The sequence below is a fragment of the Granulicella sp. L60 genome, assembly GCF_009765825.1.
Taxonomy (GTDB): domain Bacteria; phylum Acidobacteriota; class Terriglobia; order Terriglobales; family Acidobacteriaceae; genus Edaphobacter.
The window spans coordinates 1,678,301-1,793,643 of record NZ_LMUR01000018.1 but is presented as its reverse complement, the minus strand read 5'-3'; the positions used below and the strand labels follow the sequence as shown (position 1 = coordinate 1,793,643).

At 58.5% G+C, this 115,343-nt stretch carries 85 protein-coding genes, 1 tRNA gene and 2 pseudogenes (1 of these 88 cut by a window edge); 42 read left to right on the top strand and 46 right to left on the bottom strand.

Annotated features, from left to right (window positions below; translation table 11 throughout):
* From efp to GSQ82_RS17640, 6 genes are all read left to right on the top strand, one after another.
* On the top strand, positions 1-554 hold the 3' portion of the coding sequence (gene efp / locus GSQ82_RS17665; protein WP_158793478.1) for an elongation factor P. It extends 4 nt beyond the left edge of the window; the window shows 554 of its 558 coding nt (coding positions 5-558); its start codon lies beyond the left edge, outside the window; its stop codon occupies positions 552-554.
* Between the two features lie 14 nt (positions 555-568).
* Positions 569-982 (top strand): HEPN domain-containing protein, encoded by a 414-nt coding sequence (locus GSQ82_RS17660; protein ID WP_158793477.1) that lies wholly within the window; start codon positions 569-571, stop codon positions 980-982.
* Positions 961-1,335, top strand: coding sequence for a hypothetical protein (locus tag GSQ82_RS17655; protein ID WP_158793476.1), 375 nt, complete (start codon positions 961-963; stop codon positions 1,333-1,335). Before GSQ82_RS17660 ends, GSQ82_RS17655 begins: the two co-directional genes overlap by 22 nt.
* Before the next feature lie 6 nt (positions 1,336-1,341).
* The gene (locus tag GSQ82_RS17650) at positions 1,342-1,623 is read left to right on the top strand and encodes an acylphosphatase (protein WP_158793475.1); all 282 of its coding nucleotides are present in this window, start codon (positions 1,342-1,344) and stop codon (positions 1,621-1,623) included.
* A 6-nt stretch (positions 1,624-1,629) separates the two neighbouring features.
* On the top strand, positions 1,630-2,169 hold the full coding sequence (locus GSQ82_RS17645; protein ID WP_158793474.1) for an adenine phosphoribosyltransferase: 540 nt from the start codon (positions 1,630-1,632) through the stop codon (positions 2,167-2,169).
* A gap of 81 nt (positions 2,170-2,250) precedes the next feature.
* Positions 2,251-3,297 (top strand): NAD(P)-dependent alcohol dehydrogenase, encoded by a 1,047-nt coding sequence (locus tag GSQ82_RS17640; protein WP_158793473.1) that lies wholly within the window; start codon positions 2,251-2,253, stop codon positions 3,295-3,297.
* On the opposite strand, the gene GSQ82_RS17635 is transcribed toward GSQ82_RS17640, so the two are convergent.
* The 7 genes from GSQ82_RS17635 to GSQ82_RS17605 all read right to left on the bottom strand — a co-directional run bounded on the left by GSQ82_RS17635 (position 3,294) and on the right by GSQ82_RS17605 (position 11,499).
* The gene (locus GSQ82_RS17635) at positions 3,294-3,590 is read right to left on the bottom strand and encodes a hypothetical protein (RefSeq protein ID WP_158793472.1); all 297 of its coding nucleotides are present in this window, start codon (positions 3,588-3,590) and stop codon (positions 3,294-3,296) included. The genes GSQ82_RS17640 and GSQ82_RS17635 overlap by 4 nt on opposite strands.
* A 5-nt stretch (positions 3,591-3,595) precedes the next feature.
* Positions 3,596-4,804, bottom strand: a complete 1,209-nt coding sequence (locus GSQ82_RS17630) for a lactonase family protein (protein WP_158793471.1) — start codon at positions 4,802-4,804, stop codon at positions 3,596-3,598.
* An 18-nt stretch (positions 4,805-4,822) separates the two neighbouring features.
* Complete coding sequence (locus GSQ82_RS17625) at positions 4,823-5,236, bottom strand: hypothetical protein (protein ID WP_254061722.1); 414 nt, start codon at positions 5,234-5,236, stop codon at positions 4,823-4,825.
* 84 nt (positions 5,237-5,320) lie between these two features.
* On the bottom strand, positions 5,321-6,838 hold the full coding sequence (locus GSQ82_RS17620) for a sulfatase-like hydrolase/transferase (RefSeq protein WP_158793470.1): 1,518 nt from the start codon (positions 6,836-6,838) through the stop codon (positions 5,321-5,323).
* A gap of 174 nt (positions 6,839-7,012) precedes the next feature.
* Entirely contained in the window at positions 7,013-7,243 is a 231-nt protein-coding gene (locus GSQ82_RS17615; protein WP_216847107.1) for a hypothetical protein, read from the bottom strand.
* Between the two features lie 165 nt (positions 7,244-7,408).
* Positions 7,409-10,360, bottom strand: coding sequence for a TonB-dependent receptor (locus GSQ82_RS17610; protein WP_158793469.1), 2,952 nt, complete (start codon positions 10,358-10,360; stop codon positions 7,409-7,411).
* Between the two features lie 41 nt (positions 10,361-10,401).
* Positions 10,402-11,499: a DUF5666 domain-containing protein gene (locus tag GSQ82_RS17605; RefSeq protein ID WP_158793468.1), complete on the bottom strand. Its 1,098-nt coding sequence runs from the start codon at positions 11,497-11,499 to the stop codon at positions 10,402-10,404.
* On the opposite strand from GSQ82_RS17605, the gene GSQ82_RS17600 reads away from it, so the two are divergent.
* The gene (locus GSQ82_RS17600; protein WP_158793467.1) at positions 11,498-11,848 is read left to right on the top strand and encodes a hypothetical protein; all 351 of its coding nucleotides are present in this window, start codon (positions 11,498-11,500) and stop codon (positions 11,846-11,848) included. The two genes, GSQ82_RS17605 and GSQ82_RS17600, sit on opposite strands and share 2 nt — an antisense overlap.
* Before the next feature lie 24 nt (positions 11,849-11,872).
* Here GSQ82_RS17600 and treZ read toward each other — a convergent pair whose 3' ends face one another.
* The 3 genes from treZ to GSQ82_RS17585 all read right to left on the bottom strand — a co-directional run bounded on the left by treZ (position 11,873) and on the right by GSQ82_RS17585 (position 18,273).
* Positions 11,873-13,621 (bottom strand): malto-oligosyltrehalose trehalohydrolase, encoded by a 1,749-nt coding sequence (treZ, locus tag GSQ82_RS17595; RefSeq protein WP_158793466.1) that lies wholly within the window; start codon positions 13,619-13,621, stop codon positions 11,873-11,875.
* Positions 13,621-16,305 carry a malto-oligosyltrehalose synthase gene (gene treY / locus GSQ82_RS17590; protein WP_371417226.1) on the bottom strand — a complete coding sequence of 895 codons (2,685 nt, stop codon included), beginning with the start codon at positions 16,303-16,305 and terminating at the stop codon, positions 13,621-13,623. The genes treZ and treY overlap by 1 nt, the downstream gene beginning before the upstream one ends.
* 150 nt (positions 16,306-16,455) lie before the next feature.
* Positions 16,456-18,273, bottom strand: coding sequence for a glycoside hydrolase family 15 protein (locus GSQ82_RS17585; RefSeq protein WP_254061763.1), 1,818 nt, complete (start codon positions 18,271-18,273; stop codon positions 16,456-16,458).
* 355 nt (positions 18,274-18,628) lie between these two features.
* On the opposite strand from GSQ82_RS17585, the gene GSQ82_RS17580 reads away from it, so the two are divergent.
* Both GSQ82_RS17580 and GSQ82_RS17575 read left to right on the top strand, forming a co-directional pair.
* A complete protein-coding gene (locus GSQ82_RS17580) occupies positions 18,629-19,825 on the top strand; it encodes a hypothetical protein (protein WP_158793465.1) in 1,197 nt (398 codons plus the stop codon).
* A gap of 56 nt (positions 19,826-19,881) precedes the next feature.
* Positions 19,882-20,628, top strand: a complete 747-nt coding sequence (locus tag GSQ82_RS17575; protein ID WP_158793464.1) for a hypothetical protein — start codon at positions 19,882-19,884, stop codon at positions 20,626-20,628.
* A 211-nt stretch (positions 20,629-20,839) separates the two neighbouring features.
* Here the strand turns inward: GSQ82_RS17575 and fucP are convergent, their stop codons facing one another.
* The 3 genes from fucP to GSQ82_RS17560 all read right to left on the bottom strand — a co-directional run bounded on the left by fucP (position 20,840) and on the right by GSQ82_RS17560 (position 24,134).
* Entirely contained in the window at positions 20,840-22,165 is a 1,326-nt protein-coding gene (gene fucP, locus GSQ82_RS17570; protein ID WP_254061721.1) for an L-fucose:H+ symporter permease, read from the bottom strand.
* 43 nt (positions 22,166-22,208) lie between these two features.
* On the bottom strand, positions 22,209-23,210 hold the full coding sequence (locus tag GSQ82_RS17565) for a zinc-binding alcohol dehydrogenase family protein (RefSeq protein ID WP_158793463.1): 1,002 nt from the start codon (positions 23,208-23,210) through the stop codon (positions 22,209-22,211).
* A 66-nt stretch (positions 23,211-23,276) separates the two neighbouring features.
* Positions 23,277-24,134, bottom strand: a complete 858-nt coding sequence (locus GSQ82_RS17560; protein WP_254061720.1) for an amidohydrolase — start codon at positions 24,132-24,134, stop codon at positions 23,277-23,279.
* A 199-nt stretch (positions 24,135-24,333) separates the two neighbouring features.
* On the opposite strand from GSQ82_RS17560, the gene GSQ82_RS17555 reads away from it, so the two are divergent.
* Together GSQ82_RS17555 and GSQ82_RS17550 are read left to right on the top strand one after the other, a co-directional pair.
* The gene (locus GSQ82_RS17555) at positions 24,334-26,070 is read left to right on the top strand and encodes a protease pro-enzyme activation domain-containing protein (protein WP_158793462.1); all 1,737 of its coding nucleotides are present in this window, start codon (positions 24,334-24,336) and stop codon (positions 26,068-26,070) included.
* A gap of 35 nt (positions 26,071-26,105) precedes the next feature.
* Positions 26,106-26,495, top strand: a complete 390-nt coding sequence (locus GSQ82_RS17550; RefSeq protein WP_158793461.1) for a VOC family protein — start codon at positions 26,106-26,108, stop codon at positions 26,493-26,495.
* 82 nt (positions 26,496-26,577) lie between these two features.
* Here GSQ82_RS17550 and GSQ82_RS17545 read toward each other — a convergent pair whose 3' ends face one another.
* Entirely contained in the window at positions 26,578-27,912 is a 1,335-nt protein-coding gene (locus GSQ82_RS17545; RefSeq protein ID WP_158793460.1) for a glycoside hydrolase family 6 protein, read from the bottom strand.
* Positions 27,913-28,176: 264 nt separating this feature from the next.
* On the opposite strand from GSQ82_RS17545, the gene GSQ82_RS17540 reads away from it, so the two are divergent.
* Both GSQ82_RS17540 and GSQ82_RS17535 read left to right on the top strand, forming a co-directional pair.
* The gene (locus tag GSQ82_RS17540) at positions 28,177-29,007 is read left to right on the top strand and encodes a response regulator (protein WP_158793459.1); all 831 of its coding nucleotides are present in this window, start codon (positions 28,177-28,179) and stop codon (positions 29,005-29,007) included.
* Between the two features lie 128 nt (positions 29,008-29,135).
* On the top strand, positions 29,136-30,077 hold the full coding sequence (locus tag GSQ82_RS17535) for a hypothetical protein (protein ID WP_158793458.1): 942 nt from the start codon (positions 29,136-29,138) through the stop codon (positions 30,075-30,077).
* A 6-nt stretch (positions 30,078-30,083) separates the two neighbouring features.
* Here the strand turns inward: GSQ82_RS17535 and GSQ82_RS17530 are convergent, their stop codons facing one another.
* A complete protein-coding gene (locus GSQ82_RS17530; RefSeq protein ID WP_254061719.1) occupies positions 30,084-30,317 on the bottom strand; it encodes an XdhC family protein in 234 nt (77 codons plus the stop codon).
* 197 nt (positions 30,318-30,514) lie between these two features.
* Here GSQ82_RS17530 and GSQ82_RS17525 point away from each other — a divergent pair, with 197 nt between their 5' ends.
* From GSQ82_RS17525 to GSQ82_RS17475, 11 genes are all read left to right on the top strand, one after another.
* Positions 30,515-31,246: a hypothetical protein gene (locus GSQ82_RS17525; protein WP_158793457.1), complete on the top strand. Its 732-nt coding sequence runs from the start codon at positions 30,515-30,517 to the stop codon at positions 31,244-31,246.
* 80 nt (positions 31,247-31,326) lie between these two features.
* Positions 31,327-32,976, top strand: a complete 1,650-nt coding sequence (locus GSQ82_RS17520; protein ID WP_158793456.1) for a hypothetical protein — start codon at positions 31,327-31,329, stop codon at positions 32,974-32,976.
* 260 nt (positions 32,977-33,236) lie between these two features.
* Positions 33,237-33,313 (top strand) — tRNA-Pro (locus tag GSQ82_RS17515).
* A gap of 495 nt (positions 33,314-33,808) precedes the next feature.
* Positions 33,809-35,797 (top strand): DNRLRE domain-containing protein, encoded by a 1,989-nt coding sequence (locus GSQ82_RS24770; RefSeq protein ID WP_158793455.1) that lies wholly within the window; start codon positions 33,809-33,811, stop codon positions 35,795-35,797.
* Between the two features lie 46 nt (positions 35,798-35,843).
* Positions 35,844-36,395 (top strand): hypothetical protein, encoded by a 552-nt coding sequence (locus GSQ82_RS17505; RefSeq protein ID WP_158793454.1) that lies wholly within the window; start codon positions 35,844-35,846, stop codon positions 36,393-36,395.
* 377 nt (positions 36,396-36,772) lie between these two features.
* Complete coding sequence (locus GSQ82_RS17500; protein ID WP_158793453.1) at positions 36,773-39,010, top strand: Ig-like domain repeat protein; 2,238 nt, start codon at positions 36,773-36,775, stop codon at positions 39,008-39,010.
* Positions 39,011-39,058: 48 nt separating this feature from the next.
* Complete coding sequence (locus GSQ82_RS17495; protein WP_158793452.1) at positions 39,059-39,634, top strand: hypothetical protein; 576 nt, start codon at positions 39,059-39,061, stop codon at positions 39,632-39,634.
* Between the two features lie 559 nt (positions 39,635-40,193).
* Entirely contained in the window at positions 40,194-40,661 is a 468-nt protein-coding gene (locus tag GSQ82_RS17490; protein ID WP_254061718.1) for a DUF305 domain-containing protein, read from the top strand.
* 8 nt (positions 40,662-40,669) lie between these two features.
* Complete coding sequence (locus GSQ82_RS17485; RefSeq protein WP_254061717.1) at positions 40,670-42,673, top strand: LVIVD repeat-containing protein; 2,004 nt, start codon at positions 40,670-40,672, stop codon at positions 42,671-42,673.
* A gap of 396 nt (positions 42,674-43,069) precedes the next feature.
* Entirely contained in the window at positions 43,070-48,874 is a 5,805-nt protein-coding gene (locus GSQ82_RS17480; protein ID WP_158793450.1) for an Ig-like domain repeat protein, read from the top strand.
* A complete protein-coding gene (locus GSQ82_RS17475) occupies positions 48,871-49,434 on the top strand; it encodes a hypothetical protein (RefSeq protein ID WP_158793449.1) in 564 nt (187 codons plus the stop codon). The genes GSQ82_RS17480 and GSQ82_RS17475 overlap by 4 nt, the downstream gene beginning before the upstream one ends.
* A gap of 485 nt (positions 49,435-49,919) precedes the next feature.
* Here the strand turns inward: GSQ82_RS17475 and GSQ82_RS17470 are convergent, their stop codons facing one another.
* The 3 genes and pseudogenes from GSQ82_RS17470 to GSQ82_RS25790 form a co-directional block, all read right to left on the bottom strand.
* The gene (locus tag GSQ82_RS17470; protein ID WP_158793448.1) at positions 49,920-51,302 is read right to left on the bottom strand and encodes an O-antigen ligase; all 1,383 of its coding nucleotides are present in this window, start codon (positions 51,300-51,302) and stop codon (positions 49,920-49,922) included.
* A gap of 142 nt (positions 51,303-51,444) precedes the next feature.
* On the bottom strand, positions 51,445-53,352 hold the full coding sequence (locus GSQ82_RS17465; RefSeq protein ID WP_254061716.1) for a glycoside hydrolase family 55 protein: 1,908 nt from the start codon (positions 53,350-53,352) through the stop codon (positions 51,445-51,447).
* Between the two features lie 6 nt (positions 53,353-53,358).
* A pseudogene (locus GSQ82_RS25790) lies at positions 53,359-53,718 on the bottom strand (MBG domain-containing protein); the annotation flags it as partial.
* Positions 53,719-54,067: 349 nt separating this feature from the next.
* Here GSQ82_RS25790 and GSQ82_RS17460 point away from each other — a divergent pair.
* Positions 54,068-54,841 (top strand): SDR family NAD(P)-dependent oxidoreductase, encoded by a 774-nt coding sequence (locus GSQ82_RS17460; RefSeq protein WP_254061715.1) that lies wholly within the window; start codon positions 54,068-54,070, stop codon positions 54,839-54,841.
* Here GSQ82_RS17460 and GSQ82_RS17455 read toward each other — a convergent pair.
* The 7 genes from GSQ82_RS17455 to GSQ82_RS17425 form a co-directional block, all read right to left on the bottom strand.
* Positions 54,794-56,251 carry a tetratricopeptide repeat protein gene (locus tag GSQ82_RS17455; RefSeq protein WP_158793446.1) on the bottom strand — a complete coding sequence of 486 codons (1,458 nt, stop codon included), beginning with the start codon at positions 56,249-56,251 and terminating at the stop codon, positions 54,794-54,796. The genes GSQ82_RS17460 and GSQ82_RS17455 overlap by 48 nt on opposite strands.
* A 62-nt stretch (positions 56,252-56,313) precedes the next feature.
* Positions 56,314-57,843 (bottom strand): pyridoxal-dependent decarboxylase, encoded by a 1,530-nt coding sequence (locus tag GSQ82_RS17450; protein WP_216847106.1) that lies wholly within the window; start codon positions 57,841-57,843, stop codon positions 56,314-56,316.
* Between the two features lie 93 nt (positions 57,844-57,936).
* Positions 57,937-60,759, bottom strand: coding sequence for a hypothetical protein (locus tag GSQ82_RS17445; protein WP_158793445.1), 2,823 nt, complete (start codon positions 60,757-60,759; stop codon positions 57,937-57,939).
* Positions 60,760-60,958: 199 nt separating this feature from the next.
* A complete protein-coding gene (locus GSQ82_RS17440) occupies positions 60,959-62,596 on the bottom strand; it encodes a carboxylesterase/lipase family protein (protein ID WP_158793444.1) in 1,638 nt (545 codons plus the stop codon).
* A gap of 208 nt (positions 62,597-62,804) precedes the next feature.
* Positions 62,805-64,733, bottom strand: a complete 1,929-nt coding sequence (locus GSQ82_RS17435; RefSeq protein WP_158793443.1) for an FG-GAP-like repeat-containing protein — start codon at positions 64,731-64,733, stop codon at positions 62,805-62,807.
* A gap of 58 nt (positions 64,734-64,791) precedes the next feature.
* A complete protein-coding gene (locus GSQ82_RS17430) occupies positions 64,792-65,178 on the bottom strand; it encodes a cupin domain-containing protein (protein ID WP_158793442.1) in 387 nt (128 codons plus the stop codon).
* Positions 65,179-65,213: 35 nt separating this feature from the next.
* Positions 65,214-67,364, bottom strand: coding sequence for a transketolase C-terminal domain-containing protein (locus GSQ82_RS17425; protein ID WP_158793441.1), 2,151 nt, complete (start codon positions 67,362-67,364; stop codon positions 65,214-65,216).
* 282 nt (positions 67,365-67,646) lie between these two features.
* Between GSQ82_RS17425 and GSQ82_RS17420 the strand changes: the two genes are divergently transcribed.
* The gene (locus GSQ82_RS17420) at positions 67,647-68,618 is read left to right on the top strand and encodes an NAD(P)-dependent oxidoreductase (RefSeq protein WP_158793440.1); all 972 of its coding nucleotides are present in this window, start codon (positions 67,647-67,649) and stop codon (positions 68,616-68,618) included.
* Positions 68,619-68,654: 36 nt separating this feature from the next.
* On the opposite strand, the gene GSQ82_RS17415 is transcribed toward GSQ82_RS17420, so the two are convergent.
* From GSQ82_RS17415 to GSQ82_RS25785, 3 genes and pseudogenes are all read right to left on the bottom strand, one after another.
* The gene (locus tag GSQ82_RS17415) at positions 68,655-69,683 is read right to left on the bottom strand and encodes an SMP-30/gluconolactonase/LRE family protein (protein ID WP_158793439.1); all 1,029 of its coding nucleotides are present in this window, start codon (positions 69,681-69,683) and stop codon (positions 68,655-68,657) included.
* Between the two features lie 204 nt (positions 69,684-69,887).
* Positions 69,888-70,448, bottom strand: a complete 561-nt coding sequence (locus tag GSQ82_RS17410; RefSeq protein ID WP_254061714.1) for an IclR family transcriptional regulator — start codon at positions 70,446-70,448, stop codon at positions 69,888-69,890.
* 54 nt (positions 70,449-70,502) lie between these two features.
* A pseudogene (locus GSQ82_RS25785) lies at positions 70,503-70,673 on the bottom strand (helix-turn-helix domain-containing protein); the annotation flags it as partial.
* Positions 70,674-71,320: 647 nt separating this feature from the next.
* Between GSQ82_RS25785 and GSQ82_RS17405 the strand changes: the two are divergent.
* The 5 genes from GSQ82_RS17405 (at position 71,321) to ppc (ending at position 82,603) form a co-directional block, all read left to right on the top strand.
* Entirely contained in the window at positions 71,321-72,097 is a 777-nt protein-coding gene (locus GSQ82_RS17405) for an SDR family NAD(P)-dependent oxidoreductase (RefSeq protein ID WP_158793437.1), read from the top strand.
* A gap of 66 nt (positions 72,098-72,163) precedes the next feature.
* On the top strand, positions 72,164-72,919 hold the full coding sequence (locus tag GSQ82_RS17400) for an SDR family NAD(P)-dependent oxidoreductase (RefSeq protein ID WP_158793436.1): 756 nt from the start codon (positions 72,164-72,166) through the stop codon (positions 72,917-72,919).
* Positions 72,920-73,187: 268 nt separating this feature from the next.
* A complete protein-coding gene (locus GSQ82_RS17395) occupies positions 73,188-76,961 on the top strand; it encodes a TonB-dependent receptor (RefSeq protein ID WP_158793435.1) in 3,774 nt (1,257 codons plus the stop codon).
* Between the two features lie 217 nt (positions 76,962-77,178).
* Positions 77,179-79,431, top strand: a complete 2,253-nt coding sequence (locus GSQ82_RS17390; RefSeq protein ID WP_216847105.1) for a PQQ-binding-like beta-propeller repeat protein — start codon at positions 77,179-77,181, stop codon at positions 79,429-79,431.
* A gap of 214 nt (positions 79,432-79,645) precedes the next feature.
* Entirely contained in the window at positions 79,646-82,603 is a 2,958-nt protein-coding gene (ppc, locus tag GSQ82_RS17385; protein ID WP_158793434.1) for a phosphoenolpyruvate carboxylase, read from the top strand.
* A 10-nt stretch (positions 82,604-82,613) separates the two neighbouring features.
* Here the strand turns inward: ppc and GSQ82_RS17380 are convergent, their stop codons facing one another.
* A complete protein-coding gene (locus GSQ82_RS17380) occupies positions 82,614-82,919 on the bottom strand; it encodes a hypothetical protein (RefSeq protein WP_158793433.1) in 306 nt (101 codons plus the stop codon).
* Complete coding sequence (locus GSQ82_RS17375; RefSeq protein ID WP_158793432.1) at positions 82,916-83,116, bottom strand: class I SAM-dependent methyltransferase; 201 nt, start codon at positions 83,114-83,116, stop codon at positions 82,916-82,918. The genes GSQ82_RS17380 and GSQ82_RS17375 overlap by 4 nt, the downstream gene beginning before the upstream one ends.
* A 523-nt stretch (positions 83,117-83,639) precedes the next feature.
* Here GSQ82_RS17375 and GSQ82_RS17370 point away from each other — a divergent pair.
* Complete coding sequence (locus GSQ82_RS17370; protein ID WP_254061713.1) at positions 83,640-85,718, top strand: CocE/NonD family hydrolase; 2,079 nt, start codon at positions 83,640-83,642, stop codon at positions 85,716-85,718.
* 623 nt (positions 85,719-86,341) lie between these two features.
* Here GSQ82_RS17370 and GSQ82_RS17365 read toward each other — a convergent pair.
* From GSQ82_RS17365 to GSQ82_RS17350, 4 genes are read right to left on the bottom strand one after another with little or no spacing between them, the layout of a single operon-like run.
* Positions 86,342-87,076, bottom strand: a complete 735-nt coding sequence (locus tag GSQ82_RS17365; protein ID WP_158793430.1) for a hypothetical protein — start codon at positions 87,074-87,076, stop codon at positions 86,342-86,344.
* Between the two features lie 45 nt (positions 87,077-87,121).
* Positions 87,122-88,462 carry an MFS transporter gene (locus tag GSQ82_RS17360; RefSeq protein ID WP_158793429.1) on the bottom strand — a complete coding sequence of 447 codons (1,341 nt, stop codon included), beginning with the start codon at positions 88,460-88,462 and terminating at the stop codon, positions 87,122-87,124.
* 52 nt (positions 88,463-88,514) lie between these two features.
* Positions 88,515-89,069 carry a hypothetical protein gene (locus GSQ82_RS17355; RefSeq protein WP_158793428.1) on the bottom strand — a complete coding sequence of 185 codons (555 nt, stop codon included), beginning with the start codon at positions 89,067-89,069 and terminating at the stop codon, positions 88,515-88,517.
* A gap of 42 nt (positions 89,070-89,111) precedes the next feature.
* Entirely contained in the window at positions 89,112-90,551 is a 1,440-nt protein-coding gene (locus tag GSQ82_RS17350) for a TolC family protein (protein WP_254061712.1), read from the bottom strand.
* Positions 90,552-90,696: 145 nt separating this feature from the next.
* On the opposite strand from GSQ82_RS17350, the gene GSQ82_RS17345 reads away from it, so the two are divergent.
* Positions 90,697-91,350: a thioredoxin domain-containing protein gene (locus GSQ82_RS17345; protein ID WP_254061711.1), complete on the top strand. Its 654-nt coding sequence runs from the start codon at positions 90,697-90,699 to the stop codon at positions 91,348-91,350.
* A gap of 99 nt (positions 91,351-91,449) precedes the next feature.
* On the opposite strand, the gene GSQ82_RS17340 is transcribed toward GSQ82_RS17345, so the two are convergent.
* The 5 genes from GSQ82_RS17340 to GSQ82_RS17320 all read right to left on the bottom strand — a co-directional run bounded on the left by GSQ82_RS17340 (position 91,450) and on the right by GSQ82_RS17320 (position 96,473).
* A complete protein-coding gene (locus GSQ82_RS17340; RefSeq protein WP_158793426.1) occupies positions 91,450-92,145 on the bottom strand; it encodes a class I SAM-dependent methyltransferase in 696 nt (231 codons plus the stop codon).
* A 133-nt stretch (positions 92,146-92,278) separates the two neighbouring features.
* Entirely contained in the window at positions 92,279-93,343 is a 1,065-nt protein-coding gene (locus tag GSQ82_RS17335; RefSeq protein WP_254061710.1) for a radical SAM protein, read from the bottom strand.
* 154 nt (positions 93,344-93,497) lie between these two features.
* Entirely contained in the window at positions 93,498-94,514 is a 1,017-nt protein-coding gene (locus GSQ82_RS17330) for a PDZ domain-containing protein (RefSeq protein ID WP_158793425.1), read from the bottom strand.
* A gap of 82 nt (positions 94,515-94,596) precedes the next feature.
* The gene (locus GSQ82_RS17325) at positions 94,597-95,553 is read right to left on the bottom strand and encodes a HEAT repeat domain-containing protein (RefSeq protein ID WP_254061709.1); all 957 of its coding nucleotides are present in this window, start codon (positions 95,551-95,553) and stop codon (positions 94,597-94,599) included.
* 125 nt (positions 95,554-95,678) lie between these two features.
* Complete coding sequence (locus GSQ82_RS17320) at positions 95,679-96,473, bottom strand: RNA polymerase sigma factor (RefSeq protein ID WP_158793423.1); 795 nt, start codon at positions 96,471-96,473, stop codon at positions 95,679-95,681.
* 127 nt (positions 96,474-96,600) lie between these two features.
* On the opposite strand from GSQ82_RS17320, the gene GSQ82_RS17315 reads away from it, so the two are divergent.
* The gene (locus GSQ82_RS17315) at positions 96,601-97,275 is read left to right on the top strand and encodes a ribonuclease HI family protein (RefSeq protein WP_158793422.1); all 675 of its coding nucleotides are present in this window, start codon (positions 96,601-96,603) and stop codon (positions 97,273-97,275) included.
* A 3-nt stretch (positions 97,276-97,278) separates the two neighbouring features.
* On the opposite strand, the gene GSQ82_RS17310 is transcribed toward GSQ82_RS17315, so the two are convergent.
* Together GSQ82_RS17310 and GSQ82_RS17305 are read right to left on the bottom strand one after the other, a co-directional pair.
* On the bottom strand, positions 97,279-97,707 hold the full coding sequence (locus tag GSQ82_RS17310; RefSeq protein WP_158793421.1) for an OsmC family protein: 429 nt from the start codon (positions 97,705-97,707) through the stop codon (positions 97,279-97,281).
* An 84-nt stretch (positions 97,708-97,791) separates the two neighbouring features.
* The gene (locus GSQ82_RS17305; RefSeq protein WP_158793420.1) at positions 97,792-98,247 is read right to left on the bottom strand and encodes a MarR family winged helix-turn-helix transcriptional regulator; all 456 of its coding nucleotides are present in this window, start codon (positions 98,245-98,247) and stop codon (positions 97,792-97,794) included.
* A gap of 97 nt (positions 98,248-98,344) precedes the next feature.
* On the opposite strand from GSQ82_RS17305, the gene GSQ82_RS17300 reads away from it, so the two are divergent.
* Entirely contained in the window at positions 98,345-100,189 is a 1,845-nt protein-coding gene (locus tag GSQ82_RS17300; protein ID WP_158793419.1) for a TonB-dependent siderophore receptor, read from the top strand.
* A gap of 229 nt (positions 100,190-100,418) precedes the next feature.
* Here GSQ82_RS17300 and GSQ82_RS17295 read toward each other — a convergent pair whose 3' ends face one another.
* Complete coding sequence (locus GSQ82_RS17295) at positions 100,419-100,883, bottom strand: hypothetical protein (protein WP_158793418.1); 465 nt, start codon at positions 100,881-100,883, stop codon at positions 100,419-100,421.
* A gap of 38 nt (positions 100,884-100,921) precedes the next feature.
* Entirely contained in the window at positions 100,922-101,389 is a 468-nt protein-coding gene (locus GSQ82_RS17290; RefSeq protein WP_158793757.1) for a GatB/YqeY domain-containing protein, read from the bottom strand.
* A gap of 88 nt (positions 101,390-101,477) precedes the next feature.
* Between GSQ82_RS17290 and GSQ82_RS17285 the strand changes: the two genes are divergently transcribed.
* Positions 101,478-102,677 (top strand): alanine--glyoxylate aminotransferase family protein, encoded by a 1,200-nt coding sequence (locus tag GSQ82_RS17285; protein WP_158793417.1) that lies wholly within the window; start codon positions 101,478-101,480, stop codon positions 102,675-102,677.
* 70 nt (positions 102,678-102,747) lie between these two features.
* Here the strand turns inward: GSQ82_RS17285 and GSQ82_RS17280 are convergent, their stop codons facing one another.
* Positions 102,748-103,080, bottom strand: a complete 333-nt coding sequence (locus tag GSQ82_RS17280; RefSeq protein WP_158793416.1) for a TonB family protein — start codon at positions 103,078-103,080, stop codon at positions 102,748-102,750.
* A gap of 158 nt (positions 103,081-103,238) precedes the next feature.
* Here GSQ82_RS17280 and GSQ82_RS17275 point away from each other — a divergent pair, with 158 nt between their 5' ends.
* On the top strand, positions 103,239-104,009 hold the full coding sequence (locus GSQ82_RS17275) for a glutaminyl-peptide cyclotransferase (RefSeq protein ID WP_158793415.1): 771 nt from the start codon (positions 103,239-103,241) through the stop codon (positions 104,007-104,009).
* A 69-nt stretch (positions 104,010-104,078) separates the two neighbouring features.
* Here GSQ82_RS17275 and GSQ82_RS17270 read toward each other — a convergent pair whose 3' ends face one another.
* Positions 104,079-105,224 carry a ScyD/ScyE family protein gene (locus GSQ82_RS17270; protein WP_158793414.1) on the bottom strand — a complete coding sequence of 382 codons (1,146 nt, stop codon included), beginning with the start codon at positions 105,222-105,224 and terminating at the stop codon, positions 104,079-104,081.
* A 320-nt stretch (positions 105,225-105,544) separates the two neighbouring features.
* On the opposite strand from GSQ82_RS17270, the gene GSQ82_RS17265 reads away from it, so the two are divergent.
* The 5 genes from GSQ82_RS17265 to GSQ82_RS17245 all read left to right on the top strand — a co-directional run bounded on the left by GSQ82_RS17265 (position 105,545) and on the right by GSQ82_RS17245 (position 112,835).
* Entirely contained in the window at positions 105,545-105,937 is a 393-nt protein-coding gene (locus GSQ82_RS17265; RefSeq protein ID WP_158793413.1) for a hypothetical protein, read from the top strand.
* Between the two features lie 16 nt (positions 105,938-105,953).
* The gene (locus GSQ82_RS17260) at positions 105,954-107,129 is read left to right on the top strand and encodes a glutathionylspermidine synthase family protein (protein WP_158793412.1); all 1,176 of its coding nucleotides are present in this window, start codon (positions 105,954-105,956) and stop codon (positions 107,127-107,129) included.
* Between the two features lie 681 nt (positions 107,130-107,810).
* Positions 107,811-109,448 (top strand): phosphoglycerate dehydrogenase, encoded by a 1,638-nt coding sequence (gene serA, locus GSQ82_RS17255; RefSeq protein WP_158793411.1) that lies wholly within the window; start codon positions 107,811-107,813, stop codon positions 109,446-109,448.
* 286 nt (positions 109,449-109,734) lie between these two features.
* Complete coding sequence (locus tag GSQ82_RS17250) at positions 109,735-111,291, top strand: glycosyl hydrolase family 39 (RefSeq protein ID WP_254061708.1); 1,557 nt, start codon at positions 109,735-109,737, stop codon at positions 111,289-111,291.
* 107 nt (positions 111,292-111,398) lie between these two features.
* Positions 111,399-112,835, top strand: coding sequence for a glucoamylase family protein (locus GSQ82_RS17245; protein WP_254061707.1), 1,437 nt, complete (start codon positions 111,399-111,401; stop codon positions 112,833-112,835).
* Between the two features lie 298 nt (positions 112,836-113,133).
* Here GSQ82_RS17245 and ligA read toward each other — a convergent pair whose 3' ends face one another.
* Complete coding sequence (gene ligA / locus GSQ82_RS17240) at positions 113,134-115,296, bottom strand: NAD-dependent DNA ligase LigA (RefSeq protein ID WP_158793409.1); 2,163 nt, start codon at positions 115,294-115,296, stop codon at positions 113,134-113,136.
* Between the last annotated feature and the right edge of the window lie 47 nt (positions 115,297-115,343).

Here is a 115,343-nt window from a genome sequence, read left to right as displayed (position 1 = left end):
CGATTCCCGCAACGCAGATGCGCCCGGGCATGATCATCAAGCACAACAACGACCTTCACACGGTCTTCTCGGTAGAACACCGCACGCCCGGAAATTTGCGTGCGTTTATCCAGGCGAAGCTGCGGAATGTTCGCACCGGCGCGATGTTCGTCGAGCGCTTCCGCTCGCCCGACCCTATCGACCGCGTCATCGTCGACGAGGTGAAGATGGAGTTTCTGTACAACGACGGCGACGACTACTACTTCATGGACGAGGCGTTCGAGCAGACCATGCTGAAGCGCGAAACGCTTGGCGATGCGGTCGAATATCTGATTCCGAATCTGAACATCAACGTGAGCTACTACGACGGAAAGGCCGTCGGCATTGAGCTTCCGCTCGTCGTCGAGATGACCGTGATGCAGACCGAGCCGGGCATCAAGTCGGCTACGGCGTCGTCGGTCACCAAGCCTGCGAAGATGGAGACGGGGCTGGTGGTCGCGGTGCCTCCGTTCATCAACGAAGGCGAGAAGATTCGCGTGGATACGGCTGAAGGCGCGTACATCAGCCGGGCGTAAAGGATATTGCAAGGATGAATCGCGCCGACCTGCAGAAGTTATCCAATGCCAGAATCCGAGAGGCAAAAATACTCTTCGCTGCCGGAGAGTATAGCGGTGCATACTATCTGGCAGGGTATGCCGTAGAGTGTGCTTTGAAGGCTTGTTTTGCCAAAGGTATTAGGCGACACGACTTTCCGGACAAAAACCGCACTGGGAAGGTCTTCATTCACAAACTGCGCGAGCTTGCGCAATTGGCAAATGTTGATGCTGATCTTGCAGTAGCAACAAAATTTAACACGAAGCTGGACGGAAATTGGCTCTTGGCGTGTAACTGGACAGAAGAGAGCCGCTATTCTACTTGGACCCAGAATGATGCCGAGGCAATGATCGAAGCTATATCAGGAAAACGTGACGGGGTGCTTCCATGGATCAAACGACGCTGGTAAATTTCGATGTGGAGGCGGGGCTTAAAACGCTCGCGGCCCTTGATGAAGCTCATATCAAGACCATAGTAGCTCTATGGATGGTATCTCCAGATGACGATGGTCGATTGGTTATCTCCTCTCCTGACATCGAGCAATTTCAACTTCTAAAGGCTTATCAGCAGGTCGCAAAAGTATTACATGGACGCTTTCCGTATATGACGCCGCCGATTTTGATCTTGCCAACTAGCAGCCCTTTTGTTCGGGAGCTTCGGAGAATGTTTGGAAAAACCAAAGATGTTTCGGGGATGCGTCTGGGAGGGCAGACAATAGGTGGTCGGTTTATCTCCGATGCTTACGTATACCGGATAAAGTAACTCATCATGGTCGTTCACTATCTGGTCAAAGGTCGCGTGCAGGGCGTCGGGTTTCGCTGGTTCGTTCATCGCGAGGCGGCGGAGCTTGGGCTGCGCGGGTGGGTTCGGAACACGGATGAGGGACATGTGGAGATCGTCGCGGCGGGTACGGCTGAGGAGCTTGCGGAGTTGAAGGATGCGCTGCGGAAGGGTTCGCGTGGCAGCCGCGTCGATGCTGTATTGGAAGATGAACTGGTCGAGAGCGAAGGCGCGAAGCTTGGACCATTTGAGATTGAAGGAGCCTGGTAAGGACCGATGACACTACCCATTAATGCTGAGCCACTGAAGTCCCTTGTGCGCACCGTTCCCAACTTTCCGAAGCCGGGAATTCTGTTCTATGACATCACGACGCTGCTGAAAGACAAGACGGGCTTCGCGCAGCTGATCGACGACTTTGCGCAGTACTACATCGGCAAGGAGATTGATCTCGTGCTCGGCATCGAGGCGCGTGGGTTCATCTTCGGGCCTGCTCTGGCGTACCGGTTGAACGCCGGGTTCGTTCCTGTGCGCAAGCCGAAGAAGCTGCCCGCGCCAACGGCTCGCGTGAACTACGACCTGGAGTACGGCACGGATTCGCTCGAGATTCATCTGGACGCGATTCAGCCGGGACAGCGCGTGATCATCGTCGATGACCTGCTGGCCACCGGCGGCACCATGCAGGCGACGGTGCAGCTTGTGCGGCAACTGGGCGGGGAGATCGCGGGGCTGGGATTTGCGATTGAGCTCGACTTCCTGAAGGGCCGCGAGAAGTTTCGCGAGTACGACGTGCTGAGTCTGCTGCACTACGACGAATAGGCTTCGGCGTCGCGCCACGTCTTTGTAGGAATCTTCAACGAAAACTTCTGACCGTCGGATCAACGAAAGAGGAGATTGCAGATGAAGTCTCATGGATACGCTGCTCATAACGCAACATCGTCGTTGACGCCGTTTCAGTTTGAACGGAGAGAGCCTGGGCCGCACGATGTGGTGGTGGAGATTACCTACTCCGGCATCTGCCACTCCGACATTCACCAGGCGCGGAACGAGTGGAAGAACTCGAAGTACCCGATGGTGCCGGGGCACGAGATTGTAGGCAACGTGACGGCTGTGGGCGGCGCGGTGACGAAGTTCAAGACGGGCGATACGGCTGCGGTCGGCGTGATCGTCGACTCGTGCCGCGAGTGCGAGAACTGTAAGGCGGATGCGCAGCAGTACTGCCTGAAGGGAGCGGTGGAGACGTACAACTCCCGCGACTACGAAGGCAACCCCACGTATGGCGGCTACTCCAACAACATCGTGGTGGATGAGAGGTATGTGCATACCGTCTCGTCGAAGCTGAACCCCGCTGCGGTCGCTCCGCTGCTCTGCGCCGGGATCACAACTTACTCGCCACTGCGCCACTGGAAGGTCGGCAAGAACAGCAAGGTAGGGGTGGTTGGGCTGGGTGGATTGGGACACATGGGGCTGAAGTTTGCGCACTCGTTCGGCGCGCATGTAGTGCAGTTCACGACGTCGGAGAACAAGATTGCGGACGCGAAGAAGCTGGGGGCGGACGAGGTGGTCGTTACCAAGGATGCGGACGCCGTGGCGAAACATGCAGGGAGTCTCGACTTTATTCTCGACTGCGTATCGGCACCGCACGATGTGAATGCGTATCTGAACCTGCTGCGGCTGAACGGGACGTTGTGCCTGGTTGGGCTGCCGGAGGTTCCGGTGTCGGTTGCGCCGTTCTCCGTGGTAGGCAATCGCCGGTCGCTCGCGGGATCGGGAATCGGCGGGATGCGCGAGACGCAGGAGATGCTGGACTACTGCGCCGAACATAACATCGTCTCCGACATCGAACTGACGTCGATCGACAAGCTGGACGAGGCCTACGAGCGCGTGATCAAGAGCGATGTGAAGTATCGCTTCGTCATCGATATGGCTACGCTGCCGAAGAGCTAAATCAGTCTACGAACTGTGCTCATCGCCCCTGGTGGCGCCTCTGTAACGCGGAGGTGGTCTCCAGGGGCGATGTAGCTTTTACGACGGAACCAATCTTCCATGCGGTTGCGAAGCTGATCGACGGGGACGCGATAGCCGACTTCAAGCAGGCCGTCGCCGACCGGCAGGGTGTCATCGAAGATGGCGTCGTTGGTGAAGTTGCGCATGGCGAAGTTGTCGATCCACTTGATCGGGCAGGGTTCCGCATGCCCTTGGGGATCGACGCGTTCGATGGTGAGTGTGCGCGCGAACATTCTGCTCAGGCGAAGAGCGTCATCAGGGGAGAGTCTAGCGGGACTTTCTGGGTAGGTCCGCTGAGCTTTCCGGTTACGCCATCGCGGTGGAAGACGGCGACGTTCGCCGAGTCCTGATTGCCGCAGAGGAGCCACTGTGCGGTGGGGTCGAGGGTGAAGTGTCGCGGAGTCTTGCCGCCGCAGGAGATGCGCTGGACGAGGCCGAGGCGTCCGCCCTTAGGGCTGATTGAGAAGACAACGAGCGAGTCTTCGCCGCGGTTGCTGGCGTAGAGGAAGTTGCCGTCGGGCGAGACGGCGAGCTCGGCGGCCGTATTTTTTTCTGCGGGAAAGCTGTCGGCGATGGTCTTGACCGAGCTGTTGGCGTTGACCAGCAGACCTTGCGGCGTATCGGCGAAGCGCGTGGCGGTCCACAGGCAACGGTCGATGGTGGAGTCGATCTCGTTGATGCAGTAGACCCAGCGTCCGTTCGGATGGAAGACGACATGACGCGGGCCGGAGCCGGGGCGGTTGTTGGTGAAGAGGTTGTGATCGGAGAGATGGCCGGTCTCGGGGTGGATATTGAAGACGGAGATGTGATCGGTGCCGAGGTCGCAGACAAGGAGGAAGCGGTTGTCGGGCGAGATGGTGGCACTGTGCGGATGCGACATCTCCTGGCGAGTGGAGTTGGAGCCGAGTGCGCCAAACTTCTGGCGGTCTTTGAAGTCCATGCGATCGACGGGCTGGCTGAGGGTTCCGTCCGGCTGAATGCGATACGAAGTGATGGCGGATCCGTAGAAGTCGGCAACAAAGGCGGAGTGGCCGGTATCGTCGACGGAGATGTAGGCCGGTCCGGCGCCATCGGACGTGACTTGTCCGAGCTGGTTGAGATTGCCGGTCTTGGTGTCGATGGCGAAGGTGGTCACCGTCGCAGCCGGGTCGTTGATGGCGTTCACAGCGTAGAGGAAACGACGGCCAGGACCGGGAGGCGTAAAGGCCAGATAGGCAGGCCTAGCCGTGGTTGCGGCAAGGACTGGTGGCGTAAGTTGTCCCTTGGTGGGGTCGAAGCGCGACTGGTAGATGCCTTTGCTGACGCCCTTGGTGGTGTCGGTGCCGAAGTAGACGGTGAGCGGAGCGGGCGGGAGCGGCTTCTTCTTTCGCCACGGAACGGGAACGGCTGCGTGCGCGGAGGCCGCAAAGGCAGGGAGAACGATCAGGAATCTGCGGCGCGTGAACATGGCCAGTTCCTCTCGAGGTTAAGCTGGTTCGCCTGGTAGGTGGATACCCATCTCGTCTTCCGCACGAATGTTTTCGTTGATGACGGGAAGGCTGGGCAGATTGTCTGTTCGACCAACTTCTTTGACCACTGCGTTCGCGTGTTCGAGAACCTCTTCCACGGTCATGGTGTACATCTCGCGGCCGTTGTCGTAGCCGGACTGGATCGCGTGCTGCAGGTAGCGCCCTGCGGCCTGGGCTGCGAGATAGTCGGTGATGACGAAGCCGGTGCGGCGCTTCTGCTCCACCCACGCGAGGTTCGGCATGGCGATCCAGACCGGTCTGCCGTTGACGGCGAAGCGGATATCGGTCGCGTCGGCGTGGCGTGTAGCGATGGCGACGATGGTGCCCTTCCACGTACAGTGGAGTTCCTCGCCGGTCCAGCGATCGGTCACTTTGAAGTCTTCATACATGGCTGGTTCTAGCTTAGTGCAGGGGGAGGGGTTGGGCAAGGAGCGATCTCGCAGGAGGGTGATTGCTTACCTGGGGCGAACGCTGGTTACCCATGCGCTGAGCTGCTCGGGAGACTGAATCTTTTGGTAGATGATCTCGTCCATGAGCTGCCGTGTATTCGTCGCAGCAAAGGGCGTGTCGATACGCGCGCCGGTATGCTGGCCGGGCAGCTTGACGATGTAACCGGGACGGTCGTCGAACTGGCCGCCGTCGCTGGCTATCTGCTCCTCCTGCGTCCAGTCCGGATTGGCGGTCCACAAGAGCTTCGTCCGCCAGGAGTGGTCGCCCATGATGATGACCGTGGAGGAGTTCCATCGCCCATCCCGCTCAAGAAGAGACCGGACGTGCGCAAGGTAGCTGTCTGCAAGCGCGAGGTTATCGATATAGGTCGAGTTCTTCGTGGCGAACTCTCCGGTTGCTCGGTGATAGATGCCTCCCGGATGGGGTACGGGCATGTGGAGGAAGAGAAGATTCGTGGAGCTGTCTTCGAGCATCGTATCCGCTGCTGCGAAGAGACTTCGATAGTCCGATAGATGACGCAGGGAAAGGTCTTCCCCAGCGTCAGGAAGGTGAAAGGTCTTCGAATAGATGAGATCCGCAAGATGAAAATGCGAACGGTACGGCGTGGTGAGAGCGGTCAACTGCGCGGTCCAGAAACAACTGTCAAGAACCTGCGGGAGCAATCTGCAGTATGGGTTATACCAGCCGGCTAATCCCGTCTTGTAGCCTGCACTCTGAGCATCTTGAAAGATGGTGCCGTGCTGATCGAATCCAGTCCATGCATTCGTCCGCGGATTATGGATGGATAGCATTCCGTTCGCGGAAGATCGGATGTTATCGATGGGCTGCCCGGTCATGAGAGACGGCAGTACGATCTCGGTCATAATGCCTGCAGGAATAACATGCGTAAAGACGGACGACTCCTGAGCGAGTTGATCGAAGGCCGGTAGGCTGAGTCCGTTGAACCGATGGTCGTAGACCTGCCGGTAAGAGAGTTCATCCAGCAAGATCCAGATGATTGGCGGTCGATTCTCCTCGGAAGTTGCGGCGGTCTGCGGTATCGAATGAAGAGGCAGCGGATCGTTGAGGTGGCGCGCCTGCCAGGCGAACCAGGCAAGTTCGCATAGAACGAAGATCCCGATCATCGCGGCAACCGACAGCATGTGCGACATTAATCTCTGAAAGCGCTCAAACCTGGGTCGCTGGGCAGGATTCCAGAAGATCACAAGAGCAAGTATCACTATCAGACACAGTGACAACACGATCGCGCTGAAGCCGTGCGGAAATCTCCAGAACGCCATCACAGACCAGTTCTTCAGCAGAATCCAAGGGAGAAGAACGGCGAAACCACACCAGGCGGCTATGCGTCCGCGCTCTGATTTGCCAGCCCACAGAAGCAGTAGCGTTGTAAGAAGCCAGAATAAACAGAAGTCCAGAACCGTCGGGAGAAAGAGGGCTGAGACTCTTCCGCTCCAATGGTAGATCGCATTATGATCCGGCGAGACGAGCGGACTCAACATCCATAGATTACAAAGTGTGGTCATGCCCAGGGCCGCCACGGCAGAATCCGTAAATCGTCGCATCGTGATCCTGTAGAACGTAACCTTCGGTGGTAGAGGCCGAATCATAGGCGCAGTCCGCCATATCGCCGCCAGTGAAGGTCAGGCCAGAAAACAAAGTTTTATATGTGAAGGAGAGGCGGAGAGAACCGCATCTCGCTAGTCGCGCTTAATGTTCGATTGAATCTCCGCGGCTTTGGAACGAAAGAACAGAGACTTCAGCCGGCGGCGAAAATAAAAGAGGCCACCTGTAATCATCGCGGTGAAGCTTTGATATATCAGCAGACTTGAGCCTGGATCAACGTAGGCATACGCACGCTGCTCCAGCGTGAGACAAAGCGTAATCAACAACAGGCCCGAAACGGCGATGTACCCGATTTTTAACTTCAACTTGCACCCTCTCGAACACAGGATTCAGGTGTAAACACACATAGCGACAAGTTGTTTCGTGAAAAGAATATTAATAATAGAAACAAAATAAATATATCAGCTCGGAGCACGAAGCCGGGTCGTTGGCTTCGCGCTCCGGTTCCATTTCGGGCTAGAGGTCTCGGGCTAGAAGTTGAACGAGGTCTGCAGCGAGATCTGACGCACCGCGGAGGTGCCGGTAAACGGTCTTCCGGCAAGCTGGGTCGATACGCCAAACTGCTGCGACGTCAGCGTTCCATTCGGTGTGGAGAGGTTCTCGTTATTGAACAGATTCAGCGCCTGCACGCCAAAGGACAGATTGTAGCGTCTGCCTGTACTGGCTCCGCCGAATCCGCCGCCGGGACCTCCACCAGGGCCGCCGCGTCCTCCACCGGGACCACCAGCACCACCGCCGCGATTGCCGCCTCGTCCGCCAGAGCCGCCCTGTCCCTGGGCCGCCGCTGCGGCAGTCTGCGGACCGAAACCGAAGGTCTTCGTCGCACGGAGATTAAAGGTGAACTGCGATGGGCCGGTGCACAGATTGATCGGAATCGGGGTGTACGGCGTATTGGGAGCGGGTGCCGAAAAGCTGCCGCAGCCCGCGATGGTGTTCGTTCCCGGCTGGCCCGGCGCGATACCGTTCGGCGCAGCGAACTGAGGCCGGTCGTTGAACTGGGCGTCGTTATTGAGGTCGCTGCCCGTGGTTACGTTGTAAGGCGTACCCGCTGAAAGGATCATGATCGGACTCAACGTGATCGTGTAGGGCAGCGTCACCGTACCGTAGAGGAAGAAGCGATAGCGGGTATCGAAGACGGCGCGCCCATAGTCCTCGCCAATGTTGTACGGGTTGATCGACGGAAACGAGGTGATGCCGCCTGAGTCGGACTTGGCGTAGTTCAGCACGCCGTACCCGCCAACACTGAAGATTCGGCTCGATCGGATGTTCACATTCGCGATCAACTGGTTCTGGTGGAAGACAGCGCCCGACTGATACTGGTCCACAACCGCGGCGTGTTCGCCCGCCGCAGGAGGGATTGGATAGACACCATTGATCGGGGAGTTCAAATTTTCGCTGTAGAACTGGTGAACGCCGTCGGCACGAATGTAGTTGACCGACAGCGTGGCGCCGCGAAACAGCTGCTGATCCACACCAACGGCGTAGTGCAGCGTGTACGGCGCGCGAAGATGGGCCGATGCCGAGTATGTCTTGTTGCCCCCGCTTCCGGTGGCTCCCGTGGTGCAGGCTGCGATGTTGTCCGGCGTGCAGCTCGCGCTAGGATTCACGATCTGGGTCTGAATCTGGTTCAGGCCGTTCGACTCGAGGGTGTTGATGACGTTGGCCAACATGTACCGGTCATAGAACATTCCAAAGCCGGCGTTGATGACCGTCTTCGGATTGTTCTTCGCGCCGACGCCGTAGCGAACTGACACGCGCGGAGCCACATCATGGTGGTCCGAAAGATGATTCTGCGTCTCGAAACGAAGGCCGTAGCTGACCGAAAGATTCGGGCGCGGCTTCCAGTCATCCTCGGCATAGAGACCCAGATCCACCAGCGTCGCACTCACAGGATGAAGTACCTGCGTGATGCTGAACTGGCTGGCCTGCATATTCTGATACGACGACACGGGCGAGTTCTGGCAGGGCGTGTCCAACAGGCAGTTATAGGTGAACTGACCGTTCTCTCCGGCGGTTGTGGTGTTCGAATCGCTGGTCGAACGCAGACGTCCGCCCAACCGGATGAAGTTCTTCGCCAGCTGAATCGAGGTGTAGTTCTGCGCTTCAAAGTGATTCTGTATATCCGATTCGCTGCCGGTAGCGGCGCCTCCACCGGTAAAGTTTCCCTGCACCTGAATGCTCGGCGTGGTGCTGAGCGCGGTCTCCGACGTGGTATCGCGCTGATACTCGAAACGAGTCTCATTGATGATGCGCTGGCTTAGAATCTGCGTATCGCTCACCTGCAGCGTCGTCTCCGCGGTGCTGGAGTTATAGCCCGTGCTCGGCAGATTCAAGCCGCCGACACCGACGTTGTTCTGGTCGTTGACCTCGTACTGAAACCGCGTTACCAGCGTGTTCTTCTCGCCTAGCTGAAGGTCGACCCGGGGGTTGATGTCCGTACGGGACTGCGGCGCTGGATTCGCAATCGAGTAGTTGCAGGAGATCTGGCCAGCCGGGCAGGTCAGCGTCGTGTCCAGAATCGTCGGGTTCAGAATCTCCGCGCTTACCTGGTTGTTGTCCTGAATCGCGCGGTGCGATCCCGACAAAGTGAAGGAGGCGTTGTGAGCCAGCGGCCCGGTGATGTTCCCCAGCACGAAGATCGTGTGGTACGGAGGCTGCGTCTTCTCAGGCTCATCCGCCGTGTTAAAGGCGTTCAGCAGCGGGTTGCCGCTGTTCAGTGCGGAGTCGATTCCCTGCAGGTTGAACTGCCCATGAAACTTGTCGGTGCCGGGCTTGGTGAAGACCTCGACGCGCCCATAACCCAGCTTGTCATACTGCGCGGAGAAGGGATTTTGATTGATGCGAATCTCGCGGATTGATGACTTGGGAGGCAGTTGGCCGCCGGTAAATCCGTCCACGTAGATCTGTCCACCGTTCGGTCCGGCCGCCGGTCCGGCAAGCGCGGTCAACTCCGACGAGAGTTCGTCTGGATCATCCGAGAGCGCGTCAAGATCCTTGCCTTTGATGGTCGTCGAACTTGCGTTGCTGTCCGCATCGACACCAACCTGCGCCGTCTGCGCCGTTACGTTGACCTCCTGCTTCTGCTCTTGGATCGTCATCTGTGTATCCAGCATCAGGTTCTGCCCTGCGGCAACCTTCACCCCCAGCTTCACGAAGGAGGCGAAGCCCGGCATCGTCACCGTTATCGAGTACGTTCCTGCGGGCACCCCATGCAACACATACGTTCCATCGCTCTGCGACTGCGTGACCAACGCCTTACCCGAGGCCGGGCTCAACGTCACCGTCGCCCCTGGAATCACTGCGCTTTCAGGATCTGCAACCAGTCCATGTACCGTCGCCGCAGTCTGCTGGGCGACGCCAACCATCGGCATCCAGGCGATAAAAAAAGACAAAACAACCTTCAAGGCGTTGCGAGATAGCATTCCTACTCCTAAGATCTTCATGATTGCAATATCTGCAAGAACTACTGGCTTCCAGCATCAGGTCCGCCCCCGCCAACGTTCCACGGGGACAGCGTCATCGACGGCGCTCCGCTTGGAGTTGCCGCGAGGATTGGTTCTACTCCAGATAACAGCGTCACCGCCGTCACCGTCGAACTGGCCGGGTCCGGCTGCGACGCAACGATCATCACTGCATCGCCCACCTTGAGATCGGCCAGCGTCTCGTTCGGCAGTCTGCTCACTAGCTGCGAGAGATCCATCCCCGCAGAGCGTCCTCCACCACCTTCACCATGCGTTCCGGAGCCTTCGGCATGAGACGCTGCCGGAGCCGTTCCACCACTACCCGCGCCACCTGCCGCACTGCCGCCCTTGGCTCGCGCGGCAAACATCGCCGCAGCCCGCGGAGGCAGCGTACGCACGCTCGAGTTCTCCGTCACCTTCACCGTGACCATCTTCTTCGTGGCCAGATCCTTCAGGGTCAGCGTCTCACTCGACGCGTTGAGCGTGGCGATCACTCCCGCGAAGTTCTTGAACGAACCGCTGATGACCTCTTCCGCCGTGATAGACATTCCATCGTCAGACTTCGCCCCGCGCACTCGCAGTTGATCTCCCGGCTGTATCTGCGCCAACGTCCCGGGCTTCGCATCCTCAAACTTGACGGAGTCTCCCGCATAGCGACGGAACTGCGTCTTGCCGGAGGTGTTCACCGCGATCTTCTTCGCTCCGGCCAAGATCGTCACCGTTCCGCTGCCTGCATCGACCGCGGAGACGATGCCGCCCGACCCGCGCTTCTGCCAGTCGGATTGCTCCAGCTCGTGCTTCTGTGCGAGGTCTCCCGCCTTCATCAGGATCACGCGTGACGCTGTAAATGAGGTTGCATCGCCGCCGGGCTGTCCGGTCACCAGCACGCGATCGCCAACCGCAATATCGGTCAGCGCGATCACCTGCGCGTCCTTGAGATTCGTGCTTCCGGGCGGCAGCTGCACAATGCGGGCTCCATCCGCGACCGTGACGACAAACTGCTGGCCCGCATCGGTCGCCAGGGTAAGGGTGCTTCCGGCGACCGCTTTCACCGTGCCAATCTGACGTCCCGCCGGGGTTGCGGCAGGAGCCTGCGCCATGGCAGCGCTGCCCCCAATCATCCCAATCATAGGGAGCGCCATTGGCAGAGCCAGAAGGGCGCTCATTGCAACCGTTCTGATAACACAGCATCCATTCCGCATCGTCTTCCTCACAGGAATCAGTACATCGGCCTTAGGTCGCTTCGATCTTAATGACGCTTCGATTGGCCTATCAAAAGTCGCTGATCGTCTGGTAGGAAGACGAATCAGCGACACAAAAGTTTCCGCGCCGGACCACACTTTCGAGGTCAGCGAGGCGAAGTATCAGCGAAGACAAACTTGGGGAGGGCGCTACAAAGAAGTACAGGCAAAAAGGGAGGCGGTTTCTTTCAATCTGAGGAATGAATAGATAAAGAAATATTACACAAACCCGTCAGCCCTTTTCATCTGACAAAATCGCGAGACTATTCGAAGGCAACACCACCTTGGTCCCGTCCGCTCGGACCTCTGCACGCGATGCCAGTATCAGGCTCCATCCGCCACGATTTTCGAACGTAGCTTCCTCGGATCCAAGGTTGCAGAGAGTCTTCACCGCACCCCGCTCTATCACCAGCCAGCCACCGTCTTCGTCGAACGTCACCTCCGTCTGCCGCGGGGTTCCATCGTTCAGCGACACAGACTTACGCCGCAGATGAATCAACCGGCGATACCACTCGAACATCTCCTCGTGAGTCCCCTGGTGTACCTCGTCCCAGTTCAGCTTCGACCGCTTGAAGGTCTCCACATCTTCCGGATCGGGGATCTGCTCCGGGCTCCATCCGAACGCGGCAAACTCCGCCTGCCGCCCGTTCTTCACCGCCTTCGCCATCTCCGGGTCTTCATGGTCGGCGAAGTATTGAAATGGCGTCGAGGCGGCGTACTCCTCACCTTGAAAGATCATTGGAATAAAAGGAGCCGTCAGCACAATGCCCGCAGCAACCTTGGCGCGATCCATTCCGACGATCTGCTCCAGCCGGTCTCCAACCGCACGATTTCCCACCTGATCGTGATTCTGGATGTAGCCGAGAAACTTGTGCGGCGAGACCTCCTCCGCTGGACGCCCGTGACTCCGCCGACGATAGACCGAATAAGTTCCATCCTGAACAAAGTTGTTGGTCAGCGACTTGGCCAGCTTCTCGATCGATCCGAAGTCAGCGTAGTAGCCCTTCTCTTCCCCGCCGGAGTGGATCACGGTAAAGAGCGCATGATGGAAGTCGTCGCTCCACTGCGCGTCCATGCCGTATCCGCCATCGTCAGCAGGCTTCACCACGCGAGGATCGTTCAGGTCGCTCTCGGCGATCAGCACCAGCCTCCGCCCAAGCTCCTGCGATAGCTCCGCCACCTCGTCTGCAAGCTGCTCCATGAAGTGGGTTGCAGAACGGTCGACGAACTCGTGCACCGCATCCAGACGCAGACCGTCGATGTGATAGTCGCGCATCCACATCAGCGCGTTGTCGCAGAAGAACTGGCGCACCTCGTCGCTTCCGGTATCTTCGAAGTTCACCGCGCCTCCCCACGGAGTGTGGTGCCTGTCGGTCAGGTATGGACCATACTTACCGGTGTAGTTTCCCACCGGACCAAAGTGGTTGTAGACCACATCGAGCAGCACTGCCAGCCCGCGCCCATGGCACGCATCCACAAGACGCTTTAAGCCATCCGGGCCACCATACCGCTCATACACCGCAGAGAGGGACGCACCGTCATATCCCCATCCATGGCTGCCCGGAAACTCTGCCACAGGCATCAGCTCCGCATGTGTCACACCTAGATCCACCAGATAATCCAGCCGCTCGACCGCTGCATCGAACGTGCCTGCCGGCGTGAACGTTCCGATATGCAGCTCATAGATCACGGCATGCGAAAGATCAGGCGCCTTCCATCCACCATCGTTCCATGGATACGCAGCCTGGTCGTAGAGACGCGACGCTGAATGCACACCATTCGGCTGCCACTGCGAACGTGGATCGGGGTACGGCTTCGGATCGTCGTCGAGCACAAATCCATAGTGATCGCCCGCCTTGGCCTGCTCTACTTTGGCACTCCACCATCCACGATCCGACGGCCCGGCCATTGGATACTCTTTATCGCCAACCTTCACCGCAATTTTATGCACACGCGGTGCCCACACCTTGAACTCATGCATCAATCCACCCCTTCGCGTACAAGCAGCGCTACTGGAAAATCCTTCAACAAGCCCTTCATCGCTACTCTGCCGCCGTCAACGGTCGCGCCCGTCAGCCGATTTCTCCACCGGCCATTGGGAATCGCCACCGTCGTGTCCTTCCACGCTCCGTCCAGCTTCATCACCAGCCTCGGCACCACCGTCGCTACTGCATCACCGCGTAGATACGCGATCACGTGATCGCCCTTCGCTCCATCGACATCGAGCGGCACGTACGCAGCGTCTCTGCCGAAGTACTTCGGCCGCTCGCGCCGCAGCTCCAGCGCCTTGTGGATCGTCCACATCTTCGGCAGACCCTCATCCGCGCGGCTCATCACCTGACTCGCAACGTCTCCGGTCATCTCACGCAACTCCTGCAGCAACCGGCGTCGCACTGCGTAGTCCACTGGCCGTCGATTATCCGGATCGACGAGGCTGAGGTCCCACAGCTCTGTTCCTTGGTAGAGATCAGGCACACCCGGCGCCGTGTACTTCAGCAGCGTCTGCATCATCGAGTTCACGCGCCCGGCATCCTGCACCTTCAACACAAACTGCTGCAGCTCCTTCACAAACGGCGCGTAGTTCAACGTCAGTTCGATGAACATGCTCAGCGCATCTTCGAAGTCCTTATTGTTCGCCACCCATGTCGTCTGCTGCTTCGCCTCGCGCACGGCCTTCAGCATGTACGCCTGTGCCCGATCCATCGGAAGCGGCCACGCACCGATCAGCGTCTGGTAGTACAGGTACTCCGTGTTGCGATCCGGCATCGCCTCCGCTCCGGCCAAGCGTTTGCGGAACGCATTGTTCATCCGCGACCACCGCTGCACAATCGAACCAAACCGTCCCGGTATCTCCGACAGCACCGCAAGCCGCGCCCTCACATCGTCGCTGCGCTTGGTGTCGTGCGTCGAAAGCGTCGTCATCGTCTCCGGATGCGTCGCCTGCATCTTCTCGCAGTAGGTGTGGAACTCCGCCACGCTAAGCCCATTGCGGCCCGGATCGCTGCCCACCTCGTTCATTCCGGTCTGCCGGTTGTAGCAGTAGAAGGCCGTGTCCTCCACGCCCTTCGCCATCACCGGCCCGGCGAACTGCTGGAAGCGCAGCAGGAACTCGCTCTCCAGCTTTCCCTTCACCTCCATCGTCAACACATCGCGCATGAAGTCGAAGAGTCCCGCGTCGATGTCGAGCCGCTGCTGCTTCGCGCACTCCGTCGCCTGCGTGATGTACTCCCTGTCCTCGTCCGTGATCTCCTCGCGCTCCGGCACCACGTAGGTTCGATAGATCGAGAAGCACGCCGCCATCTCGCGAATCGCCCTTCTCACTTCGGTGCGCGTGTAATCGCGCCGATCGCGATTGGCCTCGCAGATCTCCACGAACAGCGACGTCAGCCGATTCACATCGCTGCCCAGCGCCTCCTGCGTCACGTTGATCTTCTTCTCGTGCGCGATCGAGTGAAAGTCCGTCGGCTGCTGCGTAAACTCACCGTAGATCGAGTTCAGCTCCATCATCCCCTCGGGCGCCACCATCACTCCCGCAACAACATTCAGAAAGTCGTAGCCGCTCGTTCCCTGGATCGGCCAGCTCTCGCGCAGGTACTCTCCCGGCTCCAGAATCTTTTCGCCGATCACCCACGCGTCCGGCGCACGCTCACGCAGCCGCCGGAAGTACTCCAGCGGATCGCGTAGTCCATCCGGATGATCCACACGCACGCCATCCAGCACACCGCGCCGCAGCCAGTCGAGCACAAGCGCATGCGTCTCCTCGAACACGTGCTCCCGCTCCACACGCAGACCGATCAGCGTATTCACATCGAAGAACCGGCGATATCCAAGCTGCTGGTCCGCCGTCTTCCAGTACGCCAGCCGATAGCTCTGCTGATTCAGAAAATCATCCAGTCCATCCAGATTGCCGTTCAGCTCTGCCACCGCGCGGTCGATCATCTCCGAGATCTCCGGCTCCTCCTCGCACAGCCTGCCGAGCAGGTTCGAGAGCACCACCTTGTCTCTGTGCCGCGCCAGAATCGTCCTGCGATCCACATACTCCGGCACCGGCAGCCGACCGAACGAGGCCGCAAGAAAACTCAGCGTGTCGGACTTCGCATACTCCGCCGCGCGCGCAAGAATCACCGGCAGTGAAGGAGGCGAAACCGGCAGCGTCTGGCCTGAACACTCCACCTGAAACGTCGTGCCGTGCCGCACCACTTTGATGCCGCCCTCCTGCAACACCCGGCCATACTGGTCGCCAAGAATCGGCACCAGCACCTTGTCCCGCAGGCGCTCCTCCTGCGGCTGCCAGTCGATGTCGAAGTACGACGCGTACCGGCTCAGCGGCCCATTCTCCAGCACGTCCCACCAGTAACGGTTCTCCTTGCCGAGCGACATGTGGTTCGGCACAATGTCAAGCACCTGACCCATGCCAAGTTCGCCCAGCCTCGCGCAGAAGCGCGTGTGCGCCGCCGCCCCGCCAAGCTCGTCGTTTACCCGCTGATGATCGACGACATCGTAGCCGTGCATACTACCCGGCGCAGCCTGCAGATACGGCGAGCTGTACACGTGCGACACCCCGAGATCGCGTAGGTACTCCGCAATCCCCGCAGCGTCATCGAATGTGAAATCTTTGTGAAGTTGCAGCCTATAGGTAGAACCTGGAATCCGTAGCATCGTCATCAACCGATCAAAAAACACACGTTCAGGAAACAAGGCAGGAAAAAAAGTTATGCAGATGTAGGGTTAGAGGTTCGTGGAAGCGCGTTGGTTGCATCTCGCGAGCGTTCCCGCCGGAGGTGCATCTTTCAGCGCTCTACCTTGGCCCTGTATCTATTTTAGACGCTCCACCGTGGATCCGGGCTCAGGCTTCCACAGACCCGACATCGCAAACGCCGCATGCACTAGCGCGATATGCGACAACGCTTGTGGAAAATTTCCCACCATCCGCTTCTCCCCTGCGTCGTACTCCTCAGATAAAAGTCCGACATCGTTCTGCAGCGCCAGCAGCCGATCGAACATCGCCTTCGCGTCGTCCTTCCTTCCGATCAGCCAAAGATTCGTCACCAGCCAGAAGCTGCACGCAAGAAACGCACCCTCTGTGCTTCCGAGTCCATCGTCCATCTTTCCGGTGTCATACCGTTGCACGAAACCATCCTTCATCAATCTCTTTTCAATCGCCTCCGACGTCCCGACAATCCGCGGATCGTCCATAGGCAAAAATCCAACCAATCCAATCCTCAGGCACGACGCATCCAACTCCTTCGATCCGTAGGCCTGCACAAAACTGTTCAGCTCCTTGTCGAAGCCCTTCTCGCAGACCTCGTCATGAATCATGTCGCGATTGATTCGCCACCGCTCGACGTCACCGCCACCATCGAACTTCTCGTAGTGTTTGATTGCACGATCGAGCGCAAGCCACGCCATCACCTTGGAGTGCGTGAAGTGTTGCGGTTCGCCCCGCGTCTCCCAGATGCCCTCATCCGGCTCCGTCCATATCTTGCACAGATGATTAACCAGCGCAGCCTGCACCGAGGTCGCCGACACGCGCAGATCGTCACCCGCCTCCGGAGTCCTATAGAGCGCGGCCACAACCTCGCCAAACACATCCAGTTGAAACTGGTCGACCGCCGCATTGCCGATGCGCACAGGCCGCGAACCCTCATACCCCGGCAGCCACTTCGCCTCCCACTCCACAATCTGCCGCTCCCCGCAGATGCCGTAGATCGTCTGCACCTGCTCGGGCGCACCCGCAATCGCGCGCAGCAGCCACTTGCGCCACTCCACCGCCTCATCCACATAGCCGGCCTGCATCAGCACCAGCAGCGTAAACGCAGTGTCCCGCAGCCAGCAGTAGCGATAGTCCCAGTTGCGCTCTCCGCCGATCTTCTCCGGCAACGATGTCGTCACTGCCGCGATAATCCCGCCCGAAGGTCTGTACGTCAGCGCCTTCAGCGTCATCAGCGAACGCTCCACCGGCTGTGCATACGGTCCGTCATACGTCGACCTCCCGCTCCACTCCTTCCAGAAGCTTTCCGTCTCGTCCAGCACCGTATCGGCCGACAGCACCGGCGGAGCCTCAGCCATCGAAGAGGAGTTCGTCAGCGTGAAGCTCATCGTCTCACCCTTGTTCACTGTGAACTCGCTCAGCGTCGACATCCCCACGCCGCGCAGCTGCGCCTTCGTCCTCAGCGTCACCATGTCCGAGCCCGCCACCGCGCGCAACCCATCCTCCAGACTCGTCACCCACGGAATCGTTCTTCCGTAGTCGAACCGGATCGTCAGGTCCATCTGCATTGCGACTGACCCACGCACGCCGCGCACCATCCGCACCACATGGGAGTGCTCATCGCGCGGCGGCATAAAGTCGATCAAACATACCTCGCCCTCTTCCGTCTCGAAGGTCGTCTCCACAATCAGCGTGTGCGCCCTGTACTGCCGCCTCGTCGCCTTCACCTCACCCGCCGGCGCAATCTTCCAGAATCCGTGGTCGCGCGTACCCAGCAAAGCCGCAAAACAGGCAGGCGACGCAAAGTTCGGCCAGCACAGCCAGTCGATCGAGCCCTCGCGAGACACCAGCGCCGCCGTCTCGCAATCTCCGATCATGGAGTAGTCTTCAATCAACGAACCGTGCAGCGGTTTCGTGCTCATCTCTTTCTGTTCTGCCACTTTCTCCTGCCTCCGTTCTCGCATTTGATGCGTTTGCCGTCACATCCCAGCAACCGCCCACACCCAAGCGAGCATCTCTCTAAGTACAGTGATTGCACAGACATTACGATGCGCCCCAGGGCAACTTTGTTTCGGCAGAGAGAAAAGAGCCCAAAATAAACATTATGGAAACTTGATGGAATGAAACGTAAAACAGAAAAATCTGATATTTCTGAGGTGTCGGGCCAGCACATATCGCGCAGTTCGCTAAGCCCGACGCGGTTCAAGTCAGTACCTTCATCGTTGTAATCAGCACCTGAGCCACCGCGAACCGAAACAGGAAAGTCCAGACCGTACGATGGCCTCCACTCAGACAAACACCGATCTCTCCGCGGCAGTCGCACCAGCCGCCGGCAGCGTCCTCATCAGCCTCACCCCGCTGGCGCAGGACGCCTTCGACACCACCCTCGCCAACCTGGCCTTGGCCTTCCCGGGGGAAAACGTCCTCGTCGCCACACCGGACCTCGCGCCCCAGCTCTCCGCTGGCGGCCCACTCCGTCTCCTTCCCTACACCCCGACAGTCATCTCCTCTAGTCCCTGGATTCTCACTGCGGCCGACTATCTCAACACCTTTAAACTCGCGCAGGAAAACCACGCCTCTTCCTGCATCCTGCTCGGTGCCGAGTCGCAGTCGCTCCATCCCGAAGCAATCCGCAACCTCGCCAGGGGAGCCTCCTCCACCGACCTTACCGTGGCCCGCTACGAACTCGGCCCACGCGAAGGCCTCGTCAACTCCGCCATCCTCTATCCGGTCACGCGCGCCCTCTTCGCCGCCCGTCCGCGCTACCCCCTCGCCATCGATCTCGGCCTCTCCCTGCGCATGGCCGAACGCCTCGCCATGACCGCCCAGCGATACACCGCCAGCGGCCAAACCGACTCCTTCATCTGGCCCGTCGCAGAAGCCGCCACCGCCAACTACACCATGACCGAGGTCGAGATAGGCACTCGCACCCTGCCGCAGCCCGCCGCAGCCGACCTCAACGCTCTACTCTCGCAGATCACCGGCTCCCTCTTCGCCGACGTCGATGCAAAGGCGAACTTCTGGCAGCGCGCACGCGTCAGTCAAAGCACGCCCCCTCTCATCACCCTCAGCTCTCCCGCCGAAGCTCCACCCGACATCGCCTCCATGCTCGACAGCTTCCGCCTCGCCTACACCAACCTGCAGGCCATCTGGTCGCTCGTCCTGCCGCCCAACTCCCTGCTCGGCCTGAAGAAGCTCGCCATCACCCAGCCGGAGAACTTTCGCATGCCCGACAATCTCTGGGCGCGCATCGTGTACGACTTTCTCCTCGCCTACCGCCTTCGCACCATCAATCGCGGACACCTTCTCGGCGCACTCACCCCGCTGTATCTCGCATGGGTCGCCTCCCACCTCAATCTCGTCAGCAGCGGCATGGCTCCGGAAAAACACATTCAGGATCTCGCCGCCGCATTCGAGGCGGACAAACCCTATCTCGTTTCACGCTGGCGCTGGCCCGACCGCTTCAACCCATAGCAGCAACACTCGGCAACCTAACCGTCGGCCAGCAACACCCGTAAGGAGACCTACTCATGTGGCAACAAGTCGAACTCGCACTGAGGCAATCCGCCCAGCAAGTCCTGGTGAAGCTCGCCCGATTCCTTCCCGGCCTCGTCGCCCTTCTGCTCGCCGTCATCATCCTCACGGCCATCGGCGCAGGTCTCGCAGCGCTTCTGCGTCGAAGCCTCACCGCGGCGAAGTTCGACGAACGCCTCGCCCGCAGCGCCTCCACGACAATCTCGGACTGGTCGCCTGCCCATAGCCCCACGGCGCTCATCGCCCGCTTCGCCTTCTGGGCCTGCACGCTCATCGGCTGCTTCATCGGCATCTCTGCCTTCGACGCAGCCTACCCCGGCGACTCACAGATCTCCATCTTCGTCTTTCCTTATCTCACTCACGCTGTAGGCGCCGTGCTTCTGCTCATCGCCGGAACGCTCATCGCCCGCTTCCTCGAGCGCTCCGTCCTTATCGGCGCCGTCAACGCGAAGCTCCAGTACGCACGCTTCCTCTCGCTGGGCATCAAGTGGCTCGTGCTCGTCCTCACTGCGGCGATGGTGCTCGATCACCTGCAGATTGGCGGCGGCGTCGTTGAACTGGCCTTCGGCATTCTCTTCGGCGGCATCGTTCTCACGCTGGCACTCGCGGTGGGCCTCGGCTCTCGTGACATCGTCAGCCGCTCGCTCGAACGCAGCGCCGACCTGCACACCGGGCTCGACCCCATCCCCACTGCGACGGAGTATAAGGCACCGACTGCTGCTGAAAACTTACGGCATTTTTAGAAGACTCTGTCCTGCCGGACGAGCCGCTTACTCAGCGGGAGGTCATTTCGTGACGTGTATACCTGTCACGCCCGCGCAGGCGGCATAAGTCCTCCCGATGGTCGGAATCATCATCCTGCCGACCAACGGGAGGACCACCCGAAGGCGTATACAAGTCACGAAGTGACCTCCCCACGAGCAGTGGGCCCGTCCGGCAGGACATATCTTCCAATCAATAAGCCGGTCCCGACAACAAGCTCCGCCGAGTCGCCTGATAGAACCCAAACACCGCGACTCCAACAAATCCCACCAGCGGCACCACATACCCCAACGCCAAACTACCCGTCTGCCGCGCGATCAATCCCAGGATCGGCGGAAAGACCGCCCCGCCAACAATCGCCATCACCAGCAGCGATCCGCCGATCTTCGTATTCCTCCCCAGCCCCTTCAGCCCCAGCGCAAAGATCGTCGGAAACATAATCGAGATAAAGAATCCACTCGCCACCACCGCCCACGCCCCCAGCAGCCCCGGCCTCACCATCGTCACCACCATCAGCAGCGCATTGCAGATGCCATACACACCCAGCATCAGGCTGGGCCGCACATAGCGCATCAGCGGAGTCGACACAAATCTCCCAATCCCCATCGCAATCAGAACCCCGGTCAGATAGTGCGCCGCCGACCGCTCGCTCACCGCCGTGTACTGCTTCATGTAAGGAATCAAGCTGCTCCACGAAGAGATCTGCGCGCCCACGTTACAGAAGTTCGCTGCAACCGCAATCCATATCGCCGGCATCCGCAGCAGCTCAGCAAAGCTCCCATGATTCTCACCCACTCCCTCATGCTCCTCCTGCATCACCGGAAACTTTATCCGCGAAAGAATCAACGCGCACACCAGCACCACCGCGCCGAACGTAAGATACGTCGGCACCACCCGCATGATCTCCATATGCAGATACGCCGGATACGTTCCCGCAGCCTTCATCGCTGCAACCTCAGCCCCATTCTTCTCCACGCCTGAAAAAATAAAGTACGTCCCGATCAGCACGCCGGTAATTGTCCCCGGAGGATTGAACGACTGCGAAAAGTTCAATCTCTGCTCCGACGTCGCCGGATCACCGAACTGCGCAATAAAAGGATTCGCAGCCGTCTCAAGCACCGAAGCACCGCAGCCCACCGTAAACAGCGCAATCAAAAACGGCACATACTGCCCGCTCACCGCCGCCGGCCAGAACAGCACCATCCCCGTTCCAAACAGCGCCAGCCCCGTCACCATCCCGGCCTTGTATCCCCACCGCCGCATCAGCAGCGCAGCCGGAATCGCCATGCAGAAGTAGCCGAAGAAGTTCGCCGTCTGCACCAACTGCGCGCTGAACTGCGACAGCTCAAACGACTTCCGGAACTGCTGCACCAGAATGTCCGTCAGGTTATTCGACATCCCCCAGAGAAAAAACAGCACCGTCACCAACGAGAACAGCAGCATATGGCCCACCGGAAATACCGGCCTGCCACTACTCTCCGTTTTTTTCCCCGAACCAACCGACGTCGAAACCTGCATACACACAACCCCCTCAAACCATCTCGTACCAAATCTTGAAGCCCTAAATCTGCACCATAATCTTCGTAAACTTCGCCGGCGTCTCGCTCCATTCGCTCAGCACCAGCGCCGCTTCCTCCATCGGCACAATTGCGCTCACCGTCTCATCTACTGGAAATCGTCCCTCCTCCAGCATGCGGATGACCTCGCGAAAGTCCTCAGGCAGCGCATTGCGGCTACCCATGATGTCCAGTTCCTTCTGCACAAACAGCCGAGTCTCGTACTCCACCGGCTCCTTCGCATAACCGATATAGACCACCCGCCCAGTGAACGCGATCTCTTCCACCGCCGCACGAAACGTCTGCGGCAAGCCAATCGCCTCGATCACCACATCCGGACTATGACCATTCGTGATCGCCTGCAGCCGCTCATGCACATCCTCGTTCTTTGCATGAATCAGATGCTTAGCTCCCGCCCTTCGCGCAGTCTCCAGCTTGGCGTCGTCCACATCGATCGCAATCGTCTCCGCCCCGCGAAACGCCGCAGCAGCAACCGCGCCCAGCCCCACACCGCCGCATCCAAACACGGCAACCGTATCCTCCGCCTTCACACGCCCACGCGCCGTCGCATGACACCCCACCGTCAACGGCTCTACCAGGCACAGCTCCTTCGCGGACAGCGACGCGGCATACAACTTCACCCTCGGCACGCTGATGTACTCCGTCATCGCTCCATCGCGCTGCACGCCCATCGTCTCGTTACCCCTGCACGCATTCACCCGCCCGCTCCGGCACGCGGCACATCGGCCGCAGCTCGTATACGGCGATATCGTTACCATAGTCCCCGCGGCAAGGTCCCCGCCACCCTCTACAATCTCCGCCGCCACCTCATGCCCCGGCACACGCGGAAACACCACCATCGCGTTGCGCCCTCGAAACGTACTCAGATCCGTCCCGCACAACCCCACCATCTTCACCCGCAGCAGAGCCTCGCCCTCGCCCCGCACCACCTCCGGCACCTCCACCACAGCCGCGACCCCCGGCCCTTCGATCCGAAACGCCTTCATCCCCGCTCCATCACATCGTCAAAAAATCAAACTTTCAAGCGCAAAAATAGTATTTCATTTTGATCCCTACAAACCATACACCTCTATCGCGGTCTCCCCAAACACCGCATCCCGCTCCGTCTCGCTGAATCCAGCAAAGTACTCCCGCAACACCTCAAACCACCGCCCATACTCCGCCGCCACCAGGCACACCGGCCAGTCCGACCCCGCCATCAGCCGCTCCACCCCAAACGACTCCACCGCCACATCCAGATAAGGCCGCAGCGTCTCCAGACTCCACGCTCCCCACTCCGCCTCCGTCACCATCCCCGACACCTTGCACCACACATTCTCCCGCCGCCCCAGCTCGCGCATCCGCTCCGCCCACGGCTCCATCGCCCCACTCTCAATCAGCGGCTTCGCCACATGGTCCAGCACAAACACCTGCTCCGGAAACTCGTCCACAAACTCGATCGTCTGCGGCAGATGCCGTTCGTAGATCAGAATGTCGTACACCAGCCCGCTGCCCTGCATCGCCTCAATCCCCGCCACAAAGTCCGTCCGCAGAATGTAGTTCTCATCTTTCTCGCCCTGGATCACATGCCGCAGCCCCTTCAGCTTCGTCCTCTCTTCAAACTCCTCCATCACCTCCGGAAAGTCCTCCCCCGCAATTGGCGCCCACCCCACAACTCCGCGAATCGCCTCGCACTTATCCGCCTGATCCAGCAGCCAGCGCGTCTCCTCCATCGTCTGCCTCGCCTGCACCGCCACCGCACCGTCGATCCCCGCCGCCGACATCTCCTTCATCAGATCCTTCGGCAAAAAATCCCTCCGCAGCGCAGCCATGCTCTCGTCCAGCCACTCGTACTCACGCGGCGTATACCGCCATAGATGATGATGCGCATCGATCCTCTCCGCCACCTGCTCCCCTTCCCTCGCCCGCACAACGGGCCAACTTCAGCTATAAAGATCGCAGCAAAAAGTGATGCCCAGTCTATCCCACCGCGATCCACACCCCAGCCCCGCGGATATTCGCATCCTATAAACTTTCGCTCTCTCTCCAGCAGGCATACTATGGGTGCTCATGCAGCGCTTCCCGCCTGCGCGGCCCCTCTCTCAGTTCATCCCACACTCGAGGAACCCGATGACCACAAAGAAATCCACTCCCCGCCTCTCGCTCTCACCCCGCGTCGTACTGCCCGGAAGCCACCGCCCCGCCTTCGCCCACCTCTCCGCCGACGCCGAAAAACCCGCACCCTCCTCGACCCGCATCTCCGTCTCCGTCATCGTCCGTCGCAAGACCCCCCTCAAAGCCGCTAACCGCCTCGGTAAAGAGCGCCTCACCCGCGCCCAGTATCGCCAGCGCCACGCCGCCGACCCCATCGCCGTCAAGCTCGTCCGCGCCTTCGCCAAAGACTTCGACCTCACCGTCGCGTCCGACACCCCCGGCCCCGAGCGCCGCATGGTCAAGCTCACCGGCACTATCGCCGCCATGCAGAAGGCCTTCGGCGTCACCCTCGTCCACCGAATTCAGCAAGGCGTCACCTACCGCGTCCGCGAGGGCGACATCACCCTGCCCAAAGAACTCGTCGGCCCCGTCGAAGCCGTCCTCGGCCTCGACAACCGCCCCCAGGCGCAGCCCCACTTCCGCATCTCCGGCGAACAAGGCGACCGCACCGCCTACGCCGCCCAGGCCGGAGGCTTCGCCAAACCCCACGCCGCCGCAGCCAACACCTCCTACACCCCCGTCCAGGTAGCCCAGCTCTACCAGTTTCCCCAGGGAGCCTCCGCCGCCGGCCAGACCATCGGCATCATCGAGCTCGGCGGCGGCTACAAGACCGCCGACATCACCGCCTACTTCAAGACCCTCGGCCAAAAAGCCCCCAAGGTCACCGCAGTCCTCGTCGACGGCGGTAAGAACTCACCCTCCAACGCCAACAGCGCCGACGGCGAAGTCATGCTCGACATCGAGGTCGCCGCCGCCGTCGCACCCGGTGCCAACATCGTCGTCTACTTCACCCCCAACACCGACCAGGGCTTCATCGACGCCATCTCCACCGCCGTCCACGACACCACCAACAACCCCAGCGTCATCTCCATCAGCTGGGGCGGTCCCGAGTCCACCTGGACCGCCCAGTCCATGACCACCCTCGACGCCGCCTGCCAGTCCGCCGCCGCCCTCGGCATCACCATCACCGTAGCCGCAGGCGACGACGGCTCAACCGACGGCGTCACCGACGGCGCCAACCACGTCGACTTCCCCGCCTCCAGCCCCCACGTCCTCGCCTGCGGAGGAACCAAACTCCAGGGCAGCGGCAGCACCATCTCCTCCGAGGTCGTCTGGAACGAGCTCGCCAACAACGAAGGCGCAACCGGCGGCGGCGTCAGCAACGTCTTCCCGCTTCCCACCTGGCAGGCCAACTCCAACGTCCCCGCGCCCACCGTCAGCGGCGGCGGCCGCGGCGTTCCCGACGTCTCCGGCGACGCCGACCCCTCCAGCGGCTACACCATCCGCGTCGACGGCCAGACCATGGTCATCGGCGGCACCAGCGCCGTCGCGCCTCTCTGGGCCGGTCTCATCGCCGTAGCCAACGCGCAGAACGGCAAGTCCGCAGGCTTCCTCCAACCCGCCATCTACGCCGCCAAGGGCAAAGCCGCCTTCAACGACATCACCTCCGGCACCAACTACTCCGGCACCCCCACCGGCTTCAAGGCCGGCCCCGGCTGGGACGCCTGCACTGGCCTCGGCTCCCCCATCGGCACCAAGCTCATCGCCGTAGTCAACCCCTCCTCTTCCACCAGCACATCCAAGGGCGGAAAGAAAAAAACCATCCGAAAGCGCGCCGCAAAAAAAGCTGCTGTCAGCAGAGGCAGAAGATAAAGTCTCGATAGAACACAACCCGCAGAGGGAACCCGATGAAGCGGACGTGGACAATCATAGGGGTAGGCGACGTGCCGGGCAGCTCAAGATGGTACCAGGCGTTGTTCGGTCAGCCGCACACCCCTCCTGCCCATGATTACTTCGGGCAGATCCTGGATTCAGATGGAACCGTCCTGCTCTGTCTCCACCAGTGGGGCGCTCACGAGCATCCCTCATTGACGAGCCCCGATCACGGGACACCCGGCAACGGGCTTCTATTATTCTTTCGTGTCGATGACTTCGACCTCGCCCTTCAAAGAGCACGCTCTCTCGTCACTCGACTAAAAGAAGAGCCCCACATCAATCCGAACACTCAAACCAGGGAGTTCTCCCTGCGAGATCCTGACGGATATTACGTCACAATCAGTGCGCTCTCTACGGCCTGACAAGAATGCCGATCAAGCACTTTGTCTCTGACGAACGATGGGCGACAGCTCTTGCGTCGCCCATCGCACATTCACTTTTGCATCAAGGCAGCAACGGAGGATTAGCCCTCTTCGCCAGATCCAACGCCTGTTGAGGAAACCACGCACCCGCGATCGGATCGTCTAGTCCCCACAGCGGATCGAAGACCGCCTGAGCCGCTGCATCCGTCGGCCATCCCGGCGCCGTGTAATCGGAGTAGTTCCACGCACGCGCTCCACCCGCAGCATCACACGTCCCATCCGACTGCCCCGGCGTCTTTACCCAAAGATAAGCATCCAGCAACGCAACGCCAGTGTTTGCGGTCGGATGCGTTCCCAATCCACGCGCCGGAGGATTACACCAGTTGCCATTGGTAAGAGTCGTTACGACCGACGCCGGCTGGTTATACGGCGCACTCGCATAAACACTCGCATTGAGCGTCCCCTGACCGTTCCGGCTCGTGTCGATGACGAAGTGGATGGTTGGCACGGCTGTTCCAAGGTTCTGCTGAAACCACTCGTCCGTATAGACCCACGTCGCAATATTATCCGGATCGACTGCTCCCAACGGCGAGTAGTACTGGCTCGCGCAGTACGAGTAGTTTCCCAGCCGCCAGCCACCATCAGCCGGATTGTTCGCAAACGCGATGCACTCTGAAACCCAGGTGTCATACTTCGATTCGTAGTTATTCAAGTTGAAGTTCGACACATTCGTGAAGAATCCCTGCGCCTGTTGCACTCCGGCCTGCGCAAGCCGCTGCGCCATAATCGGCACCGCCTGCCAATGACTGTTGCCCCCATCCAGATAAACCGACGTCTGCGATCCGTTCTCCAACGTCGTCACCGCAAAATTGATTTGAGTGAATCGATCTGCGGTAGCCTGCGTAATGTTCACCTGGCTCGGGTTGTATCCGCAGTCGCTGGGCAGGTCTGCCAGAGCGTCCGGCTCCAGAATAATCACCGCCTTCTGACTTCCAATCGCACCCGCAATCGCATCAATCCACGCCTCGTAGTCCGCAGTATTCTCCGCGCCGCCCGCCGAGTAGCTGCCGCAGTCCCGGCCAGGGATGTTGTAGAGCACAAACACCGGCATCGTTCTCTCCCAACTAGCCTGCTTCAGGGTTGACCGGACAGTAGCGCTCACCTCAGAGGGCGTGCCGTTGGTTAGCCACACCGCCTGCGGAACCGTCTCCATCGCCGCAATCAGCAGGGCGTTCTTCAACTGCCATTGCCCCAACAAACTCTCCACCTGTTGCACAGCTCCGCTAGGTGGAGCAGGCGTCAGGAAACGAGTGTCGGCCGGCAGCGTCTTCTGTGCCCGTGCTCCGGCAACTGCAATCAGTAAAAGCGCTGCTCCTGTGGCAAATCTGCCCAGGGTGGTCGTTGCATGATGCGTCATGAAACCTCCTGCCAGCGTGCGGCGATAATGAATCCGCCCACCTTCTAGATCACAGGGTTAATCCTTGTCAAGCACCAAACCGACATAGCGGCTATGAGTCACCTAGCTCCGCCATGACGCCACGAGTCTCTTCCCTCCGCGCGCCTCTGCTCCTGCTGTCACCCTCCGCTCGCCATCGCTAAGTCGTGCATCTTACATAAGGAGTAGTCTAAGAGTACCGTCCGCCAGCGCGGTGCTCTTCACCTCCGACTGGAAGGAGAACCGATGGCACTTGCAAAACTTTTACTTGTAGACGACGACCAGGCTCTACGCGACACCCTCGCCGTCGTACTCAGAAAACACGACTTCGAGGTGACCGTCGCTGCAACCGTCTCCGAAGCGCTCAAACACATCAGCTCCGAGACCTTCGACGTCCTCCTGAGCGATCTCCACATGCCCGGCGCCGGAGACGGCCTCACCGTTGTCAGCGCCATGCGTCACTCCAACCCCAAGGCCGTCACCATGCTGCTCAGCTCCTTTCCGCAGATGGACGCCGCCGCCCAGGCCATCCTCCTGCAGGCCGACGAGATCCTCGTCAAGCCGATGAAGATGGATATGCTGATCGATGCCATCAAACAGCGGCTCGCCGCCGGAGCACCCCGAACCCGTATCGTCGAGAGCGTAGCCACCATCCTCGAACGCTCCGCAGACAGCACGATCAAAGACTGGTTCGAACGCGTCGAAAAAGAAGACACTCTGATGGCCGTTCCCATGACCTTCGCCCTGCGCTCCGGCCACCTGCCCCAGATCTTCCGCGACCTCGTACTTCGGCTCCGCTCGGCGAAGATCCTCGGCTCCAAAGAGATGTTGTCCCCCGCCGCCACCAAGCACGGTACCGACCGCCGCAGGCAGGGCTACACCGCCGCCATGATGGTGGAAGAGTCGCGCATCCTCCAGGTCAGCGTCTTCAACACCCTCCAGAACAATCTGGCCAGCATCGACTTCAGCATCGTCCTTATCGGAGTCATGACCATCGCCGACGAAGTCGACTCGCAGTTAAGCCAGTCAATGAAGAGCTACCTCGCCGAGTCCATCGTCGACGCACTTCCAGCCTGACCACCCCTGTCCAGCCGTCACCCCTGTCCAGCCTATGTTTGCGCCGTCATCCTGAGCGTAGCGAAGGACCTCTGTATTTCGCTTCCACCCACGTCATGAACCCATCGCATCAGTAAACTAGCTCCACCATGAAGCCACGAGCCCTCACCCTCCTCACGCTTCTTCTCCTTCCACTGGCCGCCTCCGCCCAGCGCACCACCCTCATCGGCATCTTCGAATCCACCTCCTCCGGCAAAGCCGACGGCCAAGGAGAAAGCAAAGCCAACGGCCGAGGAGAAGGCAAAGCCACCAACCAGGGCCAACCCGGCGTCCGCGTCCTCTTCTATCAATCCGGCCAGCAATGGCGCTCCTACAAAGCCGTCTGCAACGACGAGCCCTGCCTCAAGACCATCACCCATCTCTTCCCCTCCATCACCACCTGGACCCTCGTTCAATCCGGCAAACCCATCGCCCAGGTCACCGCCGAAACCCCCGCCGCCTTTCACCTCTACTCCGAGATCGGCGTCCAGGCCATCACCAACCCCAGCTCCGTCGCCAATCTCGAACCCCATCCCACCCCCGGCCAGCCCGACCCAGCCCACACCATCCTCGCCACCACCCTCCCCACCCTCACCGACCCCGACGGCTGGCACCTCTCCCCCGTACCATCGCTCGACCTCGCCCACGCTCGCGAAGCCTTCCGTAAACTCTTCCCCCATCCAAAGTACTGCACGCAAACCGCCACCAACTCACCAGCCAAGTACCACTCCGCAACCTACAAAGACACCGAGGTTCACCTCGACTCCTCCCTTCTCTCCAACAAGAACTGGCGCCTCCTCCAACTCACCCTTGGCGGCTATCTCTGCGACGGACCACCCGACGCCGCCTACCTCGACCAGTGGTTCGCCATCTCCCCCACCGGCGAGGTCCGCCACCTCAGCCGCACAATGTCCTTCGCCGGAGCAGCCGACTTCGCCCACAACGGCCACTCCGCCCTCCTCTTCTCCAACCAGAACGAAAACGACGGAGGCTACACCCTCTTCTACGACAACTTCACCCAACACACCCAAACCACCATCACCCACCACTAACCACCACTAACCACCACACCAAACACGCATCAGACAGCACCTCTGCCGTATCGCCGAACATCGTCGAGGAGCGCTCTCCCGAATCAGCCACAGTGACTTTCGAACGACCTCCGCCTCCAGGCAACCGCCGCTGATCGTACCCGCGTACTTCCCTGAGAACCCAGGAGCAGTCAGGCACCGGACCGTCGATAGCTCGAATCTTCGGCCTGCACCACCGTCACCGCTTCGCCAATGAACCAAGGGACTCAATCCATCCGGTAAATTACCTCTTCATTCGCTGATGCTATATAGCAGATAATGACGCAGTAACGATCTTCAGCGTGCTCGTCAACACTGTCCTGGGTTATGGCCCGCGATAAGGAACTTCACGCCGCATCATCCGGGGAAGCAGGTCCGGCCTGATTCGCTCTTCAGCACATCTACCCAGGAGTTTCACCATGCGTATCGATCGGCTTTGCGGAGTCCGAGTTCTCTTCAGTATTGCCGCTCTCGCAATACTCGCCTCGGCTGTCTCTGTCGCCCGAGGCGAGACCCCGTCTCTGGCATCAAGCTCTTACGGAGCGGACGCCGCTGCACCCGACGATCAAAGCATCGCCACAGCCTTTAAGCCCCACGCCAGTCCAAACGACAGCGGCACATTTACCATCTCCGCCACACCGCCCACGCCATTCATCCGAGGCGCCGGAGCGACCTCCTACCAAGTCACCCTCACCTCCGTCGGAAGCTTCGCTGACCAGATCAACCTCGCATGTTTCGGTCTCCCTGCGGACGCAACCTGCACCTTCACCGACAACCCAACCCTTACCGCCGGCGCCACCATCACCACGACCATGACGGTGACCACCACCGTCGCTGACGCTGCACTTCGCAGACCCGCGATCCCCGGCCTTCATCCGACGGACCTCGCGCCTGTCGCGATCTCTGCCGTCTTTCCGCTGGAGCTCACCTGGTTCGGCGTACTTCTCTTCGGCCGTCGCAAGACGTCATCTACTCAGAAGGCTCGCCTCGGAACTGTTCTCCTGCTATCACTTGGTATCCTCGGCCTCGCAGGCTGCGGAGGCCCTCCCACCGTCTTTCACAGCTACACCATCAACATCACCGGCTCCAGCGTCAATCTCATGGCACCTACTCAATCCACCTCGGTACTTCTGTCGGTTGGGAACCAGTAACTCAGATGGCTGCCCGCTTATCTCCCGGCGGGCGAAGTTCTCTGCACTCAGGAAGCACCGCAGTTGGAGGATTCATCCTTATGAATTCACGCTCCGCAACATCCCGTCTTCGCCAGGCCAGTCCAATCGACAGAGCCCGCACCGTGCTTCTGGTCGTCCTGACCGCCGCCTGCATGACAGCCTCCACGCTCTCCGCAGCCGCCCAGGCCGTCCCAACAGCCTCCACCCCGCCACCTGAGCCCTCGCGTTTCGACCTCTACGGCGGCTACGCCTACTTCCATCCATACGACAGTTCCATCAACTCTCACTTCTACGGCCCCATCAACCCCGGCGCGGTCGCCAGTGCTACCGGTTACTTCAACCGCTACTTCGGCGTTCAGGCCGAAGGCAGCTTCTTCCCCCACGGCTCCAATGAGTGCGTCTTCACCGCGCAGGCTGGACCAGTCTTTCGCTACCAGAAGGGGCGGCTTGCACCCTTCGCGCACGCCCTCGCTGGAGGAGCCAAGGTCAGCGGCCCCGTCTTTCAGCCATGCACCTGGGGCTGGGGGCTAACAGGCGGCCTCGGTCTCGACTACATTCTTCCCGGCTTCCACAACCACATCGCTCTCCGCCCCATCCAGGCCGACTTCGAGTATTCCCACGTTGACTACGGCCAGGTCGGCATCGGCATGGTCAGCGGAGGCATAGGTGAAATCACCGCCTACAGACTCTCCGCCGGTGTCGTTCTGCGTCTCGGCCAAACGGCTTATCCTCCACCCGTCCAGCTCGGATGCACCGTTCAACCGGTCAACATCTTTCCCGGCGATCCGATCACCGTTACTGCAGTCCCTGCCAACCTGAATCTCAAGCTGAAGGCCACCTATACGTGGACAGCCAGTGGAGGCCAGATCACCGGCAACGACCAGACAGCCTCCGTCTCCACCGCAGGCCTCGCCCCCGGCGACTACACCATCTCCGGCCACGTCTCCGAGGGCATTCGCCCCAGCCAGCAGGCAAGCTGTGTCGCCGGCTTCCGCGTCCACGAGTACCAGCCTCCCACCGTCGCCTGCTCGGCCAACCCCACCACCGTCATGCCGGAGGAGTCCTCCACCATCACCGCCGTCGGCTCCAGCCCGGAGAACCGCAGCTTCAGCTACTCCTACTCCGCCTCCGCCGGACACGTCTCAGGAACCACCCCGACCGCCACGCTCTCCACCGCGGGCGCGCCTCCCGGCCCCATCATCGTCACCTGCAACGTAGTCGATGACCTCGGGAAGCAGGCCTCCGCCACCACCACTGTCACGGTTGCAACTCCCCCTCCGCCGCCAGCTCCACCGACGGTCAACCTCTGCAGCCTGTCCTTTGAGCGCGACAGAAAGCGTCCGCTGCGTGTAGACAACGAAGCCAAGGGCTGCCTCGACGAGATCGCCCTCACCCTCATGCGAGACCAGACCTCGAAGCTGGTCATCATCGGCAAACACTCCGGCGACGAGACTCCTGATGCAGCCGCGCAACGTACCCTCAACGTCGAGCAGTACCTCACGACGGAAAAGGGCATCGACCCCAGCCGCCTCGAGCTCCGCACCGGCGGTGAACTCATCCGCATCGTCGACACCACGCTGGTTCCCGCAGGAGCGAGCTTCACTCCCGGAGACACCAGCACCTTCGACGCAGCCGCGATCAAGCGACAGGGACAAGCCTACGGAGTCCCCAAAAAGTCCGCCACAAAGTCTCACAAACCGCAAAACTAACCATCCCAGTCCATCCACAACGGGGAGGCGCCAACCACGCCTCCCCGTCTTCTTGCAACTCGACTATCCGGCGCTACGCCCGAACCTCTCAGCATCCGTTGTCAGCTTCACAACCAGCGAACTCACGCTTTTGTCCCATCCTCCACACCTGTCTCCGATATCTGATAAACTGATCCAGTTGATGCAGCGATCCAGCAAGCCCACCCGCGCTTGAGCTACAAGGAAAGCACCTCTCGTCGACATCTCACCAAGCATCATCTCGGGGCGTAGCGCAGTCTGGTAGCGCACCTGGTTCGGGACCAGGGGGTCGGAGGTTCGAATCCTCTCGCCCCGACCAATTCATCCAAAGAAATTATGCTGAAGAGCACCTAGACACAGGTGCTGCACCTACCGCCATCCGCAAAACCTTCAACACGTCATTCTGGGCGGTTTGGCTTCCTGTGGAATCCTGCGAGAAAGTACAGGAATAGGCCTTATGCACGAGTTCTAACACTCGTTGTTCGTTCAACGACCTGTCGAATACTCTCAATGCTGGTCAGGCCATCTTCATGGTGAAAATCCCTTTTGGGACGGTTTTTGTACTGAGCGTTAATATCTGCATATCAACACTAAAGTTGTATGCTCAGTCGCGCGAGGCAGAGATATGATCGCCCTGACCCGAATCGTAGCCTGCTGTGAGGATTTCAATTAGCTAATTGCACGTCCTGGGAAGATAGAGATCTCTTTCAATTCGGGACTGTGTCCTGTTGTTTGCTGCCCCACGCTGAGTTGTTTAGGGGATATTCTCGTTGGCCTTCCGCCCATGAGCGTGCTCCTGAGAAGGAGTGTTCTCTTGAATCGTTTCGCGATGGCCCGCCTGCTGCCCGTCTTTCTAGCCACGATATTCTTCAGCCCAGCCGCCCATGCAACCAACGTTGCCCTGACCGGCGACGCGCACGTCAGCATGACTCGCTCGACAACCAACTTTGGCACATTGTCCAATCTGTATGTCGGGAACGGCAACACTGCGCTGCTGCAGTTCGATCTCAGCACGCTGCCGGCGGGGCTGACCTCCAGCCAGGTTGCGCATGCCACGTTGACGGTGTTCGTCAACCGCGTCAACTCCGGCGGTGCGGTGAACCTCGCACCGGTGACCTCGGCGTGGAACGAGTCGGCCGTGACCTATGCGACGATCCCGGCGATCGGTGCGCCGGTCAACGGGTTTACGGCCGCGAACGCAGGTCAATACATCACGCTGGATGTGACTTCGTTGGTGCAGGGATGGGTGACGGCGCCCGCCACAAACTTCGGCCTCGCCCTGACCTCCACGGCTGCCAATCTACTGTTGGATTCGAAAGAGAATGACGAGACCGGACACGCGGCCAGTCTGGACATTACGGTTACGTCGATGGGCGCAACCGGAGCGCAGGGTCCTCAAGGGATGCAGGGTGTCCAGGGGACGGCTGGAGTAAATGGAGTTCCGGGGATTCCGGGAGCCACTGGGCCAGCTGGGCCTGTGGGTCCCACAGGTGCTACTGGAGCCAACGGTACTCTGGGGATCGTATCCAACTGGTCCTCAAGCACCATGTATCAGGCTGGCCAGGTGGTGTTCTGTGCTGCTTGTTCGAGCAATGGCTCAAGCTATGCTGCGCTTGCCACCAACACGAACCAGGACCCTCCCACGCAAGTCGGCTTCTGGCAGTTGATCGCGCAGGCGGGAGCTACCGGTGCAACAGGAGCAGCCGGCGCGACCGGAGCCACAGGTTCTACAGGTGCCCCTGGGCCGGTTGGGCCCTCAGGTCCCATAGGGGAAACGGGAGCTACTGGCACCCTGGGAATCGTCACCAACTGGTCTCCGACAGTTGCCTATCAGGTCGGACAGGTGGTGTTTTGCGCGGGCTGTTCGAATAGTGGCTCAAGCTACGCCGCGCTTGCAGCCAACACGAACCAGGATCCACCCACACAAACCGGTATCTGGCAGCTGATCGCGCGGGTGGGAGCTGTCGGCGCTCAGGGCATCATGGGGTCTACGGGTCCTGCTGGTTCGACCGGAGCTGCAGGTTCCGCAGGGCCTGCGGGCTCTACAGGAGCGACAGGAGCTGTAGGGGCTACGGGTCCTGCTGGTTCGACCGGAGCAACGGGCCCTGCTGGGCCTGTGGGTCCGACCGGAGCTACAGGCACCCTGGGAGTCGTCACCAACTGGTCTTCGGGCTCTCCCTATCTGCTTGGCCAGGTGGTATTTTGCGCCGCATGCTCGAGCAACGGCTCAAGCTATATCGCGCTCGCTACCAACACAAACATAGATCCTCCTACCAATCCCGCCATCTGGCACCTGATCGCGCAGGCCGGAAGTGCCGGCGCCGCGGGGGCGACTGGACCTGTCGGGCCTGCGGGACCGACCGGAGCAACCGGCGCAACAGGTCCCGCTGGCAGCGTCACTGGTTTTACCTGGTCAGGTAACCTCCAGAACCAGGGAGAAGGAACTCTATATACGCCCCCTACCACCACTGGCAGTGCATTTCCAGCTTCTCAAATAGCCTTCCTCGCGGCATCGAGCGCATGCACGGTCCACAGCCTGACGGTGAATGCGATCACAAGCAATGCATCCAATCCAATTGAGGCGGATACCACCACCGTTGCCGTCATAAAAAATGATGTTGCTACAAGCATGACGTGTGCGATCTCGAGCGGAACAACTAACAACACGACGTATTCCTGTTCAGACTCGGCGCATACCTTCACGGTAGCTCAGGGGGACCGTATCAGTCTGCGATTTAGCGAAACACTTAACGACAGCACCTTCGATGTCGTCAACTTCGGCACGACGCTTGTCTGCCAGTAAAACCGAGCGCAACCAGAGCGGAAATAGAAGGCAATACGGAGTTACAGTGATCCCTCGACCCACATTCTCGACCGCAACGAAGACCATCATTGGCAGTCTTAGCCTGATGGCGTTCGCTTGCGCCTTGGCGCAGGCACCACAGGCTGCAGTCGTGTCGCCAGCCGCTCCGCTTTCGCAGCCGGTGCCTCTGGTCTCCGGCACCTGCCCATCCGTGCGTCAGGGCGGCGTCATCTCACTCGACTGGAATCCCGTCTTCGCTCCCTCCACTGCGGCGACTGGCCTCAAGTCCTTCAGGATGATCTTCCAGCACCTCCAGGAAGATGGCGTAAACCTCAACCCCGCATCCAGGCTTGTGTTGGACGGCGGTCCTGCTGGAAGGATGACCGCCATCGGAAACGGCTATTTTCATATCGAAGCGCACCTTCCATCTTCTACGCACCCGGGAACCTACCATCTGGTTAAGGCCCACAGCTCTCCCGATCTTCCGGATGACCAAGGGGAAGCCCCTATGATGACCGTCTCCCCGGTACGCGAATCCTTTTGTATCACTGTAGTTCCTGCTCTCCGCGCTTCGTCATCTCCGTCTGGTGGTAACTGAGTTACATCCCACGCGCAGAAATCCAGGGCGCGAACTTGAATTCGCAGATCGCTCTCCAGGACCACTTACTTATCGCACTGTGAACCGTGGCGGTTCAGTGAAACCAAAATGAAGTTCCAACGAAAGGAATATCAAGATGGGCGATCAATACCTCGGAGAGATCCGGATGGTCGGTTTCAACTTTGCACCAATGCATTGACCGGCGGCAATCTGCCGGTAGACATAGAGCCGCCGTACCTGGCGGTCTACTTCATCATCGCACTGTCCGGAGTCTTCCCAACACGCGGCTAGTTCCTGATCGCGTCACCATTAGAAGGTGGGAACGGCCGACTCGGCTGTTCCCACTAACCAAAGTATCTGTGCAGCTTGGCAAATCTATGATGTCTGGACTTATAAAACGTCTGCAGCCTAGTGTAGGTATTTCGTACTCGATACTCGCACTGAGCTTTGCCTCTTCGGCCTTCTCGCAGGGAATCCTGACGGTTACGCCGTCGCGCTCGGCTGCGACCGTTGCTGGCACCGGGGTCGTTGGTTATACCGGCGACGGCGGCACGGCCACTTCAGCGACCCTGGCCTCGCCCAGCGCCGTGGCGTACGACGCAAACGGCAATCTCTTCTTCGCCGATGCGCAGAACCACGTCGTACGCGAAGTGTCGCAGAATGGTCAGATCAGCACCATTGCCGGGACAGGCGCGGAGGGCTATAGCGGTGACGGTGGACCTGCGATCACAGCCTTTCTCGATACGCCCACCGGAGTCGCAGTCGACGCAGGCGGCAACGTCTACATCGCCGACTCACACAACCATCGCGTTCGAAAGGTGAGTGCCGGCACCATCACAACCATCGCTGGCACCGGCACGCCGGGCTACTTCGGCGACAACGGCGCGGCAACTGCGGCACAACTATCGCTGCCGATCGCTGTGGCCGTTGACTCGACCGGCAACGTCTACATCGCCGACACCAACAACAACCGCATACGGAAGATCATCGGCACAACCATCACGACGATTGCAGGCAATGGAGAAGAGCTGTTCGCCGGCGACGGTGCAGCGGCATCTGCTGCGGTACTCGATACGCCGACCGGCGTTGCGGTGGATGCAAGTGGGAACGTCTACATCGCCGACCGTCATAACCAGCGCGTGCGCATGATCACAGCGACGGGAACGATCTCGACTATCGCCGGCAGTGGCACTCCTAATTTTTCCGGGAGCTTTTCGGGCGACGGCGCCAGCGCGAGTACAGCGACGTTGGCCAAACCGAGTGGCGTGAGCGTCGACGGAGCCGGAAATCTCTACATCGCCGATAACGGCAATCAGCGTATCCGGCAGGTAAGCGTCGGCACGATTGCGACCGTGGCAGGCAGCGGCCAGCAAGGCTTCGGCGGCGACAGCGGTCCAGCGACAAGCGCGATCCTGAACTCGCCCAGAGCAGCGTTCGCAGACGTATCCGGCAACCTGACCATCGCAGACAGACTCAACGAGCGGCTGCGCACAGCAGCCCTGCCAACCCTGGCCTTTGCCAGCGGAGGCGGAGGCATCCCGAGTACACCGCAGAGTGTGACCCTGACAAACACCGGTTCAGCCTCGATTGCCGTCGCTTCGATCGCCTTCACCGGCTCCTTCACCACTGCGAACGGCGGCTCCTGCAGCGCACTTCCAATCACTCTGTCCCCGAACGCAAGCTGCACGCAGAACATCGCCTTCCTGCCAATCGCTTCCGGCGTAGCCAACGGATCGGTCGTCTTCGGCGGCACGGGGATCGTCGCGCAGAGCGTCCTGCTCACCGCCACCGGCACACAAACAGCGACCACAGTTACGTTGACTTCGAATGCTGCCTCGGCCTTCGTTGGCCAGAACATTACCTTCACCGCAACGGTCCAACCCACAGGCATTGGAACGCCGACGGGCAACGTGTTGTTCTACGATGGCGCAACGCTGATTGGCACCTCGGCACTCACCGCCGGTTCCACGTCAATCACTACGGGCTTGTCCGCAGGCATACACGCAATCACCGCCGTCTATGCAGGCAGTGCAAGTTTCACGGGCAACACCTCCGCCGTGCTCTCGCAGGTCATTCTCGACTTCGCCTTTACACTCGGTAACACGACGCCAAGCAGTCAGACCGTCGTGCCCGGCCAGCCCGTAAGCTTCACCTTCAGCTTGGTCCCGGTTGGCGCTCCGTTCACCATACCAATAACACTCTCGGCCACTGGCCTTCCGCCGGGAGCCACCGCAACGTTTACGCCGCAGGTGATTACAATCGGCAGCAACCCAGTCAACTTCACTATGACTATCCAGACCGCCGCGACCGGCGCATCGCGCGCCCCCACCGGACTCTTCGGCACCGGCTACGGCACCGGCATCTTCGCGCTGAGCCTGTTGCTACTACCGTACTCACGCAAGCGCCGCAAGACCGGTTGCATCCGACTACTGGCACTGTGCACTGCATTGGCTCTTAGCCTCGCAGCCATCGGAGGCCTCGCTGGTTGCGGTACCGGCAGCGGCTACTTCGGCCAGCCCTCACAGAACTACACCATCAACGTCATCGGCACGGCAACTGGTCAGAGCGGAGCCTCACTACAGCATCTGAGCGCCGTGACTCTAACGGTGCAGTAGTTGAAGACCTCAATTCCACAGTCGAGTTTCATTGGGAGATCGCTGCACGTGCCAACTTCATTCCGTACCGCGCTCTATATCCTGCTGCTTACGGGTTCCGGCCTCCTGCAAGCCCAGGAGCCTCAGCCTGCCAGACTCGACTTATCTGCTACCTACGTTGCGGAGCGTTCGTTAAAGGCCAACACATCCCAGAACTTCTGGATGGAGGGAGGCTCAATCGAGCTGGGCGCAAACATAAGCCACGGATGGGGCATAGCCGCTGATGTCATCGGCACCCATGCAGGTTCGATCGGTACCAGTGGCTTGGCGCTGTCGCAGGTAACCACGACCTTTGGCCCGCGTTATCGGTGGCACGCCGGCCATCGCCTCTCGCTCTACGGCGAAGGACTCGTCGGCGAAGCCAACGGCTTTCGCAGTATCTTTCCAACCAATAGCGGATCGCAGTCAGGGGCCAATAGTCTGGCGACACAGGTTGGCGGCGGCATGGATTACAGTATCTCTGGCCGTTTTGCCGTTCGGGTGTTCGATGCCGCGTGGTCGCGGACGCAGCTTCCCAACAGCACAGACAACGTGCAAAACAACCTTCTCCTTGGCAGCGGTGTCGTGCTGCGTTTCGCACACTAACAACTGCGAATGCATGAACATCTGAATGATGGTAAGTCCGCGCGTCAAATCGACTAAGCCGCAGGGTTGTCGCAATTTTTTATAAGTAAAGCCTTTGGCGACGAACTCCAGAATCTGCCGTTGTCGCGCCAAGGCTGATAGCTTGATCCCGTGGTGGCTTGCAACAATCATCGGCACCAACCATCGTTGAGCATGAACGAGCCAGCCACTGGTACACGGCTCCCTTCGCCGCCTGACAAGCAATTGGCGCAAATGGAAGGGAACGCATGATACGGTGGGAGAAACGAATATGCTCGGCCGGATGCGAAAATCAAGAACTGATCGTGCTGACAGAAGCTGCAAGCCGCGAATCATAAGGGCTACGGCTGCATCGTCCTGTGGATGTCTAATGGCTACACTGCTCTGCAGTTTCCCTGCAGCGGCGGCCCCTGCTCGACCGCAACAATCCGATTCAGGCCCGGTCGTAGTGCAGCCCGGCGCACCAGGAAACCCAAGCAAGAGACTTCCACTCTCCACAACTGGTGTAGCGCCGCAGCGATCGCCAGCTGACGTTGAATTCATGCAGGGCATGATCATGCATCACGGCCAGGCAGTCGAGATGACCGCCCTCATTCCATCACACACAGAGAACAAGGAGATTCGTTCTCTGGGAGCACGCATCGGCCTCTCGCAGACGGACGAGATGAAGTTCATGAAACGTTGGCTCGTGGCGCGCGGTGAACCCGCCTCGATGGCAATGCCGGGCATGCCCGATATGGACAGAAGCGGTAACCCGATGCGCGCCATGCCCGGGATGCTGACACCGCAACAGATGGACGCGTTACGACAGGCCAGCGGCCCAGAGTTCGATCGACTATTTCTAACGGGTATGATTCAGCATCACAACGGAGCCTTGATCATGGTGAAGCAGTTGTTCGATACGCCGGGCGCGGGGCAGGATGCCGACCTCTTTGAGTTTGCAACGGATGCGGATAATTCCCAAAGGGCTGAGATCTCAATTATGCAAGGCATGTTGAAGGAGAAATGATGATCAGGATGAAGCGTCTCAGTTTTCGTTTGGCCAGCGTCGCTTTTGCCGCTGCCGTAGTGTGCTCCAGTTGGGGAGCTTTGAAGGCACAGACGCCGACTGCTCCGGCCGCGAAAGCCGCGCAGGACGAGGAGGAAGAAAGCCCGTTCACGCCGCAACCCCCCGTGCCGTTACCGGCTGGCATGACTGGCTCGACGACGAACGATCCGCGCGTGGGGCTGAAGCCCGGCCTCTACGACGCAGGTGAAGCTGCCATGGGTATGCAGCATCTCGCATTTGTAAAGAAGCCCGATGCGTTTCGCATGGCAGCCACAGACCCGGACGATCCTTCTGTCAAGAAAACTCTCGGCCTGCTCGGCATCAGTGACACCAAGAAGATACCGAAGCCGATGCAGCTTGTCATCGCGCAGCTCGCCTTCTCCAACTCGGACTTTGCCTTCCAGGGAACACACCTGTTTCAAGGCAACTTCTATGGAGTCAACTTCTACGACATCTCGAATCCCGCGAAGGTGTCGCTGATCACCTCTCTGGTCTGCCCCGGTGGCCAGGGCGACGTCTCGGTCTACGGGAACCTGCTGTTTATGTCGGTCGAGATGCCGAACGGACGGCTGGACTGTGGCGTCCAGGGATTCCCGCCGCTGCCTCCGCCCGAGCCAGGACACGAGAAGGACCATCGCATCCCGACCGCGAGCCCGGATCGCTTTCGCGGTGTGAGAGTCTTCGACATCTCGGACATCAAAAACCCGAAGCAGGTAGCCGCAGTGCAGACCTGCCGTGGTTCGCATACGCACACGCTGGTGGTAGATCCGAACGATAAGGACAACGTCTACCTCTATGTCTCGGGAACGTCGTTTGTGCGCCAGAGTGAAGAACTCGCGGGCTGCTCAGGGGAAGAGAAGCCGGACAAAGACCCCAACACATCACTCTTCCGCATCGACGTGATCAAGGTGCCGCTCGCAGCGCCGCAAGAGGCCAAGGTAGTCTCCAGTCCGCGAGTATTTATCGATCCGCGCACAGGCGCTCTCAACGGCCTGAACAACGGCGGAAGCCACGACAAGAAGGCAGAGAAGCCTGCGGACACCAACCAGTGCCACGACATCACGGTGTACTCCTCCCTGGGGCTTGCTGCCGGGGCGTGCTCCGGCAACGGCATCCTGCTCGACATCAAGGACCCCGTGCATCCCAAACGCGTGGATGCAGTGAACGATCCGAACTACTCGTATTGGCACTCGGCGTCTTTCTCGAACGATGGAACGAAGGTGGTATTCACCGACGAGTGGGGCGGCGGCCTGCAGCCCCGTTGCCGTCCAACGGACCCCAACAAGTGGGGATCTGACGCGATCTTCAACTTGAAGGACGACAAGCTATCGTTCGCGAGCTACTATAAGATGCCCGCCGCCCAGACGGAGACAGAAAACTGTGTGGCTCATAACGGTTCACTGATACCTGTTCCCGGTCGAGACATCGAAGTCCAGGCCTGGTACCAGGGCGGTATCTCGGTAATGGACTTCACAGACGCGATGCATCCTTACGAGATCGCCTACTTCGATCGAGGACCTGTCGATGCCAACACGTTGATCTTGGGTGGCGACTGGTCTGCCTATTGGTACAACGGATACATCTACGGGTCCGAGATCGCGCGGGGACTGGACGTGTTCAAGCTGATCCCGAGCAAATTTCTTACACAGAACGAGATCGATGCCGCAAGCCTTGTGCAGGTCAGCGAACTCAACGTACAAAATCAGCAGAAGATTACCTGGCCCTCAAAGCTGCCGGTGGCCCTAGCCTATCTGGACCAACTGGGTCGCTCACAGGCGTTGTCGTCAAGCCGTATCGCTGATCTGAATAAGGCAATCGCACGGGCGCAGAGATCTCACCTGGGCAAAAAAGATCTAGCGAAACTGCACAGTATGGCTACGTCTGTGGAAACAAGCGCATCGGACGCGAAGAATCCTCAGGACGCGGGTCGTTTGCATGCACTGGCTCAGATACTGGAGAACCCGACGGTTTGACATCAAAATAGATCCGTCGATCCCGACAAGGATCTCCGCTGACACGTCACACCCAGACTCGCCCCATGGCCTATCACAAAGCCCTGGGGCGAGTCTCAGCATCGGTTTGTGCATGTAGTTGCCCCTGTAACGATGAAATCGCCCTCCCGCACTCTCCCTTACAAACAAAAAGACAGAATCGATGAGCGTTCGCTGTCGCCCGTCTCCCCTAAATCCGGGTAGACCAAGAGTTGCTCTAACCCCCTCTACGACTTTTAGGGAGTTTCACCGCGCCCTCTGCGGCTGCTACCTTTGCACAACTGAACTCTGCGCCACCGATGTGCACGTTCGATCTGCAATCGGGAAAGAGCATGGCGGTCAGCCAAGCCACTGCGTTGCGCAAAGAAGAGACTCCCCATGAACCCCGCCGTCCCCTCGCGTTTTAGTCTTTCCGGCCTCCGTAACATGTTCACACCCCACTCCCGGCTCAACGATGCCCTCGGCACGATATTGCCAGCCGTTGATACAAAGACGCTCAGACGCAGATTCCGTCCCAGGACCATCGCTATCCTTCTCATGGCGGCACTGTCGCCCCTTGCTGCCCGCGCGACAGCACTTCCGCAGACCGTATTTACCTTCTCTCTCCCACAAGGCACGACAAAATCCACACAGTCTGTCCCCATCGCTATCCCCACCAGCGGCACACTCTCGAGTGTGAGCGTAGTGACGCAGGGGACGACGGGTCTCGACTTCACCGATACACAACTCGGCGATGGCTGTGTCAGCGGCTCCTCTTCTAATACAACATGCAGCGTGAACGTGCAGTTTCAGCCCAAGGCTCCCGGCGGCCGTTATGGAGCGGTGATCCTGACCTTCACCGATATTAATATCCCCCCGGTCGTTCAGTACCTCTACGGTACGAGCATGGGCCCCGTGGGAGTCATCATTCCGGGAGAGATCAATACGGTTGCGGGCACCGGGCTACCAACCTTCGTGGCCGACGGCACACCTCTGAATCATATCGCGGCAACCCAGGCTCCCATTGGACTGCCACAGGGTGAAGTCGTGGACGCAGCAGGAAACTTCTACATCGCAGATTCGTTCAACAATCGAATTCGCAAAGTGGATCCTACGGGAAACATCACCACATACGTCGGCACCGGAGAGCCCGGATCTTCCGGCGATAATGGCCCGGCAACCAGCGCGTCGATTACAAAGCCCTCTGGACTGGTGATGGACGGCGCAGGCAACCTCTACTTCGCGGACAACGGCAGCAACGTCATCCGAATGGTCGACCCGACCCCAAACCACATCATCACCACCATAGCCGGAGTCGCCGGAACGCCAGGCTACAACGGCCCCGTATTCGGCAACCCCGAGTTCAACCAGCCGCAGCCCATCGCAGGAGCGTTGCTCAATCAACCGAACGGCCTCGCCCTGGATACGAATCAGAATCTCTATCTCGCCGACTCCGGAAACAACCTCATCCGCGTCATCGATCTCAAAGCCAACCCCATGACAATCACCACGATTGCGGGTTCTCTGACAGCAGGCTTCGGTGGAGAAGGTCAGGTGGTCAGCACCGCTGTATTCAGCGAACCCTTGGGGATCGCATTCAACACCAGCGTCACCAACTCTTCTTACCTCTACGTCGCCGACGTCAATAACAACATCATTCGCCGGCTCGATCTGACAACCACCAGCGGCCTCGCCATCACTGTAGCTGGCACCCGGTCAAACACCGGCTCGTTCAACGGCGACGCACCCGCCCCGGCCACCTCTGCGCAACTGAACAACCCCGAAGGAGTCGCGGTAGATCTCGCAGGCAATATCCTTATCGCCGACACAGAGAACCATCGCATCCGAAAAGTCGATATTCAAGGCAATATCTCGACCCTCGCAGGCAGCTCGCAGGGCTTTTTTGGCGACGCAATGAACGCTGGCGATGGACTAAACAATACCTCCAACACGCTATTCGACTTCCCTAGCTCCCTCTTCATCGACGCCTCCGGCAATCTCTACATCGGAGACGAGTTCAACAATCGCGTCCGACTGATCAGCAGCGGCATAGCCATTCTTCCCACCGTTGGCCAGATCAAGAACTTCCAAATCTCATCTCCCCCTCAGTTAGAGAACTTCGAAAACGACGGCAACTCCACCCTCACGTTTCAATCCTTCACACCTGTAAACGCCGCTCTGGACACTACAACCACCAGCACCTGCTCGTCAGCTCCAACGCTCCCGAGCGGCCAGTCCTGCACCCTCCTGTTGGACTTCGCCCCTCAGGTACAGAATCTTCCTGCTGGAGGCGCGATCACACCTGGAACGTTCACCATCGCCTCCGACGCGGCAAATTCGACAGGCGTCATCAATCTGAGCGGTGACGTCCTGACGGTAAATCCCACCACCACGACGTTGAGTCCGAACAACTCAACCAGCCCATCCGCTCTGAACGCCCCCGTGACCTTTACCGCGACGGTTACAAATGATGGAAACGGTCCCCTCACCGGCGCCGTAACCTTCATGGACGCCGGAGCACCCATCGGCACCAGCACAACCATCCCTGCCGGAACCGTAAACTCCGGCACCGTCACCTTCACCTTCAACACATCCTCTTTGACCCTCGGATCGCACTCCATCACCGCAATCTACGGCGGCGACCTGAACAACGCGCCCAGCCCCGTCTCGAGGCCCATCACTCAGGTGATCAAGAGCGGCGCAGTCCTTACCCTCAAATCAAATCTGAGCACGGTCGATCCCTCCCAGAACTTCCCCGCAGACATTACATTTACCGCCGCACTGACCAACTCAGTCACTCCCGGAGCGGCCGTAATCACGTTCATGGATGGCCAGTCCACCCTCGGCTCCTCCACTCTCAACAACTTAGGCTTTGCAACACTTTCTACATCTACCCTCGCCCCAGGGACGCATTCGATCGTCGCCACCTATCCCGGCGACACCAACAATCTCGCCGCAACCAGCAACACGCTCTCGTTTACCATCAACCCAACCCCCACCACAACGACGTTGACTCCGAATAGCGCAGCCAATCCAACGGCCACCTTCGGAACAGCCTTCACCTTCCAGGCCACAGTCTCAGTCTCGAACGGCAGCGGCGCGATACCAACGGGCACCGTAACCTTCACCGATACCAACGGACTGCCCATCCAGACAACGCCTCTCGTCAATGGAGTGGCTACACTCACCGCATCGCTCAGCACCGGAACACACACCATCATCGCCACCTATTCGGACGATGCAAACAACGCCAAGAGCTCCTCTCCACCCACGACATTTATCGTCACACCCATCCTCACGACCACTACGGTAACAGGCACCAGTCCCGCCAACGCAGGCGCCTCCATCACATTAACCGCCAGCGTCTCCGGTGCCACAAACGTAGGTGGACCCCTCACCGGCTCGGTCTCCTTCTTCGATAACGGCGTCCCAATCGGAACCCCGCGACCGGTCTCCGCTGCAGGATCAGCCGTCCTCACCATCTCAACCCTCTTACCGGGAACGCCTTCAGCCACACACCCCATCACCGCTAGCTATACCCCGACTGCAAATAGCGGAAACGCAAACTCGAACTACGCGAGCAGCAGCACGTCTGTTGCCTTCCTACAGGTCGTCACTCAGAACACCCCGACGGTCGCGGTCTCCTCTTCGTCAACTGCAAATACTTCGACAGCGGGAATCTCCATTACATTGACGGCCGCTGTGTCTGAAACGGATGGAGCCCCCACACCCACGAGTGGTAGCGTCACTTTCAGCAGCGGCGACACTCCGCTGGGCACTCCTGTCGCTCTCAAATCTTCAGGTCTTGCAATGCTCATGCTGTCGAACCTGCCCGCCGGGTCGGATTCGATCATCGCGACCTACTCTGGCGACACCAACGATGTAGGCGCCGTCTCTCCCATCTTCGTTCAAACCGTCAACAAAGCGACAACATCGCTGAACATATCTGCGTCTCCAGCCTCGTCAGTCTTTGGAGCACCAGTAAGCCTGACCGCTAACCTCACCGGCACAGGCGGCACCCTCACCGGCACCATCACATTTTTGGATGGAGGCACATCCATCGGCACAGTTACTGTCGATGGGTCTTCTCCGCTCGCCCCCACCTTCACCCCACCCTCACTGTCGGTCGGCTCCCACACCATCACTGCGATGTACGCAGGTGATGCCAACAACAACCCGAGCAGCACCCTTTCGCCACCGACCACAGTAGTCGTGCAGCAGATCACCACCGGCACAACCCTTATCTCCAGCGCGAACCCCGGAGTCTTCAACCAACCCATCACCCTCACGGCAAACGTGTCGAACACCTCTGGCAGCGCCGCCCCCGGCGGAAGTGTGAGCTTTCAGGATAGTGGAGCAGTAATCGGCACGGCTCCCCTGAACGCGAACGGAGCCGCCTCACTGCCCATCTCGACGTTAGCGCTCGGCAATCACTCTATCGTGGCAATCTACTCCGGCGACACCGATCACTCTGGCAGCCAGTCCACCGCGCTCAAGCAGCAGATCCTGCAAGCTGCCAGTGTTGTCGTTACATCCAGCAATCCGTCCTCCGTCGCCGAGACAAACATCGTCTTCACCGCTAACGTCATCGGAGTTCAGACCCTGCTGCCCACAGGAAGCGTCACCTTCAAAGACGGCGCGTCTGTATTGGCAATCACTCCCGTATCTCCCACGGCGGGCACGGCAAGTGCGACCGGCGTTGCAGTCTTCAACACCTCATCCTTGTCCCCTGGCACCCACACCATCGTGGCAAGCTACAGCGGCGACACGAACTACCAGCCCGGAAACTCGCCCGCCCTCACACAGACCATCATCGTTGCGAACACCAGTGTCTCCCTCGCATCCAGTGGAAATCCCGCCACCTTCGGCACAGCGCTCACCTTTACATCGACTGTAACTGGCACAGGCGGTTCAGTAACCGGATCAGTTACATTTATGGACGGAACCTCCATCCTCGGCAAGGCTGGCGTCAACAACTCGGGAACCGCCACCCTGACGACAACGACGCTCGCTCCCGGCCAACACACCATCACGGCCGTCTATAGCGGCGACGCGAACAACCAACCCAACACATCCTTCGCCTTGCAACAGCAAGTGCAGCAGACGACCATCAGCACCATCGTGTCGAGCGCCAACCCCACCCAGACCCTCACCTCCATCGTTCTCTCCTGCACCGTCAGCAACGGCGGAGCACAGCGCGCCACCGGCTCCGTCACCTTTACCGACGGCTCAACCCTGCTCGGCACCGCCGCTCTCGATGTCAACGGCGTCGCGACCATCAGCTTGCCCTCTCTCGCCGCAGGGCAACACAACGTCGTCGCCAGCTACAGCGGCGATGTAGCTGACTTCCCCAGCAACTCTGCTCCCTTCACACAGGTTGTTCAACTGCGACCGACCACCGATGTGCTCACCGCGACCACAACCTCGCTGACCGACGGCAAACAACTTACCCTCATCTCAGTCGTACGCTGGAGCGGTCCGGTAACCCCCACAGGCACGGTGAACTTCACCGTCGGCAACACTATCATTGGGACAGCGCCTGTCGATAACATCGGCGTCGCGACCCTGACCATCGTGCTCGACCCCAGTGCTGCAACCGCCGTCTCCAACTACAGCGGCGACTCGGTCTATGCCCCGTCCAGCTCTCCGGCAACGGCAATCACAGACGGACCGCCAACCAGCTTCACCCTGCAACTGAGCAACGCAACCCCCACAGTGCAGAGCAAGCAGAACATCACCGTCAGTCTGGCGATCGCCTCCCTCAACGGCTTCACCGACAACCTCACCCTCGGCTGCCTCGGTCTTCCATTCGCTGCAACCTGCACCTTCAGCGCGAATCAGCCGGCGCTCCTGCCAAATACGACGCAGACCATCCAGGTCGTAATCGATACCTCCGCTCCACTTTTAGCCGGCACGCAGCCACAGGCCAGCGGACTCACCGGCGGCGGCCGCTCCACAACCGCCTTCGCCCTCTTCTGCTCGGCCCTCCTTGGCCTGCTGCTGATGAAGTCTAGAAGGCGTCACCCCCTCTCCCGCATTCTGGTCCTGCTCTGCTCCATCGCCCTTGTCGTCGGCATCTCCGGCTGCGGAACGCTGAACGTCAACGGCACTCCCGCAGGCACCTATACCTTCAAAGTGACCGCAGTTGGCCTGAAGACCGGCATATCACAATCCACGAATGTGACCCTGACGGTGCAGAAATGATCCTTGCACCAGCGCGGCACCTCAGACGCGTTCTATCCTGCTTCGCCATCGTGGTCTGCATCCTGTTGTTGGAAGTCGCAGCGCATAGCCAGGCTCTCCCTACTGCAACCGGGCCCGGCAGCTACACCGACATAGGCGTCTCAGGATCGTACTTCAACCTCAACTACGGACAGCGTTGGGTCGGCGGCGGTTCCATCTATCTCGACGCCAATCTCTACCACCGCTACGGTGCCGAGATCCAGTACCAGACCTTTCGCTACAACCAGGAGAATGGCGTACGGCAGACGACCTATCTCGCAGGGCCGCGTGTTTCGTTTCGCGACTACGGCTTCGTCCCCTACGTGAACCTGCTCGTCGGACGCGGTGACTTCGACTTCCCCTACGGCTACGCCAAAGGAACCTACTTCGTCTATGCTCCCGGAGCCGGTCTGGACTACGACCTCACCAAAAAGATCAAGCTGCGCCTGATCAACGTGCAGTATCAGGAGTGGCCGCAGTTCACCTTCGGCAACCTCCATCCCTACGGCGCAAGCGTCGGCATCAGCCTCCGAATCTGGTAAAGACCGCGCAAGGTCCAACCCTCCAGAAAAACTCAAGAGGCCATCAACCTCACCCTTTGGAGTTTTTACCTTCGATTGGAGCCATGTCCGTTGGCTGTGCGCGACTCTCCTCCGCCGATGGCAAGCAGGAGAAATCTCGAAAACTCGCGCCCTGCCAACCGGCAGTAAGGGATCTTCACAACAGCCCCGCCCTCGTCTCCTCAAAGAGGAATACGCCACCTGTACTCAAAAATAAAGTTGACAAACGTGGCGTACTTTTCCCACCGAAGATAGCGACCGCAAACACTCCATCTTCACCATGCAATTCGCCACAACTCACCACCCAAAAACCACGCCCTGCACACCGTTTTTCGCAAAAACCCCTGCAAAACGGCTATTCCACCACGTCCGATTAAATCCGCACCCAAATCAAAGAAATCGTCGCTACAACACCAGCATCCCCCGCCATAACCACCCACTCTGATCGACCTTGCCAGCAGTACTCGCTAGACCTCAGGCGAGGGAGCATGACTGCGCCAGCGGGACAACGCAGGCACAACCTTCTCCGTCCGATTGACCTCGAACCTTCGCAGCGAAATTGGCGGTAACTCAACCTTGCGCACTCCAGGACGCGCAACAATCCCGAAGAAGAGCAGCACAAACATCGCGCCAATCTCACCTTTCGCTACGCTCGTAGTCGCCGTCAGAAGGGACATACCTGCCAGTTGGATCAAAACGACAGCAAAAAATGTGTGTTGCATATCTTTTCTAGCCTGCCGCAGACCCAACCAGATCATCCGAAAGTAGATATACAAATCGAGTAATGCGGCGATTGGGCCACCTGATACCAGAGCCTGAATAAACTCATTGTGGGCATAAGGAGGAACCCAGTTGGTCGCATTCCAGTGATCTTTGATCGCTTTCTTCACGCCAACGATATAGCCGTATCCAATCCAGGGCCTCTCGGCATAGGCCTTTAAACTTGCCTTCCAGACGTCCGTGCGTTCTGACAGTGTGAGAATATTACGCACGCCCTGGCCCCGCTCCAGATACGTAGTAATGGCCTGAAAGAAAACCACAGCCATAAGCAGGGTAGCGATGATGCTCAGCACACCCGCCCACCGCCAGATCGGTCGCTTCGCATAAATCATCAGATACACGAAGAACGCGATCATAAAAAATAGCTGCTCACTCCGCGCATAGGTCAACATGAGTGTAAAGAACGCAAGAGCACAACAGAAATACCGCTGTTTTCCTCTCCAAAAGAAGAGAGAGTAAAAGAACGCAATGCCAGACATCTCCGCGAAGTAGACTGCGTTTGTGACACCTCCGCCAAAGCGCGCGTGCCCGCTTCCAGCATCATCGGAGACCGCATATACTCGATGCGGCATAAACACAAACAGCACCCACACGATAGTCAACTGAGCCCAAGCGATATACCCCATCATGCGGGTAATCAGATCGACCGAGTTCTCTTCAGGTTCTCGCGAATATACCGAAAGCAGCAGCGCAAACAACACGACCCACTCAAATAGTCGGTACATCGTCAACGGAAGGTCAGTTGGCTTTGTCGGAGTCAACTTAGCTGCCGGCGTCAATAACGAGGAAATAGTGTAGTTTGCGAGAAGAAGCAGCCAAACCCAGACATCAAACTTGACCGGTCGTTGCAGAAGTTTCTGACGGTTCAGCAGACTTAGCACAACCAATAGCCCACAGCACGACAGAGTAATAAGAATAGTAGTTACCGACGTCGGGTTGAATAACGAAACTTCGTGCGTACGTCCAGAAGAGTCAAACTTAACAAAATTTGGCATGTCACTGCAGAAGGCCAAGAGCAGCCAGAAGCGCAAGGGATAACGCTTTGGAACAACGAGTGTTTTCAGTCTCATCTTCCAACCTCGCCGCAATCTAACGTCGGCCATGACCAGAGTGCTGTCTTCAGTTTATAGGACTGAGCTCGTTCCACGAAGCGCCTCACGCCGAAACTCTCGAAGATTGCCTCTGAGAAGCTCCTACGTTTATGCGGACGTGCTACCGAGCAGGGCTATTCCGAGTGGCCGAACTGCCGCCACCGCCCAGGGAATACACCAACGACGTTCGAAAGCTGGTGTTCTGGTCGACCGGATCGACATATCGCGTAACACCCTTCTGCGTGTCGATTACTATGTGAGCGGTTCCTGTGTTCGTGCGAGAAGTCCCGTAAAGGTACTGGGTGAAGTCTGCGCTGAATGAAGAGTCGACGGCCTCGATCACGGCAGTGTTTGGCTGTTGATTAGATTGGAGCGGAAGAAAGAATCCCCCATAAAGCTCCATCTTTGCACCCGCCGTCAGCTGAAAGTTCGTCGAACCCTTTTCGGTCTTCGGACCAAGCACCCATAGAGTGCATCCATTACATTTGGTCTTGATACCTGCGGGTGGAAGACAAGAGGTCGTCGAGATCGTCGCTACAGCGCAATGCGGTCCTTGCGGTGCTTCCGCAAATTCATTATCAAACTGTCGCACCCAGACATGCTGACCCGGTTGAAATTGGACCGCACCTACATCGAAGTCTTCTGCAAATAATGTGCCAGTACCGGGCACCGAAGAATAATCGCCTCCGTAGTGCCGAATCACGAGCGTGCGTGGGCTGTTATGCACTAATGCGAAGTTTGTTCCTGTATTCTCCATGATCAGCGGGGGATCACTTGCCTTGCCCGCGATCACAAAATTGATCAAACCACCGGGTGGATTGAAGCCAGAATTGAAGAACTGCATGTGATGGATACAGGAGGGAATATTGACAGTGAAGGTCTGTTTTGGCACAGTATATTGTCCGGCGACAAGATAAGCCGTCGACGAGGTGCAACTGGCGAGCTGCGCAGACCAGCGAGACGGATCCGTTGCCGAAAGCGAAATCCAGGTAGACGGTTTAGGGTCTCGTGGCGTTGGCGCTTCCTCAATCGGAAGGTCGAGCGGCATCGTTGCTACATGAGTGCCGAACGCCGACGTCCCTGTCCCGGTAAAGTACTCTCGGATGTCTCCAGTTCGGGTCGCTGGAGCTGTTGATGAGTCGTCCTTTAGACTCATGCCGTAGCCACGTACCCGGATATTGCGCAGATGTTGCGAACTCTTCGCATCTCCCATATATGCTGCTGTATTCGGCGCGCCGCAATCGAAGGTTGAGTTGATGATCGCGACCTCCGCGGCAGAATTATGCGCCGCAGGTACGCGATTACAGCTATACATCTGTTCGATAGCCGCGCTCTGCCCTCCCACATCGACGAATCCCGTAGAAGATTGTCCCTCTGTGGTGATATGAGAGAAAGTAGACGAGTACTGCTGCTGTCCCAGAACAAATCCATTCTTGAACCCGTAGACCGCGACATTCTTGACGAGCATAGGTCCATTCCATGCATGCGTCATGTTGATGCCTGTCGGAGCAGTGCCATCCTCATTCGCCACCACGACGTCCTCGATCGCACCAACGTTGTTCATCACAACGTCAAGCCCTATGGCATTGTCGTTGCCTTCGCCGACATCGATTCCGAGTGCCGAAACAAAGTTACGAAAAGAGATATTCCCATAGGCGTGCGATGTTGCGGCAGAGGGATAGTACAGCACCGCCAGGCTCGCTTTTTGATTGAATGCTGGGGTGCGTGGCGCGAGAGAAATCACGGATTGGGTCGGACCAGCGCCTCGCAGACTGACCTCGGCGCCACAAAAAGAAAGTTGCCCACTGACGCGGTATCGACCAGGAGGCAGATAGAGGATCTTCGGCCTGCGGTAGTAGTCCGCGCGGCAGTCGCCGCGACCGTCGGTGAGCGCGCGGTTCAGCGCTGCCGTGTCATCGGTCACTCCGTCCCCGACTGCGCCGAAGCTCTTCACCGAAACCATAGCATCCTGTGGATAGCTATATGTATTAGTGCGCGCGCCGCTACCATCCGCAGGAAGGACGGTCATAGTTCCTTCCATAACATGAATTGCGTACTTGTCCGAAGTTGTATTGCCGGCCGTGATGCGGATCGGGTAAGTGCCAATGGGAGAACTTGTCGTCGCGGTAGTAGAAAGCGCAGGTCGCCCCCCCGTGGTGGCACTATAAAAAGTGTCTGAGCCACTGAGGCCAGAGACCCCAAACACAAGCGGAGGGACAGGATCCCCTTGGTGGAACGAAAGCGAGAACGCAGTCAGCGTGAGTGAGGACGGCGCTGGATCAAAGATCACAGCAAGCACCGGAACAGCCCACCTCGTCGCGCAAAAAATAGCGGCTGCGAGCACCACGGAAAAGACAGCGATACGCTTAATCAACACGCCTCCTGAAGCGCCCATAGAGCTTCTTACATTTGATGCGGGCGTTTGACACTCTCAACGTGCGATGCGGTATAAATTTCTTAGCATCCTATCAATATCAGTTACGGCTTCCATCGGACACAGTACTCTCCACGAACAAATCCGTGCGAAGACCGCCCGACAGTACCTCCAGTCTACCGCATCAGCCTCAAACATAAGACGAAGCCCGTTGTCTGAAACGCATGAGCAAATGTATATTTTGCACATCCTTGAGCGTCAAAAGCGGTGTACTGAAGATTCGCAATCGCCTTTCGAGGGCTGCTGCTTGAGCCCGCCAGCCCGATCAATAGTTAACCGATGGCTAAGAGCTTCATAAGGGAGTGAAACGTTGGGCATCGAAAACGAAGCATCGTATCCGAGTCTTCGCAATCGCGTCATCATAGTGACTGGAGGCGCAAGCGGTATTGGCGCATCCATCGTTGAAGCATTTGCGATGCAACATGCGAAGGTCGCCTTTCTAGACATTGACGACGCAGCAGCCGGCGTCCTGATCAGCAAAGTCGCATCGACTGACGCGACCCTCCCCATCTACCACCACTGCGATATTACGGACGTAGCAGTTATGACGGCAACGGTCGAAGCTATCATCGGCCAGCTTGGTGCAATCGACGTACTTATCAACAACGCTGGCAACGACTCTCGACACACATTCGGCGAGGTGACCTCCAAGTACTGGGACAACGCGATGGCCGTCAACCTGAAGCATCATTTTTTTATGGCTCAGGCCGCCGTCCCATCCATGAAAAGTGCAGGCCGCGGCTCCATTATCAATATGAGTTCCATCAGCTGGGCCATTCCGTCTACTGGCCTGCCTGTATACGTAACCGCGAAGGCCGCTATCGTCGGTTTGACTCGCACACTCGCCCACGAGTTAGGACAACACAATATTAGGGTGAACTGCGTTATGCCCGGCGCTATCCAAACCGAACGACAGAAACAACTCTGGCACACCGAAGCCTATAAGGCCGAGATCCTGTCGAGCCAGGCGTTGAAGCGAATGATCCTTCCCGACGAGGTTGCACGACTTGTCCTCTTTCTCGCTGCAGAGGACAGTTCAGGCATTACCAATCAAAGCTTCGTCATCGATGGCGGTTGGATTTGAATCGCGCCAGATCTCTTCCCTGACTTTGCGTCCTCGCGACATCAACATCATCCAGACAGCTTTGTAAATCGTCTCTACGGGGCCGCGACGATACTCCCACTGCTCTCCTTTATCGGGCACGACCACAGCCATCGTCGCATTCGCCTCGAAGAGCAGGACCTCACCATCTTCATTCAAGCCAAAGTCGATCCCTCCATAGTCCAGCCCAAGCGTGGCCTGTATCTCTTCCAGCGCGACCGTAGCTCGAGGCCCGAGCGCTCCTGCCATATCACCAAGGAACGCGGCATCTTCAGCACGATGTACCGCATGGTCCGCCATCTCCGCGCTGAAGTAATGAATCTTCCAGTTCCACGAAACAGCCACGTGCAGCGGATATATCCTTCCATCCACCATCATCACCCTGTACTTCCTGATCTTTCCGTCGCGCCGCCTCGCATCAAGATATTGAATCACCAGCAACTGCTGCCCCGGCAGATCCGCCAGTGCAGTCCTAAGTTGAGCTCCCGCCTCGACCTTCACAAAATGCTCACCCCCATGAAAGCCCGGGCTTCGCAGCAACATAGGAAATTCGAAGCCGCGGTCTGAGAGCACCGCCTCAGCATCCTCGGCCTCCAGCAAATCGCGCGACAGCAAAACGGTTTTCGGCGTAACTACATTCGCCACCCCCGCAAGACGCTCTGCGATAGCGCAACGACTCGTTGCCCGCACCGCCGTGGGATGGTTGATCACAGGAGCACCCGTACGCCCCATCATGGACTCTGCCACCGCTAACGCGTCGTCTGCGACATCAACATCTCCAATCGCATTGACGACCAGATCATGCGGAGGCAGCACCGTCCCAGGGTGATAGAACTCCGTAGCCACCAGAAATCGTTTAAAGATCCGGTCGCTCAGAAACTCCTGCGTCCGGATATTGCCACCAATCGTCGAGACCAGTTCCAGAACTGTAATCGGCGGCTGAGCTCCACGATAAGGAGCTGAAACAACACAGTGATCTTGAAATGCGATGCGGCGATGTTCCGCGGCTACCTCCGAGTCCCCGAGGTCTGACAATGCGAATGACATTCCCGCATGTGCAGGCCTGTAATGAGGATCAACATCGAGAGCACCTTCAAATAGCTTTCGAGCCTTCGTCAGCTCCCTTAGCTTCATCAGAAGATTTCCCAGGTTCACCAAACTCATCGGATCCTTAGGATGAGACGCTACCGCCGCCTCATAATATGGACGAGCCGCCGCGTTCTTTCCCTGCGCGAACAAGAGATTGCCGAGATCGTTGAGTGCCTCACGATGCGCGGGCTCATCCTGCAGTAGCGCCAAATAAATTACCTTCGCTTCCTCGACTCGTCCCTCTTGCTCCATTAGCCTGCCATCTTGCAACAAAGCAGGCGCGGCCCACAATCCAGATCGCAAATATCCTCCTGCCGACTCGTTACCATATGTCGAACACCGTTGCTGCATCGTTACTCCCTCACTTAGTTCAATTCAGTCTTCAGGCACGACACATAGTTACTCTCAAGAGCACGACCGAGCGCGAGCGTCTGTTCAATCAACATCTCGATCTCCGCACGAGTGGTGCGATGATTTACGATCGCAGCCCGAATGCAGAATCGCCCCCGCAAAATCGTCGACGACGGTGCGACACTTCCTGACTCCTGAAGCTCAATCACAATCTCGCGGTTAATATGGTCCGATTCAATCTCCCTGATCTCCACAAAAAACGCAGAGCGATATCGGAAGCAGACGATGTTCAGTTCGACTGCGGCCATCAGTTCAATCTCCGTTGTCTCTGCGATCCGCTCTTCCAAATAGCGCGCCAACTCACAAGTCCCGGCAATGGTCTTCCCCAGCGCCTCCGTGCCATAGACCTTAAGCGTGAACCACGTCTTCAGAGCATGAAAACCGCGCGACAGATCCGGCCCATAGTCGCAGGGCCACGAAGAGCCTCCGGAAATCCCGCGCTGCTCCCGCTGCAGATACGCCGCCGAAGCAGCGAACGCCTTACGATGGACCACCCCATCCCGCACCAAAAGAAAACCCGCATCGTAAGGAACCTGCCCCCACTTATGAAAATCGAATGCCAGCGAATCCGCTCTCCCCAATCCCTTCAATCGAGGTGCCAACTCTGGTGCGAGCATTGCCAGCGCACCGTACGCGCCATCCACGTGAAACCAGATCTTTTGGCGCGCACATATCTCGGCAAGCTCATCCAGATTGTCGATCGCACCAGTGTCCGTCGTACCGGCAGTTCCTACCACCAGGAAGGGAGCAAAGCCCGCGCGGCGATCCTGTTCGATAGTCTCTTCGAGTAAGTCGAGATCGATCCTGCCGCGCCCATCCGTCGTAATCAGCCGCAACGCATCGCTCCCAATGCCTGAGATATCCATCGCCCTCGTAACACACCCGTGCGCAGCGTTAGAAGCATACGCCGTCAGCCTCTTCCCGCTCGCAACAATACCACGCACGCGCGCCTCGAAGCCAAGCGCAACATCGCGCGCAATTACCGTCGCAATCAGGTTCGCCATCGAAGTCCCCGTTACGAACAGCCCACTCGCACTCTCCGGAAAGCCGAATATCTCACGCATCCAGCGAACGATCTGTTGCTCCACCTCGATCGGCATATGATCGCGTCCACCCAGGTTCGCATTCAGACCCGCCGCCAGCATCTCCGCCAGCATGCCTACAGGAGTCCCCCCGCCTTGCACCCACCCCATGAATCCGGGATGAACATTTCCTCCCGCATATGGCAACACCTCGCGCATAAACTCTTCATGAGCCGCGGCAAGCTGTGTAGGTAAAGAAGGAAGAGCTGCATGAAATCGCGCACGAACCTCCGCCGGAATCGGCTGCCATACTGGCCGCTCCCGAATATGTTCCAGATAGTCCAGCATGTCGTCCATCATGTAATGCGCCTGCGCCCGAAGACCTCGCCAGTCGTTCGGATCGAGTGTCTGTCCTCCCTCTGCCTCCTTCGATCGAACCTCAGAATCGATTCTCTGCAGCACATGCACTCCTCAGACGATCCGTAATATCCACTTAGCCATTTGCAACCAGAGGACCAACCCAACTCCACAACTTAGGAGATATCTAAGAAGCTTCTAATCCTTCGGCTCCTCATTCAAAACGAGGCGACCCAACAATCCACCGACTTCACTCCTATTCGAAATTGCGTAATATGGCTGATTCGAAAAAGTCGAATTAAATGCTGGGCAGAACCACGCTGACGCATTCTCATGTCGCAGCTCGAAGTAGTACTGCAAAGGGTAATCGGAGTTTGTATAATCGCCTGGAATCGCGGCCGTGAAGCCGCCATTCTCACGTTTCATCGCAACGAAGAGCCAGCGCTCTGCCTGATTTACGTGTCTGTAGAAGAGTCGGACCGAAGTAGCTGAACTTGCTGAACCCGAACTCATCACCTGGATAGAAACCGGGAGAGCCTGTCCAGGGTAAAAGCTTGTAGGCTGTGTGTGTGCAGAACGAACAGATAGTCGGTTAGGCTTACCGGTCGCTGCACGAATAGCCTCTCCTGCATCTTGCCCGGGGTCCACTGAAGCAGATGAAGACTGCAGCTTCACCTGCATCGTGGCGATGTCCGTATCGATATCCGGTAGCCGATCACTCCAGTGACCGCGGCGTTTGGGAATACGTCCGTAGGAGACATCCGAGAGGTAAACACCGTTGGCTCGACCTGCCATGGTTGCCCATCCTGCCCGCGCCGTTTTGTAATGATCGAGAGCGAGTCTGCCAGCCTCTGGACTTCCCGTCCGCAGATAGATCTCATACAAAACAGCGCTCCGCAACTTCGCCGCGAAGAAGCTGCCAACGCCTGTTTGGATGAGAACGTCTTCTTCTATCCTTCGAAATGCAGGAGATGCTTTCGACTTCACCGTCACACGTGCACTGATCAAAGCCCGGTTCGATGCAGCGACGGAATCCTCAATCCATTGAGCTACTTCAATCGGCGAATATTTAGGATTGGGCTGTCCAAGAAGCAGGTCCTGGCTGTGCTCAATCACCGTGGAAAATAGCTGTGGATCGAGCGGACTAACCGTTCCGAAACACTTAGGTTCTGGGGTATCTCCGTAAGGAGATGGCTCGCTTCCAACCACGATCGGCATACTGGTTGGCATCTCCACCCACAGATCGTGATTGCTCGCTGAGGAAAGATGAGTCGACGTCACCAACGGAAGGATGCGACTGGCATTTGCCAGCGCCATCTCGACAGAGACCGCGCCTGCCCCAAACTCGCTTCTGAGAAATCTGCGCCAAGTCTCGGGATCGGTATCCGGATCGTAAAGTTTTCGTCCCCACACGCGGTAGTAGTATTCATATTTTTTCCAGTCCGAATTGGGATTGAGAAACTTATCAACATAGGCGCAACGGCCCCCAGATGCACCCGAACCTTCGCGTCCTTTGAAGGTTAAAGGTTCCATTAAATCGAGTCCGGTCGCACCGCAGAAACTGGAGGTGCGTGAGTATCCAGCTGCCATCTCCGGATCGACGCAAAGAAGATGTCGCTGCGTGCCGGGCCACGAGCGGAAAAGCAACTTGTACTTGCTGCCTTCATGGAGAAAGTCGCCATAGCCATAACGAGTGAAGAGCCTTGCACCTCCGCTTACGCTGAACAGACTCACGTCATTGCCACTTAAATTTGCGTGCGGTATCTCGAGTGCGCGAATGTCAGCCTGATTGTAGCCAAGACTCTGATGTTCGGCGGAGTATTTGGCTCCTAGCTTTACCGGCATGCCTGTGCCAGCGGCCATATCAATCATGATTTGGTTGACACCTTTGGCATGCATATCGATCTCTACCTTGCGGCCACAACCGGAGATCGCCTCAAAAAGAGTCTGCCAGAAAGGATAGCTTCCTTCAGGAATACCGCTCTCACCATGGACGCGAAGAGTCAGACCTTGAATCTCCGGGCACGCCTTGAGAAGAATTGCGAGGGCGTCTCGACAGTATGCGGCATGTGTCTCAGGCGTGAGACCCTCGATGCGATGATAAGCATTCGGACTGTCGGTCCATTGGAAAGCATGCGTCCATATGCCTAACTGAAAATGAAGTCCCCGCGCACCTGTCTCGGCGGCGATGAATCGCAGCATATCAAAGTTCCTGTCCCGCTCTTCTTTGCTTAGCGGAACAGGTTTGGAGAGCCTTGTGCCATCAGGAGAGAATAGTTGAAGCACTTGAACATCCGGATAACCAGGGACTTCGACCAGGTATGGATAGGCAAAGTGGAAGTAGTCCCCGGTGACCCCTCTTGGGAAATCATATTCGAGCCCGTAGGCAAAGGTGAAACGGTTGAAACGGCTTGCGACCAGCGTATCCAAATACCCACGCCAGAAGTCTTTGTCGTAATACCAAACCTTGTCTTCGATCTCACAGCAGAAATAGCGCCCGACGCCACGCACCTCGTTTGCAGGCCTATTCTCAATCGACTCCGCGAAATGGAGCGCAGCCATAGGGTCATCATTGAATTGGACCCGCTCTGCAAGCTCAAGTAGCCCATAGACGAAGCCTAACGCATCGATCGCTAAAACAAAGATTGCGGGCACCTGGCCCACATTACCCGGAACAAAACGAACGCTCTCCGCAGTCGTGAGGACAACCCCAGAAGAAGGCGTTGGAGCTAGCTGCGAATCAGTGCCCGCAACGACAACGCACAAGGCCGAACCGACTACCTGATCACCAGACGCCACAGTCTCGCACGTCATCCCTTTGGAGATCAACTCTTTTCGGAGTTGGCCTACGGCTCTCATCACAGGGCCGCTGTTAGCGACAGGATTACCTGCATCGACCACTATGGAAATGCGCCGGGAAGATGCCGCGGACACATTGCGTGTCAGGCCCAACACCGTAGCCGTTGCAGCGAGCTTCAGAAATTCCCTGCGTTCAATCAAAGAATCTGGATTGCGTCTCATAAGCTCAAGAATCCTCGCTGCCGATTATTAGGTTTTGATACTGTGAACGCAAGTGACTTGGATTACGAGATCTTTTGCCGTCTTTTGCAAAAGATTGACTGCGATGCACCGTAGCCAAATAGCCGGATCAGCATTGAGATTTGCTCCAGGCAACACACATCGAAGAAGTTTGTCAGCTCGAATCTTCACATTGTTTCATTCAGGACCGTGCGATCAACATCAATCCTTTGCCCTCTGGGTCATTACGAACCCGGCAAGGCTTATCGAAGAGCATTGTGGCTTTATCTTTTATGATATATGCAGGCCAATACGGCATACCTTTGTGATTTGGATCTCCGCTGCGTGCGAAACTTACCCATGCTGAACCCATCTGCCGGGAGAGTAGCATCGCATCCGGGGCGCCAGCACTATAGTGATCGCAGAGCTCTGCATTGTCGAAGGCGAATGATATCTCACTTCCGTGAAATGTGCCGACGCGATCATCAAGAACTGGTGTTCTCCAGCAGTAAATATAAGCGTAGGCGGGTGCAGCTCCCTGAGCAGCTTTTCTTTCAGCCTGCGCAAATGCCGGTATGCGAAATCGAGACGCGGCGATCGCTGCGTAGAGATCGAATGGCGTAGCTTTCGGGTATTCGCTGCGATATGCATCCATAATTGCTGCGCTATCCTTACCAAATGATTCGGAGAGCAGACGACTCACCTCTTCAATTGTCATAGCACGAGCGTCCGGATGATCGAGCCCACTAACAAACTCATTGAGATTAGAGCCAGTGAGCAACGGAACATTCGCAGATAGGCTGGGCGCGCCCGGATCGAAGGGATGATGCGGCAGGACGCCGCCGTCCACCGTGGGCGCCCAACCATCTTCACCAAACGTGCCCCGCAAGGAAGGAACGGATTTGGTCATTTTCTTCATCGCTTCAGTCGCCGCTCCAGAGAGTCGGTCGACGGAGATTTTATGGAGGGCGTCTATCTGATGCTTGGATAAGCCGAGCTCAGCGATCGTCATCTCAGCCACCTGGTGAGAATAATCCGGCGAGAGCATCTTCAGAAAAGGTCCGCTTTGCACGATGGCACGATGAAACAAGCCCTTGGCCGCGGGCATTGCCATCAAGGTCACAACCTTTCCGCCGCCACCTGACTGACCGAAGATAGTTACGTTTCCGGGATCTCCTCCAAAGGTTGCGATATGATCGCGAACCCACTCGAGCACTGCCACGATGTCGAGCATCCCGACGTTTGCGGATGAAGCATACTGCTCTCCACCTAGACCCGCGAGGTTGAGATAGCCATAAACATTGAGGCGATGATTATGATTGACGACGACAGCATCGTGATTGCGCGCGAGACTTTCTCCTTCATAGGAGAGAAGATCGTGTGCGCATCCGATGGAAAATCCTCCGCCGTGCATGTAAACCATCACCGGTCGTCTGTGAGAACCGTTGATCTCAGGAGTCCAGATGTTGAGACGCAGGCAATCTTCGGCGGGCACCATGACGGCCGAGCCACGATGAAGCAGAAATGCATCTTCATCCGTAGTCGCAAGATTTTTGCTGTCGGTATTCGCGTGTGCGGAGTCCTGCATAGGGCAGACAGGGCCATACTGCAATGCATTGCGAATCCCCCTCCACGGCTCCGGCTTCGCAGGCGGCATAAAACGCCTCTCAGCAGCAGTAGAAGCCCCATACGGGATACCTTTGAAGACGTAGACGCCCTTTCGTTCAAACCCGCGTATCTTCCCTGAAGCTGTTTCAGCAACCGTCACCGAGTCGGATGCAACAACTGTAGGACGCACGCGTCCACCAGCCGACGGAGCCTGTTCAGACTCTGCAAGCATCGTTCGCGGGGCAAGGACCGAACCGGCTAAAGCTCCGCCCACCAAGCCAGCGACGAAACTTCGTCTTCCCGCGGAAAAACTCTCAGAACACTCTTCCATCGGTTTCGCAGATAGCATCTGATCGGGGTTTACCACTTTGCCCTCTTAGCTAGGTACATTTAGGATACGAAGTTCAGTGATTAACGGTACGATGTCTTGCTTCCCTACCTCACTGCCGTAACTTGGTCTGCGCATTCGTGTGAGGACCCGGGTTTCCCCAATAGATGAATGTGCCAAACCGCGTCGTTGTCACAATATCCATCGCGCCATCCTTATTCAGATCGACCGCCAATACATCCGAGCCCACACCGCTATGGTTATCAATGAGGTGAGGGACTAACTCGCCTCCCCCCGGAGCCTTTGGATTTCGAACCGTCTGATACCAATACAAGACCGGTGAGCCACGGGGATCCGGATCGATATTTGTATCCAGGTGCGAGAAATATCGCTTGCCTACAATGAAATCCGGAACTCCGTCGCCGTCCACATCAGCAAAGGTCGATCCATGAAGCTCGGAGAAGGTCACACCTCCGGCATTCTTTGTCGAGAAGTCATCCATCACAGTGTGTTGAACAAAGGAGATCTTCCCCTGCGCGTCCCGTTTTTGTTCGAACCATGCCAGACCCCAACCGTGGGCGTTCAGCGACGTGACTACATCGTTCAAGCCGTCACCATTCACGTCATATACAGCCATGACACTGCCACCCATCATCCCCCGGCCATATCGCGCAAATGCAGCGGGATGGTAAGTCCATGACTCCTGACTGACGCCGGGTGCGGGCTGCTCCCACCAACCGTAAGGGTCTACAATATCCATTCGTCCATCGCCATTGATATCGCCAACTCCAATACCATGACCCGCTCCATAGCCCTTCTCGGAGATGTTATGGACGATCCACGGCCCAGCGGGATTTGCAGGATCAGGCTTTGCATACCGAACGTATCCATCACCGGAGTAAACAAGCTCTGGCTTGCCGTCGCCATCTACATCCCGAAGGACCGCGATCTCGCTTTGAACGCCGCTTACGACCGTATATTTGTCCCAGCGCCGCCCCTCGCCCTTCGGATTGACATACAGTTGCACACCCGGTCCACCACCAAACATAACGGTGATAACGTCGGGCCAGCCATCACCGGTGAAGTCTGCTGCAAACTCCATCGTCGAGTCAGTCGCAAACTCCGTGGTGGGATTTGAACTTTGAGCCAGAAAGATCTCTCGTGACTTCAAATAGTCGGGTCCATAGTAGATGTAAGGTCCGGAGACAACATCCAAGACACCGTCATGGTTAAAGTCCGCGGCCGCAGAACCCCAGGAGTAATAGAAGTCACTCAGCCTCTGCTTGCTGAAGTCATTCGATACAACTTCCTTTTCACGCACTTTAAGTCCGAGGTCACCCAAAGCCATACCCTTGAAGTGCACAGATCCGCTTCCTCCGATATAAAGCGCAATCGGCCCATAACCCTCGTCTCCTACGGCGCCATTTTCATGACCATTGTTGAGGAAAGCCCGAACAATGTTCGCATCAAAGAAGATCTCGGCACTATTCCATTCATTGGGTCGAAGACTGGTGTCACTCGGCTGAAGCGGCAGATTCACCGTCGAATTCTGTGCTCGAGCCCCGCCGCTTTTCTGGGCCGGAGGATTAGGAGGCGGAGGAGGAGCTACGCGGACCAGGCCTCCACCTCGTCGTAGTTTGTCGCGTTCAAGTATCTTGCCTTGCGCATCGATCGTTACAGCATAGGCTTCAAGTCCCGGATCGCTGAGAGACACATACACACCCTTCATGCCTCCACCAGGGAGTTGTTGTGCGCGCAAAAGAACACCCGTAACGCAGCCATCCGCGCACCGATATTCGGTGTAAAAGTTGATGTCCTGATAAGAGTGATCCAGCACCAGCCAGCCGCCACCGCCCTGCTTAGGCGTCCCCACAATCTCGCCACCTTCCGCACGCCAGCTTGCCTGGCCGAAGGTATGCCAGCCGTTGAGGCTTGTTGTGCTTATGGTGAGATCGGGGCGAAACGAAGGACCAGAGGCTAAGGCGGGTAACACACAGAGCAACGTCGATGCCACAACAATCAACCTACGCTTCTTTGACATTACTTTTCCTTAGATTTAGCCATAATGTATCGCTTTGGGAACCGCTAACTTTTGGTATCTATTCAGGAAACGAAATGTCGTCGAAGAACTTGTAGGTACTCAAGTCCGAAGGCGGCGCGAAGAAGCAAACGACCTTCATAAGCTCTTCTCCCGAGTTCTGAAGCATGTGAATACTTCCCTGCGGAAAAAGCACGGCGCAGCCTTGCTTCACCGGTTCGATGACTCCATCAATCATCACGCGTCCACTGCCCTGAATAAGGTAGATCACCTCTTCGCCATTCGGGTGAGAGTGGGCCGGACGAACCGTCTGGCCAGGCTCGACCTCAATCATGCACATGGTGCAGTGTTGTGCGCTGACATTGTCTTTTGTAATGATCCAGCGCAGATCCCTACCGGGAAGATTCAGCGCTTCGATAGTAGTCTCGTCGATGATCGGTAGCTTCACGCCAGTATCCTCTTCTCTTTACTGAAAATCAAAATTCATTTCGATGCGACCGCACTCTGGACGGCTTCCATGATGGCAGCTGGCGTCAGGTTGAACGCAGCAATCAACTCCTCGTACGTGGCGGAATGGATAAACTGTGGCTTCCCTTCGGCGGTGAGCGTATTGATCGTAACGACACGATTTAGCCCTGCAATATCCGTCTTAGTCCGATTACGATAGAGCACCTTCAGAAAGTTTTGCCACAGATAGCCGTTGTTCTGCTCCGCAAAAATCAGTGGCTTGGACGAGACATAAGCTCTAAGCAAAAGCTCTTCATCGACGGAAGGCATGTCGATCACCTGAACGGCGATACCCTGCTTCGCGCAAAGATCTGCTGCCGCGAGCGCCTCATGGACCCCACGGCCGCTGCTAATAATGATCGCTGCATCAGCATCGCTCTCACGCAGAATCTTTCCTTCACCAAAACGAAAGGTGTAGTCCTGGCTATAGAGAACCGCGGAGCCAGTCCTCATGACGCGAACATAGACCAGTCCCCGATTGCCTTCCATGATCCACCGCATAATCGAAAGCATCTGCTGCGGGCAAGAGACGTCGATGATGTTGAGACTTCCTACCGCATCGAACGTTGTAATGTCATCGTTGCCCATATGAGTCGCGCCGTTGGTCCGCGTCTCAAGGTTTGCCGCCGTCGCCAGAAAGGTGAGATCCAGCCCATGCCCTTCACTCAACCACCCATCTCTCGACTGCATCGCCTCCAGTCGCTCCTGCTGCCCTACAGCGATACGACGGAGAACCTGCCAATTGAAGAAGGGACAAAACGTACTGACCCACGTATTCATTCCCAGGGCTGCAAAGGCCTCCCCAATCAACATCATGTTCGCTTCAGCGACTCCCACATTGAGTGCGCGCCTCTGGTCCACTGCCGCAACCCCGGCCTCAAGGCCACTCGTCGATGCAAGGTCTGAGTCGATCGAAGCCACTGAGCTATCGACAGCAAAGACCTTCATCGCAGCCGTGACAATCTCCGCAGCACTATAGCTCTTCTTTGCGTCCAGCTTAGGAAGCAGCCTGTCATCGTAGCGAATGCGCTTGTCTCGGGACGGCACGCGCTTTGTGAGCACTGGTCCCACGATCGCGTCGAAGGTGCTCCTCTTCAGTGAGCCTTCCTCAGCATCCAGATGCATCTGCCGCGCAGCATCGAACAGCAATCGGCGTACTGAATCAGCACGCTCACTCTGATCAAACTGATCCACATAGGACACAAACTCTGCGACACGGTTCGCGCGTTGTCGCTTTTGCAGCTCCAACTCCTGCACCAGCAGCGCTTCGGTGGTAGTGACTTTATGTTTGTTCATAAAGTCGGAGAATGCTCCGTACCCCTTGCTGGTATTGCAGATGATCGCGGTCGGCCTGCCGTTGCGCGGTCCAAAGCGGAACTGTTCAAGCGCTGCGAAGACGCCGTCATACTGCGTCGCATCGACGTTGTGCGTAATCCAGCCAAACGATCCGAAGACTTGCTCCAATGGCGGCATGGGAAACAACATGCGGTTATGAATATCGAGCTGCCCGTTGTTGCGATCCACCAGAACGCAAAAGTTGTCGAGGTGGTTCTGTCCGGCATACATCACAGACTCCCACACGGAACCCTCCTGCAACTCTCCATCACCCACCATGCAGTAAGAGTCAAAACGAGGGCTCGTCCGGCCGGCGATAGCAAAACCCTGCGCGACGCCAATACCTTGCCCCATAGGACCTGTGGCAATGTGGATGCCCGGAAGAATCGGCCCTGGATGTCCATTCAAAATACTCTCGTGCGAACGCGAGTGCCGAAGCACCTTTTCATCGAAGTAGCCTAGCTCCGCGTAGATCGAAGCAAGCGCAGCCACGGCATGTCCCTTGCTGAGAGTGAACATGTCGTAGCCGCGTTTGGTAGGATCTTCAATATTCAAGCGAAGAAAGCCACCGTAGAAGAGAGCGACGAGCGGAATAGTCGCCGAGAAAGCTCCGCCAGAGTGCAGCCCGTTATCGATCGCATCCCGGCTCTGTCCCAGTGTCAGAATGCGAACATCCGAATCTTTGATCGCCAACAACTTCAAGATGCCTTCGCGTAGCAGTGGATGCCCATGCAAAAAGAGCTCTCGGTCAAGTGTTCGAGCTGGTGCGGAGGTCGCGGTTTCATTCATCATGATTTCGGGGCAGTATCCTTGACGGAAGTATTTTTCGCTCAGCGAATGCTAATCATGCGTATTGCGCAATAGTTATTGCTAATAGTGCGGAAGTATATGCTCGCAAGAGTGGGACAGTCAACCAGTTCTATGCCCCCTCATGGGAGGCAACATAGAATATCGGTTGCTGTACGTTCCATACTCCTTTCACGTCATATTCTCGTACCTGCTTGTAAACATGTGCAAAAATCGCGAAGGGTCTGCCGATACATCCCTCGGTTTTAGAAAAGGATAAGTTCAAACATGCGTGTTGCAATTATTGGAGGAACGGGCCATATCGGCAGCTTTTTAACTCCTCGACTCATCGAAGCGGGCCATTCGGTTGTCTGTGTCACCCGAGGCCTAAAGAAGCCATACCGGAAGCATGCCGTGTGGCGGACGATGGAGCGATTGGAGCGATTGGAGTGCGATCGGGCGATGGAAGAAGCGGAAGGAAACTTCGGAGAGAAGATCGCAAGCCTGAATGCCGACACGGTCATCGATCTCACCTGCTACAGACTTGAAAATGCAGAGCAGCTCGTCGAAGCGCTTCGCGGACGGGTGGGCCATCTCCTGCACTGCGGAACCATTTGGGTACACGGACCAAGCATGGAAGTACCAACCTCTGAAACCCAGCCGCGCCAAGCATTCGGCGACTACGGCAAAAGAAAGTCCGCGATTGAAGAGTACCTGCTGCGAGAGAGCCGGAGATCAGGACTACCGGTGACGATCCTGCACCCAGGGCACTTGGTCGGGCCGGGATGGGCGCCAGTCAATCCAGCTGGAAACTTCAATCCTGAGGTATTCTCCAGATTGCTTCAAGGACTGCCGATTCAACTACCCAATATCGGGATGGAGACTCTGCATCACGTCCATGCGGATGACGTAGCTCAGAGCTTCATGAGAGCTATAGAACGTAGGAGCGTCGCTTTAGGAGAGAGCTTCCACATCGTATCGCCGGCCGCATTGACGCTGCGCGGATACGCGGAACGAGTTAGCGCATGGTTTGGACATCCGCCGGTCCTGGAGTTCCTCCCATGGGAGGAGTGGAGAAAAGGTGTTTCAGAGAAAGATGCTGCTGCAACATGGGACCACATCGCACACTCCCCGAACTGCAGTATAGCCAAAGCCCGCAGACTACTGGGGTACGAACCACGCTATACCTCACTCGAAGCGCTGCATGAGTCCGTGGATTGGCTGATCGATCAAGGAGTCGTACACGCAGATGTGTCGTAAACGAATCGAGGGCCTGCACAACCAACAGACCCGCCATCAAGCATAGGTGTCGTTCCAATGCACCATCGGCAGACCGGCCACTGGTGCGCGGAAGTAAGGGATCCGATGCCCCTTCAACGATCCGATATAGACGGTCCGCAGATCAGGGCCACCGAATGTTACGCTCGCCATCCAGGGTGCAACTCCTTGTCCCGTAGCGAATAGTACATCCTGATTAACCTGGTTCTGAAAGAACGCCTTCTCCAACTCATCGACCTTTTTGGGATCCCCCTCATCAAGCAGCAGGCGCATATCACCCTGCGGCGTAAGGACGAAGAGTTTGTCAGAGTAAACCATCGTCCCCCAGAGATTGCCGACGCTGTCAAAGGCGATGCCGTCAGGCCATGCCCCCTTGCCAAGACTCGCAGGGCCAAAGATCTCCCTTTCGCCGAGTGAGCCATCTGCGTTCACTCGCAACCTGCTGATGCAGCCGCCTGTTGTCTCGGCCACATAGAGAAACTCTTCCTTCGCATCCATGCGAATCTCGTTGGTGAAGTGAAAACCACTCGCCACGATGTGGAACTTTCCGTCGATGTATCGCGCAATATAGCCGTCTGGAAGATCTGGCCGTAGTGCATGCATCCAGTTCTTTATCTTCGTGGAGATGGTGATCCAGATTCGATCTTTGGAATCCCGCAGAACAAAATTTACCTTACCTATCGGCTCACCATCGATACTGTCCGCGAGCACACTGGAATCGCCATCGCGCGTCATGATCTCCAGGCGGTCTGTGCCAAAGTTCGAAATCAGAACATCTCCGTTCCGCGCAAAGGCGAGCCCATTTGGCAAAGTTCCTTCCAGATACCTGGACGCCTCACTGGTGACGCCTTCGAAATGGCCGGAGATCTTTTGCGTGACGATCTTCTGTTCGCCATCGGGCGAAATACGAACTACGCCACCGCGGGCATCCGCAGCCCATAGCGATCCGTTGCGCTCAGCCAGAATGCATTCGGGACGCTGCAGCCCGCTGCCAATATAACGCAGGGAATTTTTATCGATGCTAAAGTCGAGGATCGGATTAGACATTTGTATTGGGGCCTGCACTCTGAAATAGATTGAAAAGCATTCGCATGCAACCGCAGTTGCGCTTTATGCAACGACGATTGCAACAATAACACAAAGCTGTTCGTCGACGCGAGGTATGAGCAGGAAGTTTTTCGACATGCAAAACGGCACCCCGAAGGGTGCCGCTCTAATTTAAAAGGTGAATGCCTTGTCAGATCTGTGACTCTATTGTTCCGCGTTACTCAAAAGCTGGCCGATATCGTTCGCCACCTTGCACACCTTCGCCGCATACTCTGGATAAAGATCTTTCCCGAAGCGAGACAGTGGAGCGGAGATACCGATCGAACCTACAATCAAATCGTTCTGAACGCGAATAGGAGCCGCCACACATCGCATATCTTCGCGGAATTCAGACTCGTCCGTAGCAAACCCACGCTTCTTAATCGAGATGCAATCCTTCGCAAGAGATTGGATGCTCGTAATCGTAGTCTTTGTGAACTTCTTCAATGGAGCCGACCCAAACTGCACCTTCAGCGAACGCTCGTCCGCATCCGCCAGCAGAGCCTTGCCATGAGCAGTACAGTAGAGAGGAACAAGCTCTCCGGTCTGCCCGGCAACAGCGATCACATGATTGGCATGAGCGGAATCGATGAACAGAGCATTCTTACCTTCACGAATCGCAAGATGGGCCGTTTCGTTAATCTGATTCGCCAGCGACTTCAACTCCTGATGCGCCACACGGACCAGCATATTGCTCCAGTCATATTGATGGGACAGCGTCCACATGGCAGATCCGAGAATGAAGTCCTTGCGCCCAGCGGGGCACGAGAGAAACCCGCGTCGACGAAGCGTGTGAGCTAGGCGGAACGCGCTACTGCGATCGATATCGAGTCGTTCAGCAATTTCTCCGAGTGATACTGGCTGCTTGGAGAGGGCTACCGACTGAAGAATCGTCAGGCCTCGATCCAGACTCTGAATAAACGGTAGTGGAGACGCCTTCTTGGGTGGCATATACCTCTTACGGTCGGAACTTCAACCCATCGCCTCTAGGTACGATTACTCTTTCCAGCGAGTTCCTCAGAATGGAGTAGATGGTTGGTCCTTCTCGTCTGTGTCTAGTTCTACCATAACCATACCACGATCTTTCTACTGGTCATTAGAACCAGAATCGCCGGAATGTCGACCTTTCCTTCGATCGGAATATTGCATGTTGATGTAGTCCAGGCGTGTCCGGCCATCATCATAGAATCTTCTAACAGAGCGTCATCTTCAAAAGATAATCCAATAATCTGTCCTCTGATTTACTCCTTATTTCGCGATCTTTATCTCAGGCAGATACTTATATCAACACCAATCGATTGCATTCATCGCATAATTAATTGCGTATAACGCAATCCATACTGTAGAGTGCAATACGGACTTGTCAAGTACATCCCGATGCGCAGGTCGATAGGCTAAATGCAGAGTATATCTGCAAGAAAACTCGAATTTGCCTTCGCAGCATTTGATTTAGAAGAGGTAACGTTAGAAAAATATTTCTCTATACGCAACTATCATGTCTTTTTATGCAATACTGATTCGTAAATTTAGAGCCCGGCACACGCAATAAACAGATTACAGTGGGGCAGGAATTAGCGCATCGCAGGAGATAGAGGACGATGGATTACTCAGCTTTTGGACTCAAAGACAAAATCGCGGTCGTAACGGGAGCGTCACAGGGTATAGGAAAGGCAATTGCTCTTGGCTTGGCTCAGGCTGGAGCGCACTTGGTTTTAGCCAAGCACCCAGGTTCTCCCATGGCTGAGATCCAGCAGCTCGAGGCCGAGATCCAATCCATCGGCCGCAGGGCCATCATCGTGATGACCGATGTCTCGGAAGTCAAACAACTCCAGGCACTCATGGACAAAGCGAAAGCAGAGTATGGCCGCATCGATATTCTCGTCAACAACGCCGGTTGGACAGGCACAACCGATGCTTTGGATGTCACCGAAGAAGAGTATGACAAGACCATGGACGCGTCTCTGAAGAGCGTCTTCTTCAGCTGCCAGGCAGCCGCCAAAATTATGATCCCGCAGGGTGGTGGCCGAATCATCAACATAGGCTCGAACTTCGGTGTGGTTGCGTTCAAAAAACGCTCTGTATACGCTGCCGCAAAGGCCGGCGTGCATCATCTATCGCGAGCTCTATCGCTTGAGTGGGCCCATGCTGGAGTTGTCGTCAACGTCGTCGCGCCTTGTATTACGGAGACAGCCTCACGAAAAAATATTCTTGAAAAGCCCGGATACAAGGAGTGGGCGACACAAGAGATGATTCCGCGTGGTCGATGGAACCAGCCGGAAGACCTCGTCGGCCCAGTGCTATTCCTTGCAAGTAACCTGTCCGACATGGTGGTAGGACATACGCTCATGGTCGACGGTGGCTGGACGCTTCACTAGATCTCATGCGCGCATATCGCCGCAATGGGACGAAGACAATCACGCTGAGGATTAAGAGGAACAGATATGAAGTTGCAGGGAAAAATTGCCGTGGTGACGGGCGCTGGCCAGGGAATCGGAAGAGGTATCGCTGAAATCTTTGCAGAACAGGGCGCTGACCTCATCCTCAATGACGTGGTCCCGTCGAAAGGGCTCGAAGAACTCGGCGATTGGATTCGCGGGAAAGGACGCCGCGCCGTCACCGTATTGGGAGATGTCTCTCTCCGCTCCGATGTCGAGCAGATCTTCGACCGCGGCTGGGCCGACCTCGGCCCAGTCGATATCTTGGTCAACAATGCAGGCATCGAAACAATCATCCCATTCCTCGATCTCACCGACGAACAGTGGCAAAAAGTAATGGACACAAATCTTAAGAGCCAGTGGATGAGTTGTCAGAGCTTCTGCAAGAGAGTCATCGCAGACAGCCGCAAAGCTTCGATTGTCAACATCGGCTCCATTCAAGCGGCGCGCGTTCTTCCCGGAAGAACACATTACGCCCCAAGCAAGCTCGCGGTGGAAGCTCTGACCCGCAACATCTCTGCGGAGATGGGATCACACGGAATTCGAGTCAACTGCGTTCATCCTGGACTCATTGATACGCCGATGATTAGCTGGGTTCTGGAGAGTCCTAATCTGCGTTCACAGGTTGTGGGCCAGATCTCGCTGGGTAGACCCGGCCTGCCGCGAGAGATCGGCAGCGTCGTCGCTTTCCTCGCCTCCGAGGAAGCTGCATACGTTACTGGCCAGTCTCTCTTCGCAGATGGCGGCTGGGTCGGGAAATAGCTGGCCGTAGCTAAGAGGAAGCGGAAAGCACAATAGCGCTTTCTAAGCGCTTTATCGACTCTTTGTACCTGTTAATTCCTCCTGGCTCGTGCACAAACCGAACCCAGGATCTCTGCCAAATATTCCGTAAATTTCAAGTTGACATTCCAGAAGTTCGACTGTTACGCTTCCTCGTCTTTGAATGCGCAATTCACAGTGCATAATGCGCAATGATATTTACCCCCTTCAAGGCAGATGACGTTTGCCAATTTGGCCAGGAGATCTCGACATGTTCAACGTACGTTCTACCGTAAAGCATCAAGTATTCCTGGCGTGCACACTCCTATGTTCGTTGTTGGTTGCGAGTGGACTGCATGCTCAGATTCGATCTGCAACGATCACAGGTACAGTAAAAGACTCGACCGGAGCCCTTGTGCCCGACGCCAAGGTCGTGGTCACAAATACCGGAACCAACGCCGGATATACCGCCACCACCTCTCAGTCCGGGGCTTTCACCATCCCTTATCTCGAAGCCGGTAGCTACTCCGTCTCGATCGTGAAACCCGGCTTTGACACCTACATTGAGAATGGTGTTCACCTCGAATCATCGGAGACCGTTCGAGTGGATGCAGCGCTGCAAATTGGTACGACCGCGACCAAGATCGACGTCCAGGCCTCAGCCACGCAGCTTCAGACTGACACCAGTACTGTCTCTGGAGGTGTGAGTGCTCTGGTGATCGACACAATTCCCAACATCACCGAGAACCCTCTTTATTACGCAACACTTCAGAACGGAGTCGCACCCCGCAACGAAACCTCGGATAGCCAGACCCTCAATTCATTTGGAATTGGCGTAGCAGGCCGGGCTGAGTTCTCTGCCATTGGCGTCAACGGCGGTCGTGCCTTCGAAAATGACATTCAGTTGGACGGCCTCCCTATCACTGGAGATGGATTCAATGAAGCCGCCATTATTCCCAACGAAGAAGGCATTCAGGAAGTCCGCGTCATCAGCAACAACTTCACTGCCGACTATGGTCATGGCCAGTCTGTCATGGCGATCAGCACGAAGTCAGGTACGAACGACTATCACGGACAAGCTTCCTACATGATCCGCAACGAAGCGTTGAACGCCAATACCTGGGGCAACAAGGCGCAGGGCATTCGTCGTCCCGCATTCAAAGACGACGACTTCGGCGGCGCAATCTCCGGCCACATCATTAAGGACAAGCTGTTCTTCTTCGCCAGTTATCACTACCTCATCTTCAATCAGGGACAGACGTACCTGCAGACAGTGCCTACTGCGTTGGAGCGCATTGGAGACTTCAGTAAAACATTCCAGCAGGACGCGAACGGTCTGCCGGTTCCTGCTCAGGTGTTCAACCCGTTCCAGGTAACCCAGATAGGGAACAACCTCTATCAGCGCGCTGCATTCAACAATGCAATTATCCCGAACCCCAATCCTGCTGCCCTCTTGATGTACAGCTACTATCCGCTTCCGAACCGTACTCCCGATGATGTCTACAACACGAATAACTTCACCTCAACCGTTGAAAATACAGTGCGCAGACAGACGTCAAATAACCGAATTGACTACAGACGTGGAAGGCACTCCATCTACGGTAGCGGTGGCTTTGACTTTGGCACCGTTCTTCAGCCCAACTCTTTTGGCACCGCTGGGTTCAACAATGATCCGACGACCACCAAGGACACAAATCCCTACGCTCAGGTTGGCGATACCATCGTCATCAACCCCACGCTCTTCGTCGACGTTCGCTATGGCGCGACGCGCATCAACACCATCAACTTCGCTGGCAATCACTCTGGATTCACGCAGTACGATGCATTCGGAATCGCTCCCGCCACACAAGCACTCTTCGCTGTTCCTGGCTCCGCGCCGGTCGTCAACCCAGGCGGCTTCGGAGGTAGTGGAGGAGGCAGCAACTGGACTGCTCTCTCCCAGGGACAGTTCACGAACAAGCAGGAGCATCAGATCAGCCATGCGGTAAACGGCAGCGTCACAAAAGTACACGGCAACTGGACTTACAAAGCCGGATCGGAGTATCGGGTCATCCTCGCGAACTACACCGACTTCGAAGAGGCATCGGCAAATATCGGAGGTTGCTGTGCCGGCGATCCTGGCGGCAACTATACCTTCGAATACCTCACCGCATCGGGAGCATCGGCACCCAACAACACGTCGCCAAACCAGAGTGGAGTCGGCGGCGCAACGATGCTGGTGGGAGAAGGAGTCTGGTTCGTTCGTCCAGGCGCCAATCTAAAACCTGCGTATGCAGCGAAATATTTCGGCCTCTATTCGCAGAATGATTGGAAGGTGAAGCCAGGCGTAACGATCAATCTCGGACTTCGCTGGGACGTGCAGCCAGGACCTACGGAGCGTTACAACCGCATGTCCGGCTACGACTTCACCAAGCAGAACGCCTTTGGAACGCTTGGCGCAATCGACTTCCCAGGCACAAATGGATATAGCCGCAATCTTTGGGATACCGAGTATCACGACTTCCAACCACGCGTCGGCGTAGCCTGGCAGGTCGTCCCGGGCCTCGTCTTCCGCGGCGGCTTTGGTATCACCTATCTGCCCAGCAACACCGGCTACTTCTCTAGCCCAAATGACTACGGCGAAGCACCCTTCGCCGCAGGAAATCTGGCCCTGCCCTACGGCACCAATCCCGACGGCATCCCTACCACGCAGTTCACGGACCCGGCGCCTTTGGTTCCTGCAGTCGGCTCGAACCCCTCCGCCCCGCAGATCTACGGATCGGGTGCAGCATTCTTCGATCGTCACCTAAAAAATCAGGTGGCCAAACAGGGCAACGTCTTCATGGAGCAGACCTTTGGAGCGAAGGCTCAGTGGCTGTTCTCCCTCGGCTGGAGCGGCTCTTTCTCCAATAACCTGACAACCCGCAATCTTCCCTTCGAAGGCCTGCAGACACTTCCTTCAAGCACGCTCTCCACTTGGAGAGGTCAGTACATCGCCAGCAACGGAACGACCAATCCAGCCAATATTTTGGTCTCGAATCCCTATCAACCGGCAACTGGACCACTTACTCCATTTCAAGGAGATCTGGCCGGCAGCACCATCCAGCAATACATTCCGCAGCTAAAGTATCCACTTATCTTTGGCGGCGGTTTGAATGGATCCACGGGCTTTGCCAGTTACAACTCAATGCAGATGCGCATAGCCCACGGCTTCTCTTCCGGGCTTCATCTCGAAGCCAACTACACCTGGAGCAAGGAACTTGACTTCACCACGACCGGCATCGAAGATGGCCAGGGTGTAAACGCTGGTGGAACAACCGGCACTCCGGACCTGGTCAACAATCGGCTCAACCGAAACTATGGTCTGGCAGATATCCCGCACAGATTCGTAGGGACGGTTGTGTACAAATCTCCATTCGGCAAAGGGGGCCAGTACGCTCTCAGCAACGGGTTCGCACGAACCATCCTCGGTGATTGGGCAATCGGCTCGGTTGTCTCTCTTCAAAGTGGATTTCCATTCGTGATCAGCATGGAAAACAACGGAGCACTCAACGCCCGCGTCAATCGGGTTCCGGGTGTGCCGTTGGAAGTGCCTTCAAACCTCCAGCATAGATACAACGGAGCCACGACAGTCACACTTCCCTGCGGAAAGACCGTCACACCTGGCGCATACCAACTGCTGAAATACAACTCCTGCGCCTTCAGCAGTCAAACCGTACAGACTCCAAACGGAAGCATCGTTCCTGATCAATTCTGGAGCGGAAATGCTGCACAGACCGATGGAGATCTTCGTGGACCGGGTCGCTTCAACATCGACTTCAGTCTTCGCAGAACCTTCCCACTCACCGAACGATTCAAACTCGAGATCGCAGGAGAGGCCTCTAATCTCCTCAACCATGCCGAGTTCAACGGTGCCTACGCCGGAGATTTGGGTAGCCCCAATCTCGTAAATAACACTGCTCAGGGCCTCAACCCAGGACTGGGCACAAGCAGCACCTATGGCACGCTACCGGTAAATACCTTTGATCCGCGTCAGATTCAAATGCACGCGCGGGTTACTTTCTAACTTGATGCAAATTCCATAACGCTTCTATAAATAAGTGCAGCAGATGGATAGTGATCAACGCAACAACTACTTCATCCCGCGGTACGTATCTCCCCGATACGTACCGCGGGATGAACTGCAGATACACAACAAGCCGCGGACAGCGTAAAGCTTGAACGTAGCCACTAGCCATGAAAATTACTTTTACGAGAGGTCAGATAAATTGAGGCATACATCGTTGGGGCGAGCAGCAAGATCTCTGGTCATCGGTGCTGGCGCCACAACGCTTGCGCTTACAAGCTTTAGTTCACCTCAACATCCTTCATCAAAGCCCTACACCACATGGAACGACTTCGAAGGTGGTCCCGATTCATCCCAATACTCTTCCCTCAAACAGATCGATAAGTCGAATGTAAGTCAGTTGCAACAGGCATGGTTCTATCCAGCAGGAGACAACGGCCTCCTATTCGGCTCCAATCCGATCGTCGTCGACAATGTGATGTACGTCATTGGAAAGAGCAACAACATCGTCGCCCTCAATGCAGCGACCGGCCAGGAGATCTGGGTTCACGACACCGGCCACGCAAGGTCCATCACCAGTCGCGGAATTAACTATTGGGAGAGTAAAGATCGCAAAGATCGCAGGCTACTCTTCTCAACCAATGACAAGCTGCACGCAATCGACGCCTCCACCGGAAAGACGATCGATACATTCGGCGACCACGGAGACGTCGATCTGCGCGTCGGTCTCGGACGTGATCCTCAAACCGTACGCCACATTCAATCAGGCACTCCCGGCAAGGTATTTGAAAATCTGCTCATCCTCGGCTCCGCGCCAGGCGAGGAGTACGGATCGCCTCCCGGTGACGTCCGTGCATACGATATACAGACCGGCAAGATGGCATGGGTATTTCACACCATCCCGCACCCAGGCGAGTTTGGATACGATACCTGGCCCAAAGATGCTTGGAAGCGAATTGGCGGAGTCAATACCTGGGGCGAGATCACGGTAGACGAGAAGCGCGGCATAGCCTACTTCCCGCTCGGCGCTCCCACCTACGACTTCTACGGCGCAGACCGCATCGGCGCCGACCTCTTTGGCGATTGCCTTCTCGCCCTCGACGCCCGCACCGGAAAATATCTATGGCACTTCCAGCTCATCCACCACGATCTATGGGACTACGATCCCGCTCCCTCCCCAAAACTTCTCACCGTCACGCACAACGGCAAGAAGGTAGACGTAATAGCTCAGGCCGACAAAAACGGCTTTCTCTATGTATTTGATCGAGTGACCGGCAAACCGCTGTGGCCCATCGTGGAGCGTCCCGTGCCCAAGTCCGACGTTCCCGGCGAACAGGCATGGCCCACACAACCGTTCCCAACCGCCCCACCACCCTTCGCCCGACAGACCTTCACCGCAGATGATATAGACCCCTACATCGCCGACCCAGCCGAGCGAGAGAAGATACGCAACGAAGTCTTGCATGCACGCAACGAAGGCTTATATACCCCACCCGGCCTCACCAACACCATTGAAATGCCCGGCAACGGCGGAGGCGCCAACTGGGGAGCAGAAGCCGCAGACCCCACCACCGGAGTCGTTTATGTGCAGGCAAAGAACGCGCCATCCATGCTGAAGCTGGAGCCAAAGCCTCCCACCCGGCGCGTCTCCGGCTCACCCGCCACTCAGGGCCTCTCTCTATATAAACAGAACTGCCAGATCTGCCATCAGTCTGAACTACAAGGCCAGCCGCCCGGAATACCTGCCCTCACCGGCGTCGTGAAAAAAATAGGCCCCGATCAAATAACGAATGTCATCACCAACGGACTACCCCCCATGCCTGCCTTTCCCGATCTGAGCTCCGGCGATATCGACTCCCTCATCGCTTACCTTGCAGATCCCTCCAGCGCCAAAGCCGCACCTGCTCTCCCAGCCAATCTCAAAGCTCCGCCGCTACCGGATCCAGCGACCCCTGACGAAGCAACTCCTGCGCGATACTGGACCGGCTACGGCTACATGGACTCCACCGATGGACTTCCCGCCATCAAAGGTCCCTGGTCAACTCTCACAGCCTATGACCTCAACAGCGGAACGATTAAGTGGCAGGTTCCTCTGGGCGAAGTTTCAAGATTAGCCGCAAAGGGAATCACCGATACCGGCAGCTACTGGCCACGAGGCGGCGTCGCAGTCACAGGAGGAGGACTCATCTTCGCAGGCACAAAGTCCGACTCCAAACTCCGTGCCTACGATAAGGACACCGGCAAGGTACTTTGGGTAAAGGAGCTACCCTCTGCCCCCGAAGGCATTCCCGCAGTCTATGAGACCGGCGGCAACGAGTATGTCGTCATCAGCGCCAGACCAGGCACCGTCCTGGCTGGCACCGAGGCCGGGTCTCGTCAAAACAGCGACCCGTCCTACAAACCAGACTCGAAGAACCCCACCGGCAAGCCGGAGGTGCAAGGGTACTATGTCTTCTCTCTGCCCAAATAAAACTTACCGCCTTCGATGGCATTCGGCATAATGCACGACTGCGACTATCTATATAGATAGCCGCAATTGTCTGCTCCCTCAAAACACTAAAGCAGCAACGGCACATGAGCATCTTCCAAACGCATCCCACATCAACCCCGCAGCCATCCGATTAGCCACCGCACAGCCCGCGCGGTAGTACTCATCGACAACTCCGACAAGGCATAATCAATAGATGCCGTCTCTCTGGACCCCTACCGACTGGCCCCAACGCCTCGCTGAACTGCAAGCCCCCACCGGCGAGGTCAAAGAAGCTCCTCTCCGCCGCGACGTCCGCTCCCTCGGCGTGCTCCTCGGCGAGGTTCTCCGCGAACAGGCCGGCGACCCTCTCTACGACGCCGTCGAAGCCCTCCGCCGCACTGCCATCGCCCGCCGCGAAGCCGAAGCCCGGCAAGACACCGAGGCCTCGCAGGCCGGAGCACCCGACGCCTCCGCGCATCTCCAGCACGCCCTCACTCTAGTCCACAGCTACTCCAAAGATCTCACCGTCGCCTATCAGCTAGCCCGCGCCTTCAGCTTTTACTTCGAACTCATCAACCTCGCCGAGACCAACCACCGCAAGCGCCGCCGCATCTCCCATCAACTTAGCGAAGGCCTCTCCGCTACCGGCGCTGTCCAACGCGGCGACCTCCGCGGCACCCTCCGCCGCCTACGCCAGGCCGGCATCACCGCCGACCAGGCCCACGCCCTTCTCCGGCGCATCTGTGTCTCTCCCGTCTTCACCGCGCATCCTACCGAGGTCGCCCGTCGCAGCGTCATGTTCAAGCGCCGCCGCATCTCCGATCTTCTCGAACAGCTGGATCGCATCCCCGTTCCCGAACCCCACCTCGAATCTCTCGAGCGCGATCTCACCGCCGAGATCACCGCCCTCTGGCAGACCGACGACGTCCGCAGCGCCCGCCCCACCGTTCGCGACGAGATCCGCATGGCCCTCGACTACTATGAGTCCAGCCTCTTCGATACCTTGCCCGTCCTATACAGCGAGGTAGCCAGTGCCCTCCACGCCGAATACCCACCCGAAAAAGAAACTAAAATCGTTACAAATTCAAACTCAAAAGAATCCCCCAACTCACCAGCCTCCATCTCCGATCTCCCCCAGCTCATCAGCTTCGGCTCTTGGATCGGCGGCGACCGCGACGGCAATCCCTTCGTCACACCGCAGGCCACACGCGACGCCCTCGCCATGGCCTACTCACTCCTGCAATCTCACTACCGCAGAAGATTACAAAACATCTTCGAGCAGCTAGGCAGCTCCACCCAGCAAGTCCCCGTCTCATCCAGCGTCTCCAAACTCCTCGAGACCTACCTCGCTCAACTTCGCACCGCCGGCCAGACTGCATTGGAAGAGCGTTTCCACTTCGAATACCTCCGTCTCTTGGTCGCCTGCATCATGATGCGCCTCGGCGCCACTCCACAGTCCGCCGTCCCCCTGCCGCCCAACCCCGCGCTCACTCCTTACACCCGCGCCGCCGACCTCCTCTCCGACCTCACCGTTCTCCGCACCAGCCTCCTCGAAAACAGCGGCCAACGCCTTGCGCAACTGCTGATCGACCCGCTCCTCATCGAGGTCCGCACCTACGGCCTGCACCTCCAGACCCTCGACATCCGCCAGCACGCGCGCGTTCACTCCGCCGCCATCGCCGAGATCTCCGCTTGGAAGCACTGCGACCCCAATCACCCGCTCAGCCTTCCCGCCGCACTAAGCGAACAGAGCGCCGAAGTCCTCGACACCTTCCGCACCATCGCCGAACTCAAGCAAACCTACTCTCCCGAGTCCATCCGCCAGTACGTCATCAGCGGAGCCACCAGCGCCGAAGACGTCCTCCACGTCATCTGGCTCGCACGCCTCGGCGGCGTCAACGTCGAAGCCAACGAAACCGACCCCGGCCTCCAGCCCGTCCCTCTCTTCGAATCCATCGAAGACCTCCAGAACGCCCCCGCCATCATGCGCGAGCTTTGGACCAGCGAAGCCTACCAGCCCCTTCTCAAATCATGGAACCACCACCAAGAGGTCATGCTCGGCTACTCCGACTCCAACAAAGACGGCGGCATGATCACCAGCACTTGGGAGATATGGAGGGCTCACCGCGCCCTCCATCAAGTCGCCCGCGAGTGCAACATCAACCTCCGCCTCTTCCACGGACGCGGCGGCACCGTAGGCCGAGGCGGCGGCCCCACCCACCGCGCCATCTTCGCCCAGCCCGTCGACAGCTTCACTGGCGAACTCCGCATCACCGAGCAAGGCGAAGTCCTCAACTGGAAGTACTCCGACGTCATCCTCGCCGAGCGCAATCTCGAGCTGATGATCGCCGCCTCGCTGGACGCCCTCGCCCGCCCCGACGCGACCCTCCAACTAAAAGCCACAGAGAAAGTTACAAATTCAGAAACACCCCGCATCCCCCACCTCACCGGCGAGATCCTTCCCGCCTGGGAGTCCACCCTCGACCAGCTCTCTGCCACCTCCTACGCCTTCTACCGCAAACACATCATCGACAACCCCGACACCTTCACCTACTTCGAACAGGCCACCCCCGTTGCCGAACTCGAACATGCCCGCCTCGGCTCACGCCCCGCAAAACGCAGCGCAAAAAAATCCATGGCCGATCTCCGTGCCATCCCCTGGGTCTTCGGCTGGATGCAGTCCCGCCAGCTCGTCCCCGCGTACTTCGGCGTAGGCCACGCGCTCAACCTCTTCATCCAGCAAAATCCCGACGGGCTCGCACAGTTACAAACTATGGCGCGCTCGTTTCCCCTCTTCCTCGACATCATCCGCAACGTCGAGATGGCCCTCGCCAAAGCCGACTTCGGCATCGCCCGCCTCTACGCCTCGCTCGTCGAAGACCCCGCCCTCCGCGACCGCGTCTTCAACACCCTCGAAGCCGAGTTCAACCTCACCCACCGCATGATCCTCGAGATCACCGGCCAGAAGTCGCTCCTCCAGACCAACCCCGTCCTCGAGCGCTCCATCCGCCTCCGCAACCCCTACGTCGATCCGATGTCCCTCATCCAGGTCGAACTCATCCGCCGCAAACGCTCCGCCATCGAAAAAAGCGAACCCATCTCCACCGAACTCGACCGCGCCATCTCCGCCACAATCAACGGCATCAGCGCCGGCCTCCGCAACACCGGCTGATCAACCTCCGCTACGCCTGATCAGCAGGACTCAGCACAAAGATCTGGCGATAGTACGGCTCTGCATCTGCCCGCCGTATCAGCGGCTCCATCAGCCATGGGCTCCACCTCGCCAGCCTTCCGGCAATCCGCACAAAGTTCCTATGCACCTCCCGCTGGATCAGCCACGAGTGAAATCGAATGCTCTCGTTTCCGAACTGATCCACCTTCCACCCCGGCAGATCGCTGAACAGCGACGGCTCCGGAAACTCTGCCTCCATATGCTCCTCCGGCCAGACCGGAACATCCTTCTGCTGATCCAGATACCACTGCTTCAACGCCTCGTCCCCGTCATGGGCAGCCTCCCACACGGAAAGCCGAAGATCACCAGCCTGCGCGCAACCCGCAGTGCCTCTCCAATAACTTGTCTCCGCAGCGTCGGCGGCACATGTTCGAGCATGTCCGAAGCCAGAACAACATCAAACGATTTGTCCGGCACCGGCAGGCTGGTAGCCGACCCAACCATCGGAGTCATCGGCCAGTGCGGCCGCTCAGGAAGCTCCAGATCGCAACCCGTAAATGGAACCTTACGATAGGTGCCGATACCGCGCGGACCCGAACCTATCTCGAGAGAGTCCCATCGTCCAGCAGACGATGCTGTCTCAGAACACGGAGAATCGGATAATATCGCACCGCCCAATTAAGCACGCGATAACCTCCCGCTACATGTGTGCAATAGTCGCATAACTCCGTACCCGTGTCATTACAGAGAAGTAGTCAATTCGCCTCACCTTTATGGCGCTTCATGCTAAATGCTTCACCAAGCCCAACTTTGGGACACCTGCACACAGTCTCCTCACAAATTAATTTGCTTAGTGCTTTGTCGTAACCCTTATTCGGAGCAGAAGCGACAGGTCCAACACCCCTGATGAATAGATCAGCACCATATCCAACAAATAGCCGAAACGAATCTCCAATCTTGCGAAACCAATCGCATCACTGCCTCGTCTCCCTGTTAGCCTAAAAGACAGTCTGAATCAACCTGAAAGAAGATGAGAATGCGCCTTCGTATCCCCGCCGCCTTGTTTTTCGCTGCTCTATTGTTCGCAGTCCTGCCTCTCACCCTCGTTTCGCCCGCCCTCGCCCAGCAACGCCCGCAGCTCACCCCCGAGCAAACCAAAGCCCTCATCGAAAAGCGCCAGTCCATCGAAAAGCAGCTCGAAGACATCGCCATCGTCGACCGCAAAGTTATGGTCCCCATGCGTGACGGCATCCGCATGGCCGCCGACATCTACCGCCCCAAAGACACCAGCAAGCAGTACCCCATCATCTTCAGCCGCACGCCCTACAACTTCAACTTCTGGGACGTCCGCCTCGGCACCTACCGCGACATGTCCACCGAGCTCGAAGCCGTCAAACGCGGCTACGTCCTCGTCGAGATGAACGAGCGCGGCCACTTCTTCTCCGAGGGCAACTACGACATCCTCGGCGCGCCCCTCACCGACGCCGATGACCAGTTCAGCTGGATGTCCGCCCAGCCCTGGTCCTCCGGCAAGATCGGCCTCATCGGCTGCTCCTCCACCGCCGAATGGCAGCTCGCCGCCGCATCCCTCGGCAACAAAGCCCTCACCACCATCATCCCCCAGAGCTTCGGCGCGGGCGTCGGCAAGGTCGGCCCCTACAACGAACAGGGCAACTGGTACCGTGGCGGTGCCGTACAGATGCTCTTCATCGACTGGCTCAACGGCGAACAAAACCAGGTCCGCCCCACCTTCCCCAAAGACACCTCGCAAGCCGATCTCATCAAAGCCTCCAAACTCTTCGACCTCGCCCCGCAGCTCCCGCCCGTCGACTGGGCCAAAGCCTTCGAACACCTCCCCGAAAAAGACATCATCTCCGCCGTCGACGGCCCCCGCGGCATCTTCTCCAACAAGATGCCCAACACCACCGGCGGCGCCATGATCGAGCGCACCCCCAACGATCCTGCCTGGCGCAAAGGCGGCCTCTGGCAGTCCGACACCATGCCCATCAACGTCCCCGCCTTCTGGTTCATGACCTGGTACGACGTCTCCATCGGCCCCAACCTCGCCGCCTATAACTTCGTCCGCTCCACCGCCAAGGGCGAAGCCGCCAACGAGCAGTACGCCGTCATCGCCCCCACCCTCCACTGCGGCTACACCCGCGCCACCGAAAACACCATCGTCGGCGAACGCAGCATGGGCGACGCCCGCCTCGACTACGACGCCCTCACCTACGCCTGGTTCGATCACTTCCTCAAAGGCGAAGACAACGGCTTCCTCCAGAAGACCCCCAAGGTCCAGTACTTCACCATGGGCATCAACAAGTGGCAGCACTCCGAGACCTGGCCCCCCGAGAGTGCAAAGCCCGTCACCCTCGCCCTCACCAGCGACGGCCACGCCAACACACTCCACGGAGACGGCCGCCTCGTACTCGAAACCGCCAAGGGACAGGCACCCCTGCTTCAACTCGCAGCCAGCACCGACGCCAACCCACACGCCAACCAGCCCGTTGCACCCTCCGGCAAACACGACACGAAGCGCGACATAGCCGACCTCTTCACCTACGATCCCCTCCACCCCACCCCAAGCTACGGCGGCAACGTCTGCTGCGCTGCCAACACCATCCCCGGCATGGGCGGCGCGCTCGACCAGCGCAAGATGGAAGAGCGCCCCGACATCCTCGTCTACACCTCCGAGCCTCTCAAAGAGGGCATCGAACTCTCAGGCCCCATCACCGCAACCCTCTACGTCTCCTCCGACGTCAAAGACACCGACGTCACCGTCAAGGTCATCGACGTCCTACCCGACGGCACCGCCTACAACCTCGACGAGACCATCCAGCGCCTCCGCTATCGTGACGGCGACGACCACACCGTCTGGATGGAAAAAGACAAGGTCTACAAGGTCACACTCACGCCCATGAACACAAGCAACTTCTTCGACGCAGGCCACCGCATCCGCATCGAAGTCGCCGGCTCAAACTTCCCCCGCTTCGACCGCAACCTCAACACCGGCGGCAATAACTACGACGAAACCACCGCCATCACCGCCCACACCGCCATCCACCACAGCCCCCAATACCCCAGCACCCTAACCATCACCGTCGTCAAACACTAGAGCACCTTCCACCACCCTAATGTGAAACCAGCAGAGGCCGCCCAAGCCTCTGCTGTAGCTTTCTGCTCTTGCCGTTGTTTGTCCTTTTTACCTGTCCTTTGCCTGTCCTTCTGTTTGTCATCCCCGTAGTGGATCTGCGGTTACGGTTGTTCTTTCCGTTGCCTGTCCCTTTGTTTGTCATCCCGTAGGGATCTGCGGTTGTCGCTGCCGACGTTGTTGCGTTTTCCTTTGCCGTTGCCCTTGGATAGAGCGAGGCTTCAGCCTCGCGTCTAAAGCCGCCGCGCAAGCGCCTCCGCTCTGCCGAAGGCCGGAGCGAAAGGCGAAGCCGAAGCGACAAAATGATTGCCATTGCCTTTGTCTGTTCTCCCCCGAACCCCTGTCAACCCCCAACCCCACCCAAACCCGCGCCAATCCTGAACAATCGCCTTGCGTAGTAGTTACCCTCAATCCCTTAAAATAGAAATAGAACATAAAAAAGCCCCGGGCCATCCGGGGCTTTTTCTATGTTCATATCAAGAAAGGAGTTGAGAAAATGTCGATGCCAAAGCACTCAGGAGACATGAAGTCCAGACCTAACCCCAACCTTCCCAAGACTTTGACACACATCGCCGGGGGTGGGGGCCTCAGAACCCCTGGTCCGCCCGGAACGCCGTCACCTTGTTCTTCACAAACGTAACCGCCATCGGCTTCCCCAGATTGGCGAACACCACCATCCGGTCTCCATAGGCTTTGCTCGTACTCTTCGAAACCTGGCCCAGCGAGAGCTCAACCTGCCGCTCGTTCATCCCCAGAATCACTTGGTGCGTGTCCACTGCCTTCCAGATCTCCGGCCCCCAGTGCTTGTAAAGCCCATGCGGATCGTCATAGAAGAAGAGTTCATCCGTATAGAACGTGTACTGCCCATCCTGCCGATACCCCACCGGCACCGCGTACGCCTTCGTCTCTCCCGGCTTCGTAAAGACCAGCAACACCTGCTTCTCCCCACCCGGAATCCGGAAGGTCGCAGCCTTAGGTGCCACCTGCTCGAACGCATCCTTCACCACAATCGGCTCCGCACCCAGCAGCGTCCCTGCGCTCTTTGCATACTGCGCCGTGTGCCCGGCCACCGGATAGTACTCCATCTGCCCACCCGCCGAAACCCACACCGTACTCCCCACCAGCTCCTTAATATCCTTCATCGAGTCCGGCCGCTTCTTCTTCAAAAACACCAGATCGTCGTCTGCGATGACCTCACGCGCCGCAGGCTTCACCGAATTGTCCGGAGCATTCCGCTCCCGATAGATCAGCCCAACCCTCACACCCACCGCCAACACCAGCACCACGCTGGCCCCAATCGCAGCCTTCACCCCATTCTGCATCGATATCTATATCCTCTCGTCCGCAAGTCTTTCGTCACTGCCACTCTAATCCACCGGCTCCGCCACACTCAACTCCTCGTTTGCCTCCATCAACGCATCCGCCGTTAAAGCATCCGCCCGCCGTAGCTGCGGAAACAGTCCAGCCGCAGTCGCCGTCACCATCATCGACCCAACCCCGCCAATCACCACCGCCCGCACCGCACCCCACCAATGCGCCGTCAGACCGCTCTCAAACTCGCCGAACTCGTTCGAAGCCCCTATGAACAGCCAGTTCACCGCACTCACCCGGCCCCGCATCTCCGGCGGCGTCGCCAACTGCAACACGCTCGACCGAACCACGACACTCACCATATCGCTCGCTCCAACCACGATCAGCGCTCCCGCACTCAGCCAGATGCTCTTCGACAACCCGAACACCACCGTAGCCGCACCAAAGATTCCAACGCACACCAACATCGTCGCCCCAGCCCGACGCTTGATCGGCCGCACCACCATCGTCAGCGACACCACCAGCGCCCCCACCGAAGGCATCGCGCGCAACAAACCCAGCCCTCGCGGCCCCGCATGCAAAATATCTGTCGCAAAGATCGGCAGCAACGCCGTCGCACCACCCAGCAGCACAGCAAATAGATCCAGCGAGATCGACCCCAGCAGCAGCTTCGCCCGCCACACATACTCCAGGCCCGCCAGCACCGTCTTCATGCTGAACGCCTTCTTCTCCGTCACCACCATCTTCGCCCGAATCATGCCCACCAGCGCCATGAACCCAAGCAGCATCACCAGCGTAAACCCATACACAATCGGCGCGCCCTTCCACATCACCACGGCACCCGCCAGCGGCAGTGTAAACAGAATCCCACCCACCGCCGGCCCCGACATATTCGCAATCTGGTAGATCGTCGCTCCCCACGTCACCGCATTCACGAAATCTTTCTTCGGCACCAGACTCGGCAGCATCGCACTCGCCGCTGGTCCGCTAAACGCCCTGCCCAAACCAATCCCCACCAGCACTGCATAGATCGGCCACACCCGCCCATCTTTCAGTGCGGTAGCGCTCAGAGAAAGCCAGAGCAGCACCGCCGTACAACAAGCCTGCAGCCCATAGCACATCAGGATAATCTTTCGCCTGTCATATCTGTCCGCCGCATGTCCCGCCGCCAGCATCACAAACAGCCCAGGAAGAAACAGCGCCAACCCCGTATATCCCAGATCCAGCGCCGAGTGAGTCAGCGCATACACCTGCCACGCCACCGCAACCGACTGCGCCTCCGCACCCAGAATCACCATCAACCGCGCCGCTTGATACAACCTGAAGTCCCGCGACTTGAACGCCGAGCGATAGTCACCCTCTACCGCCAGCTCCGTACGTTCCGAACCATCCGCCATACCCTATGTTTTCATACTTCCGTTACGTGGATGTCATCATCGCTGCGGACATTCACAGACGCTCGCCTGTCCCCGTAGCCTCACCCCAGTGCTCAGAGCGAATCGGTCTAAAGCTTCTCCAATCCCGCAGAGCCCCTGCACCCACTCCTTCATTCTGCGCACGCTTCACAATCTGTTTCACGCGGTTGAAGTTCTGGAACGGAAAGAGCAGAAGATAAAACAAGGGAAGGTGAACAGAGCCGCGAGCATACAGAACCAGAACGGCAACAACACCAATCATCCCCACAACGCCCAGCCAACCCCACACCGGATGATCGAGCCGCCTCCGCAAAGGCTCCAACTCCGCCTCGCTCCAGACGCCTTCTTTCATCCCTAGCTTGAGTTTTCTCTCCGCCCAAAACACTAATGCAAATCCGCCGAGCAGGCATGCTAAGCCCAGAAATACAAGCAGCCTACCGCCCCATAACGCCGCACCCTCGCCGCAGAAGCCGATGGGCTTACACGGAGCATGAGTGAATCCCAAAAGAAACGCGCTCGCCCAAAGCAAGCTACCAGCTCCCACCCAGCCTGCCAGCCGCATCGGCGATGTCTGCGTCAGCTCCTTCATGCCCGCCATCCTAGCATGAAGCACTTCCCATGTCAGCCCAGCCTACCGCCCCAGATAGACCTTGTACTGCGTCTCCACCACCCCGGTATTTCGCGCCAGCGACAACTTCGACTGGTTGTACTGATACAGAGTATTCACCAACTGACTCTGCGCCTGTGCCAGCGTCGCCTGAGCCTGAACCACCGGCAGATTGTCATCTACACCCGCCGAAAACCGGTCAGTCGCGTCCTGTAGCTCTTGGGTCGCCAGCTCGACATTGCTCTTCGCCACCTTCACCAGGTCGTTCGACGACCGCACATCCAACATAGCCGCCCGAATCTGCTGCTCAATCGTCACCCGCAGCGACTCAATCTGTTGCCGCAATGCAATCACCTGCGCATCGGCCACCTCTCGCTCGCCGCGCAGCTGGCCCTCCTGAAACACCGGCACACTTACCTTCCCGGTCGCGGCAAATACCCCGTGATACAGCCCGCCAATCTCACCGATCACGCCGTAGTATCCGTTGAAAGACAGCACCGGCAGCCTCTCCGCCCTCACTGCCTTACGCGCCTGATCCGCCACCTCCAGCTGCGCCTGCAGATTCAGCAGATCCTTCCGCCGCTGATACGCCACCCTCTTCGCATCTTCTAGCGGCATCTCCGCAAACTCCGCATACGGAGCCGCATCAGTCAGCGTAATCTCCTGGTCCGCCGGCAGTCCGATCATCCGGTTCAGCGAAATCTTGTCCTTCTCAAACGTATTCTCATCGTTGATCAGCGTCTGCTGCTGTGTCTGCAGTTGCACTCTCGCACGCAGCACATCCAGGTTCGTCCCCACACCCGCATCATGCGAGGCCGTCGCCTGTTGCAGTACCACCTCGTCAGCCTTCTCCAGCGCCTGCGCGTTCTCTATCTGCGAAGCATCCGCAAGCGCCAGCAGATACTGCGTTCCCACACTCAGCGTCACGCCACCCTGCAGATTCAGAGTAGAAAGGTTCGCCGCCTTCGCCGCCTGTTTTGCGGATCGATACAGATAGAACGCCGGCAGATCAAACAGCTCCTGATCCATACTGATCTTCGCAGAAGCCACGTTCACCTTCACCACCGAAGCGATCGTCCCGGGCGCAAAACCAAACTCCGCCAGCGATGACGGCTTGAACCCCAACGCGGCTAGGTTGATCTGTTGCGCCTCCGCCGACCCCGAGGCCGTCAGACTCGGCAGCAGGTTATTCTCCACCGTAAGCAGTTCGCCATGCACCAGACGCTCGTTCTGGATGACCAGCTTCATCTGCAGATTCTGCTTCTCCCCGCGAGCGATCGCATCGTCCAGGCTCAGCGGCAGCGCCCCGGACGTAGCCCGCTCCACCACCACGCCACCCGGCAGCTTCAACCCATTCGGAACAGGAGCAGGAGGCAGTTCCGCTACTCCATCCGGCGTCTGCGCACCAGCCACGGAGCCGCACAAAACCAACGCGAGCGGCCAAGCCAGAGTCCGAAATCCCACCCTGATACCCCTGAAAGATCCCATCGGAAATAACATGATCTCTTATTAGAGTGCCACATCACCCCTCCGATGCTTAAATGATGCAAAAACCATTCCCCACCCCCGGACTCTCGCCCTCCCTCAGCTAAAATCGAAAGATAATCCTATGCGTCTTATACCAATGAATCGCATCGTCCTCGCCGCCGCCCTCCTGCTCACCCTTCCGGCCAGTATCTTAGCACTCGCCCAGGGCACCGCCTTCAAAGACACCTCCATGCTCCGCGCCCCGGCAGGCTCCACCGTCGCCATCTTCGAGTTCGAAGACCTCGAATGTCCCGCATGCGCCCGCGCCTTCCCCATCGTTCACGCAGCCGTGGACAAGTATAAGATCCCCCTCCTCCGCCACGACTTCCCCCTCCAGATGCACGTCTGGAGCCGCGACGCCGCCATCATCGCCCGCTACATCCAGGACAAGATCTCCCCCCAGGCCGCCGAGGAGTATCGCCGCGCCGTCTTCGCCAGCCAGCAATCCATCGCCTCGAAGGATGACCTCAACAGCTTCACCCAGAAATACTTCCAATCCCACAACCGTGCTATGCCCTTCGTCGTCGATCCCACCGGACGCTTCGCAGCCGAGGTCCAAGCCGACTACACCCTCGGCGAGCGCGTCGGCCTCACCCAGACCCCGACCATCTTCATCGTCACCCAGAAGGGCTACGTCCAGGTCACCGACGTCACCCAGCTCTACCAGATGCTCGATACCGCCATCGCGGACAATCCGAGCACAGTCGCCAAGCCGAAAACCACGGCCCACAAATAGTCTCTACTTCACCACACAAATAAGAAGGCCCGGACACCCGTCCGGGCCTTTTGTATTAGCTCAATGGAAGCAACCAGCACACACGAAGCGAACATGCCTTCACCGCACCTGGAAGATCAAAAAGTAATCCTCCCCGTCTCCCTTGGTGAAGTCGTACGTCCCCGTAAGCTTGTATCCTGCCTGCGCCATCTCCCTCTCCACAACATCATGATTCACACCATGATTAGTCCCGTTTCCATTCCGGTCGATGATCCCCACCCTCGCCCCCGGTCGCAACGCCGCCTGCAGCGTCTTCATCATCGGCACGGGATGCGCAATCTCGTGATACATCTTCAGCAGAAGCACCGCATCCACGCTTCCCGGCGGCAGCCGAGGATCGTCCGGCACACCCAGCACCGTCCGAACATTCTGCAGATCTTCCTTCAAAACCCTCTTTCCGACAGCCTCTATCGCCAGCGGACTGATATCCTCCGCAATCACCGCGCCCGTCGGCCCCACCCTCCGAGCCGCCCGCACCGTAAACCATCCCGACCCCGCGCCGAGATCCGCAACATTCTTTCCCGGCGTAACTCCCAGCAGATCCATCACCTTCTCAATCTGCAGCTTCTTGTCTCGATCCGGATAATCGAAGATCGAAAGGTCTCCCGAATACGGCGTACTTGTAGGCCGCTCCGCTGTCTGCGCACCCGGCGCGTTCTGCGCCTGCACCATAGCCGAACCACCATCCATCGCCATACAAAAACAAAGAATGGAACCACAAACAATCGAAGATCGGTTCAAGGGGAAAAATCTCATACCCAACCATCCGCCATCTCGCCGACAGTTGGCAAGAGTCTCGCCTCACCAAAGCAAAGAAAAAAGGAGCCCGCACCCGGCCCCCTCTTCGTAATTATGTATTGAGAATCGCAGCTGCCTATGCCACAAACACCTAGCGAATCTGCACCAGCTCCGCACCCGCCCCATGTCCCGAAGCCCCCGGCGTCACCGACGAAGTCTGCGGCGCTCGCCAGTGATCGATATAGCTCACCTGGTGGACACAGCTGATCGTGCAGCTCGGCGCACAACTCTTCTCCGTCAAAAACTCCCGCTTCACATCCGCCGTCTGGTACTGCGCCAGCGGAACCCCCGGATACCCGCGCTGCTGGCTGCAATAGTGCACCAACCCGTTCTCGCAGATATACAGATACCGTCCACCCGCCCTGCAACGCCAGTCGTTCGTCTTGCCGTTAGCAATCGCCTCTTGGAAGTGATTGAACCGCGAATAACTCCGCCGCGTCAGGTTCCTCACCTTGTCCCAGACCCCGCGCTCTTCTGCCCCCAGCGGCTTCAACTGCCCGCTTCCATCGTGAATAATCCCAATCGTCGAGCTGAACCCCAACCCCAGCGCCCGTTCACTCACCGTCAGCGCGTCGTTCGGATTCGCAATCCCGCCGCCCACCACCGAGTTGATATTCACATGAAAGTCCGCATGCTCAGCCAGCATCTGCAGCTTCTTGTCCAGCACCTTCAGACTCTTCTTCGACACCTCATCCGGCATCACGTTATCGATCGAGATCTGCATATGATCGAGCCCAGCCTTATTCAGGCGCTCAATCCGATCCGGCATTAGCAGATACCCGTTCGTGATCATTCCGGCAATCGCGCCCGTCTTCCGGATCCGCGCAATAATCTGGTCCAGCTCCGGATGCAGCAGCGGCTCCCCACCCGAGATCGTAATCACCGAAGTCCCCAACCGTCCCAGGTGATCGATGCGTCGCAGCATCTCCTCCAGCGGCACCGGATCGGAGAAATCGTCATACTCGTTGCAGTAGGTGCAGGCGAGGTTACACCGCCGCATCGGCACAATATGCGCCATGTAGGGGTGTCCCGTGGAAGCAACAGCAGACCCGATCGAACCCAACTCACGCAGCTTGCGCGTCACAGCCTTCCAGCGGCGCCGGGCAGGCATAGGACGTTTGCCGTTCACTCCGGCAGATGTAGAAACAGAAGACATATCACTTTCAAGTATATAGAACCGCGCCCCAATCAGCAGTGCCGCACTCTCCATCCCGACCAACGGGAGGTCCCAACCCATCACTCACCCTAACAAGATATATAAGTCACGAAGTGACCGCCATCCGCGCAGGATGCCCGTCCGGCACGACAAACTACAACTTAGCCCACAACTCGCGAGTGTACTGGCTCGTACCCTCAAAAAAATCTTCCAACTGCTGACCCATCATCAGACTCGACCGCTTCTTCGCATCCGGAGTCAACGTCAGCGTCTTCTCCTGCCTGTCCCGCAACACCACCACCGGCACCGGGCGTCCCTTATTGTCGTGAACTGTCTTCGTCCAGTCCGCCCCGCTCGACAGCGGAATCGAGTTGATCCGCACCACCACATCCCCGGCCTTCAACCCAGCCTCTTCCGCCGGACTGTTTCCATCCACGCTCCGCACCAGCAGACCCGCGCCACCCTCAGCGCCAAAAAACTCCGCCAACTGCTGACCCATCACCTCCAGCTTCGCCCCGGTAAAGGACGAGCTCAGGATCATCGACGTCCCCAGAAAATCCCGATGCCCCTTCGGCGCCACCACCACCGTCGAAGGTGAAGCCGACGCAGACCCAGAGTTCAAAAAGCTATTTCCCCCTGCATATCCAGTCGCCATACCTGCCCCACCAGCAGGAGCGGGCACCGTGTAGTGTTGCTCCCACGCCTGCTGCTCCACCATCCGCCGATCCGCCATCTGCAGCGTCAACGTCTGTGTCTGCCCATCCCGAACGATCACAAAGTTCACCGTCCGTCCCGCCGGCAGCTCTCTCAGCGTCTTTCGCATCTGCTGCTCGCCATCGATCATCTGCCCGTTGACCTGCTGGATCACGTCATGCATCCGCATCCCAGCCTTACACGCCGGTCCATCGTGGTCCAGGCTGACGATCTCCACCCCGCGCAGCTCCTTCAGCTTCAACGCAGCCAACGCATCGTCACCCAAATCCCGCGTCTCCACCCCAAGATATCCTTGGCGTCCACGGACAGTCATCCCCGCCCCCGAGGCCGCCGCCGCGATCATCCGCGTACCCACCGTCACCGAAAACGTAGCTGCCCGTAGTGCATCACCGCCATACAGAAAGGTCGCGCCACCCGCCACCAGCACCACAAACCTCAACGAATTGCGGTCCCTCATCTGCATAACCTCATCTCAACCAAAGCCCGAAACCGCACCGACATCAACGAAGCGAACCTGATATGGCGCCTCTATCCGCCGCCTACTGAATATCCCCGGAGCTCTGCAGCGCGTTGTACGACGCCGTCCGAATATAAGGATTCGCATCCTGCGTCGACACCGTCCGCAACACCTGCCGCACACTCGAATCCGACTGCACCGGGCTCAGCAAACCAATCGCCGCCTCCCGCACCTTCGGATCCTGGTCATGCATCACCGCCTCCAGCACCGCATCGCGCACATGCTGGTCCTGCCCGACAAACCGCTGCAGTCCCTCCAGCGCCGTCATCCGAACCCCGGCATCCTGGTCGTAGCGCAGCGACACCATCAGCTGATGCCGAATCCCCTTGCCGTCCGACATCGACTGGCACTCATGCCCCGCCTTGCACTCGTTCCCCAGCAGCGCAACCGAGTTCTTTCGTACTCCATCCGTCGCTCCCGAACTCGTCGCCGCCAGCAGCAACTGACGAATCTCCGGGCTATCCAGCGAACCTTCAATCGTCTCCGGAACCACCTTGTTGTAGTTCACCTGCACCAGCTCCGAGTCCGGCGTCTGCACAATCCCAGTCACATTCGCAATCACACCATCCGCAGGCTTGCTGATCGTCACCGTGCCCGGCTGCTTCGGCTTCACTGCATGCGCAACCTCATAGCGATAAGTAAAGTTCCCCGCCAGAAAGCCCACACCCAGCAACAGCGTGGCCAGCGCCGGAGCGCTCTGCACATGTCCCAGCCAGCGATAAAAATTTGTTCGTAGTCGAGTTACAAACCCATGCGGCGGAATCATGTCCAGCTCATCGTCCAGACGCATCCGCGACTGCGCCAGCAGATTCGGCGAAGGCTCAACCACCGGCATCAACGCCATCTGCTCTTCAAAGAACTGAAATGACTCCAGCTCCCTGCGGCACTCCTCACAGTCCGCCAGATGTTGCTCCAAGCCACCCGCCGACTCATCCGGCAGTTCGCCGTAGTGCAATAAAATTATGTTGTCTTTTGCCATCTCGCACTTCATTGTCTTACCTCAACCAGCCTCAAAAATATGTACTGCTCTTGGGTCTTTAACATCGCCCTATACCAATCAAGTCCTGCCAACACAGACATCCACTTCGATCTAGCCCAGATGCTCTAGCCTCGAAGCTCCGCCAGATTCGCCCGCAGCTTTCGCGTAGCCCGAAACAGCGTATTCTTCGCGGTCTCCTCGGTCGTGCTCAACATCTCACCGATCGTCCTCAGCTTCAGCCCCTGGTAGTGCTTCAGCTCAAAGACCGTCCGCTCCCGCGGCGTCAATTTATCCAGCGCCGCGCCGATCCGTTCGCCCATCACCTTCCGGTCCAGCTCCCGTGCCGGATTCGCCATCGCCCGGTCGTCGGTGATATTGGCCATCAGGTCCATCTCATCGCCACTGGCATCCAGCACCGTCGCCGGATCTTCCCTGCGGCTCTTTCGCCGTCGCAGCTGGTCCAGGCAAAGGTTCGTCACAATCCGATACAGCCACGTATAAAAGCTGCACTCAAACCTGAAGTTCCCCAGGTGGCGATACGCCTTGATGAACGCCTCCTGGTGGACATCCTGCGCGTCCTGCTCGTTGCCCAGCATATGCAGCGCCAGCCTCAGCACCGACTGGTCGTATCGCCGCACCAGCGCATCGAACGAGGTCCGCTGGCCCGCCTGCGCCTGCCGGATCAGTTCATCATCCTCGGTCCGCTGCTGGGCACGCGCATCCAACTGCGCCTGCGTCAGCTTGCCACTGTTCCTCGCACCGGGTTGGGCAGCCGCCTTTGCCATCACTGGCAATGATTTTACCGCTGTTGCGCCTACTAATCCCACTGCAAACGGACTAATATGCCGCCTCCGAGCCACAATATCGAGCGGAGAAGACATCTCCCCGCCAAGGTCCATCCCTACGGCATCTGCATTCATCAACTGACTCCGGAGTCAGAAAATCGAAGTACACCTCAATAGACATCTCCACTTAGGAAAGGTAAGCAGCAAAATCATCCTCCCCCGGCATCTGTCCCACCGCCCCCGACTCCGGTAAACTCACCTCATGCCTCCCCGCCCGACCGCACCAGGCCTCTTCGCCGACACCCCATCACCCACCCCGAAATCCGCTAACACCAACTGGATCAGCGCCCACTGCGACGGCGGAGCCCGCGGCAACCCCGGCCCCGCAGGCTACGGAGCCCTCGTCCAATCCCAGGACGGCACCGTCCTCGCCGAACTCAGCGAGTTCCTCGGCCTCCGCACCAACAACTACGCCGAATACTCCGGCCTCCTCGGCTGCCTCCAGTACGCCCTCGACCACCACCACCCCCGCCTCCGCGTCGTCTCGGACTCCGAACTGATGGTCAAACAGATCCAGGGCAAATATCAGGTCAAATCCCCCGACCTCAAACCCCTCTACGACGAAGCCAAACGCCGCATCGCCCGCCTCGAAGGCTTCGAGATCAGCCACGCCCTCCGCCACAAAAACAGGGACGCCGACCGCCTCGCCAACGAAGCCATGGACCGTGGCATGAACCGCAGTCCCTCCTCCGGCCAATCCGCCCCAACCCCCATCATCGCCACCCCCTACCCCAAAGCCTCACCCACCCCACCCCCACCCGCAGCTCCAAGCAAAGCCGACGCCATGCTCCGCGGCTTCACTAAAGACGGCGTCGTCCACATCCTCGGAGGCACCACCCTCCCCAACGGCATCTTCGTCAAAATCATCCGCGAATAAACCCTATTTGCTCAAGACGTCCACGCTGGAGTCGTCTGCGTATTCGATCCTGAAGTCGATCTGAGCGGCCTTTTCCAGCATCTTCGAGACCGAACAGTACTTATTCTTCGAGAGTTCAACCGCATCTTCGGCAGCCTTCTTTGAGATAGCACCACCAATCCGGTAAGTCAGCACGATCTTTGTAAACACCCGCGGCGGCGCGGCGGCCTGTTCAGCAGTTGCAGACACCGTAAGGCTCGTCAGAGGCTCGCGCTTCTTTTTGAGAATCGAAACGACATCGACGGAGGTGCAACCGCAAAGCGCCATCAGCACCGCCTCCATCGGTGAAGGGCCGTTAGCGTGCCGGTCGCCGGCATCGAAAACAATGCTATGGCCACTCTCGGAGCGCCCCTCAAACTCCATCTCCTTCATCCAAAATGTTTCAGCAATCATCGGTCGTACCTCCTGGATTCATCGAACATTTGATTAATACTGGAAAGCCCGATCGGACGCATCTCGCCGACTTAAAAATAAAGCTCAGTGTCCCCCAGCCATCCGCGCACAAAGCTTCTCCACCGCACTCATCTGCGTCAACATCCCCTCCAACTTCGCCGCACCAAAATCCTCCTCAAACCGCCTCTGCATCCGATCCAGAATCCCCACCACCCGCACCGCCCGCCGTCTCCCCAACGGCCGCAGCACCAACTGCACCGCCCTTGCATCCTCCGGATCGATCCTCCGCTGCACCAACCCCTTCGCCTCCAACGACGAGATGCAGTGGCTCACATTACTCCGCGTCGTCTCGAACGCCTCCGCCAGCGCCGACGGCTTGATCTCCCCGCGCTTCTCAAAGAAGATCGCCGCCAGCACCATCGCCTCGAACGCCGTCACCTCTTCGTCCTTCAACACAACATTCAGCGAAGCCTCCATCCGCCGCGCCATCCTGCTCGCCTGCACTACCGGACTCTGCCGCAAAAAAGCCTCAATGCGCATAACACCCTCGCGAATGGTTTACCAGATCAACTATTTATAACAGAATAAAACTAGCTCCCCGCCGCTCTCACAACAGCGCAAGATGAACTCACACACGATGAAAAACCCGCTCCCCACTCTCGCCCTGCTTCTCTGCTGTGCCTCTACCTTCTCCCAGCAATCGCAACCCTCCAGCCCCGTCGCGCCAGTCGCCCAAAGCGTCTCCGTCACCACCACCCTAGAACCCCTCCCCCTCGCCGAAAGCAACCGCTCCGTCGACATCATCTCCCCCCGCGACCAGCCTCTCGTATCCAACTCCGTCGTCGACCTCCTCCGTCAGGACCCCTCCCTCAACCTCCAATCCCGCGCCCCCAACGGCGTCCAAGCCGACCTCTCCATCCGCGGCACCACCTTCGAGCAGTCCCTCATTCTCCTCAACGGCCTCCGCATCAACGACCCCGAGACCGGCCACCTCAACCTCGACATCCCCATCCCCCTCGACGCCATCACACGCATCGACGTCCTCCACGGCTCCGGCTCCACCTTCTACGGCTCCGACGCCATCGGCGGCGCCGTCAACCTCCTCACCCAGCCCCCCACCCCCGGCCTCACCATCGTCGGCAGCGCCGGCGCAGGCAGCTTCTACTCCATCGAGCAACACCTCCGCGCCTCCTACACGCAAGGCCCCATCGCCGAACAACTCACCGGCAGCCGCGACACCTCCGACGGCTTCATCCCCGACCGAAACTACAGCAGCAACGCCCTCGCATCCGAGACCTGGCTCACCACCAAACCTGGCACCACCGACATCCTCCTCGCCACCAGCGACCGCCCCTACGGCGCCAACCTCTTCTACGGCCCCTACCCCTCTTGGGAGCGCACCAAAGGTTGGTTCGCCAGCATCCAGCAGCAGCTCGGCCAGCAGACCGCCGCCAGCTTCAGCTACCGCCGCCACTCCGACCTCTACGTCCTCTACGTCGACCAGCCCGCCATCTACGAGAACAACCACATCACCACCAGCTACGAGGGAGCCCTCCGCCGCGCCGACAACCTCACCCCCAACACCACCCTCTCCTACGGCCTCGAAGCCGACGGCGATGCCATCCACTCCAACTCCCTCGGCGAGCACGCCCGCAACCAGGGCGCAGGTTACGCCAACCTCAGCCTCCGCGCCCTCGGCAAGTTTTCGTTATCCCTCGGAGCCCGCGACGAAGTCCTCTCCAGCAACGGCAACGTCTTCTCCCCCTCCGTCGCCGCCGCCTACACCCTTACTCACACCACCCGCCTCCGAGCCTCCGCCGGCCACGGCTTCCGTCTCCCCACCTTCCTCGATCTCTACTACGCCGACCCCACCACCATCGGCAACCCCAATCTAAAACCCGAGTCCTCTTGGAGCTACGAAGCCGGTCTCGACTGGACCCCCTCTAACGGCCGCCTCACCCTCACCGCTATCGCCTTTCGCCTCCAGCAAAAAGACTCCATCGACTACTCCAAACTCGCCCTCGCCACCGACGCCCTCACCTTTGCCGAACCCTACCAGGCTGTCAACATCCAGAACCTCAATATCACCGGAGCCGAGACCACCCTCCGCCTCCGCCTCTCAGAAAACCAGCAACTCCAGTTCAGCTACACCGCCGTCCACGCAGCCTCGCCCCCACCCAACCTCATCTCCGAGTACGCCTACAACTACGCCGCCCAAAACGCCATCTTCGCCTGGAACGGAACCCTCCCCGGCACCCTCGGCCACCAAATCTCAGCCCGCACCCAGGTCAACATCGTCCAGCGCACCCAGCACACCGCCTACCCGCTCTGGGACATCAGCCTCTCTCGCAACACCGGCCACCTCCGCCCCTACTTGCGCCTCCTCAACCTCAGCAACACCGGCTACCAGGAGATCCCCGACGTCCCCCTGCAAGGCCGCACCATCATCGCCGGCACCGAGTTCAACTGGTCCCGACGCTAGGCAGTATCAACATCTAGCCTGAGCGCAAGTGATGGCTTGATCTAGAAATCGTCATCCTGAGCGCAGCCTCTCGCAGTTTCATCGCGAGAGGCGCAGTCGAAGGACCTGCCATACGCTCAACGTGCTAATACTCTCTCCTCATCTCGCACTACTTCCGGGACAGCTCCGCATCGTCCTATAGGTCGATACCACGCTAGGAACGCCATCCCTCCCATCCAGCACTTCGAAGCTACAAGTGATGAAACGTGCGCCAATGTGTAACCTCTTCAAGCACAATAAGAGCCAGCGTCACCAACGATAAAGTTAGCTGCAGACGCTCCTTACGAATCTTGCTCGGCGTCAGCGGCTGCTGGCGCCACTGCGAGGCCGGACGGCTGCGAAGATGCCGCACATGCATCAGGATCGTCAGGTTCAACGATGATCCCACCAGCGCAAAGACCACCATCGGCACACGAATCCAGGCCGTATGGAACTTGTCCCAACTCTCCCCTGCCCCTATAACGCTCGCCAGCGAACCCGCTCCAATCAACAGCCGCAGACCATCCAGCGCAGTAAAAAACGTGCAGACGCTCTGCAACAGCGCAAAGATCAAGCTCGACCAGGCGACTACACCCTGCACCTTGACGGCTTCTTCCGGAATGAGCAGCCCTTGAGAATCTTCCGACTGCAACGGTTTGACTGGAGCGCTCGACATGGAACTTTGACTCCTCAAAGAGAAGAACGGTCTCCTCTTTACTTCGCCAGCTCCGCCTTTACCATCTCACTCACCAGCTTCCCATCCGCCCGCAGCCCATCCGCCAAAATCCTCTGCTGCACCGTCTTCATCACCGTTCCCATATCCTTCGCACCCGGTCTCTTTCCATCCACCGTCAGCGTCTCAATCGCTCCCAGCACCACCCCGCGAATCACATCCTCACCCGCAGCCTGCGGCAGATACCCCTCGATCATTCCAATCTCGACCTGCTCCTTCGCCGCCAGCTCCGGCCTGTCGCCCTTGGTGAACGACTCCACCGACTCCTTCCGCTGCTTGATCAGCGTCGTCAGTATCTGCGACTCCTCCGCATCCGTCAGCTTCTCGCGCTTGTCGATCTCCTTGTTCTTCAGCGCCGACTTCACCATCCGCAGCGTCGTCAACCTGTGCTCATCCTTCGCCTTCATCGCCACCACAATATCCGTCTGAATCTTCTCGCCGATCGTCATCATTCCCTCTCAATTCGCTCTCCCGATTATAAATTCGCGCCCCACTCACCAGAGCGTTCGTCCGCCGCTAACTCGCTACAATAACCTGATGATCCGCAAAACCCGCCTCTTCACCCCCGGCCCCACGCCCCTGCTCCCCGCCGCACAGTTCGCCATGGCCGCCGCCGACACGCATCACCGCACCCCCGAGTTCCGCGCCCTCTACACCCGCGTCCTCTCACAGCTCAAAGACTTCATCTGCACCAAAAGCGACGTCGTCGTCCTCTCCAGCTCCGGCACCGGAGCCATGGAGGCCTCCGTCTCCAACCTCACCTCTCCCGGCGACCGCGTCCTCGTCCTCTCTGCCGGCAAGTTCGGCGAACGCTGGTCCGCCCTCGTCAAAAACTTCGGCTGCCACGCCGACGTCATCGAAGTCCCCTACGGCCAGACCTTCAACCTCGATCAAATCAAAGCCGCCCTCAAACTCGAAACCCGCGCCGTCTTCGTCCAGGCCACCGAATCCTCCACCGGCGTCCGTCACGACATCGAAGCCATCGCCAACCTCCTCAAAGCAGAGAGCTCCGAAGCCCTGCTCATCGTCGACGCCATCACCGGCCTCGGCACCACCCACCTCGACATGGACGCCTGGGGCATCGACGTCCTCATCGGCGGCTCGCAAAAAGCCGTCATGATCCCCCCCGGCCTCTCCTACCTCGCCGTCAGCGACCGCGCCTGGGACCGCATGGAGGCTACCTACAACCCCCGCTACTACTTCGACCTCCGCAAAGAGCGCAAGAACGCCGCCAAAGGCGAGTCCGCCTACACCCTACCCGTCGCACTCATCGCTGCCCTAGGAGCCTCCCTCAACTACATCGCCGCCCAGGCCGCCACACCGGAAAACCCCGAAGGCCATCTAGCCGAAGGCCGCAAGATGCTAATCGACAACGCGATCACCTGCGCCGCCATGACCCGCGCCGCAGCCACCGCCCTCGGCCTCAAACTCTTCGCCCCCGCAGGCCACGAAGCCGCTGCCACCACCGCCATCCTCGCCCCCGAAGGCACCGACTCCGGCGTCATCGTCAAAGCCTTCAAGTCCCAGTTCGCCGCCATCGTCACCGACGGCCAGGCCGAGATGAAGGGCCATCTCTTCCGCATCGCCCACATCGGCTTCTTCGACTACATGGACACCATCGCCATCATCGGCGCCCTCGAACAAGTCATCGCATCCACCAAACTCCCCCTTCCCAACTTCACCTTCGGCCAAGGCCTCATCGCCGCCCAAACCCTCTACGCCGAACACACCAAATAGTCCTCCAGCGCCCACGTCTCATCTCCACGGCGTGGGCCATCACCCCCTACAGCCATATCAATCGCCATCATTACTCACCCAAAGAAAACACCACCGACACCGTCCCCTGCTCGGGCTTCGACATCGGCATAAACCGCCAGTGCGACACGCAGTCCTCAGCCGCCTGCATCAGCAACGGATGCCCGGAGATCGCATGAACGTGCGTCACCGATCCATTCGGCATCGCCGTCACCTCCACCACTACCGTCCCCTCCACGCGCATACGCCGCGCCACCTCGGGATAGTTAGGCGTGATACGCGACAAAACCGGGCGCTCCATCGTCGCCGTCCACCCCATCCGGTTTACACCGCCAAATAAAAACACTGCCGTAAAAGCGATTCGATAAAAACTCAGGCGCCGCATGATTCCTCCGTCTTATCCCGATATCGGCGTCGTCCCATCAGCCATCATTGCGGAAGCAGCAAATTCACGGAACCATGACATTCGCTCCGACACACTGCTCCGTATCTACCCCACCAGCCCCACTCAACCTCCTGCTAATGTTGAAGACAGGTCTCTCGATGTCCTTCCGAAAAACCCTCATCTTCAAAATCGTCCTCGCCGCCTGCATCCTCACCGCCAGTACCTTCGCCGCCCCCATCTACACCTACAAAGTCATCGCCAAATATCCCCACTCCACCGAGAGCTACACCGAAGGCTTCTTCTTCCTCAACGGTCTCTTCTACGAGAGCACCGGCCTCAACGGACGCTCCGCCATCATGGCCATCCAGCCCGAGACCGGCAAGCCCCTCCAGCAGTTCGACCTCCCCGAAAAGTACTTCGGCGAAGGCATCGTAGACTGGGGCCCGAACATCGTCGGCTGGACCTGGCAGACCCACATCGGCTTCGTCTACGATCGCTTCTCCTTCCGCGTCCTCAGCTCCTTTCACTACGACGGCGAAGGCTGGGGTATCACCCGCACCGACAAAGAACTCATCACCAGCAACGGCACCGCCATCCTCACCTTCCGCGACCCCGCCAACTTCAAAGAGACCCACCACATCACCGTCAAAGACGGCGCAAAGATTATCGACCAGCTCAACGAACTTGAGTACATCCACGGCGAGATCTACGCCAACATCTGGCACTCCGACCGCATCGCCCGCATCTCCCCAAAAGACGGCCACATCATCGCCTGGATCGACCTCACCGGCCTCCTCCCCGACGACCAACGCATCAACGCCGAGTCAGTCCTCAACGGCATCGCCTACGACGCCAAGCGCGACCGCATCTTCGTCACCGGCAAGCAGTGGCCAACCATCTTCGAGATCAAACCCATCCCGCCCCATTGATCTCGTCTACAAAAAGATAAGAAGGCAGGCCGAGCCTCCACCCGCACCTGCCATTTCCAAACAATCACCCTACTGCACAGCCGGCACCTCTACCCGCCAGATCTGCCCCGGCGTCCCCTGTGGCGCAGCGCCCAGGTTCGATATATACAGCGCACCATCCGGCCCAAAGGCCATGCCCGTCGGTACCGACAGCCCAGTCACCACATCTTCAATGTCGCCCGAGCGCGTCACCCGCACGACCTTGCCATCGCCCGGCGTTGGATATCCGGCGGCAGCCGACAACTCCAGCACATACAACAGTCCATCCCGTCCAACCTTCAACGAAACCACCGTCGTAAACCCTGCCTTCGAGCTCACAATATTCCAGTTGAAGAACGAATCAATCGGCCCGGCAAATCCCGGCAGCGGATTCGAGATCAAAACCCCCTTCGCCACCGTCATCACCTTCGCCCACTGCGGATTGATGGGAAAGAGATTCAGGTTGCCGACGTACAGCACACCCTGCTCCTCCACCAGTGAAGTCGGCACGATATGCCCCTGCGAAGCCGACACATCGATCGCCTGACTCACCTTCCCGCCCGTGGTCACCGAGAACACCTGACCGTGATTCGGCTCCACCGTTAGCAGCTGACCGTTGCTCGCAATCATCCCATACCAGCTTCCGTCCGGCTCAAAGTCACCCGCGCTCTCATACTTCGCCGGAAACTCAACCAGCGCATTGCTCATATTCGCAACCGAGGTCCACTTCCCGCTCTTCGTATCCACCTTCAGAATCGAATTAGGAAAGCTCGGATTTCCATGCGAACATCCTCCCCCCGCTAACGACGCATAGAGACCTCCGTTCAGGAATGCGAGGTCTGCGACTCCCAAAACATCGCCTTGAGAATCAACCGCCGAAGGAAGTCCGGAGACAAGTGTCGTTCTGTCTCCCTTCGTGTCGATCTTAGAGATACGCGCAGTCGGGCCGCCCTTGTAGGGACCAATCGGTGGCGGCACCTGTTCACAAGTGCCCACCGTCGAGTTCTTACCCCCTAATCCCGCCTCAGCAACATAGAGACTTCCATCCGGCCCAAAAGCCAATCCCCTCGGATCCTCCAACCCGGACGCATACACCGTCGCATTGGCCGGCATCTGAGCCAGCATCCGAACACCCGACACGCCACCCACAACAACAGCGGCGCACAAAAACGGCACAGCAAATGTAGTTCTCTTCATGAGAATCCTCCACGGTTTACCTGCAGCCACAAAGGCCAGTGCCGCGCCAGCATCCAGGCGTCGAGACATCCGGTCACAAAATTGGTGGGGGCCTGCGAGAGGCGCGAAGTGCCACGGCCCGGGCATCGACGCTTCCAGGCAAAACGGTTGATCTCGTCTCAGCCTGCAACGTACGTCTCTCAGCGGCACGATACTATACCCCACCTGCTCTCCTTGTCATTACAACGCCGCGTCGCCTTCGATCAATCCGTCAAGAGGTCGCGATATAGTTAGGCTTTGCAGCGCCGCAGAAACCGCACCCCGCAATCTAACCGCAGCCTATGAAACGCTCAACCCAAGTCGCCGCCCCACTCCTCGCCGCCGCAGCCCTCGCCATCACCATCGGCTGTCGCCAGCCCGACATGCAGCGCTGCGTCGATGAAAACAACAAAGTCGTCGACGACAGCCTCTGCGCCAACCTCCCTCCCAACCAGCAAGGCCTCCAGCAGCAACGCCCCGACGGCCACGGCGGCTTTCTCCCCCTCTTCATCCCCTATCGCTTCTACTACGGCGGCTGGGGAGGCTACGGCATCGGCAGCACAGTCGGCGGCGGCGGTTACGCCCCAGCCTTTGGCCGCAGCTACGCCACTCGCTCCGGCATCACCACCCGCGGAGGCTTCGGCAGCTCCTTCGGCGGCGGCGAAGGCGGCCACGGCGGCAGCGCAGGCGAATAAAAAACTCAGGAGAATCATGCAGCGCATCCCCATCACCCCCCGCCGCAACTGGCAGCACACCGTCGAATCCCAGGGCCTCACCTTCCACACCCTCGAAAACGGCAAGCCCTACTGGGACGAGTCCGCCGCCTACCAGTTCACCGCCGCCGAGATCGACACCCTCGAAGCCGCCGGCAACACCCTCCAGCAGATGTGCCTCGCCGCCGCCCAGCACATCATCGACGAGCGCCGCTACGCCGAACTCGACATCCCCGCCCAGGCCGTCGAAGCCATCGAGTGGGCCTGGAACAACGAGCCGCCCGCCCTCTACGGACGCTTCGACCTCTCCTGGGCCGGCGCCCAATCCGGCCACGCCCCCAAGCTCCTCGAGTACAACGCCGACACCCCCACCTCGCTCCTCGAAGCCGCCGTCATCCAGTGGAACTGGCTCGAAGAGTCAGCCCCGTCGCTCTCGACAAACCCCAAACCCGACCAGTTCAACTCCATCCACGAAAAGCTCATCGCCAAGTGGAAGGACATCGACCCCTACCTCTCGAAACCCATCTACTTCGCCGCGCTCGACAACCCCGAAGACCAACTCACCACCACCTACCTCCGCGACACCGCTCAGCAGGCCGGCCTCGACACCCTTCAGATGTTCATGAACGAGATCGGCTGGAACGACGAGCAGCAGCTCTTCCTCGACCCCGACGAGCAGCCCATGTTCTCCATCTTCAAGCTCTACCCCTGGGAGGCCATGCTCCAGGAGGAGTTCGCCCCCCACGCCATCGACACCTATCCCAGCACCCGCTGGATCGAGCCCATCTGGAAGATGCTCCTCTCCAACAAAGGCATCCTGCCCATCCTCTGGCAGCTCTACCCCAACCACGAACTCCTCCTCGAATCCCACTTCACCGATGAAGCCGGAACCGCCCCCACCACCGTCACCAACTACGTCCGCAAACCCCTCATGTCCCGCGAAGGCGCCAACATCACCCTCGTCCGGGACAACGCCTCCATCGCCTCCACCCCCGGCCCCTACAACGGTCGCCAGATCGTCCAGGCCCTCGCCCCCGACGCCGTCTTCGACCACCGCCACACCGTCCTCGGCCTCTGGATGATCGACCAGGACTGCTGCGGCCTCGGCGTCCGCGAGTCCTTCAACCCCATCACCGACAACCTAAGCTCCTTCGTCCCCCATTTCTTTCTCTAAAGCCGTTTCGCCATTGCTATAGAGCGGCCAGTGTATCGACCTATTCCAATCCTGCTCTGTTTGTCCTTTTTGCCTGTCATCGTTTTGCCCTTTTGCTTGTCATCCCCGCAGGGGATCTGCATTTGCACGTTGTTTTTGCCGTTGTCTTGTCCCTTTATTTGTCATCCCGCAGGGATCTGCGGTTGTTCTTGCTCTTGCCGTTGCTTCTCCTTTTGTTTGTCACCTTGTTTGTCATCCCGCAAGCTGTCAACCCCCACCGCCCCCCAAGCCATTCAAAACAATCAAGATCGACCATGCACTTTAGTTCCACCCCACGCGATAAAATAGAAATAGAAGAAAAGCCCCAGCCACAAGCAGGGGCTTTCGCATTTAAAACACTAGCCTCGCCCAGCTAAACCACATCGATCCAAGACTTTGCACAAATAAACCCACGAAATACAAGACTTCGCACCCGAAGTCCAGCCACAACCAACCCAGAATGAAGACTTTACGCAACAAAGTGCAGGGAGGGGGCATACCCAATCCACGCGCACCGCAGCACCAACATCATCCACTCTCGCCCCGGCAAACCGGCAATCCAAAGTACACTGAAGGCTGACACCATCTCCTGTCTTCCCACCCCAAACCGCACCAGCGGCCACTTTGCTCCCAACAGCAAGAAGAAGAGGAATTAGAAGATTCATGAAGATCGTTCTCGCCGAAAAAGTCTCTCCCGCCACCCTAGCCGTCTTCCAGCAGGAGCCCGGCTGGAACATCGTCACCCCCGACCAAATTAAGAACGGCCTCGCCGCCGAATTGGCCGATGCCGACGCCCTCGTCGTCCGCTCCGCCGTCCAGGCCGACGCCAAGCTCCTCGAATCCGCCCCCAAGCTCCGCGTCATCGGTCGCGCCGGCGTAGGCGTAGACAACATCGACACCGCCGCCGCCACCCATCGCGGCATCGTCGTCATGAACACCCCCGGCGCCAACGCCGTCGCCGTCGCCGAACTCACCCTCGGCCTCATGATCTCCCTCGCCCGCTCCATCCCCCGCGCCAACGCCACCATGCACGCTGGCAAGTGGGACAAAAAATCCCTCCAGGGCCAGGAGCTCCGCGGCAAGACCCTCGGCATCGTCGGCCTCGGACGCATCGGCCTCGAAGTCGCCCGCCGCGCCGCCAGCTTCGGCATGACGCTGATCGGCTACGACCCCTTCGTCGCCCCCGTCATCGCCCGCGAGAACAACGTCACCCTCGTCCCCATCGACGAGATCTTCAAGGCATCCGACTACCTCACCCTCCACGTCGGCCTCACCACCCAGACCGAAGGCCTCATCAACGCCACCTCCCTCAAGATCATGAAGAAGGGCATCCGCATCATCAACTGCGCCCGCGGCGAACTCATCGTCGAACAGGCCCTTGCCGACGCCATCAAATCCGGCCACGTCGGCGGCGCAGCCCTCGACGTCTTCCATCAGGAACCCCTGAAAGAATCCCCCTTCTACAACCTCGACAACGTCATCCTCTCCCCGCACATCGCCGGAGCCACCGACGAGGCCCAGGAGGCCATCGGCATCCAGCTCGCCATGCAGGTCCGCGACTACCTCAAACTCGGCGTCGTCCAGAACGCCGTCAACTTGCCCTCACTCTCGCACGAAGAGTACAAAGAGGTCGCGCCCTTCATCGAGATGGCAGAGCGCCTCGGCAAGTTCCTCGCCCACGCCACCCCCGGCAACCTCGAAAACGTCCAGATCACCTACACCGGACGCATCGCCACCGGCAAGACCGATCTCATCCGCAACGCCGCCATCGCCGGTATCTTTGCCACCTCCGAAGGCTCCGACTCCGTCAACCGCATCAACGCCGCCGCCATCGCAGCCGAGCGCGGCATCCGCATCCAGGAAGATAAAAAAGAGTTCGTCAGCGGAGGCACCGGCTCCGTCCTCAAACTCGTCCTCCACTCCTCAGACGGCGACGCCAGCGCCTCCGCCACCGTCCTCCACGGCACCTCGCCCCGTCTCCTCACCCTCGACGGCATCGACATCGAGGCGCCCCTCAACGGCACCCTCGTCGCCATCCGCAACCACGACGTCCCCGGCGTCATCGGTCGCATAGGCACCATCCTCGGCGAAAACTCGGTCAACATCGCCAACTTCGCCCTCGGCCGTGCAACCAATGCAACCTCCGAAGCCGCCCGCAGCCAGCGCGTCCCTCACGGTCAGGCGCTCGCCGTCGTGCAGATCGACGTACCCTCCGCCGCATCGGCCACAGCCGCGGTCGATGCCCTGCGCAAGGTAGAAGCCATCGCCAACGTCCGCCTCATCGAACTCGGCAAACTCTAATCAACCAACTCGAATCACAACACGGGCTGTCTTCAACCTCTATGCAAACTTCTACGAAGACAGCCCGTCCAATCCGAATGTGTAACGTCACCAGAACGCACGCAGTCAGAATGTAGAGCACGCACTGCAGCGCACAAACGCAGCTTTATTCACAAAGCTGTGTTTCTAATGAAATATCTTTGCTTCTCATCGTGACCACGAAAGCTCCGTCACTTTTCGCTCGCAGCATGCATCCAAGAGAGAACGAACAATGGGATCTCACCTACGTAGAGCGGGAGTTTTGGTCATGCTATCGTTGCTGCCTGCACTCGGTGCACAGTCGCAGAACAGCGCCACGCCCGCAGCAGTCATCACCATCGACACCAAAGCTACAACAACGCCCTTCCCTCACTTCTGGGAGCAGATCTTCGGCTCAGGCCGCGCCGTTCTCTCGCTACGTGAGAGCTACCGCAACGATCTCCGCACCGTAAAGTCCGCCACCGACTTCGACGCCGTACGCTTCCACGGAATCCTCATGGACGACGTCGGCTTCTACGATCCCAACGCCCACACCCAGAACCCCGGCCAGGCCGCCGTCACCGTAGACGCCGGCACCTATAACTTCTCCTACGTCGATCAGATCTACGACGGACTCCTCGCCAACCACGTTCGCCCCTTCGTCGAACTCAGCTTCATGCCGAAGAAGATGGCCTCCGATCCCGACAAGACCCAGCCCTTCTGGTACAAGCCTGTCGTCTCGCCTCCCAAGGACTACGCGCTCTGGGACCAGATGATCACCGCCTTCGCCCAACACCTCATCGACCGCTACGGCATCGACGAGGTCTCCCACTGGGACTTCGAAGTCTGGAACGAACCCAACCTCGACTTCTGGGCTGGCAAGCCCGCTCAGTCCACCTACTTCGAACTCTACGACCACACCGTCCTTGCCCTCAAGAAGGTCAACAGCCGCATCCGCGTAGGCGGTCCCTCCACCGCGCAAGCCGCCTGGGTTACAGCCTTTCTCGATCACTGCAAGCAGAACAACATCCCCGTCGATTTCGTCACCACCCACGTCTACGCCAACGACACCGCCAAAGACGTCATGCACACCGACGAGCAGATCCCCCGCGACCAGATGGTCTGCCGCGCCGTCAGTAAAGTCCACAACGAGATAGCAGCCTCGCCCTTCCCGCACACCCCGCTCCTCTTCAGCGAGTACAACGCCAGCTACGCCAACGAACCCAACGTCACCGACACCATCTACATGGGCCCCTGGCTCGCCACCACCATCAGCCAGTGCGACGGCCTCACCGAGGCCATGAGCTACTGGACCTTCTCCGACGTCTTCGAAGAGCAGGGCGTCATCAAGACTCCCTTCTACGGCGGCTTCGGCATCCTCGCCGAAGACAGCATCCCCAAGCCCGCCTTCAACGCCTTCGCCATGCTCCACCAGCTCGGCGACCGTCGCATCAAGGTAGACTCCGACTCTGTCCTCGCCACACGCCGCTCCGACGGCTCCATCGTCCTCGCCCTCTGGAACTACGGCCCTCCTCACGGCACCGGCCCCACCTACACGCCGCCACCAGCCGACCTCGGCCCCACCAAAACACTCACCCTCAAACTCTCAGGCACCTCGCAGAACGCCTCCGTGCAGATCCTCCGTCTCGACACCGACCACGGCAACGTCCTCAAAACCTTCGACTCCATGGGACGCCCACCCTTCCCCACCCGCGATCAGATCACGCAACTCCGCGCCGCAGGCCAGCCATCGCCAGCAGAGCACGCATCGCTGCACAACGGCACCCTGACCATCACCATCCCGCCGCAAGGCCTGGCCCTCGTCACCATCCCAGGCCGCAGATGACCGAAGCAAATAACCGAAGAGGAGCGACTCCCACTCCGGCGCAACACCCTGAACCCCTGCATCCCATGACTGTGCTCAACTCACTGCCGCAACACTCGACATAACGAATGAAAGCAAGCTCCTCGACCCGAGAAAAGATCTCACGACGCACCGCCACCAGGCTTCTGGGCGGAACTCTTCTCTCGAGCATCGCGGCCCCACACATCATGCTTGCCCAACAGGCCTCCACCACACCCACAGCACAGGCCACTCCCTCCCGCTTGCTCAGCGCAGAAGACCTGCAGTTCCTCGACGACCTGGAGCGCACCGGCTGCCTCTACTTCGCCGAACAATCCGACCCCGCGTCCGGACAGGTCCTCGATCGCGCCAGCAACAAAACCACTACCGGCCAGCTCGACAGCCACTTCGCCTCCAGCATCGCCGCCACCGGCTTCGGTCTCACTGCCCTCTGTATCGCCGACCGGCGCGGCTTCCTCCCCAACGCCCGCATCCACAACCAGATCATCAACACCCTCGACTTCCATCTCAACAAGATGCCGAACGTGCACGGCTTCTTCTATCACTTCAACGACGTCAAGACCGGCAAGCCCCTCATCAACGTCGAAGTCTCCTCCATCGACACCGCCATCTTCCTCTGCGGCGTTCTCACCTGCCGCGCCTACTTCAACGACCCCAGAATCACCGACCTCGCCACCCAGCTCTACAACCGCGTCGACTGGCCCTGGATGCTCAACGGCGGCAAGACCTTCTCCATGGGCTGGCATACCGAGACCGGCTTCATCCTCACCCGTTGGGACCACTACAGCGAGCTCATGATGCTCTATCTCCTCGCCATCGGCTCCCCCACCCATCCCATACCGCCCGAATCATGGAACGCCTTCACCCGGCCCCCCATGAACTTCGGCCCCTATACCTACATCAGCGGGAAAGACCCGCTCTTCATCCACCAGTACTCCCACGCCTGGTTCGACTTCGCCGGTCAGCGCGACGCCTACACCGACTACTTCGCCAACTCCATCACCGCCACCCGCGCCCACAAATCCTTCTGCCTTGGTCTCAACCGCGGCTACACCGACGACTACTGGGGCGTCAGCGCATCCGACTGGGAGCATGGCTACACCGCCTGGGGAGGCCCTCCCCTCATGGGCCCCGTCGACGGCTCCGTCGTTCCCTGCGCCACCGCCGGCTCGCTTCCCTTCCTTCCACGCGAGTGTGTCCGCGTCCTCCGCTCCCTCCGCGACACCTACGGCAAAGACGCATGGGGCCGCTACGGCTTCTGCGACGCCTTCCATCCATCTCTCCACTGGTACGATCCCGACGTCCTCGGCATCGACCTCGGCATCAGCGTCCTCATGGCCGAAAACCTCCGCACCGCCTTCGTCTGGGAGACCTTCATGCAGAACAAAGAGCCCGTCGCCGCCATGAAGGCCTGCGGCTTCCACAGCTCCCGCCGAGGCAACTATCCACCTGCCCCAAATCCCGGCCCGGTCCCCAGCCCAAGCCAGCCTGCGACCCCAAGCACAAACCGCCCCTCCAGGTCCTAAGTCAGGCCTAAGCAGTATCGACATATAGCCTGAGCGTAAGTGATGCATTGCTATACAAAGTGTCATCCTGAGCATCTGTGATGGATGGATACAAAGCGTCATCCTAAGCGGAAGTAATGGGAAGTGTGGATTGATACAAAAAGCGTCATCCTGAGCGAAGCCTCTCGCAGCCTCATCGCGAGAGGCGCAGTCGAAGGACCCGCCATACACTCAACCTGCCAACACTCTCTCCATATCTCGCACCGCATCCGGGACAGTTCCACATCGTTTTATATGTCGACACCACCTAAGTCAGACCCTAAGCCGCGCCCTTCTCCAGCAACTCCAGCAGCCCCGCCTCGTCCAAAACCTTCACCCCCAGCGACGTCGCCTTATCCAGCTTCGATCCCGCCTCCTCGCCCGCCACCACGTAGCTCGTCTTCTTGCTCACGCTACCCGAAACCCTCCCGCCCGCCGACTCGATCCTCTCCTTCGCCACCTCTCGCGTAAGATTCGGCAGCGTTCCCGTCAGCACAAACGTCATCCCCTCCAGCGTCGAAGTCGTCACCCGCTTCTCCGCCGTCATCGTCAGCCCAAGAGATGCCAGATCCCTCACCAGATCCTTGTTCTTCTCCACCGCAAAGAACTCCGCAATCGCCTGCGCCACCTTCGGCCCCACCTCGGTCACCGCCTCCAACGCCTCGCTCGCCTTCTCAGCCTCTTGAGACGCCGCCCCCTCCAACGCCTCCATCGAACCAAAGTGCGCCGCCAGCAACTGTGCCGTCCGCTCGCCCACAAATCGAATCCCCAGCCCCAGCAACACCCGCGCCAGCCCCGCCGTCTTCGACCGCTCAATCTCCGCAAGCAGCGCATCCGCCGTCTTCTCGCCCACGCGCTCCAACCCAAGCAGATCCTCACGCTTCAGCCGATACAAATCTCCAATCGTGTGAATCACCGGCTTACGCGTAGCCACCGGCGCACCCTCCTCCGTCACCACCTGTCCCGCATCATCTCCAGAACCGGCTTCCAAACCACCACCCAACTCAGCACTCTGTCCAAGCAACTGCGCCACCATCGCATCGCCCAGCCCTTCGATGTTCATCACCCCCCGCGCAGCCCAGTGCAGCAACTCCTCCCGCACCCGCGCCGGGCAGGAGTTGTTCACGCACCTCCAATCCACCTCCCCCTCAATCTTCATCAGCGGACTTCTGCACACCGGACAAAGCTCCGGAAACACAATCTCCGTCGCGCCCCGCGCATGTTTCTTGTCCTCCACCACAACGACGATCTTAGGGATCACATCGCCACCACGCTCCACCTGCACAAAATCCCCAATGCGCACACCCAGCCGCGCAATCTCATCCGCATTGTGCAGCGTCGCCCGCGTCACCGTCGTCCCGCCAATCGACACCGCCGCCAGTGCAGCCACCGGCGTCACCTTGCCCGTCCGCCCCACTTGAAACAACACATCCTCAAGCCGCGTAATCCCCGCCCGCGCCGCAAACTTGTACGCAATCGCCCATCGCGGAGCCTTCCCCGTAAACCCCAGCCGCCGCTGCTGCGCCGTTGCATCCACCTTGATCACGACACCGTCGATCTCATACCCCAGCGTGTCGCGCAGCGGCTCCGCATCCGCAATAAACTTCACCACCTCATCGATACTCTTCAGCGCCTTCGCATACTTATTCACCCGAAAGCCCGACGTACGCAAAGCCTCCAGCGTCGTCGACTGCTGCGGCAACAAAAACTCTCCATCCTTCAGCAAAAAATAAGCGTAAAAATCCAGCCGCCGCTGCGCCACAATATTCGGCTCCAGCGTCCGTATCGTTCCCGCCGCCGCATTCCGCGGATTCGCAGCCGCCGCCAGCCCAGCCGCCTCGCGCTCCTCGTTCATCTTCACAAACGCCGCCTGCGGCAACACCACCTCGCCCCGCACCTCGAAGCTCTGCGGCAGCCCCGCCGCTTTCAGCTTCGCAGCCGAAATACTCAGCGGCACCGACCGGATCGTCCGCACATTACTCGTCACATCCTCGCCGATCGACCCATCCCCCCGCGTCAACCCGCGTTCAAGATGCGCCGACCCATGCGACCCAGCCCCATACTGCAGCGCCAGCGACAGACCATCCAGCTTCAGCTCGCACACATACCGCACCGCCTCCGTGCTCGGCAGCGCGTCCCGCACCCTCTGGTCCCACGCTCGCAGCTCCTCTTCGTTATAAGCGTTGTCTAGCGACAGCATGGGCCGCGAGTGCGGCATCTTCACAAACCCATCCTTCGGCTTGCCACCCACACGTTGCGTCGGAGAGTCCGCCGTCACCAGCTCCGGATGCTCAGCCTCCAGCTTCTTCAGCCGATTCATCACCACGTCGTACTGCGAATCCGTCAGCTCAGGGGCATCTTCGACGTAGTACAGATACTCGTGATGGCGAATCTCATCGCGCAGCTCCTGTATCTTTTGCTCCGGTGTCTGCGCATTCGCCATACGCAGATTATATAAACCCGAGTGTCCTGCCGAGCAGGCGGCCCGTC

What these genes read in the sequence shown, in the direction of transcription:
- GSQ82_RS17395 (WP_158793435.1), top strand. Translation starts at nt 73,188, where the DNA reads ATGTTCAACGTACGTTCTACCGTAAAGCATCAAGTATTCCTGGCGTGC.
- GSQ82_RS17315 (WP_158793422.1), top strand. Translation starts at nt 96,601, where the DNA reads ATGCCTCCCCGCCCGACCGCACCAGGCCTCTTCGCCGACACCCCATCA.
- GSQ82_RS17295 (WP_158793418.1), bottom strand. Translation starts at nt 100,883, where the DNA reads ATGTCGAGCGCTCCAGTCAAACCGTTGCAGTCGGAAGATTCTCAAGGG.
- GSQ82_RS17555 (WP_158793462.1), top strand. Translation starts at nt 24,334, where the DNA reads ATGACCACAAAGAAATCCACTCCCCGCCTCTCGCTCTCACCCCGCGTC.
- GSQ82_RS17355 (WP_158793428.1), bottom strand. Translation starts at nt 89,069, where the DNA reads ATGAAGGAGCTGACGCAGACATCGCCGATGCGGCTGGCAGGCTGGGTG.
- GSQ82_RS17575 (WP_158793464.1), top strand. Translation starts at nt 19,882, where the DNA reads ATGTGGCAACAAGTCGAACTCGCACTGAGGCAATCCGCCCAGCAAGTC.
- GSQ82_RS17310 (WP_158793421.1), bottom strand. Translation starts at nt 97,707, where the DNA reads ATGATTGCTGAAACATTTTGGATGAAGGAGATGGAGTTTGAGGGGCGC.
- GSQ82_RS17585 (WP_254061763.1), bottom strand. Translation starts at nt 18,273, where the DNA reads ATGAGCACGAAACCGCTGCACGGTTCGTTGATTGAAGACTACTCCATG.
- GSQ82_RS17540 (WP_158793459.1), top strand. Translation starts at nt 28,177, where the DNA reads ATGGCACTTGCAAAACTTTTACTTGTAGACGACGACCAGGCTCTACGC.
- GSQ82_RS17565 (WP_158793463.1), bottom strand. Translation starts at nt 23,210, where the DNA reads ATGAAGGCGTTTCGGATCGAAGGGCCGGGGGTCGCGGCTGTGGTGGAG.
- GSQ82_RS17500 (WP_158793453.1), top strand. Translation starts at nt 36,773, where the DNA reads ATGATGTCTGGACTTATAAAACGTCTGCAGCCTAGTGTAGGTATTTCG.
- GSQ82_RS17485 (WP_254061717.1), top strand. Translation starts at nt 40,670, where the DNA reads ATGAAGCGTCTCAGTTTTCGTTTGGCCAGCGTCGCTTTTGCCGCTGCC.
- GSQ82_RS17600 (WP_158793467.1), top strand. Translation starts at nt 11,498, where the DNA reads ATGGCAGCGCTGCCCCCAATCATCCCAATCATAGGGAGCGCCATTGGC.
- GSQ82_RS17400 (WP_158793436.1), top strand. Translation starts at nt 72,164, where the DNA reads ATGAAGTTGCAGGGAAAAATTGCCGTGGTGACGGGCGCTGGCCAGGGA.
- treY (WP_371417226.1), bottom strand. Translation starts at nt 16,305, where the DNA reads ATGACGATGCTACGGATTCCAGGTTCTACCTATAGGCTGCAACTTCAC.
- ligA (WP_158793409.1), bottom strand. Translation starts at nt 115,296, where the DNA reads ATGGCGAATGCGCAGACACCGGAGCAAAAGATACAGGAGCTGCGCGAT.
- GSQ82_RS17580 (WP_158793465.1), top strand. Translation starts at nt 18,629, where the DNA reads ATGGCCTCCACTCAGACAAACACCGATCTCTCCGCGGCAGTCGCACCA.
- GSQ82_RS17335 (WP_254061710.1), bottom strand. Translation starts at nt 93,343, where the DNA reads ATGTCTTCTGTTTCTACATCTGCCGGAGTGAACGGCAAACGTCCTATG.
- GSQ82_RS17275 (WP_158793415.1), top strand. Translation starts at nt 103,239, where the DNA reads ATGTCCTTCCGAAAAACCCTCATCTTCAAAATCGTCCTCGCCGCCTGC.
- GSQ82_RS17410 (WP_254061714.1), bottom strand. Translation starts at nt 70,448, where the DNA reads ATGTGGACGCTGTCCCATCAATATGACTGGAGCAATATGCTGGTCCGT.
- GSQ82_RS17415 (WP_158793439.1), bottom strand. Translation starts at nt 69,683, where the DNA reads ATGTCTAATCCGATCCTCGACTTTAGCATCGATAAAAATTCCCTGCGT.
- GSQ82_RS17470 (WP_158793448.1), bottom strand. Translation starts at nt 51,302, where the DNA reads ATGAGACTGAAAACACTCGTTGTTCCAAAGCGTTATCCCTTGCGCTTC.
- ppc (WP_158793434.1), top strand. Translation starts at nt 79,646, where the DNA reads ATGCCGTCTCTCTGGACCCCTACCGACTGGCCCCAACGCCTCGCTGAA.
- GSQ82_RS17480 (WP_158793450.1), top strand. Translation starts at nt 43,070, where the DNA reads ATGAACCCCGCCGTCCCCTCGCGTTTTAGTCTTTCCGGCCTCCGTAAC.
- GSQ82_RS17655 (WP_158793476.1), top strand. Translation starts at nt 961, where the DNA reads ATGGATCAAACGACGCTGGTAAATTTCGATGTGGAGGCGGGGCTTAAA.
- GSQ82_RS17445 (WP_158793445.1), bottom strand. Translation starts at nt 60,759, where the DNA reads ATGAGACGCAATCCAGATTCTTTGATTGAACGCAGGGAATTTCTGAAG.
- GSQ82_RS17305 (WP_158793420.1), bottom strand. Translation starts at nt 98,247, where the DNA reads ATGCGCATTGAGGCTTTTTTGCGGCAGAGTCCGGTAGTGCAGGCGAGC.
- GSQ82_RS17465 (WP_254061716.1), bottom strand. Translation starts at nt 53,352, where the DNA reads ATGACCGTCCTTCCTGCGGATGGTAGCGGCGCGCGCACTAATACATAT.
- GSQ82_RS17290 (WP_158793757.1), bottom strand. Translation starts at nt 101,389, where the DNA reads ATGACGATCGGCGAGAAGATTCAGACGGATATTGTGGTGGCGATGAAG.
- GSQ82_RS17330 (WP_158793425.1), bottom strand. Translation starts at nt 94,514, where the DNA reads ATGAGGGACCGCAATTCGTTGAGGTTTGTGGTGCTGGTGGCGGGTGGC.
- GSQ82_RS17520 (WP_158793456.1), top strand. Translation starts at nt 31,327, where the DNA reads ATGAATTCACGCTCCGCAACATCCCGTCTTCGCCAGGCCAGTCCAATC.
- GSQ82_RS17475 (WP_158793449.1), top strand. Translation starts at nt 48,871, where the DNA reads ATGATCCTTGCACCAGCGCGGCACCTCAGACGCGTTCTATCCTGCTTC.
- GSQ82_RS17545 (WP_158793460.1), bottom strand. Translation starts at nt 27,912, where the DNA reads ATGACGCATCATGCAACGACCACCCTGGGCAGATTTGCCACAGGAGCA.
- GSQ82_RS17525 (WP_158793457.1), top strand. Translation starts at nt 30,515, where the DNA reads ATGCGTATCGATCGGCTTTGCGGAGTCCGAGTTCTCTTCAGTATTGCC.
- GSQ82_RS17425 (WP_158793441.1), bottom strand. Translation starts at nt 67,364, where the DNA reads ATGATGAATGAAACCGCGACCTCCGCACCAGCTCGAACACTTGACCGA.
- GSQ82_RS17370 (WP_254061713.1), top strand. Translation starts at nt 83,640, where the DNA reads ATGCGCCTTCGTATCCCCGCCGCCTTGTTTTTCGCTGCTCTATTGTTC.
- GSQ82_RS17630 (WP_158793471.1), bottom strand. Translation starts at nt 4,804, where the DNA reads ATGTTCACGCGCCGCAGATTCCTGATCGTTCTCCCTGCCTTTGCGGCC.
- GSQ82_RS17605 (WP_158793468.1), bottom strand. Translation starts at nt 11,499, where the DNA reads ATGGCGCAGGCTCCTGCCGCAACCCCGGCGGGACGTCAGATTGGCACG.
- GSQ82_RS17250 (WP_254061708.1), top strand. Translation starts at nt 109,735, where the DNA reads ATGCTATCGTTGCTGCCTGCACTCGGTGCACAGTCGCAGAACAGCGCC.
- GSQ82_RS17535 (WP_158793458.1), top strand. Translation starts at nt 29,136, where the DNA reads ATGAAGCCACGAGCCCTCACCCTCCTCACGCTTCTTCTCCTTCCACTG.
- GSQ82_RS17635 (WP_158793472.1), bottom strand. Translation starts at nt 3,590, where the DNA reads ATGTTCGCGCGCACACTCACCATCGAACGCGTCGATCCCCAAGGGCAT.
- GSQ82_RS17650 (WP_158793475.1), top strand. Translation starts at nt 1,342, where the DNA reads ATGGTCGTTCACTATCTGGTCAAAGGTCGCGTGCAGGGCGTCGGGTTT.
- GSQ82_RS17550 (WP_158793461.1), top strand. Translation starts at nt 26,106, where the DNA reads ATGAAGCGGACGTGGACAATCATAGGGGTAGGCGACGTGCCGGGCAGC.
- treZ (WP_158793466.1), bottom strand. Translation starts at nt 13,621, where the DNA reads ATGCATGAGTTCAAGGTGTGGGCACCGCGTGTGCATAAAATTGCGGTG.
- GSQ82_RS17265 (WP_158793413.1), top strand. Translation starts at nt 105,545, where the DNA reads ATGAAACGCTCAACCCAAGTCGCCGCCCCACTCCTCGCCGCCGCAGCC.
- GSQ82_RS17405 (WP_158793437.1), top strand. Translation starts at nt 71,321, where the DNA reads ATGGATTACTCAGCTTTTGGACTCAAAGACAAAATCGCGGTCGTAACG.
- GSQ82_RS17345 (WP_254061711.1), top strand. Translation starts at nt 90,697, where the DNA reads ATGCGTCTTATACCAATGAATCGCATCGTCCTCGCCGCCGCCCTCCTG.
- GSQ82_RS17360 (WP_158793429.1), bottom strand. Translation starts at nt 88,462, where the DNA reads ATGGCGGATGGTTCGGAACGTACGGAGCTGGCGGTAGAGGGTGACTAT.
- GSQ82_RS17490 (WP_254061718.1), top strand. Translation starts at nt 40,194, where the DNA reads ATGCAGGGCATGATCATGCATCACGGCCAGGCAGTCGAGATGACCGCC.
- GSQ82_RS17280 (WP_158793416.1), bottom strand. Translation starts at nt 103,080, where the DNA reads ATGCGGCGCCTGAGTTTTTATCGAATCGCTTTTACGGCAGTGTTTTTA.
- GSQ82_RS17270 (WP_158793414.1), bottom strand. Translation starts at nt 105,224, where the DNA reads ATGAAGAGAACTACATTTGCTGTGCCGTTTTTGTGCGCCGCTGTTGTT.
- GSQ82_RS17325 (WP_254061709.1), bottom strand. Translation starts at nt 95,553, where the DNA reads ATGGCAAAAGACAACATAATTTTATTGCACTACGGCGAACTGCCGGAT.
- GSQ82_RS17260 (WP_158793412.1), top strand. Translation starts at nt 105,954, where the DNA reads ATGCAGCGCATCCCCATCACCCCCCGCCGCAACTGGCAGCACACCGTC.
- GSQ82_RS17440 (WP_158793444.1), bottom strand. Translation starts at nt 62,596, where the DNA reads ATGCTTGCAGAGTCTGAACAGGCTCCGTCGGCTGGTGGACGCGTGCGT.
- GSQ82_RS17285 (WP_158793417.1), top strand. Translation starts at nt 101,478, where the DNA reads ATGATCCGCAAAACCCGCCTCTTCACCCCCGGCCCCACGCCCCTGCTC.
- GSQ82_RS17300 (WP_158793419.1), top strand. Translation starts at nt 98,345, where the DNA reads ATGAAAAACCCGCTCCCCACTCTCGCCCTGCTTCTCTGCTGTGCCTCT.
- GSQ82_RS17340 (WP_158793426.1), bottom strand. Translation starts at nt 92,145, where the DNA reads ATGAGATTTTTCCCCTTGAACCGATCTTCGATTGTTTGTGGTTCCATT.
- fucP (WP_254061721.1), bottom strand. Translation starts at nt 22,165, where the DNA reads ATGCAGGTTTCGACGTCGGTTGGTTCGGGGAAAAAAACGGAGAGTAGT.
- serA (WP_158793411.1), top strand. Translation starts at nt 107,811, where the DNA reads ATGAAGATCGTTCTCGCCGAAAAAGTCTCTCCCGCCACCCTAGCCGTC.
- GSQ82_RS17435 (WP_158793443.1), bottom strand. Translation starts at nt 64,733, where the DNA reads ATGTCAAAGAAGCGTAGGTTGATTGTTGTGGCATCGACGTTGCTCTGT.
- GSQ82_RS17320 (WP_158793423.1), bottom strand. Translation starts at nt 96,473, where the DNA reads ATGAATGCAGATGCCGTAGGGATGGACCTTGGCGGGGAGATGTCTTCT.
- GSQ82_RS17420 (WP_158793440.1), top strand. Translation starts at nt 67,647, where the DNA reads ATGCGTGTTGCAATTATTGGAGGAACGGGCCATATCGGCAGCTTTTTA.
- GSQ82_RS17245 (WP_254061707.1), top strand. Translation starts at nt 111,399, where the DNA reads ATGAAAGCAAGCTCCTCGACCCGAGAAAAGATCTCACGACGCACCGCC.
- GSQ82_RS17640 (WP_158793473.1), top strand. Translation starts at nt 2,251, where the DNA reads ATGAAGTCTCATGGATACGCTGCTCATAACGCAACATCGTCGTTGACG.
- GSQ82_RS17365 (WP_158793430.1), bottom strand. Translation starts at nt 87,076, where the DNA reads ATGCAGAATGGGGTGAAGGCTGCGATTGGGGCCAGCGTGGTGCTGGTG.
- GSQ82_RS17660 (WP_158793477.1), top strand. Translation starts at nt 569, where the DNA reads ATGAATCGCGCCGACCTGCAGAAGTTATCCAATGCCAGAATCCGAGAG.
- GSQ82_RS17610 (WP_158793469.1), bottom strand. Translation starts at nt 10,360, where the DNA reads ATGCTATCTCGCAACGCCTTGAAGGTTGTTTTGTCTTTTTTTATCGCC.
- GSQ82_RS17620 (WP_158793470.1), bottom strand. Translation starts at nt 6,838, where the DNA reads ATGACCACACTTTGTAATCTATGGATGTTGAGTCCGCTCGTCTCGCCG.
- GSQ82_RS17645 (WP_158793474.1), top strand. Translation starts at nt 1,630, where the DNA reads ATGACACTACCCATTAATGCTGAGCCACTGAAGTCCCTTGTGCGCACC.
- GSQ82_RS17375 (WP_158793432.1), bottom strand. Translation starts at nt 83,116, where the DNA reads ATGACTCCGATGGTTGGGTCGGCTACCAGCCTGCCGGTGCCGGACAAA.